The organism is Mycobacterium sp. NGS61, assembly GCF_059812325.1.
Window position 1 is genome coordinate 114871 of the sequence record NZ_JCALCL010000006.1, and the last position, 110201, is coordinate 225071.

112 protein-coding genes and 1 pseudogene (2 of these 113 only partly in view) are annotated in these 110201 nt (G+C 68.7%); 48 read left to right on the forward strand and 65 right to left on the reverse strand.

Translation table 11 applies throughout. The annotated features are described in order from the left end of the window. Positions 1–736, forward strand: the 3' portion of a protein-coding gene (gene fabH, locus AC5Y3Z_RS14735) for a beta-ketoacyl-ACP synthase III (RefSeq protein ID WP_463825688.1). The gene continues 272 nt to the left of window position 1, outside the view; the window shows 736 of its 1008 coding nt (coding positions 273–1008); the start codon falls outside the window, past its left edge; the stop codon is at positions 734–736. Positions 737–746: 10 nt separating this feature from the next. Here fabH and AC5Y3Z_RS14740 read toward each other — a convergent pair whose 3' ends face one another. Further along, positions 747–1121, reverse strand: coding sequence for a DUF4229 domain-containing protein (locus AC5Y3Z_RS14740; protein WP_473139396.1), 375 nt, complete (start codon positions 1119–1121; stop codon positions 747–749). A gap of 57 nt (positions 1122–1178) precedes the next feature. Here AC5Y3Z_RS14740 and AC5Y3Z_RS14745 point away from each other — a divergent pair, with 57 nt between their 5' ends. Continuing rightward, positions 1179–1334: a hypothetical protein gene (locus tag AC5Y3Z_RS14745; RefSeq protein ID WP_463825686.1), complete on the forward strand. Its 156-nt coding sequence runs from the start codon at positions 1179–1181 to the stop codon at positions 1332–1334. Positions 1335–1339: 5 nt separating this feature from the next. Here AC5Y3Z_RS14745 and AC5Y3Z_RS14750 read toward each other — a convergent pair whose 3' ends face one another. The 7 genes from AC5Y3Z_RS14750 to hemL all read right to left on the reverse strand — a co-directional run bounded on the left by AC5Y3Z_RS14750 (position 1340) and on the right by hemL (position 8623). After that, positions 1340–2659 carry a MinD/ParA family ATP-binding protein gene (locus AC5Y3Z_RS14750; protein ID WP_463825976.1) on the reverse strand — a complete coding sequence of 440 codons (1320 nt, stop codon included), beginning with the start codon at positions 2657–2659 and terminating at the stop codon, positions 1340–1342. 68 nt (positions 2660–2727) lie between these two features. Beyond that, the gene (gene ccsB, locus AC5Y3Z_RS14755; protein WP_463825685.1) at positions 2728–3696 is read right to left on the reverse strand and encodes a c-type cytochrome biogenesis protein CcsB; all 969 of its coding nucleotides are present in this window, start codon (positions 3694–3696) and stop codon (positions 2728–2730) included. Then, positions 3693–5318, reverse strand: a complete 1626-nt coding sequence (gene resB / locus AC5Y3Z_RS14760; protein WP_473139397.1) for a cytochrome c biogenesis protein ResB — start codon at positions 5316–5318, stop codon at positions 3693–3695. The genes ccsB and resB overlap by 4 nt, the downstream gene beginning before the upstream one ends. Continuing rightward, entirely contained in the window at positions 5318–6094 is a 777-nt protein-coding gene (locus AC5Y3Z_RS14765; RefSeq protein ID WP_463825683.1) for a cytochrome c biogenesis CcdA family protein, read from the reverse strand. The genes resB and AC5Y3Z_RS14765 overlap by 1 nt, the downstream gene beginning before the upstream one ends. Next, positions 6091–6699, reverse strand: coding sequence for a TlpA disulfide reductase family protein (locus AC5Y3Z_RS14770; protein ID WP_473139398.1), 609 nt, complete (start codon positions 6697–6699; stop codon positions 6091–6093). Before AC5Y3Z_RS14770 ends, AC5Y3Z_RS14765 begins: the two co-directional genes overlap by 4 nt. Then, positions 6696–7304 carry a histidine phosphatase family protein gene (locus tag AC5Y3Z_RS14775; RefSeq protein WP_463825681.1) on the reverse strand — a complete coding sequence of 203 codons (609 nt, stop codon included), beginning with the start codon at positions 7302–7304 and terminating at the stop codon, positions 6696–6698. The genes AC5Y3Z_RS14770 and AC5Y3Z_RS14775 overlap by 4 nt, the downstream gene beginning before the upstream one ends. Further along, entirely contained in the window at positions 7304–8623 is a 1320-nt protein-coding gene (gene hemL / locus AC5Y3Z_RS14780) for a glutamate-1-semialdehyde 2,1-aminomutase (protein WP_473139399.1), read from the reverse strand. The genes AC5Y3Z_RS14775 and hemL overlap by 1 nt, the downstream gene beginning before the upstream one ends. 99 nt (positions 8624–8722) lie before the next feature. Here hemL and AC5Y3Z_RS14785 point away from each other — a divergent pair, with 99 nt between their 5' ends. From AC5Y3Z_RS14785 to AC5Y3Z_RS14795, 3 genes are read left to right on the forward strand one after another with little or no spacing between them, the layout of a single operon-like run. Beyond that, positions 8723–9121 carry a nitroreductase family deazaflavin-dependent oxidoreductase gene (locus AC5Y3Z_RS14785; RefSeq protein WP_463825679.1) on the forward strand — a complete coding sequence of 133 codons (399 nt, stop codon included), beginning with the start codon at positions 8723–8725 and terminating at the stop codon, positions 9119–9121. Continuing rightward, on the forward strand, positions 9121–10275 hold the full coding sequence (locus AC5Y3Z_RS14790) for an enolase C-terminal domain-like protein (RefSeq protein ID WP_473139400.1): 1155 nt from the start codon (positions 9121–9123) through the stop codon (positions 10273–10275). The genes AC5Y3Z_RS14785 and AC5Y3Z_RS14790 overlap by 1 nt, the downstream gene beginning before the upstream one ends. Beyond that, positions 10272–11189: a ketopantoate reductase family protein gene (locus AC5Y3Z_RS14795; protein ID WP_473139401.1), complete on the forward strand. Its 918-nt coding sequence runs from the start codon at positions 10272–10274 to the stop codon at positions 11187–11189. The genes AC5Y3Z_RS14790 and AC5Y3Z_RS14795 overlap by 4 nt, the downstream gene beginning before the upstream one ends. Here AC5Y3Z_RS14795 and AC5Y3Z_RS14800 read toward each other — a convergent pair. After that, positions 11186–12532 carry an amino acid permease gene (locus AC5Y3Z_RS14800; protein WP_473139402.1) on the reverse strand — a complete coding sequence of 449 codons (1347 nt, stop codon included), beginning with the start codon at positions 12530–12532 and terminating at the stop codon, positions 11186–11188. The two genes, AC5Y3Z_RS14795 and AC5Y3Z_RS14800, sit on opposite strands and share 4 nt — an antisense overlap. A gap of 167 nt (positions 12533–12699) precedes the next feature. On the opposite strand from AC5Y3Z_RS14800, the gene AC5Y3Z_RS14805 reads away from it, so the two are divergent. Together AC5Y3Z_RS14805 and AC5Y3Z_RS14810 are read left to right on the forward strand one after the other, a co-directional pair. Next, positions 12700–13527, forward strand: coding sequence for an alpha/beta hydrolase (locus AC5Y3Z_RS14805; protein ID WP_499917932.1), 828 nt, complete (start codon positions 12700–12702; stop codon positions 13525–13527). Between the two features lie 3 nt (positions 13528–13530). Then, entirely contained in the window at positions 13531–15657 is a 2127-nt protein-coding gene (locus AC5Y3Z_RS14810; RefSeq protein ID WP_473139403.1) for an acyltransferase family protein, read from the forward strand. Between the two features lie 231 nt (positions 15658–15888). On the opposite strand, the gene AC5Y3Z_RS14815 is transcribed toward AC5Y3Z_RS14810, so the two are convergent. Next, positions 15889–16929, reverse strand: a complete 1041-nt coding sequence (locus AC5Y3Z_RS14815; RefSeq protein WP_473139404.1) for a linear amide C-N hydrolase — start codon at positions 16927–16929, stop codon at positions 15889–15891. A 301-nt stretch (positions 16930–17230) separates the two neighbouring features. Between AC5Y3Z_RS14815 and AC5Y3Z_RS14820 the strand changes: the two genes are divergently transcribed. Next, positions 17231–19756, forward strand: a complete 2526-nt coding sequence (locus tag AC5Y3Z_RS14820; protein ID WP_473139405.1) for a PE family protein — start codon at positions 17231–17233, stop codon at positions 19754–19756. Positions 19757–19827: 71 nt separating this feature from the next. Here AC5Y3Z_RS14820 and AC5Y3Z_RS14825 read toward each other — a convergent pair whose 3' ends face one another. Together AC5Y3Z_RS14825 and AC5Y3Z_RS14830 are read right to left on the reverse strand one after the other, a co-directional pair. Then, entirely contained in the window at positions 19828–20508 is a 681-nt protein-coding gene (locus AC5Y3Z_RS14825) for an Rv0518 family GDSL lipase (protein WP_473139505.1), read from the reverse strand. A 116-nt stretch (positions 20509–20624) separates the two neighbouring features. Continuing rightward, positions 20625–21881 (reverse strand): acyltransferase family protein, encoded by a 1257-nt coding sequence (locus AC5Y3Z_RS14830; RefSeq protein ID WP_473139406.1) that lies wholly within the window; start codon positions 21879–21881, stop codon positions 20625–20627. A gap of 187 nt (positions 21882–22068) precedes the next feature. On the opposite strand from AC5Y3Z_RS14830, the gene AC5Y3Z_RS14835 reads away from it, so the two are divergent. Next, positions 22069–22482 carry an STAS domain-containing protein gene (locus tag AC5Y3Z_RS14835; RefSeq protein ID WP_473139506.1) on the forward strand — a complete coding sequence of 138 codons (414 nt, stop codon included), beginning with the start codon at positions 22069–22071 and terminating at the stop codon, positions 22480–22482. Here the strand turns inward: AC5Y3Z_RS14835 and AC5Y3Z_RS14840 are convergent. The 7 genes from AC5Y3Z_RS14840 to AC5Y3Z_RS14870 all read right to left on the reverse strand — a co-directional run bounded on the left by AC5Y3Z_RS14840 (position 22433) and on the right by AC5Y3Z_RS14870 (position 28795). Further along, positions 22433–22717, reverse strand: a complete 285-nt coding sequence (locus tag AC5Y3Z_RS14840) for a hypothetical protein (protein WP_463825670.1) — start codon at positions 22715–22717, stop codon at positions 22433–22435. The genes AC5Y3Z_RS14835 and AC5Y3Z_RS14840 overlap by 50 nt on opposite strands. Then, on the reverse strand, positions 22714–23265 hold the full coding sequence (gene mce1N, locus AC5Y3Z_RS14845; RefSeq protein ID WP_473139407.1) for a transport-regulating membrane protein Mce1N: 552 nt from the start codon (positions 23263–23265) through the stop codon (positions 22714–22716). The genes AC5Y3Z_RS14840 and mce1N overlap by 4 nt, the downstream gene beginning before the upstream one ends. A gap of 11 nt (positions 23266–23276) precedes the next feature. Then, positions 23277–24266 (reverse strand): porphobilinogen synthase, encoded by a 990-nt coding sequence (hemB, locus tag AC5Y3Z_RS14850; RefSeq protein ID WP_473139408.1) that lies wholly within the window; start codon positions 24264–24266, stop codon positions 23277–23279. Between the two features lie 22 nt (positions 24267–24288). Further along, complete coding sequence (locus AC5Y3Z_RS14855; RefSeq protein ID WP_473139409.1) at positions 24289–25959, reverse strand: bifunctional uroporphyrinogen-III C-methyltransferase/uroporphyrinogen-III synthase; 1671 nt, start codon at positions 25957–25959, stop codon at positions 24289–24291. 32 nt (positions 25960–25991) lie between these two features. Continuing rightward, on the reverse strand, positions 25992–26939 hold the full coding sequence (gene hemC / locus AC5Y3Z_RS14860) for a hydroxymethylbilane synthase (protein ID WP_463825665.1): 948 nt from the start codon (positions 26937–26939) through the stop codon (positions 25992–25994). Between the two features lie 10 nt (positions 26940–26949). Further along, a complete protein-coding gene (locus tag AC5Y3Z_RS14865; RefSeq protein WP_473139410.1) occupies positions 26950–28314 on the reverse strand; it encodes a glutamyl-tRNA reductase in 1365 nt (454 codons plus the stop codon). Positions 28315–28522: 208 nt separating this feature from the next. After that, on the reverse strand, positions 28523–28795 hold the full coding sequence (locus tag AC5Y3Z_RS14870) for a glutaredoxin family protein (protein ID WP_463825972.1): 273 nt from the start codon (positions 28793–28795) through the stop codon (positions 28523–28525). Between the two features lie 108 nt (positions 28796–28903). Between AC5Y3Z_RS14870 and AC5Y3Z_RS14875 the strand changes: the two genes are divergently transcribed. The 3 genes from AC5Y3Z_RS14875 to AC5Y3Z_RS14885 are packed head-to-tail and all read left to right on the forward strand — an operon-like array spanning position 28904 to position 31305. Then, positions 28904–29812: an HAD family hydrolase gene (locus AC5Y3Z_RS14875; protein ID WP_463825663.1), complete on the forward strand. Its 909-nt coding sequence runs from the start codon at positions 28904–28906 to the stop codon at positions 29810–29812. Positions 29813–29854: 42 nt separating this feature from the next. Next, positions 29855–30355, forward strand: coding sequence for an FAS1-like dehydratase domain-containing protein (locus AC5Y3Z_RS14880; protein ID WP_463825661.1), 501 nt, complete (start codon positions 29855–29857; stop codon positions 30353–30355). 23 nt (positions 30356–30378) lie between these two features. Next, a complete protein-coding gene (locus AC5Y3Z_RS14885; protein ID WP_463825660.1) occupies positions 30379–31305 on the forward strand; it encodes a cyclopropane mycolic acid synthase family methyltransferase in 927 nt (308 codons plus the stop codon). Positions 31306–31368: 63 nt separating this feature from the next. On the opposite strand, the gene AC5Y3Z_RS14890 is transcribed toward AC5Y3Z_RS14885, so the two are convergent. From AC5Y3Z_RS14890 to AC5Y3Z_RS14930, 9 genes are all read right to left on the reverse strand, one after another. Beyond that, positions 31369–32439, reverse strand: coding sequence for a lysophospholipid acyltransferase family protein (locus AC5Y3Z_RS14890; RefSeq protein ID WP_463825659.1), 1071 nt, complete (start codon positions 32437–32439; stop codon positions 31369–31371). 15 nt (positions 32440–32454) lie between these two features. Continuing rightward, positions 32455–33588, reverse strand: coding sequence for an SDR family oxidoreductase (locus tag AC5Y3Z_RS14895; protein WP_463825658.1), 1134 nt, complete (start codon positions 33586–33588; stop codon positions 32455–32457). Between the two features lie 67 nt (positions 33589–33655). Continuing rightward, entirely contained in the window at positions 33656–33757 is a 102-nt protein-coding gene (locus AC5Y3Z_RS14900; RefSeq protein ID WP_003402602.1) for a 30S ribosomal protein bS22, read from the reverse strand. 141 nt (positions 33758–33898) lie between these two features. Continuing rightward, a complete protein-coding gene (locus AC5Y3Z_RS14905; protein ID WP_463825657.1) occupies positions 33899–34159 on the reverse strand; it encodes a helix-turn-helix domain-containing protein in 261 nt (86 codons plus the stop codon). 140 nt (positions 34160–34299) lie between these two features. Further along, positions 34300–35178 carry a pyrroline-5-carboxylate reductase gene (gene proC, locus AC5Y3Z_RS14910; RefSeq protein ID WP_463825656.1) on the reverse strand — a complete coding sequence of 293 codons (879 nt, stop codon included), beginning with the start codon at positions 35176–35178 and terminating at the stop codon, positions 34300–34302. Positions 35179–35209: 31 nt separating this feature from the next. Continuing rightward, positions 35210–36028, reverse strand: coding sequence for a thioesterase family protein (locus AC5Y3Z_RS14915; RefSeq protein WP_473139411.1), 819 nt, complete (start codon positions 36026–36028; stop codon positions 35210–35212). A 1-nt stretch (position 36029) separates the two neighbouring features. After that, on the reverse strand, positions 36030–36872 hold the full coding sequence (locus AC5Y3Z_RS14920; protein ID WP_463825654.1) for a sugar phosphate isomerase/epimerase family protein: 843 nt from the start codon (positions 36870–36872) through the stop codon (positions 36030–36032). A gap of 18 nt (positions 36873–36890) precedes the next feature. Beyond that, on the reverse strand, positions 36891–37850 hold the full coding sequence (locus AC5Y3Z_RS14925; RefSeq protein ID WP_473139412.1) for an Rv0497 family membrane protein: 960 nt from the start codon (positions 37848–37850) through the stop codon (positions 36891–36893). After that, on the reverse strand, positions 37847–38878 hold the full coding sequence (locus AC5Y3Z_RS14930; protein ID WP_473139413.1) for a Ppx/GppA family phosphatase: 1032 nt from the start codon (positions 38876–38878) through the stop codon (positions 37847–37849). The genes AC5Y3Z_RS14925 and AC5Y3Z_RS14930 overlap by 4 nt, the downstream gene beginning before the upstream one ends. A 106-nt stretch (positions 38879–38984) precedes the next feature. Between AC5Y3Z_RS14930 and AC5Y3Z_RS14935 the strand changes: the two genes are divergently transcribed. Then, positions 38985–39764 carry a DUF3109 family protein gene (locus tag AC5Y3Z_RS14935; protein WP_463825651.1) on the forward strand — a complete coding sequence of 260 codons (780 nt, stop codon included), beginning with the start codon at positions 38985–38987 and terminating at the stop codon, positions 39762–39764. A gap of 17 nt (positions 39765–39781) precedes the next feature. Here AC5Y3Z_RS14935 and AC5Y3Z_RS14940 read toward each other — a convergent pair whose 3' ends face one another. Next, positions 39782–40504, reverse strand: a complete 723-nt coding sequence (locus AC5Y3Z_RS14940; RefSeq protein ID WP_463825650.1) for a FadR/GntR family transcriptional regulator — start codon at positions 40502–40504, stop codon at positions 39782–39784. 79 nt (positions 40505–40583) lie between these two features. On the opposite strand from AC5Y3Z_RS14940, the gene AC5Y3Z_RS14945 reads away from it, so the two are divergent. The 4 genes from AC5Y3Z_RS14945 to mtnA are packed head-to-tail and all read left to right on the forward strand — an operon-like array spanning position 40584 to position 44741. Continuing rightward, positions 40584–41531 (forward strand): tocopherol cyclase family protein, encoded by a 948-nt coding sequence (locus AC5Y3Z_RS14945; protein ID WP_473139414.1) that lies wholly within the window; start codon positions 40584–40586, stop codon positions 41529–41531. Further along, positions 41531–41872: a hypothetical protein gene (locus AC5Y3Z_RS14950; protein WP_473139415.1), complete on the forward strand. Its 342-nt coding sequence runs from the start codon at positions 41531–41533 to the stop codon at positions 41870–41872. The genes AC5Y3Z_RS14945 and AC5Y3Z_RS14950 overlap by 1 nt, the downstream gene beginning before the upstream one ends. Then, the gene (locus tag AC5Y3Z_RS14955; protein WP_473139416.1) at positions 41869–43734 is read left to right on the forward strand and encodes a GMC family oxidoreductase; all 1866 of its coding nucleotides are present in this window, start codon (positions 41869–41871) and stop codon (positions 43732–43734) included. Before AC5Y3Z_RS14950 ends, AC5Y3Z_RS14955 begins: the two co-directional genes overlap by 4 nt. 20 nt (positions 43735–43754) lie before the next feature. Then, complete coding sequence (gene mtnA, locus AC5Y3Z_RS14960; RefSeq protein ID WP_473139417.1) at positions 43755–44741, forward strand: S-methyl-5-thioribose-1-phosphate isomerase; 987 nt, start codon at positions 43755–43757, stop codon at positions 44739–44741. Here the strand turns inward: mtnA and regX are convergent. The 6 genes from regX to AC5Y3Z_RS14990 all read right to left on the reverse strand — a co-directional run bounded on the left by regX (position 44723) and on the right by AC5Y3Z_RS14990 (position 50794). After that, positions 44723–45406, reverse strand: coding sequence for a two-component sensory transduction protein RegX (gene regX, locus AC5Y3Z_RS14965; protein ID WP_463825645.1), 684 nt, complete (start codon positions 45404–45406; stop codon positions 44723–44725). The genes mtnA and regX overlap by 19 nt on opposite strands. A gap of 49 nt (positions 45407–45455) precedes the next feature. After that, positions 45456–46682, reverse strand: a complete 1227-nt coding sequence (locus AC5Y3Z_RS14970) for a sensor histidine kinase (RefSeq protein WP_463825644.1) — start codon at positions 46680–46682, stop codon at positions 45456–45458. Positions 46683–46816: 134 nt separating this feature from the next. Further along, complete coding sequence (locus AC5Y3Z_RS14975; RefSeq protein ID WP_473139418.1) at positions 46817–47572, reverse strand: phosphoglyceromutase; 756 nt, start codon at positions 47570–47572, stop codon at positions 46817–46819. 13 nt (positions 47573–47585) lie between these two features. Next, entirely contained in the window at positions 47586–48092 is a 507-nt protein-coding gene (locus AC5Y3Z_RS14980) for a type III secretion system chaperone family protein (RefSeq protein WP_463825642.1), read from the reverse strand. Then, a complete protein-coding gene (gene mshA, locus AC5Y3Z_RS14985; RefSeq protein ID WP_463825641.1) occupies positions 48089–49426 on the reverse strand; it encodes a D-inositol-3-phosphate glycosyltransferase in 1338 nt (445 codons plus the stop codon). Before mshA ends, AC5Y3Z_RS14980 begins: the two co-directional genes overlap by 4 nt. 42 nt (positions 49427–49468) lie before the next feature. Beyond that, the gene (locus AC5Y3Z_RS14990) at positions 49469–50794 is read right to left on the reverse strand and encodes an ROK family protein (RefSeq protein ID WP_463825640.1); all 1326 of its coding nucleotides are present in this window, start codon (positions 50792–50794) and stop codon (positions 49469–49471) included. A 182-nt stretch (positions 50795–50976) separates the two neighbouring features. Here AC5Y3Z_RS14990 and AC5Y3Z_RS14995 point away from each other — a divergent pair, with 182 nt between their 5' ends. Continuing rightward, positions 50977–51735: an SDR family NAD(P)-dependent oxidoreductase gene (locus AC5Y3Z_RS14995; RefSeq protein WP_473139419.1), complete on the forward strand. Its 759-nt coding sequence runs from the start codon at positions 50977–50979 to the stop codon at positions 51733–51735. On the opposite strand, the gene AC5Y3Z_RS15000 is transcribed toward AC5Y3Z_RS14995, so the two are convergent. Next, complete coding sequence (locus AC5Y3Z_RS15000) at positions 51713–53059, reverse strand: L,D-transpeptidase (protein ID WP_473139507.1); 1347 nt, start codon at positions 53057–53059, stop codon at positions 51713–51715. The two genes, AC5Y3Z_RS14995 and AC5Y3Z_RS15000, sit on opposite strands and share 23 nt — an antisense overlap. Before the next feature lie 72 nt (positions 53060–53131). After that, positions 53132–54217: a UDP-N-acetylmuramate dehydrogenase gene (locus AC5Y3Z_RS15005; RefSeq protein ID WP_473139420.1), complete on the reverse strand. Its 1086-nt coding sequence runs from the start codon at positions 54215–54217 to the stop codon at positions 53132–53134. Positions 54218–54243: 26 nt separating this feature from the next. Between AC5Y3Z_RS15005 and AC5Y3Z_RS15010 the strand changes: the two genes are divergently transcribed. From AC5Y3Z_RS15010 to AC5Y3Z_RS15020, 3 genes are read left to right on the forward strand one after another with little or no spacing between them, the layout of a single operon-like run. Beyond that, a complete protein-coding gene (locus tag AC5Y3Z_RS15010; protein ID WP_463825636.1) occupies positions 54244–54768 on the forward strand; it encodes a DUF2505 domain-containing protein in 525 nt (174 codons plus the stop codon). A 35-nt stretch (positions 54769–54803) separates the two neighbouring features. Next, complete coding sequence (locus AC5Y3Z_RS15015; protein ID WP_463825635.1) at positions 54804–55622, forward strand: carbon-nitrogen hydrolase family protein; 819 nt, start codon at positions 54804–54806, stop codon at positions 55620–55622. Then, complete coding sequence (locus tag AC5Y3Z_RS15020; RefSeq protein WP_473139421.1) at positions 55619–56653, forward strand: LmeA family phospholipid-binding protein; 1035 nt, start codon at positions 55619–55621, stop codon at positions 56651–56653. Before AC5Y3Z_RS15015 ends, AC5Y3Z_RS15020 begins: the two co-directional genes overlap by 4 nt. Before the next feature lies 1 nt (position 56654). Here the strand turns inward: AC5Y3Z_RS15020 and deoC are convergent, their stop codons facing one another. From deoC to AC5Y3Z_RS15050, 6 genes are all read right to left on the reverse strand, one after another. Continuing rightward, a complete protein-coding gene (deoC, locus tag AC5Y3Z_RS15025) occupies positions 56655–57329 on the reverse strand; it encodes a deoxyribose-phosphate aldolase (RefSeq protein ID WP_463825633.1) in 675 nt (224 codons plus the stop codon). After that, the gene (locus AC5Y3Z_RS15030) at positions 57329–57730 is read right to left on the reverse strand and encodes a DUF2599 domain-containing protein (RefSeq protein WP_463825632.1); all 402 of its coding nucleotides are present in this window, start codon (positions 57728–57730) and stop codon (positions 57329–57331) included. Before AC5Y3Z_RS15030 ends, deoC begins: the two co-directional genes overlap by 1 nt. A gap of 3 nt (positions 57731–57733) precedes the next feature. Then, a complete protein-coding gene (locus AC5Y3Z_RS15035; RefSeq protein WP_463825971.1) occupies positions 57734–58000 on the reverse strand; it encodes a DUF2516 family protein in 267 nt (88 codons plus the stop codon). A gap of 105 nt (positions 58001–58105) precedes the next feature. Further along, positions 58106–58786 (reverse strand): heparin-binding hemagglutinin, encoded by a 681-nt coding sequence (locus AC5Y3Z_RS15040; RefSeq protein ID WP_463825631.1) that lies wholly within the window; start codon positions 58784–58786, stop codon positions 58106–58108. A 195-nt stretch (positions 58787–58981) separates the two neighbouring features. Further along, the gene (locus AC5Y3Z_RS15045) at positions 58982–59371 is read right to left on the reverse strand and encodes a helix-turn-helix domain-containing protein (RefSeq protein ID WP_463825630.1); all 390 of its coding nucleotides are present in this window, start codon (positions 59369–59371) and stop codon (positions 58982–58984) included. 82 nt (positions 59372–59453) lie between these two features. Next, entirely contained in the window at positions 59454–60821 is a 1368-nt protein-coding gene (locus AC5Y3Z_RS15050; protein ID WP_463825970.1) for a DUF445 domain-containing protein, read from the reverse strand. Positions 60822–60960: 139 nt separating this feature from the next. Between AC5Y3Z_RS15050 and AC5Y3Z_RS15055 the strand changes: the two genes are divergently transcribed. Then, the gene (locus AC5Y3Z_RS15055) at positions 60961–61662 is read left to right on the forward strand and encodes a TetR/AcrR family transcriptional regulator (protein ID WP_463825629.1); all 702 of its coding nucleotides are present in this window, start codon (positions 60961–60963) and stop codon (positions 61660–61662) included. Between the two features lie 139 nt (positions 61663–61801). Further along, the gene (pcaA, locus tag AC5Y3Z_RS15060) at positions 61802–62665 is read left to right on the forward strand and encodes a cyclopropane mycolic acid synthase PcaA (RefSeq protein WP_463825628.1); all 864 of its coding nucleotides are present in this window, start codon (positions 61802–61804) and stop codon (positions 62663–62665) included. A gap of 1 nt (position 62666) precedes the next feature. On the opposite strand, the gene AC5Y3Z_RS15065 is transcribed toward pcaA, so the two are convergent. From AC5Y3Z_RS15065 to AC5Y3Z_RS15075, 3 genes are all read right to left on the reverse strand, one after another. Beyond that, a complete protein-coding gene (locus AC5Y3Z_RS15065) occupies positions 62667–63530 on the reverse strand; it encodes a 3-hydroxybutyryl-CoA dehydrogenase (protein WP_463825627.1) in 864 nt (287 codons plus the stop codon). A 124-nt stretch (positions 63531–63654) separates the two neighbouring features. Continuing rightward, positions 63655–64941 carry an isocitrate lyase gene (aceA, locus tag AC5Y3Z_RS15070; RefSeq protein ID WP_463825626.1) on the reverse strand — a complete coding sequence of 429 codons (1287 nt, stop codon included), beginning with the start codon at positions 64939–64941 and terminating at the stop codon, positions 63655–63657. A 280-nt stretch (positions 64942–65221) separates the two neighbouring features. After that, positions 65222–66016, reverse strand: a complete 795-nt coding sequence (locus AC5Y3Z_RS15075) for an acyl-ACP thioesterase domain-containing protein (RefSeq protein ID WP_463825625.1) — start codon at positions 66014–66016, stop codon at positions 65222–65224. Between the two features lie 143 nt (positions 66017–66159). Between AC5Y3Z_RS15075 and ramB the strand changes: the two genes are divergently transcribed. Together ramB and AC5Y3Z_RS15085 are read left to right on the forward strand one after the other, a co-directional pair. Continuing rightward, positions 66160–67578, forward strand: a complete 1419-nt coding sequence (gene ramB, locus AC5Y3Z_RS15080; RefSeq protein ID WP_473139422.1) for an acetate metabolism transcriptional regulator RamB — start codon at positions 66160–66162, stop codon at positions 67576–67578. Next, complete coding sequence (locus AC5Y3Z_RS15085) at positions 67575–68141, forward strand: carboxymuconolactone decarboxylase family protein (RefSeq protein WP_463825623.1); 567 nt, start codon at positions 67575–67577, stop codon at positions 68139–68141. The genes ramB and AC5Y3Z_RS15085 overlap by 4 nt, the downstream gene beginning before the upstream one ends. Positions 68142–68236: 95 nt before the next feature. Here AC5Y3Z_RS15085 and AC5Y3Z_RS15090 read toward each other — a convergent pair whose 3' ends face one another. From AC5Y3Z_RS15090 to exaC, 5 genes are all read right to left on the reverse strand, one after another. Beyond that, positions 68237–68518: a hypothetical protein gene (locus AC5Y3Z_RS15090; RefSeq protein WP_463825622.1), complete on the reverse strand. Its 282-nt coding sequence runs from the start codon at positions 68516–68518 to the stop codon at positions 68237–68239. 5 nt (positions 68519–68523) lie between these two features. Beyond that, on the reverse strand, positions 68524–69921 hold the full coding sequence (gene lpdA / locus AC5Y3Z_RS15095; RefSeq protein ID WP_473139423.1) for a dihydrolipoyl dehydrogenase: 1398 nt from the start codon (positions 69919–69921) through the stop codon (positions 68524–68526). A 9-nt stretch (positions 69922–69930) separates the two neighbouring features. Beyond that, on the reverse strand, positions 69931–70557 hold the full coding sequence (locus AC5Y3Z_RS15100) for a hypothetical protein (RefSeq protein ID WP_463825620.1): 627 nt from the start codon (positions 70555–70557) through the stop codon (positions 69931–69933). After that, positions 70550–70828, reverse strand: a complete 279-nt coding sequence (locus AC5Y3Z_RS15105; RefSeq protein WP_473139424.1) for a putative holin — start codon at positions 70826–70828, stop codon at positions 70550–70552. Before AC5Y3Z_RS15105 ends, AC5Y3Z_RS15100 begins: the two co-directional genes overlap by 8 nt. Before the next feature lie 133 nt (positions 70829–70961). Further along, a complete protein-coding gene (gene exaC / locus AC5Y3Z_RS15110) occupies positions 70962–72485 on the reverse strand; it encodes an acetaldehyde dehydrogenase ExaC (RefSeq protein WP_500001810.1) in 1524 nt (507 codons plus the stop codon). A gap of 63 nt (positions 72486–72548) precedes the next feature. On the opposite strand from exaC, the gene AC5Y3Z_RS15115 reads away from it, so the two are divergent. Next, entirely contained in the window at positions 72549–74615 is a 2067-nt protein-coding gene (locus AC5Y3Z_RS15115) for a prolyl oligopeptidase family serine peptidase (RefSeq protein ID WP_473139425.1), read from the forward strand. Here the strand turns inward: AC5Y3Z_RS15115 and AC5Y3Z_RS15120 are convergent, their stop codons facing one another. Then, positions 74616–75974: a DUF2254 family protein gene (locus AC5Y3Z_RS15120; protein ID WP_473139426.1), complete on the reverse strand. Its 1359-nt coding sequence runs from the start codon at positions 75972–75974 to the stop codon at positions 74616–74618. It lies immediately after the preceding gene. A gap of 141 nt (positions 75975–76115) precedes the next feature. Here AC5Y3Z_RS15120 and AC5Y3Z_RS15125 point away from each other — a divergent pair, with 141 nt between their 5' ends. The 5 genes from AC5Y3Z_RS15125 to AC5Y3Z_RS15145 all read left to right on the forward strand — a co-directional run bounded on the left by AC5Y3Z_RS15125 (position 76116) and on the right by AC5Y3Z_RS15145 (position 79069). Beyond that, positions 76116–76748: a DedA family protein gene (locus tag AC5Y3Z_RS15125; RefSeq protein ID WP_473139427.1), complete on the forward strand. Its 633-nt coding sequence runs from the start codon at positions 76116–76118 to the stop codon at positions 76746–76748. A 42-nt stretch (positions 76749–76790) separates the two neighbouring features. After that, on the forward strand, positions 76791–77702 hold the full coding sequence (locus AC5Y3Z_RS15130; protein ID WP_463825613.1) for a crotonase/enoyl-CoA hydratase family protein: 912 nt from the start codon (positions 76791–76793) through the stop codon (positions 77700–77702). A 65-nt stretch (positions 77703–77767) separates the two neighbouring features. Continuing rightward, on the forward strand, positions 77768–78217 hold the full coding sequence (locus AC5Y3Z_RS15135; RefSeq protein WP_473139428.1) for a DUF5078 domain-containing protein: 450 nt from the start codon (positions 77768–77770) through the stop codon (positions 78215–78217). A 2-nt stretch (positions 78218–78219) separates the two neighbouring features. Beyond that, on the forward strand, positions 78220–78468 hold the full coding sequence (locus AC5Y3Z_RS15140) for a hypothetical protein (protein WP_473139429.1): 249 nt from the start codon (positions 78220–78222) through the stop codon (positions 78466–78468). Positions 78469–78745: 277 nt separating this feature from the next. Beyond that, a complete protein-coding gene (locus AC5Y3Z_RS15145; RefSeq protein WP_473139430.1) occupies positions 78746–79069 on the forward strand; it encodes a hypothetical protein in 324 nt (107 codons plus the stop codon). A 21-nt stretch (positions 79070–79090) separates the two neighbouring features. On the opposite strand, the gene AC5Y3Z_RS15150 is transcribed toward AC5Y3Z_RS15145, so the two are convergent. The 3 genes from AC5Y3Z_RS15150 to AC5Y3Z_RS15160 form a co-directional block, all read right to left on the reverse strand. Then, entirely contained in the window at positions 79091–82021 is a 2931-nt protein-coding gene (locus AC5Y3Z_RS15150) for an MMPL/RND family transporter (protein WP_463825609.1), read from the reverse strand. Beyond that, on the reverse strand, positions 82018–82542 hold the full coding sequence (locus tag AC5Y3Z_RS15155; RefSeq protein ID WP_463825608.1) for an MmpS family transport accessory protein: 525 nt from the start codon (positions 82540–82542) through the stop codon (positions 82018–82020). The genes AC5Y3Z_RS15150 and AC5Y3Z_RS15155 overlap by 4 nt, the downstream gene beginning before the upstream one ends. 138 nt (positions 82543–82680) lie before the next feature. Beyond that, positions 82681–83367, reverse strand: a complete 687-nt coding sequence (locus tag AC5Y3Z_RS15160; protein ID WP_463825607.1) for a TetR/AcrR family transcriptional regulator — start codon at positions 83365–83367, stop codon at positions 82681–82683. A 263-nt stretch (positions 83368–83630) separates the two neighbouring features. Here AC5Y3Z_RS15160 and AC5Y3Z_RS15165 point away from each other — a divergent pair, with 263 nt between their 5' ends. From AC5Y3Z_RS15165 to AC5Y3Z_RS15180, 4 genes are all read left to right on the forward strand, one after another. Further along, a complete protein-coding gene (locus AC5Y3Z_RS15165; RefSeq protein WP_463825605.1) occupies positions 83631–84062 on the forward strand; it encodes an MmpS family transport accessory protein in 432 nt (143 codons plus the stop codon). 71 nt (positions 84063–84133) lie between these two features. Next, a complete protein-coding gene (locus AC5Y3Z_RS15170; protein WP_463825969.1) occupies positions 84134–86965 on the forward strand; it encodes an MMPL/RND family transporter in 2832 nt (943 codons plus the stop codon). A gap of 79 nt (positions 86966–87044) precedes the next feature. Further along, the gene (locus tag AC5Y3Z_RS15175) at positions 87045–87608 is read left to right on the forward strand and encodes a sigma-70 family RNA polymerase sigma factor (protein ID WP_463825604.1); all 564 of its coding nucleotides are present in this window, start codon (positions 87045–87047) and stop codon (positions 87606–87608) included. Further along, positions 87605–88303 carry an anti-sigma factor gene (locus tag AC5Y3Z_RS15180; protein WP_463825603.1) on the forward strand — a complete coding sequence of 233 codons (699 nt, stop codon included), beginning with the start codon at positions 87605–87607 and terminating at the stop codon, positions 88301–88303. The genes AC5Y3Z_RS15175 and AC5Y3Z_RS15180 overlap by 4 nt, the downstream gene beginning before the upstream one ends. Before the next feature lie 10 nt (positions 88304–88313). Here the strand turns inward: AC5Y3Z_RS15180 and AC5Y3Z_RS15185 are convergent, their stop codons facing one another. Together AC5Y3Z_RS15185 and AC5Y3Z_RS15190 are read right to left on the reverse strand one after the other, a co-directional pair. Next, positions 88314–88829 carry a mycothiol transferase gene (locus AC5Y3Z_RS15185; RefSeq protein WP_463825602.1) on the reverse strand — a complete coding sequence of 172 codons (516 nt, stop codon included), beginning with the start codon at positions 88827–88829 and terminating at the stop codon, positions 88314–88316. Positions 88830–88839: 10 nt separating this feature from the next. Then, complete coding sequence (locus tag AC5Y3Z_RS15190) at positions 88840–89223, reverse strand: VOC family protein (RefSeq protein WP_463825601.1); 384 nt, start codon at positions 89221–89223, stop codon at positions 88840–88842. A 45-nt stretch (positions 89224–89268) separates the two neighbouring features. On the opposite strand from AC5Y3Z_RS15190, the gene AC5Y3Z_RS15195 reads away from it, so the two are divergent. From AC5Y3Z_RS15195 to AC5Y3Z_RS15205, 3 genes are read left to right on the forward strand one after another with little or no spacing between them, the layout of a single operon-like run. Further along, positions 89269–90993 carry an N-acyl-D-amino-acid deacylase family protein gene (locus tag AC5Y3Z_RS15195; RefSeq protein WP_473139431.1) on the forward strand — a complete coding sequence of 575 codons (1725 nt, stop codon included), beginning with the start codon at positions 89269–89271 and terminating at the stop codon, positions 90991–90993. A 54-nt stretch (positions 90994–91047) separates the two neighbouring features. Then, positions 91048–92514, forward strand: a complete 1467-nt coding sequence (locus AC5Y3Z_RS15200) for a PPE family protein (RefSeq protein WP_473139432.1) — start codon at positions 91048–91050, stop codon at positions 92512–92514. 18 nt (positions 92515–92532) lie between these two features. After that, positions 92533–92931 (forward strand): pyridoxamine 5'-phosphate oxidase family protein, encoded by a 399-nt coding sequence (locus AC5Y3Z_RS15205; RefSeq protein ID WP_473139433.1) that lies wholly within the window; start codon positions 92533–92535, stop codon positions 92929–92931. A 152-nt stretch (positions 92932–93083) separates the two neighbouring features. Here the strand turns inward: AC5Y3Z_RS15205 and AC5Y3Z_RS15210 are convergent. Continuing rightward, positions 93084–93273 (reverse strand): annotated as a pseudogene (locus tag AC5Y3Z_RS15210) (SDR family NAD(P)-dependent oxidoreductase); the annotation flags it as partial. A gap of 61 nt (positions 93274–93334) precedes the next feature. Here AC5Y3Z_RS15210 and AC5Y3Z_RS15215 point away from each other — a divergent pair. The 3 genes from AC5Y3Z_RS15215 to AC5Y3Z_RS15225 all read left to right on the forward strand — a co-directional run bounded on the left by AC5Y3Z_RS15215 (position 93335) and on the right by AC5Y3Z_RS15225 (position 96088). After that, positions 93335–94849: a PucR family transcriptional regulator gene (locus AC5Y3Z_RS15215; protein WP_463825597.1), complete on the forward strand. Its 1515-nt coding sequence runs from the start codon at positions 93335–93337 to the stop codon at positions 94847–94849. 133 nt (positions 94850–94982) lie between these two features. Then, positions 94983–95594 (forward strand): Rv1733c family protein, encoded by a 612-nt coding sequence (locus tag AC5Y3Z_RS15220; RefSeq protein WP_473139434.1) that lies wholly within the window; start codon positions 94983–94985, stop codon positions 95592–95594. 20 nt (positions 95595–95614) lie between these two features. Continuing rightward, entirely contained in the window at positions 95615–96088 is a 474-nt protein-coding gene (locus AC5Y3Z_RS15225) for a GreA/GreB family elongation factor (protein WP_473139435.1), read from the forward strand. 56 nt (positions 96089–96144) lie between these two features. Here the strand turns inward: AC5Y3Z_RS15225 and groL are convergent, their stop codons facing one another. Beyond that, a complete protein-coding gene (groL, locus tag AC5Y3Z_RS15230; RefSeq protein ID WP_463825593.1) occupies positions 96145–97770 on the reverse strand; it encodes a chaperonin GroEL in 1626 nt (541 codons plus the stop codon). A gap of 216 nt (positions 97771–97986) precedes the next feature. Between groL and AC5Y3Z_RS15235 the strand changes: the two genes are divergently transcribed. Together AC5Y3Z_RS15235 and moeA are read left to right on the forward strand one after the other, a co-directional pair. After that, positions 97987–98931, forward strand: a complete 945-nt coding sequence (locus tag AC5Y3Z_RS15235) for an SDR family NAD(P)-dependent oxidoreductase (RefSeq protein WP_463825592.1) — start codon at positions 97987–97989, stop codon at positions 98929–98931. 1 nt (position 98932) lies between these two features. After that, positions 98933–100132, forward strand: a complete 1200-nt coding sequence (moeA, locus tag AC5Y3Z_RS15240; protein ID WP_463825591.1) for a molybdopterin molybdotransferase MoeA — start codon at positions 98933–98935, stop codon at positions 100130–100132. Here moeA and AC5Y3Z_RS15245 read toward each other — a convergent pair. Beyond that, on the reverse strand, positions 100129–101301 hold the full coding sequence (locus tag AC5Y3Z_RS15245) for an MFS transporter (protein WP_473139508.1): 1173 nt from the start codon (positions 101299–101301) through the stop codon (positions 100129–100131). The two genes, moeA and AC5Y3Z_RS15245, sit on opposite strands and share 4 nt — an antisense overlap. A 140-nt stretch (positions 101302–101441) precedes the next feature. Here AC5Y3Z_RS15245 and AC5Y3Z_RS15250 point away from each other — a divergent pair, with 140 nt between their 5' ends. From AC5Y3Z_RS15250 to AC5Y3Z_RS15265, 4 genes are all read left to right on the forward strand, one after another. Continuing rightward, entirely contained in the window at positions 101442–102140 is a 699-nt protein-coding gene (locus tag AC5Y3Z_RS15250; protein WP_473139436.1) for a phosphatidylserine decarboxylase, read from the forward strand. Next, positions 102137–102994 (forward strand): CDP-diacylglycerol--serine O-phosphatidyltransferase, encoded by an 858-nt coding sequence (gene pssA, locus AC5Y3Z_RS15255; protein WP_463825589.1) that lies wholly within the window; start codon positions 102137–102139, stop codon positions 102992–102994. The genes AC5Y3Z_RS15250 and pssA overlap by 4 nt, the downstream gene beginning before the upstream one ends. Before the next feature lies 1 nt (position 102995). After that, positions 102996–105155: an AAA family ATPase gene (locus AC5Y3Z_RS15260; RefSeq protein ID WP_473139437.1), complete on the forward strand. Its 2160-nt coding sequence runs from the start codon at positions 102996–102998 to the stop codon at positions 105153–105155. A gap of 104 nt (positions 105156–105259) precedes the next feature. After that, positions 105260–106417: an MFS transporter gene (locus tag AC5Y3Z_RS15265; protein WP_473139509.1), complete on the forward strand. Its 1158-nt coding sequence runs from the start codon at positions 105260–105262 to the stop codon at positions 106415–106417. Here AC5Y3Z_RS15265 and AC5Y3Z_RS15270 read toward each other — a convergent pair. Both AC5Y3Z_RS15270 and AC5Y3Z_RS15275 read right to left on the reverse strand, forming a co-directional pair. Then, the gene (locus tag AC5Y3Z_RS15270) at positions 106402–107052 is read right to left on the reverse strand and encodes an LON peptidase substrate-binding domain-containing protein (RefSeq protein ID WP_463825586.1); all 651 of its coding nucleotides are present in this window, start codon (positions 107050–107052) and stop codon (positions 106402–106404) included. The two genes, AC5Y3Z_RS15265 and AC5Y3Z_RS15270, sit on opposite strands and share 16 nt — an antisense overlap. Beyond that, the gene (locus AC5Y3Z_RS15275) at positions 107042–107656 is read right to left on the reverse strand and encodes a TetR/AcrR family transcriptional regulator (protein ID WP_473139438.1); all 615 of its coding nucleotides are present in this window, start codon (positions 107654–107656) and stop codon (positions 107042–107044) included. The genes AC5Y3Z_RS15270 and AC5Y3Z_RS15275 overlap by 11 nt, the downstream gene beginning before the upstream one ends. Before the next feature lie 21 nt (positions 107657–107677). Here AC5Y3Z_RS15275 and AC5Y3Z_RS15280 point away from each other — a divergent pair, with 21 nt between their 5' ends. Then, a complete protein-coding gene (locus AC5Y3Z_RS15280; RefSeq protein WP_473139439.1) occupies positions 107678–108064 on the forward strand; it encodes a hypothetical protein in 387 nt (128 codons plus the stop codon). Here the strand turns inward: AC5Y3Z_RS15280 and AC5Y3Z_RS15285 are convergent. The 3 genes in view from AC5Y3Z_RS15285 to AC5Y3Z_RS15295 are tightly spaced (at most 38 nt apart) and all read right to left on the reverse strand, a layout consistent with a single transcriptional unit that may run on beyond the window. Then, a complete protein-coding gene (locus AC5Y3Z_RS15285) occupies positions 108061–109206 on the reverse strand; it encodes a glutamate--cysteine ligase (protein WP_473139440.1) in 1146 nt (381 codons plus the stop codon). The two genes, AC5Y3Z_RS15280 and AC5Y3Z_RS15285, sit on opposite strands and share 4 nt — an antisense overlap. Next, positions 109187–109894: a superoxide dismutase[Cu-Zn] gene (gene sodC, locus AC5Y3Z_RS15290; RefSeq protein ID WP_473139441.1), complete on the reverse strand. Its 708-nt coding sequence runs from the start codon at positions 109892–109894 to the stop codon at positions 109187–109189. The genes AC5Y3Z_RS15285 and sodC overlap by 20 nt, the downstream gene beginning before the upstream one ends. A gap of 38 nt (positions 109895–109932) precedes the next feature. Then, positions 109933–110201, reverse strand: partial view of a LytR C-terminal domain-containing protein gene (locus AC5Y3Z_RS15295; RefSeq protein ID WP_473139442.1) — the 3' portion only. Its footprint extends 202 nt past the window's final position; only the last 269 of its 471 coding nucleotides appear in the window; its start codon lies off the right edge, out of view; its stop codon occupies positions 109933–109935.

Genomic DNA, 110201 nt, shown 5'->3' on the forward strand with positions numbered 1-110201 from the left:
CACCCACTTCCTGCAGACGCCGGCCGCCGCACCCGCGGTCGCCACGGCGCTGGGCGCCAAGGGTGTGCCCGGATTCGACCTGTCGGTGGGATGTGCGGGTTTCGGTTACGCGCTCGGCGTCGCCGCGGACATGATCCGCGGCGGCAGCGCCCGCAAGATGCTGGTGGTGGGCACCGAGAAACTGTCCCCGACGGTCGACATGCTCGATCGCAGCAACTGTTTCATCTTCGCCGACGGCGCCGCGTCGGTGGTGGTGGGTGAGACGCCCGAGCAGGGCATCGGGCCGGCCGTCTGGGGCAGTGACGGGGAACAGGCCAACGCCATCCGTCAGGACATCGACTGGATCACCTACACGGAGAACCCGACCGGACCCCGCCCGTTTCTGCGGATGGAGGGCACCGCCGTGTTCCGGTGGGCCGCGTTCGAGATGGGCAAGGTCGGCCGGCAGGCGATGGACGCCGCAGGAGTGCGGTCCGATGAGATCGACGTCTTCATCCCGCACCAAGCCAACAGCAGGATCAACGAGCTGCTGGCCAAGAACATGCAGCTGCGCCCGGACGCCGTCGTCGCCAACGACATCGAGCACACCGGCAACACCTCGGCGGCCTCGATTCCGCTGGCGATGCACGAGCTGTTGGCGACCGGCGCGGCCAAGGGTGGTGACCTGGCCCTGCTGATCGGCTACGGCGCCGGTCTGAGCTATGCCGCGCAGGTGGTGCGGATGCCGACGGGCTGAAGCCCGGCGCTCATGTCCCGCCGCCGGCCTGCCGTTCAGGCTCCGGATCGGGGTCCCGGCCCGCGGGCGCCTCGCCGCGCAGCCGGGCCTGCAACTGCGCGCGTTCGGTGCGCCGCCGCTCGCCTGTGACCTCGAGGACCCCGGCGGCGCGCCGGCGCAGCGGGCTGAACAGCCACATGCCCAGCGGCATCGCGACGACCAGCCCGAACAGGCCGGCGACGGCGAGCGGGAAGTCGTTCACACCGAGCAGCCGCGCAACCGCGTAGATCGCTGCGCTGACCACCACCGCCAGCAGCAGCCTCGCCGCCGCATAGAGGAGGACGTCGACGACGCCGCGTTGATTCTCCGGACCCTGAACCGTCTTGTCACTGGGCGCTTCTGACACATCTTGAGCCTAGCCACCGGCCGGTCGCGGGTATATTCGCTCTACAGGAGGTGTCGAGTGCTTTACCTGCTCGTCGTCCTGATTCTCGGGACGTTGATCTATCTGGGGTTGCGTGCGGCGAAGTCGCAGACGAGCCGGCCGAAGAGCCGGGTCATCGGGCCCGACGACGATCCCGAATTCCTGCGCCGACTGGGCGAGAACAAGCCTCGCTGAGCGGGTCAGACGAAGTTCGGGTTCGCCCGCCGCTGATCACCCGGAAATCCATCGGCGACGGCCGCCGCGAGCTCGGCCAGCGCCTCGCGGGTCTCCCGCTTCAACCGATCCAGGTTGATCTCGGCGCCCTCCTCGAGGTGCGGGTCGAACGGCACCACCCGCACCGCCCGGCAGCGCCGCGCGAAGTGGTCGACCACCTTCTGCATATCGACCTTGCCCGACCGCGACCGCACCGCGTTGATGACCGCGATCGAGTTGCGCACCAGGTCTTCGTGGCCGTGCGCCTCCAGCCAGTCCAGCGTCGCCGAGGCACTGCGGGCGCCGTCGATGGAACCCGAAGCGACCACGATCAGCACGTCGGCCTTGGCCAGGATCGCCGACATCGTGGAGTGCAGCAACCCGGTCCCGCAGTCGGTGAGCACCAGGCCGTAGAAGCGGTCCAAGATGTCCAGGGTTCGGGTGTAGTCGTCGCCGCTGAATGCCTCCGAAACGGTCGGATCGCTGTCGGAGGCAAGCACTTCCAGCCCGCTCTCGTTCTGCGAGGTGTAGCCGCGGACGTCGCTGTAGCGCTCGATGCTCTCCGCGTCGCGCAGCAGATGCCGCACCGTGGCCGGGGTGTCCAGCGGGAGCTTCTGGCTCAACGTGCCGCGGTCGGGGTTGGCGTCCACCGCGACCACCCGGTCACCGCGGATCGACGCGAACGTGGAGCCCAGGGTCGCGGTGATCGTGGTCTTGCCGACCCCGCCTTTCAGCGACAGCACCGCGATGCGGTAGCTGCCCCGCAGTGGCCGGTTGATCTGGGCCACCAGGTTGTGGTGCCGCATCGCTCGGGGACTCTCCCCGAGGTTGATCAGCTGACCGGACATGACGTACAGCGCTCGGCGCCAGCCCTCCGAAGGTGGCGGCTTGACCGGTCGCAGCAGCACGGTGGTGGACAGCTCCGGATACGGCGTCTGGGGCAGCGGCTCCGGGCGGAACTGCGGCCGTTCCCGTGTGCCGGCGTCGTCGGGCGGGCCGGGGTAGTAGGCGCCGTAGGCCGTCGGGTCCACCCGGGTGATGCCGGTGACCGGGCCCGTCGTCGGCCCGGCTTCCCACTGCGGACGGCCGTGGGGCAGTTCGACCGGTTGGGGCGGCGGCGTCATGCTGGCCGAACCGACGGTGCTGTCGCTGGCCGCCGATCCCCGCCGCTCGGTGCGGAAACCGGCGAAGGCCCGCGTCGGTGCACCGTGTTCGGCGGGCGGCACGGCAGGCAACTGCGTCGTCGGCTGATCTGAACCGGCATTCTGGCCTGCGCCGTCCGCCGAATAGACCTGCGGCGCCCCCACGGCCGGTGTTGGATGTTCTGACACTGCACTCCCCCTCTTGCCCGCTTGCTCGGGTCGGTAGCCGTCGGTCAGCCGACACCCGCGTACGAGTGCAGGCCGACGGTCACCAGGTTAACGAAGAACAGATTGAAGACCATCGCGACGAACCCCGCGACGTTGACCCACGCCGCCTTACGGTCCCGCCAACCCGCCGTTGACCTGGCATGTAGGTAGGCCGCGTAGATCACCCATGCGATGAACGACACTGTTTCCTTGGGGTCCCAGCCCCAGTACCGGCCCCAGGCCTCTTCCGCCCAGATCGCGCCGAAGATGACCCCGAACCCGAACACCGGGAAGGCGAAGATCGTGGTCCGGTAGGCGATGCGGTCCAGGGTCTGGGCGTCGGGGAAGCGCTGCGTCAGCTGCGCCAGCCGGCCCTCGGTCTCGGGGTCCCCGAAGCGCGAGGTCCGCAGCAGGAACAGGATGCTGCAGATGCCGGCGACCAGGAATACCCCGGAGCCCAGGCTGACCACCGAGACGTGAATGGGCAGCCAGTAGGACTGCAACGCCGGCATGACCGGTGCGGCGTTGGTGTAGAGCCAGCGCCCGGACACCGTGAGCAGGATCAGGATCGGCAGCAGCAGGAAGACCCACAGCGGACGGTACTGCGGGCGGCGCAGCACCACCGCGCCGGCGACCAGACCGCACATGCAGGTGAGGTTGATGAATTCGTACATGTTGCCCCAGGGCACCCGCATGGTGGCCAGTCCCCGCAGCACGATGCAGGCGAGCAGCAGTCCGCAACCGAGGTACAGCACGGACAACCCGGCGCGACCCACGCGTTCGTCGAACGGGCGTTGCGGGGCATCCGCGACGACGCCGGGCGTCGCGCTGTCGGTGCTGACGCCGCCGGCGGCGACCGGCTCAAGTTTGCGGGCCCGGACGTAGGCGAGCTCGTAGGCCAGCAACAGCAGCGCCACGACCAGTGCGACCACCGCCGAGGTGAACGCCCAGTCGGAATAGCGGGCCAGGCCGAGGTCGATGTGCTGGGTGTTCATGTGAGGTTCCTTCCGGCCTTACTGGGAATGCCGGCCGGCACACCGGATCCGCCCAAACCGGCCAATAATCGCTCGGTGAGGCGCTCGAACTCGTCGCCCCAGCCGGAGTTGTCGGTCCGTGCCAGACCGCCCAGTTCGACGTTCACGGTACTGGGCCGGTCGCTGTCCGGCGTGAGTCGAACCCACACCCGGCGCCGGCGCACCAGCAGCGATACCAACAGTCCGGCCATCATGCTGATCGCGAACACCAGCACCCAGGCCTGTCCGGGGTCGTGCGACACCTGCAGGTTGACGAACGGTACCGCGCCGTCGAAACGCACGACGGTGCCCGCGGCCGGGCCCTGATCGATGCGGACCTGATCCCCGGCGCGCAGATTGACCCGCTTCTCCCTGGTCAACCTGCCCTGTTCGATCAGCCGGGGGTCCAGGGTGAACAACGACTGCGGCCGCCCGGTGTCCAGCCCGGTGTCGCCGCGGTAGATGTCGATGGCCACCGCCGGGTCGTTGAGCGCCGGGAAGCGCGACGACAGCAGGGCGCCGTCGAGCTGTTCGGTGGGCGCCAGCAGGCCCTGGATCGCGATCTGGTGTTGGCGCCGCTCCTGGGCGGTGGGGTAGCTGCCGGCCGGCGGGTCGACGCGGGCCACGCCCGACGAGAGCAGCGTCTGCGGGTTGTCAGGTCGCCATTGCACGGTGGAGGTGCGGGTCTGACCGTCGGGGAAGGTGACGGTGAAGGTCGGCGCGTAACCGTGGCCCTGCAGGTAGACCCGGTCCCCGCCGACGCGCAGCGGGTGGTTGACCTCCAGCCGGTAGGGCCGCCAGGTGTTGGCGTCGAGGTCGGCCCCGGCTTGGTAGGCGATGTCCGCGGCGAACGAGGTGGCCTGCCCCGACGGCAGATAGTGCGCCTGAAAGTTGTTGACCCGCAGGCAGATCGGATTCAGCGAGGTGCCGTCGACGGTGTTGCCGGCACGGAACGAATCGAACGCGGCCGGCGACGCCGAGCAGAACCCCGGACCACCGTCGGCGATGACGATCACGTTGCCCTCGTAACCGAACAGCTTGCCGACGGCGACCGCCACCAGCAGGCCCAGCAGCGAGAAGTGGAACACCAGGTTGCCGAATTCGCGCAGGTACCCCTTTTCGGCGGCGATCTCGACGGTGTCAGCGCGGTGCCTGACCGCTGTGCGCCAGCCCCGCAGCCGGGCCTCGATGGCGGTGGCCAGCGCGTCGACCTCCGCCGGTCCGGTGGTCAGCTCCTGCTCAGCGTGCTTGGGCAGCCGGGCGAGGTTGCGCGGCGCGGCCACCGGTTCGGCGCGCAGGCTGCGGGCGTGCTCGAAGATTCGCGGGGTGAGGCAGCCGACCAGCGAGATGAACAGCAACACGTAGATGGCGGTGAACCAGAAACTGGAGAACACGTCGAAGGCCTGCAGCTCGTTGAGCCACGGCCCGATCATCGGGTGGGTGTGCAGATACTCCTCGACCTTGCCGGCGTTGAGGCTGCGCTGCGGTAGCAGCGCCCCGGGTATCGCGGCCAGCGCGAGCAGGAAGAGCAGCACCAGCGCGGTGCCCATCGATGTCAGGGAGCGCCAGGTGTTGCGCGCCCTCGCCGCAAGTCCCGTGAGCATCAGATCGGCAACCTCACGTCGGACACAAAAGCGTCGCGCAGCCAGGACACGAAGTCGTTCCACACCCCGGTGACCAGCGCGAAGCCCACCGAGATCAGCAGCACGCCACCGAATATCTGGATCGCCCGGCTGTGCCGGCGCAGCCAGCCCAGCGCGGTCACCGCTTTGGCCGACCCCACTGCCAGCAGCACGAACGGCACGCCCAGCCCCAGGCAGTAAGCGATCACCAGCGCGACACCGCGCGCCACGTTCGCGCCGTCGGTGGCGGAGGCCACGGTGATCACCCCGGTCAGCGTCGGCCCCAGGCAGGGCGTCCAGCCCAGTGCGAACACCGCGCCGAGCAGCGGCGCACCGGCCACCGTCGTCCACTGTCCGGGGCTGAACCTGGCCTGTTGCTGCAGCGCCGGGATGAGCCCGACGAAGACGAGTCCCATCACGATGGTGAGCACGCCGCCGACGCGCTGCAGCACCAGCTGGTTGTCGATCAACGCGGTGGTCATGCCCAGGACCGCGACGGTGCCCAGCACGAAGATCGTGGTGAACCCGGCGACGAAGAGCAGGGCGGACCCGGCGACCCGCCAGCGCGCCGCCGGCGGGGCCTTGAGGGTGCCGGGTTGCTCGTCGGAGACCCCGACCACCGCCGCCAGATACGACAGGTAGCCCGGTACCAGCGGCACCACGCACGGCGACGCGAACGACACCAGCCCGGCCAGCATGCAGACCCCGAGGGCCACCACCAGGGGCCCGGCGGCAGCGAGGTGGGCGAAGCCGGTCACTGCGGTCCCGACGTCCCGGGTGGCGTCTCGGCGGCGATCCGCTGCACCACCGGTTGCAGGTCCTCGGCCAGCAGTTCGCGCAGGAACACCGCGGCGACCCGGTGCCGGCGGTCCAGCACCAGGGTGGACGGGATGACCGTGGTCGGGTACTTGCCGCCGAACGCGATCAGGGTGCGCATCGGCGGGTCGTAGATCGACGGGAACGTCACATGCCGGTCGCTGACGAAGTCCTGGGCCGCCTGGCGGCTGTTGTCACGCACGTCGATGCCCAGGAAGGACACCCCGGCTGCGCGGGTGGCGTCGTAGACCCGCTGCAGTTGGGTGATCTCGGCCCGGCACGGCCCGCACCACTGGCCCCACACGTTGACGACGACGACGTTGCCGGGAAAGTCGTCCAGTGACACGGTGCGTGCCGGGTCGGTGAGGCTGGGCCCGGACAGCGGGCCCGGCCGGCCGCGGGTGTCCGGCGGGTCGTAGAAGATGTCTGTCTTGCCGCCCGGGGACACGAACTCGAATGTGCCGCCCTGGGCAACCGCGTCCTTCCCGGCCGAACAACCCGTGAGAAACCCGGTCAGCAGTGTTACGGCGACAAGCCACCGGGTCATCCGGCTGCCGGCTCCGAGTACTCCACGTCGACCAGCCGATCGCCGTCGTAGACCAGTGTCGTCACCGACGCCAGCCCGCATTCCCGACGCCGCGGGTCGTGCCAGAGCCGCTGGCCGGTCACGTGCAGGCGCAGCGTCCACACCGGCAGCTGGTGGCTCACGCACACCACCTCGTGCCCGGCGCCCCGCACCCGCGCCTTGTCGGCCGCACTGGACATCCGGCTGGCGACCTCGACGTACGGCTCGCCCCACGACGGTCGGAGCGGGTTGCGGAGTTGCCACCAGTACCGCGGGTTACGCCAGGCACCGTCGCCGGGTCCCATCGGCTTGCCCTCGAAGAAGTTCTCCGACTCGATCAGGTCGGGGTCGGTGTCCACCGGCAGGTTGTGCCGCGCGGCGATGGGCGCGGCGGTCTCCTGTGCCCGCTGCAGCGGCGAGGCGATCACGGCGACGACGTCGCGGTCGGCCAGGAAATCCGCCACCGCCGCTGCCTGCGCGACCCCGTTGTCCGACAGCCGGAAACCGGGCAGCCGGCCGTAGAGGATGCCGGTCGGATTGTGCACCTCACCGTGACGCACCACGTGCACGCGGGTTTCCTCGGCCATCAGGGCTGGTCCTCCTGTGCGGCCGCGGCGGCCGCTGCGGGTAGGGCTGCGGCGATCCGGTCGAAAGCGTCGTCATCGAGCGCCGCCGATACGAACCACGCCTCGAATGCGCTGCACGGCGGGTAGACCCCGGCGTCGAGCAGGGCATGGAAGAACGCCGGATAGCGCCACGTCTGGCTAGCGCGCGCGGACGCGAAATCCGTCACCGGCGCGTCGGAGAAGAACACACTCAACATGTTGCCGGCACGCGGAATGCGATGTGGCACACCAGCATTGGTCAGTGATTCGGTCAACAGCGCGGCCAGGCGGTCGGCGTTCGCGTCCAGGGCGGCGTACACCGCGTCATCGGCCGCCCGCAACGTCGCCAGCCCGGCGGCCATCGCCACCGGGTTACCCGACAGCGTGCCGGCCTGGTACACCGGGCCCAGCGGGGCGAGTCGCTCCATCACCTCGACCCGGCCCCCGAACGCGGCGGCGGGCAGCCCGCCGCTCATCACCTTGCCGAACGTGAACAGGTCGGCATCGACGGGATCGATTCCGTACCAACCACTTCGGCTGACCCGGAACCCCGTCATCACCTCGTCCACGATCAGCAGCGCACCGTGCGCTGCGGTGATTCGTCGCAGGGCGGCGTTGTAGCCGGGTGCGGGTGGGACGACGCCCATGTTGCCGGGGCTGGCTTCGGTGATCACCGCGGCGATCTGCTCGCCGGCCTGCGCGAAGACCTGCTCGACAGCGTCGATATCGTTGTAGGGCAACACAATTGTGTCGGCCGCGGCCGCGCCGGTGACCCCCGGCGAGGACGGCAGGCCCAGGGTGGCCACGCCCGAACCCGCGTCGGCCAGCAACGCGTCGGCGTGCCCGTGGTAACAGCCGGAGAACTTCACGATCTTGGGCCGACCCGTGAAGCCGCGCGCCAACCGGATCGCGCTCATGGTGGCCTCGGTACCGGAGTTCACCAACCGGAGGCGCTGCACCGGGGCGACCCGCCCGATGATCTCGGCGGCCAGTTCAGTCTCGGCCGGGGTCGGCGCCCCGAACGACAGGCCGTCGGCGGCGGCCTTGACCACCGCGTCGACGACCGCGGGGTGTGCATGCCCGAGGATCATCGGCCCCCACGAGCAGACCAGGTCGATGTAGGTGTTGGCGTCGGCGTCGGTGAGCCGGCAGCCGTGCGCCTGGGTGATGAACCGGGGGGTGCCGCCCACCGCGGTGAACGCCCGCACCGGGGAGTTCACTCCGCCGGGGATCACCGCGCAGGCGTCGGAGAACAGCTGTGCGGACGCGCGCGTGCGCGCCGTTGCCTGGTCAGTCCCCATGCTGACTAGTGTCCCAGCCGCCGCCCCCCGATCAACTACAGGGTGTAGAAGATCACGGCGGGTTGATGTGCGCCGGGCTCGGCGAGTTGGATGGCGATCATGCGATTCCCTCAACGCCTGGCCCGGATCAACCGGTACGTCACCAACCCCGTACAGCGTCTGTGGGCAGGCTGGCTGCCCCCGTTCGCCATCATCGAACACGTCGGACGGCGCTCCGGAAAGCCCTACCGCACCCCGGTCAACGCGTTTTACACCAACGTCGACGGCCGGCCCGGCCTGGCCGTTCCGCTGGCATACGGACCCGACCGGGACTGGCTGAAGAACATCAAGGCCGCCGGCGGTGCGCAGGTGCGCCGCAACGCCAAGACCTTCCGGGTGAGCGAACCGCGGGTGGTCGGCAAGGACGAGGCGGCCCGGCACGTGAACGGGGTCTGGCGCTCGGTTTTCCCCGCACTGCCGTTCGAGGAAGTGTTGCTGCTCGACCGCACCGGGTCTTGATGCGCATTGTCTCGATCCTCGAACGGCCGGTAGCCCTGCAGGGTGCGCCGGCCAACGCGGTGGTCAACTTCGCCGGCCACACCGTGTCGCTGGTGGCGCTAATTGCCGAGCGGGACGGCAGGCGCACCGTCGGGGTGGCCTTCAACTCGATCGGGCGGTTCGCGCAGGGCGGGATCCTGCGGGACCGGCTGATCCCGCGAGTGCTGGCCGCGCCGTCGGAGACGCTGCTGGACGGCGCGGGCCTGCTCGACCCGGCCGCGGTGCTGGCGTGCGCGCTGCGCGACGAGAAGCCGGGTGGCCATGGGGACCGGGCGACCGCAGCCGCCGCGCTGGAACTGGCGTGCTGGGACCTCACCGCCAAGCTGAACGACGAGCCTGCCTACGCGACCATCGCACGTCATGTCGGTCGGGAACCGGTCCGCTCGGTCGCGGTGTATGCCGCCGGCGGGTACTACCACCCGGACGCCGGCCTGGACGGACTGCGGGCGGAGGTGGGTTCGTATCTGGACCTCGGGTACGACGCGGTGAAGATGAAGATCGGCGGGGCGGACGTGCCGGGCGACCTGGCGCGCATCGAAGCCGTCATCGACGCGGTCGGCCGGGGCGACCGGGTCGCGGTGGACGCCAACGGCCGTTTCGACCGGGCCGCGGCGACCCGGTGGGCCACCGCGTTGGCGTCCTACGGGCTGCGCTGGTTCGAGGAGCCCGGCGATCCGCTGGATTTCGAGCTCAACCATGCGGTGACCGATTGTTACGACGGCGCGGTGGCCACCGGGGAGAACCTGTTCTCGGTGCCCGATGTGGTCAACCTGGTCCGCTACGGCGGCATGCGGGCGGGACGGGACATCTTCCAGATGGATGCCGGCCTGAGCTACGGGTTGGGTGAATACACCCGCATGCTCGCGGTTCTCGAGACGCACGGGTTCGACCGCAGGTTCGCCTATCCACACGGCGGGCACCTGATCAACCTGCACATCGCGGCCGGGCTCGGTCTGGGCGGGTGTGAGGCCTACCCCGGGGTGTTCCAGCCGTTCGGCGGCTACTCGCCGGGTTGTGCGTTGGCAGACGGCCGGATCTCACCCACCGACGCACCGGGCTTCGGGCTGGAGGAAAAACCCGGCCTGTCCGGACTGATCGAGGAGCTGGTCGGATGAAGGTCGCGGTAATCGGTTGCGGTGCAATGGGTTCGATCTACGCGACCAGATTGGCCGCGGCGGGTAACGACGTCACGGTGATCGACAGCTACCAACCCGGCATCGACGTCATCGCCCGGCACGGACTGCGGGTCACCGGTCCCGGTTACGACCGGACTGTGCAGCTGCGGGCCGCCACCGTCGCACCGGACGAGCCCATGGACCTGATCGTGCTGGCCGTCAAGGCCGCGGACGTGACAACGGGTGCGCGACAAGCACTTTCGATGCTCGACGGCGCCACCCCGGTGCTGACCATCCAGAACGGCCTGGGTTCGGCCGACACGGTGGCGGACATCGTCGGCGAGCAACGGGTCGCGGTCGGGATCGCCAGCGGGTTCGGAGCGGCCCGGGTCGCACCCGGACACGTCCACCACAATGCCATGCGCGCCATGCGTTTCGGCGCGTACTCGTCACTGCCCCATCAAACGGTCGCGGCCGTCGCGCAGGTGTGGAGCGACGCCGGCTTCGACGCGGCCGCGGTCACCGACATCGCCGCGATGCAGTGGGAGAAGCTGATCTGCAACGTCGCCTACAGTGCGCCGTGTGCGTTGACCGGCATGACCGTCGGGCAGGTGATGGACGACGCCGAGATGGGACCAGTCAGCCGGGCCGCGGCCATCGAAGCGTGGGCGGTGGCCCGAGCCTCCGGCATCGCGATCGACGTCGAGGATCCCGTCGCGCACATCCGCGACTTCGGCGCGGGCATGCCTGATGCGAAACCGTCTGCGTTGCTGGACCATGAGGCCCGTCGGGTCTCCGAGATCGACGTCATCAACGGGGCGGTGCCGCGCCACGGCGCGCGGGTCGGCGTCGAGGCACCGGTCAACGCCACGCTGACCGCCGTGGTCAAGGCGGTCGAAAAGCGTTGGGGCTAAGCCCTGCGACGGCCCGACCGCTGCACCGCGCAGTACAACCCGAGCACCACCATCCACGACAACAGGCTCAGCCACAGTTGGGTACGGGCCTCGTGATCGAACGCCATCTGCACCAGCACCGCCACGATCCCGGCCAGGGTGAGCACCGACAGCACTGGGAAGAACCACATCCTGACCCGCAACTGCTCGTCCGGCGTACGACGCCGAAGCACGATCTGCGACAACGCAATCAGCAGGTAGACGAATAAGATGATGGCGCCCGAGGAGTTGAGCAGGAACAGGAACACGGTGTCGGGCGCCAGCCAGGCCATCAGCACACACAGAAAGCCCACCACTGAGGACCCGATGATCGCGATGTGCGGCACGCCGCGCCGGCTGATCCTGACCAGCTGGGCCGGCGCCTCGTTGCGGTCGGCCAGCACGAACAGCATGCGCGACGCGGTATACAGGCCCGAGTTCAGGCAGGACAGCACCGCGGTGAGCACCACGGCGTTCATGATCTGGTCCGCGCCGGGAATGCCGATGTGCTTCAGCGCCGCCACATAGGGTGATGCACCCAATTCCACTGAGTTCCACGGCATTACCACGACGAGCAGGAAAACCGAACCGACGAAGAAGAACGCGATGCGCAGCACCACCGAATTCGTCGCCCGGGCCACAGCGCGCTCGGGTTCCCGGCTTTCGGCCGCGGCGATGGTGACGACCTCGGCGCCCACCATGGAAAAGATCACCACCACGATGGCCGCGAAGACGGCCCCGACACCGTGCGGAAAGAAACCGCCGTGCGCGGTCAGGTTGGCAAAGCCGGTGTGCCGACCCGGCAGCCAGCCGAACGCGAACGCCGTCCCCAGACCCAGGAAGATCACGATGGTCGCGACTTTGATTCCGGCGAACCAGAATTCGAACTCGCCGAACGACGACACCGAGAACAGGTTGGTCGCGGTCATCAACAGCATCAGGCCCAGCGACGACAACCACAGCGGTAGCGAGAACCAGTAGTTGAGCACCTTGCCGCCGGCGACCGCCTCGAAGCCCACCACGATCACCCAGAAATACCAATACAGCCAGCCCACCGAAAACCCGGCCCAACCCCCGAGTGCCGTTGTCGCATAGTCGGCGAACGAGCCGGTCGACGGGTTCGCGGTGGCCATCTCACCCAGCATCCGCATCACCAGGATGATCAGCAGACCGCAGATCGCGTAGGTCAGGAACGCAGCCGGTCCGGTCTTGTGGATCACCACACCGGAACCGACGAACAGCCCCGCCCCGATCACCCCGCCGATGGCAATCATGTTCAGCTGGCGTTGCGACAACCCTTGGCGCAGCTGCGTGGTGCCGCTCATGGCGTCTAACGACAGCACATCCCGCTGTGAATCGCGAGCCCGGACGGCGGTGGATCAAGGCAGTGTCACGAGTGTCTTCCAATACGGCGTGGCACGGGCGTCAAACTCCGGTTGTCCCGGCATCATTGACGATCGTGGCCGACCTGACCCGCCGTACGGTGCTGCGCATGGGCGCCGGCGCCAGCCTCGGAGCGGCCGGTGCGTGGGCGCTCGGCGCCCTGGCCGACCCGGCCAGCACCGTGGCCGCACCGGCCGCGCCCGCTCCGTTCGATCCCCCGACGGCGGGCAAGACCCTGCCGACCAAACTGACCGGTTCGTTCGTGTCGGCGGCGCGCGGCGGCATCAAGACCAACTGGGTCATCGCCATGCCGCCGGGGCAGACCAAGATGCTGCGGCCGGTGATCGCGTTGCACGGCAAGGACAGCGACGCGAACATGATGCTGGACTGCGGTGTCGAGGACGCGCTGGCCCAGCTGGTCGCCGACGGCAAACCGCCGTTCGCGGTGGTGGGCGTCGACGGGGGCCCCAGCAGTTACTGGCATCGGCGCTCCAACGGCGAGGACGCCGGCACCATGGTGCTCGAGGAGCTGCTGCCGATGCTGACCTCGATGGGCATGGACACCTCGCGGGTCGGATTCCTGGGCTGGTCGATGGGCGGGTACGGCGCGCTGCTGCTGGGCGCCCGGCTGGGTCCGGCCCGCACCGCCGGGATCTGCGCGATCAGCCCGGCGCTGTACCTGTCCTACCTCGGCGCCGCACCCGGCGCGTTCGACAGCATCGACGACTGGAACCGCAACACCGTGTTCGGCTTGCCGGTGCTGAACTCGATTCCCATTCGGGTCGACTGCGGGATCGGCGACCGGTTCTTCTTCTCCAGCAGCCAATTCGTCAGCCAGCTCAAGAAGAAGCCGGCGGGCAGCTTCTCCCCCGGCGGTCACGACGTCGACTACTGGCGCGCGCAGTTGCCGGCCGAGCTGGCCTGGATGGCGACCTGACGTATGGCAGTCACCGCGGAGCAGCGCATCCCCCGGGCTGCGTTCCGTCCGGACATCGAAGGCCTGCGCGCCATCGCGGTCGTCGCCGTGGTCCTCTATCACGCCGGCGTGCCGGGCATCGGCGGCGGCTACATCGGTGTCGACGTCTTCTTCGTCATCTCCGGCTTCCTGATCACCGGGCTGTTGTGGCGTGAGGTCGCGACCACGAAAACCGTTGCACTCGGCGGCTTTTACGCTGCCCGGGCGCGTCGGCTGCTGCCGGCCGCGGCGACGGTAGGGGTGGTCACCGCGGTGGTGGCCGCCATCGTGCTGCCGCCGCTGCAGGCCCGACGGGTGTTCGTCGACGGCATCGCCAGCATGCTGTACGTCGGCAACTACCGATTCGCCGCGCAAGGCACCGACTACATGGGCGCCGACCTGCCGTCGCCGTTCCAGCACTACTGGTCGTTGGGCGTGGAGGAGCAGTTCTATCTGGTGTGGCCGGCGCTCATCATCGGCACGGCGTGGCTGGTCGGCCGGTTGCGCCGGGACACCTCGAGCGCGGCACCGTATGCGGTGCTGCTGGGCGTGGTCGGCGCGGCGTCGTTGACGGCCGCGGTGATCTGGACGCACAGCTCGCCGCCGTGGGCGTTCTTCTCGCTGCCCACCCGCGCCTGGGAACTGGCCGCCGGCGGGCTGGTCGCACTCACCATCGACCAGTGGCGGCGGCTGCCGTTGGTGCCGGCGACGGTCGCCGGGTGGGGCGGGCTGGCGCTGATCCTGCTGACCTGCACCCAGTTGGGTCCGCACACCCCCTACCCCGGCACCTCGGCGCTGTTGCCGGTGCTGGGCACCGCGCTGGTGATCGGAAGCGGTTCGGTCACCGGCGGCATGGGGGTGGGACGGGTGCTGTGCCCGCCGGTGATGCGGGCGATCGGGCGGGTGTCGTACTCGTGGTACCTCTGGCACTGGCCGGTGTTGCTGCTGCTGCCGGCGCTGCTCGGCGATCCCGGCGGGCTGCCCGGCCGGTTGGCGGCGACGACGGTGTCCGCGGGCCTGGCGGTGATCACCATGCATGCGGTGGAAAACCCCGGTCGCTTCGCCGCGGCGCTGCGGCGCTCTGCACGGGTCAGCCTGGCCGTGGCCGGTGCCGCCAGCGCGGTAGCGGCGTGCGCGTGCGCGGTGTTGCTGACGGCGGTGCCGGCGCCGGTGGGTCACGGGACCGCGGCGCCGCAGGCGAAAATCGAGGCGCTGCCGCCGGCGCCTGACCCGCAGCTCAGTCCGCAGGAGGCGGCGGTGCGCCAAGCGTTCGCCCAGGCCCGCGCGGCACTCGCCGCCTCGGCGGGTCTGCGGGCGGTGCCGTCGAACTTGGACCCGACGTTGGCGGCGGCGCCGGGCGATAAGGCGCCGGTGTTCGTCAACGGGTGCATGCGGTCCTGGCGCGAGGTGGGTCAGAGCGAGTGCGCCTCGGCGGACACCGCGTCGCCGACCACGGTGGCGCTGATTGGTGACTCGCACGCGGCGATGTGGAATCCGGCGTGGGAGCAGGTGGCCGGACAACGGCACTGGCGGCTGGAAACGCTGACCAAGGTCACCTGCCCGTTTCTGGACCTGCCGATCGTCAGCCCCTACCTGGGCCGCAAGTACACCGAGTGCGAGCAGTGGCGCGCGCAGATCGTGGACCGATTGCGGGCCAAGCCACCGAAGCTGGTGGTGCTGAGCATGAGTCGGCGCTACCACGGCGACTTCAGCTTCGCCTCGTACGACCCGGCGTGGATCGACAAGTTGGGGGCCATCGTCGCCTACCTGCGCGGCATGGGTTCCACGGTGCTGGTGCTGGGGCCGGTCGCCGATCCGCAATCGTCGGCTCCGACCTGCCTGTCGGCCCACCTCGACGACGCCGGCGCCTGCGCACCGATGCGCTCGGTGGCGGTCGACGGCGACGGTATTGCCGCCGAGCAACGGGTGACCACCGCGGCGGGCGGCTCTTACGCCGACCTGACCGACCTGTTCTGCACGCCGGAACGCTGCCCGATGATCGTCGGCAACACCCTGGTGTTCCGGGACGACAATCACGTCACCACCGAGTACGCCCAGCTGTTGTCACCCGTCATCGGCGCCTTGGCCGACCACGCGTTGCCCGGTGCCTGAATCGCGTCGATTTCGTAGCGACACCGTTGCCGAATGAACCACGATGCGCCGACGAACGTGGTACGAATATAAGGGTTTTGGAGGTTTGAGATGAGTCCGATGTTGATGGTGCTGGTTACGGCAGCTGCGCCAGTCGCCGGGCTCGGTGTCTGGCAATTACAGACTCGCCTCGAACGTTGGGATTACGAGCGGCACGCAGAGGATTAGAGCCGCAACGGTTTTGGGTCAGCGTTAGGGGCTCGGTCGGCGCCCCGTGCCTTCCGGGCCCCGGAGCATCTCGAGGGACAGAAATGTCATCGGGCCCTTGTCTTCGAACTTGTCCGCAACCTTGCCGGAGATGCCGCCCTCGACCGCGAGTTCGCTGATCAGATCCAGCTTGAGTTGGGCAGTGCCCTCGGTGAAGTCGAGGTCGGCCAGGTCGACCCACACGATGTTGGGGCGGGTGGTGGATTCGTAGATGTAGCGCTTAGTGGTCAGATCGAGCACGACCTGCCAGATGGTCTGCGAGGCATCCGGTTTGCCCGGATCCGGGATGCGGAAAGGTTGCGCTGCATTGCGGATAACCGAGAACATGGCCGCGACGGCATCGACCTGGCTGTCCGGGGCGGGCAACCGCTCGAGGTAGTAGCTCGCGCGCGCGAACCGGTCACGGGCGTCGGTACTGCCGGGCAGTGGGAGGTCACCGCCCAGACCCGTGAACGATTTCACCAGCTCGAGTTGCTGATCGAAGGTCGGTGAATTGGTCATCACCCGGTAGTCCTTCGAGTGGTACACCTGCGCGTGGCCGTCGATGTATTCGATGATCGCCGAGTCGCCGGCGGCGTCGTCGAGGGCCAGATGCAAGCCGGGGCGTTTGCCGCCGGTGGGGTCGTCCATCTGCACCACTTGTACGTCGGTCTCGGTGATCCACGCGGTGGCCTCTGCGACGGTAGCGAAGTTGTCCAGGAAGTACTGCAGCCAAATTGCCTGCCCGAGCTGCGTGCGCGAATCGTCCGGCTCCCCATAGCTGGATTCGGCGAGCCACAGAATGTGTCCCGCCAGACCCGCTTCGTTCATACCGTCCACGGAGGTGATGTCGTAGGCGGTGGCTACGACACTGCCGTACTTCGATGTCCAGGTGAGTTTCCCGGCCACTGTGTCGTCACGTCGTACGCCGCGCGGTTGCTTCCACAGGTTGGTCATCAGGTCTGTGTGAAAGTCCATGTTCCGGCCTACCAAAACCAAGTGGCCGGTCTTGTCGCCGGTGTCCGGCCAGAGGACTCGTGTGCACACGTGACGCCGCCTTCTTCGATTCGTTGTTGTATCGACTACGTTTCTGAAACCTTGCCGCCGAACTCATCCCACACCAGGCGATAGATCGTATTTACCAGCTGTGCCTTCCGGACGGCCGGGCCCACACCGGTGACCTAGTCGCTGCGATCTCGGGGCGACACCTGAACCCGTTACGGATAGAAACGACGGGACGACGAGCGGCACTCGGAGGACTAGTGCGTCGTTGAGGACTGCGGTCAGCCTCCCCCGGAAGTCCAAAAGGCCCAACTCGCCGGGCGAGCTGAACGTACGGTTGACAACGATGTCGTACCTGCTGGTCGCCCCCGACGCTCTAGCGGGTGCCGTGGGGAATCTGGCGGAGATCCAGTCCGCCCTGCATGGCGCACATTCCAGCGCCTCGCTTCGAATTCTCAGTGTCACCGCCGCCGCCCAGGACGAAGTATCGGCGGCCGTCGCCGAACTGTTCAGCTCCTTCGGCCAGACTTATCAACAGGCGAACACGCAGGTCGCGCGGTTTCATCAGCACATCGCTGACGCGTTCGCGGCCAGTGGCGTCACGTACGCCGGCGCCGAGGCCGCCAACGTTGATGTGTTGGGGACGTTGAATTCACAGGCTGAGGCGTTGTTTGGCCGTGCGTTGATCGGCGACGGGGCCGACGGCACGGCGGCTAGTCCGAATGGACAGGCCGGGGGTCTGCTGTACGGCAACGGCGGTGCCGGATACAGCCCCACCGGCGGCGCAGTGAGCCAAGCCGGCGGCGCCGGGGGTTCCGCCGGGTTGATCGGTACCGGTGGCGCCGGCGGCCGGGGCTGGCTGGGCGGCGCCGGTGGGAGCGGCGGCCACGGCGGTTACCTGTTCGGCCACGGCGGAGCCGGCGGCGCCGGTGGCGACGCCGCACCGGGCAGCCCCGGCTTCAACGGCGCCAACGGTGCCACGGGCGGGGCCGGCGGCCGGCCGGGACTGTTCGGGGACGGCGGGACCGGTGGTCACGGTGGCCGGGGCGGTGCCGCCGGCGGCTCGGACAACATGTCCCGCGTCGGCGTTGCCGGCGGCAGCGGTGGCGTCGGTGGAGCCGGCGGGGCGGGTGGATTCCTCTACGGCACAAGCGGCGCCGGTGGCACCGGTGGGACCGGCGGCGATGGCAACGCCACTGCCGGAGGTCTGCACGGCGGGCTGGGCGGGGCAGGTGGCGTCGGCGGCGTGGCAGGAATGTTCGGGGCGGGTGGAATCGGCGGGACCGGCGGGACTGGTGGGACCTCCGGTCTGTCCAGCGCAGGTGCCGGTGGCACCGGCGGCGCCGGAGGCACCGCAGCGTTCCTCGTCGGAACCGGCGGGCAGGGCGGGGCCGGCGGCGCCGGTGCGAGCGCCAACCTGTATGGCGGCTACGGCGACGGCGGGGCTGGCGGAGGCGGTGGCAACGGCGGCGCTGGGAGCTGGGTGTACGGCACTGGTGGCGCTGGCGGAGCCGGCGGCGTAGGCGGTGACACCTACCAGGCCGGCCATTCCGGCGGCAACGGCGGCAACGCCGGAAACGGCGGAGCGGCCCGGCTTTTCGGCGACGGCGGGATCGCCGGGCAGGGTGGCACCGGGGGGCGTGGCACGCCCGCCGACACCGCCCTCGGGCCGGGCACCGCCGGGCTGGGCGGACTCGACGGTCTCGCCGGAGCCGGCGGCCTGATCTACGGCACCTCCGGCGCCCAAGCCGGTTCCTGGATCGCCCAGCACGACGTGTTGGGGACGTTGAACACTCGGGCGCAGGAGCTGTTCGGGCGTGGGCTGATCGGGGACGGCGCCGACGGGACGGCGGCCAGTCCGAATGGTCAGGCCGGGGGTCTGCTGTACGGCAACGGCGGTGCCGGATACAGCCCCACGGGCGGCGCAGTGAGCCAAGCCGGCGGCGCCGGGGGTTCCGCCGGCCTGATCGGTACCGGTGGCGCCGGCGGCCGGGGCTGGCTGGGCGGCGCCGGTGGGAGCGGCGGCCACGGCGGTTACCTGTTCGGCCACGGCGGAGCCGGCGGCGCCGGTGGCGACGCCGCACCGGGCAGCCCCGGCTTCAACGGCGCCAACGGTGGCACGGGCGGGGCCGGCGGCCGGCCGGGACTGTTCGGGGACGGCGGGACCGGTGGTCACGGTGGCCGGGGCGGTGCCGCCGGCGGCTCGGACAACATGTCCCGCGTCGGCGTTGCCGGCGGCAGCGGCGGTACGGGCGGGGCCGGCGGCGGTGGCGGATTCCTCTACGGCAACGGCGGGACCGGCGGGGCGGGCGGGACCGGCGGGGACGGCAACGCCACTGCCGGAGGTCTGCACGGCGGGCTGGGCGGGGCAGGTGGTGTCGGCGGCGTCGCCTCGTTGTTCGGCGCCGGCGGGGGCGGTGGGACCGGCGGAAGCGGCGGCGGCTCCGGCCTGTCCAGTGCAGGTGCCGGTGGCACCGGTGGCACCGGTGGCACCGGCGCACTGCTGTTCGGGACCGGTGGACTGGGCGGGTCCGGCGGCGCCGGCGGCAGCGGAAACCCGCACGGCGGCTACGGCGACGGTGGTGCCGGCGGGGCCGGCGGGTACGGAGGCGATGGCGGCAGCCCCAACAGCGGCGGGGCCGGCGGAGTCGGCGGGACGGGCGGCAACACCTACCGGGCCGGTCATTCCGGCGGTAACGGCGGCAACGGCGGGAACGCCGGAAACGCGGGTTTGATCGGCAGCGGCGGACCCCCTGGCCGCGCCGGGTCCGGTGGGCCGGGCGGGCCGGGGGACGCCAACCATGATCCAGGCACTGCCGGACTCAGCGGACTCGACGGCCTGGCCGGCGGCGGCGGCCTGATCTACGGCTGACCCGCCCCGAGCCGGCCGCTTGGCTGCGCGGCGTCCCACGCGTCACTGCGCAATGGTCCGCCGATCCGCGTTCACCTGGCCAACTGATCCCGCACCAGCGGCGCGATCTTGCGCGCCATATACGCATGTCCCGTGTCGTTCGGGTGCACACCGTCGGTGCCGATCAGGTCCGGTCGATCCACGAACCAGCGGCGCTCGATCGGGTCGACGAACGCCGCCCCCGCGTCGCGTGCCGCCGCGTGCATGATGTCGCGGATCTGCAACACCGCACCGGGCACGTCGGCGGTCGGCCAGGGCGGGCCGATCACCAAAAACCGTGCCGCAGGCGCCAATCGGCGCGCGATGTCGAAGGTGACGCGGACCCGGTCGGCCAGCAGCCGTGGCTCCACACCCTGGTCGTTGCGGGAGCCGAAGAACGTCACCAGCACGTCGTCCGGCTTGACCGCCCGGGCCGTCAGGTCCGCGAAGACGCTGCCGCGGTTGCCGACCGTGCCGTAACCGGCGCGACCTTCGGCCGCCACGTCGGCGTCGATGCGCAGCCCGCGCTGGGCGAGCAGCTGCCAGGCGCGGCACGTCCACGATGTGGCGCCCAGGCCGCCCTCGTCGGTGCCAGTCGTGTACGAATCGCCGATCACCGCAATGCGGCTCGGGCGGAAATCGAAGCTCGTCAGACGCACCGGCTGCGCCGGACTGTGAACCGTCGCAGCGGCCAACAACGAGAGACCAATGATCCACGTGGCCAGCCGACCCACCACGACACGCCTCCAGGAAAACCGGCCACCTTCACGGGGCATCAGACTCCCCCGAGTTTAGGTCGCTCTGGATCCGAACCCGCGTCGAACGCGCGGTGTTTCCGGTCTCAATTGAGTCAGCGCACGGCGGCGCGCGCCGAAATGCTTTCCGGGGCAACGCTGATGGGATCGAGATTGGTACCGGGCGAATCGTCGGGTTCGTGCCCCGCCGGCGTGGGCCGCGCGTCGACCATCCGGCGCATCCAGCGGCGGGCCGGCTCTTCGACGAAGTGGTACAGCAGGATCGACAGTCCCACCGCGACGGCCAGCAGGCCGAAGATGTTCCAGCGCCATGGGCTGTCCGGCAGCCACGGGTGCAACCCGAAATTCACCACCGCCCACGTCCACGGGGTGTGCACCAATTCGTGCACCATGTACAGGCAGAACGAGATCTCGCCGCCGTACACCATCACCCGCGTCGACAGCAGCCACGGCAAGCTGCCGATGCCGACGGCCAGGGTGATCACCAGCGGAACGAACAACAGGTCGACCACCCCGCTACTGTCGTACACCCCGGTGATCGGGAACGCATCGAGCAGGTACAGGATCCCGACGATGGCCACCACGAGCAGCAGGGATAAGTACCCGGCGATGCGTCGCCCCCGCTCGGTCAGCCGCAGCCTGCGCACCGCGGCACAGGCGATCGCTCCGGCGGCGAACTGCGTGACGATCCGGGGCAGCCAACTCCAGGGGGTGTAGAACACGCCACTGGCCAACAACAACACCACCGGCGGCAGCGACGCCGCGACAGCCATCAGCATCAGGCCCCGCGCCCGCGTCGCGTGCTGGATGCGGAAGATCACCAGCACCAGGCCACCGAACAGCAGATACGCCAGCCATTCCGCGCTGATCGACCAGGCCGGCCCGTCCCAGCTGGATAGGTCGAAATACGGCTGAAACCAGAGCTGGACCAGCAGGACCTGCCGTACATAGCTGATCGCGGTGAGCCGGCCCACGTCGGGCATCGGCGTATGTCCGATGTGCAAGGTGAGAATGAACCACGCGGCGGCCAGGTGCAGGGTGACCAGATACACCGGCCACACCCGGGCCAGCCGCAGCCACAGGAAGTGCACCGTGGCGCGCAGCGAGAACGAGTGACCCATCCGGTCCAGGTAGTTCCAGGTCAACACGAATCCGCTCAGGATGAAGAACAGGTCCACACCCTGCGCGCCGCAATTGAGCACCGGGGCCAGATTTTCCCGCAGATCGGGCGACGCGTCGGCCACCATGGGCCGGAAGTGGAAGAGCACCACCCATAGGGAGGCGACGATGCGGAGTCCGGTCAGGGCCTTGATCTCGCCTTTGATCTGGCTCCTGAGTTCACCGCTTTGCACGAGGTTCTTTCCGCCTGGACTCCGCTGCCGGCCGGCAACCGGCCGCTGAGGCAGCCTAACAGCGGCGTCGGTGGGCCGGGCGTCGCGCCACTTCTTAGCAAAGAATTAGTCGTAACTAGCGGTGCCATTAAGTTTTGCGGGCACTTTAAAGGCAGGTTTGGTGGGCAACAGGGAAATGGGGCTGTTCATGACGATCGCGATGCCGGTTTCGAGCACGATCGACTGCGGGGGCGCCCAGATCCGCGCGCACTGTCGTCATCTGGCGACGGTGGTGACCATCCGCGGCGAAATCGACGCCGTCAATGTGGAACAGGTCGGCGACCACGTTCGCCGCTTCGTGCAGGCCGACAACCCGGTGGTGCTGGACCTGAGCGGCGTCAGCCACTTCTCCTCAGCCGGTATCGCATTGCTGTGCGCCATGGACGAAGAGTGCCGCGCCGCCGACGTCGAGTGGATGCTCGTCGCGAACCAGACCGTCGCCACGCTGCTCGACGATTCGTTCCCGGTTGCCAACTCGGTGCACCAGGCCCTGCGCGGCCTGGCCGACGCCATCACCTGGCGGCGTCAAATGGTTCTGCCGCTGCTGAAGAAGTCGGCCTGAGCGTTCTGTCCCGTCGCCACCTGGCCACCGCGATCACCACCAGGATCCCGGCGACCGTCACCAACGACAGCGTCAGCACCAACAGCTGCGGGTCGTAGACGACCGATGAGGTGGCCGGTTGCCCCTCGATGATCGGCGCAACGGCGATCGTGGAACGGGTATGACCCCAGCTGACGGCGGCAGCCACCAGCGCCAGACCGGCCAGCACCAACTCGGCGAATGTCCGCCCGGTCACAGCGACGACTCGTCGTCGGAGACATCCAGCTCGTCGGCGATGTCCGGCACGTAAGGACCCATCCGTTTCTCCACCAGCGCGGTCAGCGCGTCCCGGAAATGCCGGTGCCGACGCGCCCAGGCCTGCGCAGTGCGATCACCGGTGAGCTTCAGGCCGATCCCGTACCGGCCGCGCGGCACCCCGACGAGTTCGCCGAGCGCCCGCGCCGACTGCCACCTGGCCAGCGGTTTGCCGGATGCCACCGAATTCTCGGCTTCGGGGAAGACCTTGACGATCTCGGAGACCAGGATGGTCTCGGTGCCCTGGCGCAACGCGTCCTCGGTCAGCTCGACGGAGGTGTGCACCCGCGCCGCATGCACCTGCAGCGCCACGAACGCCGTCACCAGCACCAGGAAGATGAACGGGACCAGCAGCGAGATCGGCACGTGGTTGGCCCACTGGATATAGATCAACGACGCCGCCGACAGGGGACCGGCCAGCACCCAGTACCAGCTGGCACCGGACTCGTAGAACAGCCGCGTCTCGTCGGGTTCCCCCGCAGATGTCATGTGCGCCTCCGTCACGCCAGCCAACCCGCCACGTCGGCCGCCCAATAGGTCAGCACGATATCGGCCCCCGCCCGCCGGATCCCGGTCAACGACTCCAGCGCTGCGGCGCGTTCGTCGATCCACCCGTTGGCCGCCGCCGCACAGATCATCGCGTACTCCCCCGACACCTGGTACGCAGCCACCGGGACAGCTGACACGCTGGCCGCTGCCGCCACCACGTCCAGATAGCTCATCGCGGGCTTGACCATGACGATGTCGGCGCCTTCGGCGAGGTCGAGCTCGATCTCGCGCAATGCCTCGCGGGCGTTGCCGGGCTCCTGCTGATAGGTGCGGCGGTCCCCGGACAGGCTGGAAGCCACCGCCTCGCGGAACGGGCCGTAGAACGCCGAGGCGAACTTTGCCGCATACGCCAGGATCACCACGTCGGTGTGGCCGGCTGCGTCCAGCCCGTCCCGGATGGCGGCCACCTGTCCGTCCATCATGCCGCTGGGACCGACCACCTGTGCACCCGAATCTGCTTGTGCCACAGCAAGTTTCACGTACCGATCCAGGGTCTTGTCGTTGTCGACCCGGCCCCGCGCGTCCAGGACGCCGCAGTGCCCATGGTCGGTGAACTCGTCCAGGCAGGTATCGGCCATCAGCACGGTCGCATCGCCGAGATCCTTGGCCAGGTCGCGCAGGGCGACGTTGAGAACGCCGTCGGGGTCGGTCCCGGCCGAGCCCTGCGCGTCCTTGTCGTCCTCGTCGGGCACCCCGAACAGCATCAACCCGCCCACCCCGGCCGCCACCGCGGCTGCGGCGGCGCTGCGCAGCGAGTCGCGGGTGTGTTGCAGCACGCCCGGCATCGACGAGATGGGGCGTGGCTCGCCTTTCGCGTCGGCCTCAGCGCTGATGAACATCGGCAGCACCAAATGCCGTGGCTCCACCGAGGTTTCGGCCACCAGACGGCGCAGGGCCGGGGTAGAGCGCAGCCGGCGCGGACGCTGCCGTGGGTAGACCATCAGCGCTGCCCCTAGCCGCCAGTCATCGCCGGCGGCTCTTCTTCCGCGGCGGCGGCAACGCACCCTCAGCGCGCAACCGGGCGGCGTGTTCGGCCAGCGCATCGACCAGCGGACCCACCGCAGCGGTCTCCGGCTGCACATCCACCCGCAACCCGAATTCGGCTGCGGTCTCGGCGGTCTTGGGGCCGATGCAGGCGATGATGGTGCGCGCATGCGGCTTGCCGGCGATGCCGACCAAGTTGCGCACGGTCGAGCTGGAGGTGAAGCACACCGCGTCGAAACCACCGGTCTTGATCATTTCGCGGGTGGACGCCGGCGGCGGTGCGGCGCGCACCGTCCGGTAGGCGGTGACGTCCTCGATCTCCCAGCCCCGCTCCCGCAGACCTTCGGCCAGCGTCTCGGTGGCGATGTCGGCACGCGGCAGCAGCACGCGGTTCACCGGGTCGAAAATGCTGTCGTAGGGCGGGAATTCGTCCAGCAGCCCCATCGATGACTGCTCGCCGGACGGCACCAGCTCGGGGCTGATCCCGAACGCGCGGACCCGGTCCGCCGTCGACTCGCCGACGCAGGCGATCTTCACCCCGGAGAACGCCCGCGCGTCCAGGCCGAACTCACCGAACTTCTCCCACACCGCGCGCACGGCGTTGGTGGAGGTGAACACCACCCACTGGAAGCGGCCGTCGACCAGTCCCTTCACCGCCCGCTCCATCTGCGCGGGGCTGCGCGGCGGCTCGACGGCAATGGTGGGCACCTCGATGGGCAGGGCACCGTAGGAGGTCAGCCGCTCGCTCATCTCGCCGGCCTGGTCCTTGGTGCGGGGCACCAGCACGGTCCAGCCGTACAGGGCGCGGCTCTCCCACCAGTTCAGCTTGGCCCGGCTGGTCACCGTCTTGCCGATGGTGACCACCAGCGGTCCGGTCAGCGGGCCGGCCGGGTCGCTGCCGCCGCCGAGCACCGCCGGGTCGGTCAGACCAAGCAGCGTGGATTCGACGGACCGCTGCTGGCAGGTGGTGCCCTGCGCGGTCACCACGCACGGGGTGGTGTCGGCCAGCTCGTGGTCGATCAGGGTGCGTGCGGCCTCGGCCAGGTGCGACGCGGTCGCCTGCAGGATCAGCGGTCCGGGTGCGGCGGCCAGCGCCTCCCAGTCCACGTCCCCGCGCACGTCGGCGACGGTGTGCGCAGAACCCAGGGGCAGGCCGGCATAGGTCGGCACGGCGCTGCTGGGCGCCAGGCCCGGCACGATCTCGACGTGCAGGTGGGTGCGCGCGACCGCGTTCACCTCGGTGATCACCGCGTCCACCGCAAGCGGGTCGCCGGCCACCAGCCGCACCACATCGACGCCCAGGCGGGCCTCGTGCGCCAGAGTCTTGGCGACCTCGGCCGGGTCGCCGAGCGCCGGGCGGACGTCGGGCTCACCCGACACCACCGCAGGCGCGGCGTGGCTGTCCGGCGGGCTGTCCGAAGACGACCCGTCCGCGCTGCCCGGCGCAGGTGCGGCGGGCACCGGCCCGGACACCGGCGGCAGATCCCTCCCGATCAACGCCAGCACCGGCTCCGGCACATCGGGGTCGGTGAGAACCAGGGTGGCATTCGCCAGCACCGTGGCGGCTCGGGTGGTCAGTAGACCGGGGTCGCCAGGACCGGAACCCACAAAAGTAATGCGGCCCGGCCTCGGCTTACGCCCTCGCGTCATCGTTGTCGCTCCCACGTGTTATCGAATCCCACTCAATTTCCTTGCACGGGGTCTTCCCGCGCTCCCCTCATCAGCTCTCGTGCGCCCAGCTCGAACAATTCCGCGGCAACTGAGAGCCCCAGTTCGCGGGCCCGGTCGACCGTGCCGATCCCGGACGCGCGGATCACGTCGGATCCGTCCAGCGCCGCCACGCAGCCGCGCAGCGACACCTCCTCGAAGATGCGCCCCTCCTCATCGATGGACTCGACCACCTCAGCGATCGCGCCCACCGGTGCGGAGCAGCCCGCCTCCAGTTCGGCGAGCAGAGTTCGCTCCGCGGTGACCGCTACCCGCGTGTCGGCATCGTCCAACTCCGCCAACACGGCGACCAACCGGCTGTCGCCGGCCCGGCATTCGACTGCGAGGGCGCCCTGAGCAGGCGCTGGCAACATTTGCACGGGCTCCAACGTCTCGGTGACGTCATTGAGACGACCCAGTCGGGCCAGACCGGCCCGGGCCACCACGACGGCGTCAAGATCACCACTGCTTACCCTGTTCAACCTGGTATCTAGGTTGCCTCTTAGGGGGCGGATTTCCAAACCGAGACCCAGTGCTCTAAGCTGTGCGGCCCGTCGCGGCGAGGACGTCCCCACCAGCGAACCGGCCGGCAATTCGCCCAGCACCAGCCCGTCGCGTGCCACCAGCGCGTCGCGGGGATCGTTACGCGGCGGTATCGCCGCGATGGTGAAGCGCGGGTCGTCGGCGGTGGGCAGATCTTTGTGCGAATGCACGGCCGCGTCGACCCGGCCGTCCTGCATGGCCTCGCGCAGCGCGGTGGTGAACACGCCGACGCCGAGTGTTTCGATCGGCGCCGACGACCGGTCACCCACCGTGCTGATCGTCACCAACTCCGCGGGGTGACCGTTGGCGATCAACGCGTCCCTGATCGTCGCAGCCTGGGTGGTGGCCAGCAGACTGCCCCGAGTGCCTATCCGGATCACGTGCGCCAAACTACTCGGCGGACTGCTTTGAGCTATCGAAACCGCTTGGTAGAACTGGCAATTCGCCTGCGGCGACCGCATCCACCGCAGTCTGGTCGAGTTCGAAGAGCTCCCGCAGGGCCTCGGCGTAACTGTCGCCCCCCGGGGCGCTGGCGAGTTGCTTGATGCGCACCGTGGGCGCGTGCAGCAACTTGTCGACCACCCGTCGTACCGTACGGGCCACCTCTTCGCGCTGAGCGCTCGCCAAGTCGGGCAGCCGGTTGTCCAGGCGCAGCAATTCCGCCTCGACCACGTCAGCCGCCCGCTGGCGCAACGCGGTGACAGTGGGGGTGACCTCGGCCATCCGCTGCCCCGCCAGGTAGGCGGCGACCTCGGCGGCGACGATGAGGCGGGCGGCGTCGACGTCGGCGGCCGCGGCGTGCGCCGACGGCTCATGTTGCACCCGGTCCACGTCGACGACCAGGACACCGGGCAGGCCGGCCACCGCCGGGTCGACGTCGCGGGGCATCCCCAGATCGCAGATGACCAGCGGCTTTGCTGTTTCGTCGCGGCGCACCCCGGCCAGCGCGTGGTGCACGTCGGCCAGCGACACCACCGGGCTCACCGCCCCGGTGCAGCTGACCACCACGTCGGCCGCGGCCATCGCGTCGGGCAACTGCTCCAGGGCCATCGCTTCGGCCGGCACGCCGGATTCGCTGAGCCGGGCCGCCAGCCGCCGCGCCCGGTCCACCGACCGGTTCAACACGAACACCCGGCCGATCCCGGCGCGGGTCAGGTGGGCGGCCGCCAGCCCACCCATGGCCCCGGCACCGACCACCGCGGCGGTCTTGCCGGCCAGGGTGCCCAGCTTGCGTTCGGCGATACCCAGCGCCACCGAGACCACCGAGGCACCGGCGGCGTCGATGGCGGTTTCGCTGTGCACCCGCTTGCCCACCGACAGGGCCCGCTGCGCCAGTTCGTGCAGCACCCGGCCGACCGTGCTGTGGGTCTCCGCGGCGGCGTAGGCGCGCCGGACCTGGCCGAGCACCTGCTGTTCGCCCACCACCGCCGAATCCAGGCCGCTGGCCACCGCAAACAGGTGCTCGACGGCGGCCTCGCTGTACCGGACGTAGGCGTGCTTGGTCAGATCGCCCATCGACATCCCGGAGAACTCGGCCAGCGCCTGCCCGATCACCGACAGCCCGCCGTGAAACGCTTCCACCACCGCGTACACCTCGACGCGGTTGCACGTCGAGAGCACCATGGCCTCGGTCACCAGCGGCGATTGCAGCACCTGGTCGACGATCTTGAGCTGATCGGACTCGTCGATGCTGAGTTGTTCCAGGACGGAGACCGGCGCACTGCGGTGCGAAACCCCGAAGAGCAGGATGCTCACGGCAGCATCACCTGGCCCGCTCCCTTGCCTCTGTGAAAGTGAACTCCTACCCAAGGTAGTCGGTTCTGCGGCGGGCTACCAAATGAGCGACCGAGGTCACCGGGCGGCGTCGAGACTGTACTGAGGGCACCGACGCTGCGCTCAGGCCGTAACTTCCGGCTCAGACACGGCCTGGTTACCGGCTCGGCTCACAGCACCGCCCAGCGCGTCAGCGGGCGGCGAGATCGGCCCGCAGCCGCGGCTCGTCGACCTCCCAGTAGCTGTGCTCGCGGCCGTCGAGCAGTACCACCGGCAACCGGTCCCCGAATTCGGCTCGCAACTCGGCGTTCCCGGCCAGTGCCGCGGCGTCGACGTCGACGCTGGCCAGGTCGAAATTCAGCTCGCCGGCCAGTTCGGTCAACCGGGCCTGCACGCGCAGGCAGATCGCGCACCCGGCGCGGGTCAGCAACTGCACCTGAGGCCGGCTCGTCGTCATGGCCATCAGTGTGGCATCTCCGCCGCCGGTGGCAGGCGGCGTCACAGTCCGGCCGGATAGGGTTGGCGGGCAGGGACCGGCAACCGGGCCAGACAGTGACATGGGAGGTTTGTGATGGCTTCCTCCGACCCCGGCGAGGACATCGTCTACACCGGCAACCCGGACCTGGAGGCGCTGGCCGCCAATGCCAGCGCCGAACGCGCCCTCGAAGACCTGCACGCCGCCCCGACGGGCGAGCGTCCGCCGCCGCCCGTCGATCTGACCGCCGCCGCGTTCTTCGACGTGGACAACACGCTGGTGCAGGGCTCCTCGGCCGTGCACTTCGGCCGCGGACTGGCCGCACGCGACTATTTCAGCTATCGGGATGTGCTCGGATTCGTCTACGCGCAGGCCAAGTTCCAGATTCTCGGCAAAGAGAACGCCGAGGATGTCGCGGCCGGCCGCCGCAAAGCGCTGGCCTTCATCGAAGGCCGGTCCGTCGACGAACTGGTGCGCCTGGGCGAGGAGATCTACGACGAGATCATCGCGGACAAGATCTGGTCGGGAACCCGGGAGCTGACCCAGATGCACCTGGACGCCGGCCAACAGGTGTGGCTGATCACCGCCACGCCCTATGAGCTCGCGGCCACCATCGCCCGCCGGCTGGGCCTGACCGGCGCGCTGGGATCGGTGGCCGAATCGGTCGACGGCGTGTTCACCGGCCGGCTGGTGGGCGACATCCTGCACGGGGTCGGCAAAGCGCACGCGGTGCGGTCGCTGGCCATCCGGGAGGGACTGAACCTCCGACGCTGCACCGCCTACTCCGACAGTTACAACGACGTCCCGATGCTGTCGCTGGTAGGCACCGCGGTCGCGATCAATCCCGACGCCCGGTTGCGCAGCCTGGCCCGCGAGCGCGGGTGGGAGATTCGCGACTTCCGCACCGCCCGCAAGGCCGCCCGCATCGGCGTTCCGTCCGCCCTGGCGCTGGGGGCGGCCGGTGGCGCGCTGGCCGCGCTGGCCTCCCGCCGGCAATCACGCTGATAAGCTGCGCCGCTGAGCATCGTTTGAGCGGAGAGCGGCAGCATGACACTTCCCGAGGGCGCCGAAGGAATCATCGGTAAGCACTACCGGCAGCTGGACTATTTCGAGGTCGGACGCGAGAAGGTCCGCGAATTCGCGGCCTCGGTGCAGGACGACAATCCGCTGCACTACGACGAGGCGGCGGCGGCCGAAGCCGGCTACTCGTCCCTGCCTGCCCCGCTGACCTTCCTGGCCATCGCCGGGCGCCGCGTTCAGCTGGAGATCTTCACCAAGTTCAGCATCCCGATCAACATTGCCCGGGTGATGCACCGCGACCAGAAATTCTTCTTCCACCGCCCGATCATGGTCGGCGACAAGCTGCACTTCGACACCTACCTGGACTCGGTGATCCAGTCCCACGGCACGGTGCTGGCCGAAATCCGAAGCGAAGTCACCGACGCCGAAGGCAAGCCGGTGGTGACCAGCGTGGTCACCATGCTGGGCGAGGCGGCGAACCATGACGCCGACGCCGAGGCGACCGTCGCCGCAATTGCATCCATCTGATCGAAGCAGGTAGCGTCTTTTTAATGACATCACAAGGCAATACGGGCAGCACCCAGCTGAAGCCGCCCGTCGAGGCAGTGCAGTCGCACTATGACCGGTCCAACGAATTCTTCAAGCTGTGGCTCGACCCATCGATGACCTACAGCTGCGCGTACTTCGATGAGAACCCGGACATCGATGCGCCGCAGACCAAGACGCTGGAAGAGGCGCAGTTCGCCAAGCGCAAGCTGGCGCTGGACAAGCTCAACCTCGAGCCCGGGATGACGCTGCTCGACATCGGCTCCGGCTGGGGTTCGACCATGCGGCACGCGGTCGAGCACTACGACGTCAACGTCATCGGCCTGACGCTGAGCGAGAACCAGCTCGCCCACTGTGAGCAGAAGTTCGCCGAGATGGACAGCCCCCGCCGCAAGGAGGTTCGCCTGCAGGGCTGGGAGTTGTTCGACGAGCCGGTGGACCGGATCGTCTCGCTGGGCGCCTTCGAGCACTTCGCCGACGGCGCGGGCGACGCCGGCTACGAGCGCTACGCCGCCTTCTTCAAGAAGTACTACAGCCTGCTGCCCGACGACGGCCGCTTCCTGCTGCACTCGATCGTGGTGCCCACGGCCGAAGAGGGCAAGGCGATGGGCCTGAAGACCACGATGAGCCTGCTGCGCTTCATCAGCTTCATCCTCAAGGAGATCTACCCCGGCGGTAAGTTGCCGCAGGTCGAGCAGGTGGACCGGTATTCGACCGAGGCCGGTTTCAAGATCGAACGCCACCACTACATCGGCAAGAACTATGTCCCGACCCTGAACACCTGGGCCGATGCGCTGGAGGCGCAGAAGGACAAGGCCATCGAGCTCAAGGGCGAGCAGGAGTACGAGACGTTCATGAAGTACCTGCGCGGCTGCTCGGACCTGTTCCGCGACGGCTACACCAACGTCTGCCAGTTCACGCTGGTCAAGTAACAACGACGGTCCAACGACAGACCCCCGGCGGCTGTGCCTCCGGGGGTTTTTCGTGCGCTGCTGTCAGCCGAAGAAAACGTTGCGGCGGCCGGCCAGCAACCGGTACAGCGTCTGCTGGATGGTCTCGCGAACCTGATCGGTCAACTCGAAGGTCACCATCGGATCGTCGGCGTCGCTCGGCGCGTAGTCGGCGGTCTGGATCGGCTCACCGAACGCGATCCGCCACTTCGACGGCAGCGGCACCAGCCCGGCGGGCCCGGCCAGCGGGAACAGCGGCGTCACCGGGAAGTACGGCAGACCGAACAGCCGCGCCAGCAACTTCACGTCGGTCAGCATCGGGTAGATCTCTTCGGAACCGATGATCGAGCACGGCACGATCGGCGCTTTCGTGCGTAGCGCCGCCGACACGAACCCGCCGCGCCCGAACCGCTGCAGCCGGTACCGGTCTTCGAAGCGCTTGCCCAGCCCCTTGTATCCCTCCGGGAAGACCGCGGTGAGCTCGCCAGAGGCCAGCAACCGGTGCGCATCGGCCGTGCAGGCCATGGTGTGGCCCGCCTTGCGGGCCGTCGAGCCCACCACCGGCAGGTCGAACACCATGTCGGCGGCCAGCAGCCGCAGGTCCCGCTCGGCGGGGTGCTCGTCGTGCACCGCCACCGACAGCATCAACCCGTCGAACGGCAGCACCCCGGCGTGGTTGGCGACCACCAGCGCGGCGCCCTCGGTGGGGATGTTCTCGATGCCACTGACCTCGACCCGGAACCACGACTTGAAGAAGAACCTCAGCAGCGGCCGCACGATCGCGTCGTTGAAGTGCGGATCGAAGCCGAATTCGTCGACGCTGTAATCACCGGTGAGTCGTTGCCGGAGGAAGCCGGCCACCGCGGCGACGCGCTGGGCGAGGTCGTTGAGCGGTGGCTCGCCACCGCTCAAACCACCCGCGGCGCGCCGGTGCTGATCGATCTCGCGGACGACTGCGGCGATCTCGTCGGCTGAGGCGCGACCACTTGGATCCGAGAGCAACGAGGGGTGCTGATGCGAAGCGTCCGCACGCTGACTGGCAGCGCGGCGGCGCGCCGCTACCCGCCCCCGATTGCTGTGCAGTGGAATAACATTCGCTCTGGTTTCGCCCGCCACGTTAAATGCCCAAACCTATCTGACCCCGATGCGCGGAATTGAATTTCGGCTACCCCAGCGCTGCGCTACCGCTATAGCACGACCCTCCAAGGAGCGTACCCGATGCGGGTCGATTATGGGAGTCAGGCTACGGCCGCGAACGTAGTCGTCGAAGGCTTCCGCGGTCGTCCATTTCGGCTGATAGCCGAGCTCGGAACGCATGCGGGTGGTGTCCATCACCCGGCCGTAACTCAGGTAGGCGAACTGGTCGCGACTGATCTCGTTGTACCGGTTGGCGCGCCGCAGCGAGTCGAGTGCCCATACGCCAAAACCGGGCACTGGCAACGGAATTCGTCCCGTACGACGGATCGCCTGGGACAACATCATGATGCCGTCGGCGCCGATGTTGAACGTTCCGGCCTTGCCCACCATCGCCGCGCGTTCCAGCGCGCCCAGCGCATCCTGCTCGTGCAGCAGTTGCAGTCGGGCGTCGCGGCCGAACATCGTCGGCACCAAAGGCCCTGCGAGATAACGCGACAGCGTGGTGTCCATCGCCGGGCCGATCATGTTGGCCAGCCGCAGGATGGTCACGGCGATGTCGGGCCGGCGCCGGCCCAGTCCCCGCACGTAGCCCTCGATGTCGAGGCTGTCCTTGGCGAATCCCTCGCGGAATGGCCGGCGGCTGCTGCTGTCCTCGGTGAACATCACCGGATCGCGCGGACTCGACCCGTAGATCTCGGATGTGGACTTCAGCACCACCCGGCGCACCGACGGCGCCTTCTGGCAGGCGGCGAACAGCTGCATCGCCCCCATCACATTGAGCTCTTTGAGTGCCGCGCTGCCGCCGGAGCGCGGCGCGTAGGACGCCGCCGCGGCGTGCACCACGGTGTCGACGTCGCCGTTCCGAATCACCTTGGCAATGAACGGGTTCCGGATGTCGGCGCGCACGAATTCGGCGCGGCCCATCCGGCGCAGCATGTCCTTGCTGGGCGCGATCGCATCGACCGCGATGACCTGATTGATCAGCGGGTTCTGCGCGAGCCGCGCGGTCAGGTAGCCGCCCAGGAACCGGCAGGCACCCGTGACGAGCACCACCTTGGGGTAGTGCACGGTGTCGGCATCGGTAGGCCGGCCGCCGGTCCCCCCGCCATCCGGACTGGACGAATCCACCTCGACAGCCTATCGACGAGGCGAAACGGGAGTGTTACGGACCGGTGACGGTACGCGCGGCCAGGACTTACTTGCCAAGTTTTCTGCGCTGCACTCGAGTGCGACGTAGCAGCTTGCGGTGCTTCTTCTTCGACATACGCTTGCGCCGCTTCTTGATTACTGAACCCATGAACTCCGCTATCTGACCTGTACCGGCTCTAACTGAATGACCGGGACACTTTACCCAACCGTACGCACGCAACGCCAAACCGGCTTCCGACGGCCTGCGGGCGTAGAGCGGACGGCTGTGGTGGGACGTGCAGCGCGCGGATCAGCCCGCGTCGAAATATGACGTCTCCAACATGTCGTGTACGGCTTTGGCGTGCACCCGGAAGGAGCGCCCGACGCGAACGGCGGGCAGCTCGCCGTTGTGCACCAACCGGTAGACCGTCATCTTGGACACCCGCATCAGCGTCGCGACCTCGGCGACGGTGAGAAACTGCGTCCGGGATCCGGCGGCGTCGGCCGAACCACCGTCCCGTGCCGCTTTACCTGCTGAATTCCCTGCCGACGGCCCGTTCGTAGACGTCATCGCAACCCAATCGTGTCAGGCACGCGCAATGCCAGCGGCTTCCCCTCCGCTGGCACTAACACGTGCGTACAAAGAGGAGAATAGCGGGACTAGTGGGGTTACTGGTACTGGTGAGAGACAATCAGTCCAAAATTGGTGAATTATTCTGATGTAATTCTCAGCTGCTCAGAGCGGGTTTTGGCGGCCTGAACGGCGGCGTCGACCGCCACCCGGAATCCGCCCCGCTCCAGCGCCCGCAGCGCCGCGGCGGTGGTCCCCCCGGGTGAGGTCACCGACGCGCGCAACTGCGCAGCCGAGGCGTCCACCTTCAGTCCCATCGGCTCGCCGTCGACCGGGCGCCGCTCGGAGTCCATCCGCTCCAACAGCATCGCCGCCGAACCGGCCATGGTCTGAGCGGCCAGGTCGGTGGCCACCTGGCGGCTCAGCCCCACCGCGACACCCGCGTCCACCAGTGCCTCGACCAACAGCAAGAAGTAGGCCGGGCCGGAACCCGACACCGCGGTCACCGCATCCAGCTGCTGTTCGGGCACGGTGAGCACCCCGCCGACCGCGTCGAACACCGCAGAGACCTCGTCGAGCTGCTGCGCGGTGACGAACCGGCCCTTGGCCAGCGCGGTGACGCCGGCCCCCACCAGTGCCGCCGCGTTGGGCATGGCCCGGACCACCGGGGTACCGGCCGGCAGCTTGGACTCGAAGAAGGTGAGGGTGACACCAGCGGCCACGGTGACGAAAACCTGCTCGACGCTGTCGTTGTCGGCCGCCCCGGTCGCCTCGGCCAGCTCGTCGACCACCGCTTCGACGTCGGCGGGTTTGACCGCAACCACCACGAACGAGGCGTTTTCCACCGCCTCGCTGATCGAGGTCTGCACCAGCACGCCATAGGTGCTGGACAGGTACTTGGCCCGATCCGGCATCCGTTCGGCCACCACCAGGTCCTTGACCTGCCGGCCGGCCCGCAGCAGACCCGACAACAGGGCTTCGCCGATGCTGCCGCCGCCGATGATCGCGATTCTTGCCATGCCGCAAAGCATCGCAGACCCGGCGACCGGGTCACCCGGGAGGTGTGAGTGCCAATTGGCGGGATTGCACCACGATGCGCCCGGCGGAGTCGACCACGGTGTGGTCCTCGTCGAACCAGTCCTGCCCGATTTCGACGCAGGTGCTGATGACCCGCAGCCAGCCGTCGACGGGCAGGGCCCGCAGGTAGGCGGTGAACTGCACCGTGGGCGCCCAACCGGTGCGGTCCACCGCGAACGTCACCGGGGCCGACAGGTCGCCGCAGAACAGGGCGAACAGCGGGTCCGGCGACACCCTTCGCGGCCGCGCCCACATCTGGAACACCGGCGGCCCGCCGTCGGCGCCGCGCCCCTGAGTCGACAGCAGCGGCCGGATATCGCAACCCGCACCCAGATGCACCAGACCGGCCGAGGGGTGGCCGGGCCCGATCGGCGCGACATCAGCGGGCGGCTCCGGGACCATCAGCTCGATCACCGGATTGACCGACAACAACGGCGCCGCCTCGTGTCCCGGTTCGCCCAGGGTGACCACCGCGTGCACGGCGGTGCGCTCGCCCTGGACCAGCTCGACGTCGGCCACGGTGATCCGGCGGCCCCGCTTGCGCAGCGTGGTCTCCAGGCGCATCGGTCCCGGATCGGGCGCGGACAGGAAGTTCACCGAGACCGCGACCGGTTGCTGGCGGGGGCCGGCGAACGCGGTCCGCGCGGCGTTGGCGCACAGCGCCACCATGGCGCCGCCGTGCACCTTGGGACCGATGGTCCAATGCTGGTCCAGCGCGCCTTCGAAGACCGGCCCGCCTGGTCCGGATCCGATTTCGCGCAGCGCCATCGCGGCGGTGAACAACGCGTCCATGTCAGCGCAGCAGGTTGGTGCGGGCGAATTGGAGCGACTCGACGAGCATCGCTTCGCGCTCGGCGGCCGATCGGGCACTCGAGGTCGACACTTCCAGCACCACGTGGCCGGTGAAATCGCCGGCGGCGAGCATCTGGCACACCTCGACGGTGGGCTGGGTGCCGCGGCCGGGCACCAGGTGCTCGTCGGCGGGCAATCCACTGCCGTCACACAGATGCAGGTGCACCAATCCCGAACCCATCTGTCGCGCCATCTCCAACGAGTCGGTGCCGGCGGTCGCGGTGTGCGAGAGGTCCAGCGTGTAGTGCGCGTGGTTGCCGTCCAGCGGGTTGTACGACGGCGCGAACGCCGAAACGCCGGGGCCCGGCCCGCCGCCACGCCTGCGCATCCGTTCCCGGGTCTGGTCGAGTCCGAAGAACCGGTCGGTGCGAAACGGGAACATGTTCTCGACCGCCACCAGCACATTGCTGGTTTCTTCCAGGGCCTTGACCTGGTCGCTGAAGCCCTCGGCGTACCGCCGTTGCCACCGGAACGGCGGGTGCACCACCACCGTCTGGGCGCCCAACTGCTCGGCGGCCCGCACGCTGCGGTCCAGCTTGAGGATCGGGTTGGCCCCCCACACCCGCTGCGAGATCAGCAGGCAGGGCGCGTGCACGGACAGCACCGGCACGCGATATCGCTGCGACAGCTTGGCGACGGCGTCGATGTCCTGGCTCACAGACTCGCTCCAGACCATCAGTTCGACGCCGTCGTAACCGAGCCTGGCCGCATACTCGAACGCGGCCTCGGCCCGCAACGGGTACACCGAGGCCGTCGACAGGCCGACTTTGATCGCTGGGCGCACAGTCTCCTCTGGGGGCGCCTAGCTCGTCTGCAACAGGGCCATCGGTCCCAGGGTGATCAACGCACCCACGGCGACCGCGATCAACGTGCTGGCAATGTCCTCGGTCTTGCGTACCACCCGGACACCCACCACCAGCCCGAGGATGACCAGCACCGAGAGCACCAGCGCCACGATGGGGTTCCACCGCCACAGCTGGTCGAAAGCGATGAACAAGCCGCCACCGAACGCGACCGCCAGGATCGACTGCAGCACGGTCAGCAGGGCGCGGCCCAGCGCCGCCATCCTGCCGTGCGAACGCCGGGCACTGCCCTGGTCGGCTTCGGGTGCGTCGTCGGCTGCGGCCGGCAGGGGGTCGCTGCGCCGGCGGGCGACCTCGTCGGCGAGGGACTGACCGCCGAACAATGTGTCGTCCGGGGTCTCGTCCGCGTCGGCGCCGTGCAGGTAGGAGCGCACATACGCGGAGTCTTCGACCACCGATTCCGCGTCGCGCACCTCGCTGTCCATCACGTCGACCGACGCGTCGGTGTAGTGACCCACCGGATCCGGACTCATGTGCTCGGCACCCGACTGCTGCTCGGCGTCGGTGGCGCCGGATTGGCGTAGCGGCCGCGGGTACTGGCTGCGCTCCGGACCGGGTTTGCGCGGCGCGAGCGGTTCCGATCTGGGCCAGCGCGGCTCGGGCTCGGCCCAGTAGGCCGCCGGAACCTCCGGTTCGGGATCGACGGCGGGGGTCTCGCGGACCTCGGGTTCGGCGGCGGGCGCGGCCGCCGGTCGCGGTTCAGGTGACACCTTCTCGCGAGGCTCGTCACGGATGACCGGTATCTCACCGGTCAGCTCGGCGACGCTGATCGAGTCGTCGCCCCGACGACGACGGCGCCGGCGGGTGGCCGTGGGCGTACCGCCGGTTCCGTTCCTGGCCAGCAGCTCGGCCACCGAGATCTGCTTGGTGTCTTCGGCGTCGGGGTGTGGTCCAGTCATGATTTGCCTCTCGACCGGTTTGACGCTACCCGATCAGCTACCTGACCTGCGGAATCACGCGCCGACGTCTGCACGGTCGACGTCTCCATGAAGGCGGTTCCGTCCGCTTCGCTGTCGAGTTTGCGCAAGATCAGACCCTCCCGTAGCGCCCACGGGCAGATGTCCACCGTTTCTATCGACAGCGCTCGCATACTCGCCTCCGCCACCAGAGCACCCGCCACGATCTGCGGCGCACGCTCGGCGCTGACTCCTTCCAGTTCTGCCCGGTCAGCGGTCGTCATCCTAGAGATGAAAGATATGAGTTGTCTGAGGCCATTCGCGGTGAGGGTCCGCCGCACGTTGGGGCCGGCGGCCGAGGGGGCGGCGCCGGTGAGGCGCGCCAGCGACCGGAAGGTCTTGGAGGTGGCGACCGCGAGGTCGGGCTCACCGGCGTCGAGCAGGGTCGCGCTGGCATCGGCCAGCTCGGCATCCAGCCAGTCGCGCAGCATTGCGATCCGGCGTCGCCCGGGCGGGTCGTCGGGCAGCCATTCGCGGGTCAGCCGTCCGGCGCCCAGCGGTAGCGACAACGCCACCTCGGGTTCCTCGTCGACGCCGCTGGACACTTCCAGCGAGCCGCCGCCGATATCGAGGTTGATGATGCGTCCCGCGCTCCAGCCGAACCAGCGCCGCACCGCCAGGAAGGTCAACCGGGACTCGTCGACCCCGCGCAGCACCTGCAGCTCGACCCCGGCTTCCTTGCGTACCCGGGCCAGCACGTCGTCGGAATTCTCGGCGTCGCGGACCGCGGAGGTGGCGAAGGCCATCAACTCGGCACAACCGGAGCTGACCGCGATCTTGGCGAACTCCTCGACCGTGGCGATCAGCTTGTCGGCGCCGCGCTTGGTGATCTTGCCCGAACTGTCGGTCGCCTCGGCCAGCCGCAGCGTGGCCTTGGTCGAACTCATCGGGGCCGGACACCCGCCCCGATGCGCATCGACCACCAGTAGATGGACCGTGTTGCTACCCACGTCCAGCACGCCCAATCGCACGGAATCAAAACTAGCGGGGCTGACCAGGCACTCGCCTGTCGACCCGTGCTATCGCGCTGCGCGCGGGAGCCGGTCGCCGGCCGGCCGGAGGACTAATGTTGCACCCGTGGCTAACTCGCGACCGGGACAGGAGGTCGAACTGGACTTCGCCCGGGAGTGGGTGGAGTTCTACGACCCCGACGATCCCGAGCACCTGATCGCGGCCGACTTCACCTGGCTGCTGTCGCGCTGGACGTGCGTGTTCGGCACGCCGGCCTGCCACGGCACCGTTGCCGGCCGCCCGGACGACGGGTGTTGCTCGCACGGGGCGTTCCTGTCCGACGACGACGACCGCGCCCGGTTGGACGACGCGGTACGCAAGCTGACCAAGGACGACTGGCAGTTCCGCGACAAGGGCCTGGGCCGCAAGGGTTACCTGGAGCTCGACGAGCACGAGGGCGAGCCGCAGTACCGCACCCGCAAGCACAAGGACGCGTGCGTGTTCCTGAACCGGCCCGGCTTCGCCGGTGGTGTCGGCTGCGCGCTACACAGCAAAGCCCTCAAGCTGGGGGTCCCACCGTTGACGATGAAACCCGACGTGTGCTGGCAGCTGCCGATCCGGCGCAGCCAGGAGTGGGTGACCCGGCCGGACGGCACCGAGATCCTGAAGACCTTCATCACCGAGTACGACCGGCGCGGCTGGGGCTCCGGTGGCGCCGATCTGCACTGGTACTGCACCGGCGATCCGGGCGCCCATGTCGGGGCCAAGCAGGTGTGGCAGAGCCTGGCCGACGAACTCACCGAGCTGCTGGGCGAGAAGGCGTACGCCGAGTTGGCCGCAATGTGCAAGCGCCGCAGCCAATTAGGGCTCGTTGCGGTGCACCCGGCGACGCGGGCCGCCGAGTAGGCGACAGCGTCGGCGAGTCAGACGCTGTTCCTTCTGGTGTAGACCAGGACCATGCGCAGCGCACTGGCATTCAGGTAGGCCGCCACGCTCGCCGCGGCGGCATCCGCGTCGTGCGCCAGCACTGCGCCGGTGATCGCCTGCAGATCGGCGACCACCGGCTCGGCATCGTCGTAGGCCTCGGTGAGTTCGTGTTCGCGACCGCCGAACGCCTGTTCCACCCAGCGATACAGCAAACCCAGCGCGCGGTTGCGGGTGCTGTGGATCAACACCTGGAAGTAGGCCAGGTCGGCCGCCTGCCGGGCGGCGGCCGTATCCGCCCCGCGTAACCGGTCCAGCGCGGCGGTGAGTTCCTCGGCATCCGCGGTGGTGCTGCGCTGCGCCGCCAGCCGGCCGATCAGCGGGCCCAGGGCGCCGCGGATCTCCAGCAACTCGACCAGGAACTCCGGCCCGAGCTTGCGCACCAGCGCCTCGACCACCGCCGGATGGGTCAGGCCCTCGGGATCACGAACCACGCTGCCGCTGCCGTGCCGGACCTCGATCAGTCCCATTTGCTGCAGCCGGGCCAGACCCTGCCGCAGGGATGTCCGGTTGACCCCGAGTTGATCAGCCAGTTCGCGCTCCGGCGGCAGGGTCGAGCCGGGCGGGAAAACGCCGTCCAGGATCGCGTCGGCCATCGACGCGGCGATCTGCTCATCGACTCGCTGTCGATCCGGCGGGGGTATCGGACTTGACTGGTTCATTGGCTCAACCAATTATAGAAGGCGACCGGACCGCGCCGGCGTATTTGACCGCCGCGTGTTCCCGACCGGAAGGCACGTGATGGATGACGCGATGCGCTCGGCCGTGGCCCCGCGCTGGCGGGGCGACCCGGGGCGACTGGAGGTGTGGTACGCCACCCTCTCCGATCCGGACACCCGCGCCGGACTGTGGGTGCACTGTGAGACCGTCGCACCGACGCACGGGAGTCCGTACGCCCACGGCTGGGTGACCTGGTTCGCGCCCGAAGGCCCACCGCGCACCGAGCGGTTCGGTCCCGCACCCGTCGAACCCACCGGCGGCACCGCGTGGTTCGCGGCAGCCGGCGCTCTGGTGGCGCCGGAAACGCTTGCCGGCCAAGCGGGTTCGATCGGTTGGCAGCTCGCCTGGACGGACACCGCGGCGCCGCTGTGGACGTTTCCGCGCCTGCTGTGGGAACGCGAACTGCTACCCGGCGCCCAGGTGGTGGCAGCGCCCACCGCGGACTTCACCGGTTGCCTGACCATCGACGGCACCACGTCGCGAGTGGACCGCTGGCGCGGCAACGTCGCGCACATCTACGGGCACGGCAACGCCAAGCGGTGGGGCTGGCTCCACGCCGACCTCGGTGGCGGCGATGTCGTGGAAGTCGTCACCGCACAGTCGCACAAGCCGGGACTCAACCGTCTGCCGCCGATGGCTTTCGTGCGCTTCCGTATCGACGGAAAAGACTGGCCGGCAGTGCTTTCGCCCTCGCTGCGGCTGCGCACCACGCTGGGCCTGTGGCATTGGCAGCTGGAGGGGCGGATCGGCGGCCGCGCGCTGTTGATCCGGGTCGACCAGCCGCCGCAGCGCTGCGTGAGCCTGGAGTACACCGATCCCGACGGTGGCCGATGCGTATGCACCAACACCGAGCAGGCCGACATCCACATCGAACTCGGCGAACGGCAGTGGTCGGTGCTGGGCACCGGCCATGCCGAGGTCGGGTTGCGCGGCGACCAGGCACCACCGGTCAATGAGAGGACACCCTGATGAGTTTCGCCTTGGACCCACCGCTGCTGTTCGCCTCCGGCGTGCTGATCGAACGCCGCTTTCCCGCGCATCGCCGCGACCTCGTGGAGGCCGCGGTGCTCGGCGTATTCTTCGCCGGGTCATTCGGCCTGTACCACAACGTGCCCGGACTGGGCTTCCTGTGGCGTCCGTTCCGCGCCCGCAACGGACGCGACTTCATGTGGAACAGCGGCTTTTTCGACGTTGCCACCGACGAGCTGAACTGGCCCGCGCACGCCACTGCCGGCGGCATCTTCGCGACGTATCCGTTCTTCCTCAAGCTGGGCCGCGCCCTCGGGCGGCAGGTCGCTGCGCGCTCGTGAGCCCCCGGTTGGCGGCACGGGCGACGGCATCCTTCGGCACTGCGCTGCTGCCCGAGGAGCACGGCGGCCCTGCGCCGGCGCAGTTCGCCGAACGCGTCGACCGCTACCTGGCGCAGCTTCCCGGCCCCTCGCGGCTGGCGGTACGGGCCGGGCTGCTGTCGCTGGCGGCGGCGAGCTACCTGACCACCGGCCGGTCCCTGGCGCGCCTGCGGCCGCCCGAGCGGGAACGGGTGCTGCACCGCGTCGCCGCGCTGGGCGCCGACGTCCGGGCGGCGGTCGAGGGCATGAAGGTGGTCGGCCTGTTGGCCAACGGTGCCGACAGCTACGCGGCCGAACTGCTGTCCCGCGCCCAGCACGAAGGCGCGGTGCGCCCGGATGCGCCGCTGGCTGTCACCCCGGCCACCGAGAGCGCCTCCGTTGTCACCGCCGACGTGGTGATCGTCGGCTCCGGCGCCGGTGGCGCGATGACGGCCCGCACGCTGGCCCGTGCCGGCCTCGAGGTGGTGGTGCTCGAGGAGGGACGCCGCTGGACGGTGGAGGAATTCCGCACCACCCACCCGATCGACCGCTACGCCGGCCTGTACCGCGGCGCCGGGGCCACCATCGCGCTGGGTCGCCCCTCGGTGGTGCTGCCGATGGGCCGCGCGGTAGGCGGTACCACCGTGGTCAATTCCGGCACCTGCTTTCGCCCACCGGTCGCGGTGCAGCGGCGCTGGTGCGACGAATTCGGTCTCGGCCTGGCCGACCCCGACCGGTTGGCCGGCTACCTCGACGAGGTGGAGCGCACCCTGCAGGTGGCTCCGTCACCACGAAATATGTTGGGCCGCAACGGCGATCTTCTGCTGGACGCCGCCGACACGCTGGGTTGGCGGGCGGCACCGATCCCCCGCAACGCGCCGGGTTGCGGGGGCTGCTGCCAGTGCGCGATCGGCTGCCCGCACAACGCGAAGTTCGGCGTCCACCTCAACGCCCTGCCGCAGGCGTGTGCAGCCGGGGCACGGATCGTCTCCCACGCGCGCGCCGAACGGGTGCTGCACCGGAACGGACGGGCCCGGGGCGTCCGTGCACGTCGTCCCGATGGCACCGCGATCGACGTCCTCGCCGCCACCGTCGTGATCGCCGCCGGCGCGACCGAGACACCAATGTTGTTGCAGCGCAGTGGGATCGGCGGACATCCGCGACTGGGCCGCAACCTCGCACTGCATCCCGCGACGTTGCTCGCCGGCCGCTTCGAGGACGACGTCTACGCCTGGCGCGGTGTGCTGCAGAGCGCGGCCGTGCATGAATTCCACGAGTCCGACGGCGTGCTGATCGAGGCGACGTCCACGCCGCCGGGAATGGGGTCGATCGTCTTCCCCGGCTTCGGCGCCCAGTTGCTGCACTGGCTGGACCGGGCACCGCAGATCGCCACCTTCGGTGCGCTGGTGGCCGACCGGGGCGTCGGCTCGGTGCACTCGGTGCGCGGCCAGACGCTGGTGCGCTACGACATCGCGCCGGCCGATGTCGCCAAGTTGCGGGTGGCGCTGACCGCGATCGGTCGCCTGCTGTTCGCTGCCGGCGCCGTCGAAGTGCTCACCGGCCTGCCCGGCGCCATGACGGTGTCCTCGGCAGCCGAGCTGCAGCAGGTGCTGGCCGGGGCCGATCCCGGCAGTCTGCACCTGTCCGCGTTTCACCCGACCGGGACCGCGGCCGCCGGCGCCGACGATCAGCTCTGCCCGGTCGATCCCGCCGGCCGACTACGCGGCGTGCACGGCGTGTGGGTGGCCGACGCCTCGATCCTGCCCAGCTGCCCTGAGGTCAACCCGCAGGTGTCGATCATGGCGCTCGCGCTGGCGGTGGCCGATCAGATCGTTGGACGTTGACCGGACGCTAGGGTCGGCTGATGCGCAGGACCATCGACTGGGACGGCGATGCCGTCACGATCATCGACCAGACCGCCCTGCCGACCGACTACCGGGTGTTGCGGCTGACCAGTGTCGACGAGCTGATCGACGCGATCCGCCGGCTGGCGGTGCGGGGAGCGCCGGCACTCGGCGCGGCGGGGGCCCTCGGCGTTGTGCTCGCTGCCCGCGAAGGGGGTGACGTTCCGGTCGCGGCCCGACGGGTCGCCACGGCCCGGCCGACCGCCGTCAACCTCAGCTGGGGTGTCGCCCGGGCCCTCGCCAAACTCGACCAGGGCGGCGCGGCCGTGCTGGCCGAAGCGCTGGAGATCCTCGACGAGGACGAACGTCTCAACCGCGCCGCATCGGCCCACGCCGCGCAGATCCTGCTCGAGGTATGCCCGCGGCGGCCGTTGCGGCTACTCAGCCACTGCAATGCCGGCCATCTCGCGACCGTGGCCTGGGGCAGCGCGCTGGGCGTCGTCTGGCACCTGCACGAACGGGGCCTGGTCGAGTCGGTGCTGGTCGACGAGACACGCCCGCTGCTGCAGGGCGGCCGCCTCACCGCCTGGGAGCTGGCCCAGGCCGGCGTGCCCTACCGGGTGCAACCCGACGGCGCCGCGGCCGCGGCGATGGCACGGGGCCTGGTGGACTGTGTGCTCGTCGGCGCCGATCGGATCGCGGCCAACGGCGACGTCGCCAACAAAATCGGCACCTACGGCTTAGCCGTCGTGGCGCACCATCATCGGGTGCCGCTGATCGTGGTCGCCCCCTCGTCCACCGTCGACACCGCGCTGGCCAGCGGGGCCGAGATCGCCATCGAGGAACGCGCGCCCGAAGAACTGCGCATGTTCGGCGGCGCCGCCATCACCCCGCCGGACGCCGACGTTTTCAATCCGGCTTTCGACGTGACCCCGGCCGAGCTGATCTCCGCCGTCGTCACCGAACACGGCCGATACCGGCCGCCGGATCACCCCTCGAGCTTGTAGCCCAGCCCCCGCACCGTCACCAGATGCACCGGGTTGGCCGGATCGGACTCGATCTTGGACCGCAACCGCTTGACGTGCACGTCGAGAGTCTTGGTGTCGCCAACGTAATCCGCGCCCCAGACCCGGTCGATCAGCTGGCCGCGGGTCAGCACCCGCCCGCTGTTGCGCATCAGGTACTCCAGCAGGTCGAACTCCTTGAGCGGCAACGTGATCGTGTCCCCGTTGACCGACACGACGTGCCGTTCGACGTCCATCCGGACCGGGCCGGACTCCAGCACCCCGTCGCTGATCTCGGAGTCGTCGTCGCCACCCCGGCGCAGCACCGCCCGGATCCGGGCGATCAGCTCGCGCGCCGAGTAGGGCTTGGTCACGTAGTCGTCGGCGCCGAGCTCCAGACCGACCACCTTGTCGATCTCACTGTCGCGCGCGGTCACCATGATCACCGGCACCCCGGAGCGGGCCCGCAGCTGCTTGCAGACGTCGGTCCCGGACATGCCCGGCAGCATCAGGTCCAGTAGCACGATGTCGGCACCGGTCCGGTCGAACTCGGCCAGCGCCGAGGGTCCGTCGGTCACCACGGTGGCCTCGAAACCCTCTTTGCGCAGCAGGAAGGCCAGCGGATCGGCCAGCGATTCCTCGTCTTCCACGATCAGCACGCTCGTCATTTGCGCCACTCTCCTTCATCGCTTCCCACTGCATGGTCGTAACCGCGGGTCATCGACTCAGCTCTTCCTCTCGTTGTGCTCTGCCCGGCCTCAGGTCCCGGCCCAGCGGCTTCACCTTGTCCTGGGTGTTCACCGCAGCGGATTCGGACGCCGGGATCGACAGCGTGAATGTCGATCCGGTCCCCGGCTTGCTCCAGACGCCGATGCTGCCGCCGTGGTTGGCTGCGACGTGCTTGACAATGGCAAGTCCCAGCCCGCTCCCCCCGGTGGCGCGCGACCGCGCTTTGTCGCCACGGAAGAACCGCTCGAAAACCCGCTCCTGATCCTCCAGCGCGATCCCGATGCCCCGGTCGGTGACCGCGATCTCGACGTTGTCACCGCGCCGGCGGCGACTGATCGAGACCAGCGACCCCCGCGGCGAATAGGCGATCGCATTGGACACCAGATTGGCCAGCGCGGTCACCAGCAGCGTCTGGTCCCCCACCACCTGCAGCCCACTGGCCGCGTCGGTGCGAACTTCGATGTCGGCGTTGTCGGCGGCCACCTTGTGGCGTGAGATCGCCTCGGAGACAACGGCATCGATGTCGACGTCGGTCTCGTTCGTCAGTCGCTCGGCACCCTGCAGCCGGGACAGCTCGATCAGTTCGGCGACCATGTCACCCAGCCGGTTGGCCTCGATGAGCACCTTTTCGGCAAACCGTCGGACCGTCTCGGTGTCGTCCGCGGACGCCAGCAGCGCCTCGGCGAGCAGGGTCATGGCTCCGACCGGCGTCTTGAGTTCGTGGCTGACGTTGGCGACGAAGTCCCGCCGGGTGGCCTCCATCCGGGCGTAGTCGGACTGGTCCAGCACGAAGACCACCGCGAAGCGGCGGTCCTGCTCGCTGAGCAACCGGGCGTGGCCGTGCACGCACAGTCCGGACTTGGCACCTGCGCGCTTGTCGGTGGCCAAGTCGAATTCGACGTCATCGCCACCCAGGGCCTGCTTGGCGGCCTTCCAGGCGTCGTCGTCGAGCTGGCGGTCGCGGACCAGACCGAGCTCGCGGGCCCGGTCGTTCAGATAGACGACGTCGCGGTGGGTATCCACCACCGCAGCACCCATCGGCATCAGTGCCACGATTCGCTGCAGCATCTGCGCGACGGTGATACCCGTCCACTCGGCGGGCTGCTGGCTGGGCTGCCGCACCCGCCGCGCCAGCCGGAAGCCGACCGCGACACCGACGGCCAGGGCCAGCGCGGACAAGACCCCGGCCAGCAACAGTGCCGAGAACACAGTCACAGCCCAAATCCTACAAATCAGGTGAACGGCGCCCTAGCGGAGCGCGGCTAAAACCAGACAAGTCACATGCTTCGGCGCAGGTGTTCCGCTCGCGTTTACGCGATGTTCAGCAAGCTGTTCTTTACCGGCCGGATTCAGCCCTTCGACGCACCCTGACCGGCCACCGCGGCGGCACCGGCCTCGGCCGCTTCGGGATCCAGGTAGGTGCCGCCGGCAACCGTCGGCCGCAGGTCGGCGTCCAGGTCGTAACGCAACGGAACGCCGGTCGGGATGTTCAATCCGACCACGTCCTCGTCGGACATCTGATCCAGGTACTTGACCAGGGCCCGCAGCGAGTTGCCGTGCGCGGCGATCAGCACCGTCTTGCCGGTCCGCAGGTCCGGGACGATCACGTCGGTGAAGTACGGCAGAAACCGGTCGACGACGTCGGCCAGGCACTCGGTCAGCGGCCCGCCACCGATGTTGGCGTAGCGCGGGTCGGCGTCCTGGCTGAACTCGCTGCCCCTCTCGATCTCCGGCGGCGGGGTGTCGTAGCTGCGCCGCCACGCCATGAACTGCTCCTCGCCGTACTTCTCTTTCGTCTTGGCCTTGTCCAGCCCCTGCAGCGCCCCGTAATGGCGTTCGTTGAGCCGCCAGCTGCGATGCACCGGGATCCACAGCCGGTCGGCCGCGTCCAGGGCCAGGTGCGCGGTGCTGATCGCGCGGCGCAACAACGAGGTGTAGAGCACGTCGGGCAGCAGGTCCTGTTCGGCCAGCAGCTCGCCGCCGCGGACCGCCTCGGCCCGGCCCTTCTCGGTCAGCCCGACGTCAACCCAGCCGGTGAACAGGTTGCGGGCATTCCATTCGCTCTCGCCGTGCCGCAGCAGCACCAGAGTGGCAGTGTCTCCCATGCCGCAAAGTCTCTCACGCGTCGTCGTCGATCAGGTGCGCGAACGCCTTAAGGTTCTTCAGCGACTCCCCGCGCGAGACCCGCCACTCCCATTCTTTCTGGATCGACGTGCGAAAACCCAACTCCAGCAACGTGTTGAAGTCCGAATCCACCGCCTCCAGCACCTGTCCGAGCACCCGGTCGATCTCGTCGGCGTCGACCGACGCCAGCGACATCCGACCGACCAGGTAGATGTCGCCGACATTGTCGATCGTGTAGGCGACGCCGTAGAGCCGACGGTTGCGCTTGAGCAGGAACCGGTAGACACCCTCGTGGTTTTCGTCGGGCTTGCGGCACACGAAGGCCTCGACCCGCACCGAATGCTCGCCGATGCTCAGGATGGTGTTGGTCTTGAGCCTGCGCTCGCCGGGGAGTTCCACGATGAGCCCGGGCAGCCCGCCGTGCGCGCCGGCGTGCGCCGAGTACGTCAGATCGCTGGCCTGCAACGCATCCTCGATCAGCCGCTGCACCTGCGCGGTCATGCGCCCACCCCGCGGCGGGCCGTCCAGCGCCGCGGCCTGCGCTTGGCAACCAGATCGCGGCGCCGACGCTGACGCTCGGCGGTGAAGCCGCCGATCGCACGCCGGTAGCTCCGCAGCAACGCGTCGGTGGTGTGCTCCCAGGAGAACGTGCCCGCGTGCTGGACCGCGGCCCGGCTCATCGCCCACCCCTGCGGGCCGGCACCGATCCGCAGCAGGTGATCGATGGCATCAGCCCACTGCCCGACGTCGTGGCCGGACACCAGGGTGCCGGTGATGCCGTCGCGCACCGCGACCGGCAGTCCGCCGACCGCGGCCGCCACCACCGGCGTGCCGCAGGCCTGGGCCTCGATCGCGACCAACCCGAAGGATTCCGAATAACTGGGTATCGCAACGAGATCCGCGGCGTGGAACAACCGGGCCAGATCCGTGCGGGACTGCGGCGGCAGGAACGTCACCCGCTGGGCGATACCCAGTTCGCCGGCCAGTCGCGCCAAACCGTCCGGTGACGCCAGGCCGCTGCCCGACGGTCCACCGGCGACCACGATGCGCACCCCCGGCAGCCGCGCCGCCGCCCGCAACACGATGTCGGGGGCCTTCAACGGCTGGATACGCCCGACGAAGGCCACCACCGGCTCGTGCGGCGCGAGCCCGAGGGCGCTGCGGGCCGCCGCCCGGTCACCCGGCCGGAACACCTCCAGATCGACCCCGGGGTGCACCACGTCGATGCGTGCCGGATCGGCATGGTGCAGTGAAATCAGTTGGCGCGCTTCATCATCGGTATTCACGATGAGCCGGTCCGCCTCGTCCACGACCTGCTGCTCACCCACCGTCCGCAACGGCGGCTCGGCCGCGTCGCCGTCGGCCAGCGCGGCGTTCTTGACCGCGGCCAGGGTGTGCGCGGTGTGCACCAGCGGAACGGCCCAGCGGTCGCGCGCCAGCCAACCGACCTGACCGGACAGCCAGTAGTGCGAATGCACCAGGTCGTAGTAACCCGGTTCGTGGGCAGCCTCGGCGCGCAACACCCCGGCGGCGAATGCACACAGCTGGGTCGGCAGGTCGTACTTGTCCAGCCCTTCGAACGGCCCGGCCACCACGTTGCGCACCAGCACCCCCGGTTCCACCCGCACGATCGGCGGGTCCGCGGACGCGGTGGCCCTGGTGAAGATCTCCACCTCGACGCCGCGGCGGGCCAGGTGCAACGCGGTCTGCAGTACGTAGACGTTCATCCCACCGGCGTCGCCGGTGCCCGGCTGGGCCAGCGGCGAGGTGTGCACCGCCAGCAGGGCGACGCGGGTCAGCGCGCTCTCGTCGTCGCGAACAACTGGGTACCGCACCCCTTCATCTTTACAGGACGCGATCGCCCGGACCCGGTGGCGCTACTTGGCGATCGCCTCGGGCTCGGCGTCCGGCAACTGGGTGGTCAAGGCCCCCGACCTGCGCATCGCGCCCAGCGGGTCGGCGTAGAGCCCGTCCAGCGACACGATTCCCGCCCCCGCTTCCTGCACCCGGTTGCCGAACGCGGTGACGCGGATGTCGCGCGGGGCGAGCACCGACCGGGCCGCGAACGCTTCCTCCACCTGCGCCATGCCCTCGGGGTACTCGGTGAAAGCCTGGCCGCCGACCACCACCTCGTCGGGATTGAGCAGGTCGCGCAGCAGGGCGACGGCCTCGCCGAGCACCTTGGCCCGCTCCCCCAGCAGCTCGCGGGCCTGCTGGTTGCCGTTGCGCGCTACCCGCAACAGGTCCGCCATCGCGGCGCTGGAGGCGCCGGTGCGGTTCGCCGGGGCTACGCCGGGCAGGATTCGCAGCGTGCGGGCAGCGGCCAGCACCGCCTCGTCACTGACCGTGGACTCCAATTGTCCCGAACCGCCCAGCAACTCCGATTGCACCGGCAACGGCGCGATGGTGCCCGGGCCGCTGGTGGGGCAGTGCACCCGCCCGTCGATGACCAGCGCGTACCCGACCGTCTCCCGGGCGTAGACGTACAGGCTGGTCGAGGAGTTGGCCGCAAACCGCCGCATGCCCAGCAGCAGCTCGGCGCCGGCCATGGCGTCGACGTGCGAGGCCACCGACACCGGCAGTCCCAGCGCGTCAGCCAGCACCGGCCCGACCGGGGCCTGACGCCAGCCCAGCCGGTGGTGGTCCACCAGACCGCTGGCGTTGTCGACGGTCCCGCCGATCGCCACACCGACCCACAGGGCCCGACGACGGTGCCAACGCTGCAGATAGCGGCGGGCGCTGTGCGCCAGCGTGGTGAGAGCGGGGCCGGCGGCGCTGAGCGGGGTGGGGGTCTCGACGGTGTCCAGGGTGCGGCCGAACAGATCGGTGGCCACGATGCTGGTGGTCCGGGCACCGATGTGGATGCCCAACGTCACGAACGGCTCGTGGTTGACCTCCACCGGCACCCGCGGACGTCCGATCGCCCCGGACACGGCCAGGTCGGCGCGTTCCCGTAGCAGCCCGGCGTCCAGCAGCGCGATCACCTGGCGGTTCACCGTGGCGATGCTCAGCGAGGTGACGTTGGCGATGACGTCGCGGCCGACCGGTCCGCGCAGTCGCACCGCCCGGAACACCGACGCCGCCGCGGAGTCGGACAGGTGCAGCGCTGGGGGCACCACCTGACGATACGAGCGCAGCGGTCCGGCCGGGCCGGCGATACGCCCGCGGCGATGGGATTGGTGGGTGAAAGTAGTCGAGTGCACTGGCAGTCCTTGTCCGAGTTGCGATGGCCGGGTCCCTGGCCACACCCGTGACTTGCGTCAGTTCAGGCGCGGCGAGCTGCGCGACAACAACACGCGCCCGCGTAGAAACACGCGGCCGCGGTGCGGAACAAGACGCTTTGGTGCACACCGAAAACTTAGCACCGTTTATTAGAGTTGTCTCGATGACTGTCCCCGACCCAGGCCAGCGCGTCGCGGTGATCACCGGAGCCAGCTCCGGAATCGGCGAGGCCACCACCAGAACCCTTGCCGCACAAGGCTTTCACGTAGTGCCGGTGGCACGCCGGGCAGATCGCGTGCATGCCCTGGCCGCCGAACTCGGCGGCACCGCCGTGGTGGCGGACGTCACACGCGACGCCGACGTCGCGGCGCTGGCCCGGGGCCTGGACCGAGTGGACGTGCTGGTCAACAATGCCGGCGGCGCCAAGGGGCTGGCGCCGGTGGCCGAGGCCGACCTGGAGCACTGGCGCTGGATGTGGGAGACCAACGTGCTGGGCACGTTACGGTTGATCCGCGCTCTGTTACCCAAACTCATCGAGTCCGGCGACGGCCTGATCGTCACCGTGACTTCGATTGCCGCACTTGAGATTTACGACGGCGGCGCCGGTTACACCGCCGCCAAACACGCCCAAGGGGCGCTGCACCGCACGCTGCGCGGCGAACTGCTGGGCAAACCGGTGCGACTGACCGAGATCGCCCCCGGTGCGGTGGAAACCGAGTTTTCGCTGGTCCGGTTCGACGGGGATCAGGACCGCGCCGACGCCGTCTACGCCGGCATGACCCCGCTGGTGGCCGCCGACGTCGCCGAGGTCATCGGGTTCGTCGCGTCGCGACCCGCACACGTCAACCTGGATCAGATCATTATCCGGCCGCGCGACCAGGCCAGTGCCACCCGGAGGTTCAACCACCAGGCCCAGAGCTAGGCGATGTCGTCGTAGTCGTCGTCGTCGGCGTGCCCGACAGGCTGGGCGCGGTGGACGGCGTGGCGGGTGCGGTGACCGGGATCTGGGAGCCCGGCGGACGCGCTGCCGGCGGCGGCAGCGCCGACATGCCCACCCAGGTGTCCCAGTCCACAGCCCAGTCCCAGATGTCGCCGTCGGCGTAGGAAAGCTGGATCGAGCTGCCGGTGACCTCGACCGGGTCGCCGTACATCGCCGTCGGGAAATACTCGGCGGCGTCCGACGTCGACAGGTTGATGCAGCCGTTGGTGACGTTGCTGTTGCCCTGCGCGCCGGCGCTGGACGGGTTGGCGTGGATGAACTCGCCGTTGTTGGAGATCCGCACCGCCCACCGCTCGTGCACGTTGCTGTAGCCGGCGGCCGGGTTGGACATATAGAAGTCGGCGTACTTCTCGGTCACGACGTGGATGCCGTTGCGGGTGACGTTGCGGGCCTTGTCCGCCTCGCCGTAGCTGCACGGGAAATCCATGATGACGCCGGCGTCGGTGACCACCTGGATACGGTGCGAGGACACCTCGGCCTTGACCACCTGGCGGCGTCCGATCTGGATGTTCAACGAGAAGTCCTGGGCGCCGTACGCGCCGTCGCCGAACGGCAGGCCGTAGAGCTTTGCCTCGACGTTGACCGTGGTGCCCGCCGGGTAGTACTCACGCGGCCGGTAGTGCACGCGAGCGCCCTTGGCCTCGTCGGGCAGCCATGCCCAGCTGCCTTCGACCGGCGGATTGGTGGTCACCTTCAGGGCGCGCTCGACGGTGGCCTTGTCGCTGATGGGCGCGTCGAACTGGATGATCACCGGCGCCGCGATGCCGACGGTCTGCCCGTCGGCGAGCTGGAATCCGCCGTCGATCTTCTTCTTCGGCGACACGGTGGTGAACTTGCCCGACACCGGGACCGCCTTGCCGTCGTGGCCGACCGCCGAGCCGGTCCAGGAGTAGGAGGAGTCGTAACCCAGCGGCTCGGTGGTCATGAAGACGGTGCGGTCCTGGTTGAAGGTGCCGGCGACCGGCTTACCGGCCGAGTTCGTCAGCGCCACCCGCTGAAACCAACCGTCACTGACCTGCACGCTGATCGGTGCGACCGGCACCACGTCCTGCGCGGCATCAGCGGGCTGGAAGTTCAGCCGCGCCGACGGCGGCGCCTTGCGCTCGGCCTGAGGATTGGTGACCTTGCCCCCGCAGGCTGCCAGCGCGCTGGGCGCCAGCACGCCGAGCCCGAGGGCCGCCAACGCCATGCGGCGATTGATCGGCCCCGGCTTGGCGGGGTTGCTGGACGACGTCACGAGATCCAAAGATACCGGGCGAAACACCGGTGGCCCCACCGCAACAACGCGCGGCGGGGGAACTGTGCACGAAAGTAGCAGTTACAAAACGCAACCGACCAGGACAGGTTCGGGTTTCAGTGTGATACCAAACACATCACGCACCCCGTCCCGAACGGCGCGGGCCACTACCATCACGTCTTCCGCGGTGGCGCCGCCCCGGTTGGTCAACGCCAACGCATGCTTGGTGGAGAGCCGGCACGGCGCTTCGGCCCCCGGATAGCCTTTGCTGAATCCGGCCTGCTCAACCAGCCAACCCGCGGCCAGCTTCACGCCGTCCGGCGCCGGATAGTGCGGCACCGGGGTGTCGCTCGCAGCGGCCAGCCGTGCGTAGTCCCGCGGCTCGACCACCGGATTGGTGAAGAACGACCCCACGCTCCAGGTGTCGTGATCGGCCGCGTCGAGCACCATGCCTTTGCGGGCGCGCAGCGCCAGCACCGCGGCACGGACCGCCGGCGGATCGCCGCGTTCGCCGGGCTGGGTGCGCAGGGCCGCAATCAGCTCCCCGTACCGCAACGGCGCGCTGCGTCCCGCGGGATCGAGCGCGAACTCCACCTCCAGGACCACCGCCGGCACGTCGAGGCCGTCGGCGCGCTTGAGCACGCTGCTGCGGTAGCCGAATCCGAGTTCATCGGCAGGTACCCAGCGGGCCTCGCCGCTGCCGCGATCCAGCAGCCGGACCCGGGTGATCGTGTCGGACACCTCCACCCCGTACGCGCCGACGTTCTGTACCGGGGTGGCCCCCGCCGAGCCCGGGATGCCCGACAGGCATTCCAACCCCCCCAGACCTGCCTTGATGGATCGCCGCACCACGTCATCCCACACCGCGCCGGCCTGCGCGCGAACCAGGTGCCCGTCGACGACAACGCCGTCGTTGGCCAGCCGCACCACGGTCAGGTCGGCGACCGCGTCGCCGATCACCACATTGGAACCGCCGGCAAGCACCAGCACCGGACCGCCGCCCGACGTGTCGAGCCGGTGCAGTACCGCGATGACCTGATCGCTGCTGACGCAGGTGATGACGCGCCGCGCCACCGGCCCCACCCGCAAGGTGGTCAGCGGCGCCAGCGGGACCGATTCGGCGACGCGCGCACCGGCGAACAGCGCACCGGAATCGGCCGAATTCATCGCTGGTAACGGTAGCCTGGGCAGCTATGCCGCGTTCATTCGACATGTCGGCCGACTACGAGGGCAGCGTCGAAGAAGTTCACCGGGCCTTCTACCAGGAGGCCTACTGGCTGGGCCGGCTGGCTGAAACGCCGGTCGACATCGCCACCCTGGAATCCCTGCGGATCGGCGGGGAGTCCGGCGACACCGGCACCATCGAGGTGGTCACGGTGCAGACGGTGCTGAACGAGAACCTGCCCGCCCTGATCACACAGCTGCTTCGGGGCGATCTGTCGGTGCGGCGCGAGGAGACGTGGACTCCGATCAACAACCGGGTCGCCACCGCGTCGATCGCGGCCCTGGTGGTCGGCGCCCCGGTGAACGTGTGGGGCACGGCGGTCCTGGCGCCCGCCCCCGACACCCGCGGCTCCCGCATGTCCGTGCAGTTGTCCATGCAGGTGCGGGTGCCGTTGATCGGCGGCAAGCTGGAGCGGCTGATCGGCACCCAGTTGGCGGAGCTGATCAATATCGAGCAGCGCTACACCACGGATTGGATCGCGAAAAGCGCGTAGTCGCCCGCCGGGCGCCCGGAACTAAACTCGCGGCCATGCGCATCGCACTGGCCCAAATTCTCAGCGGCACCGACCCGACGGAGAATCTGCAGCTGGTGCGCGAGTACACCGAGCGGGCCGCCGAGGCGGGCGCGGCGCTGGTGGTGTTCCCCGAGGCGACCATGTGCCGGTTCGGGGTGTCACTGAAACCGGTCGCCGAGCCGCTGGACGGCCCCTGGGCCGACGGGGTCCGCCAGATCGCGGCGAGCGCCGGCATCACCGTGGTCGCCGGGATGTTCGCCCCGTCCGGCGACGGCAGGGTGACGAACACACTGATCGCGGCCGGGCCGGGCACCGACGCCCGCTACGACAAAATCCACCTTTACGACGCGTTCGGCTTCACCGAATCACGCACCGTCGCGCCCGGCCAGCAACCGGTGGTGATCACCGTCGACGGCGTCGGCGTGGGTTTGACGACGTGCTACGACGTCCGGTTTCCGGCGCTCTACACCGACCTTGCCGACCGCGGCGCCCAGCTGATCGTGGTGTGCGCGTCCTGGGGATCGGGCCCGGGCAAACTCGAGCAGTGGACGCTGCTGACGCGGGCCCGCGCGGTGGATTCGACCTGTTATATCGCCGCCGCCGGCCAGGCCGACCCGGGTGACGGCGCCGGCGGTTCGGGCGCCCCGACCGGCGTCGGCGGCAGCCTGGTGGCCTCTCCGTTCGGCGCGGTGGTGGCCTCGGCGGGCGCCGAACCGGAACTGCTGGTCGCCGACCTCGATCTCGACACGGTGGCCACGGCCCGGGAGAAGATCGCTGTCCTGCACAACCGGGCAGACTTTGCGGCCCTCGATAGGGCAGAATCTCGGGAGTGACGACTCCGCAGGGACCACGCAACGACGGCCCGTCGGGTTGGGCGCGTCCGGGCGACCAGGGACCGCTCGGCCGACCCCCGGCACCGGGCAGCCCCTACGGCGGGAGGCCGCAGTCCGGCGATCCTCGCGGCGGACCGCAGAATCCCCCACCGTCGTCGCAGCCGACCGAGAACTTCGCGCTGGGCAACGCCAGTACGCGCCGGCTCAACCGGCCGCAGCCGCCCGGTCCGACGGCCGGCCAGGCGACCCCGACCGCCACCCCGACGGACGGGCCGGCCGAGGTCAAAAAGAAGAAGCGGTCGTTGCGCGACCCGCTGTCGATCGTGCTGGTGCTGATCATCGTGCTGGCGCTGGTGGTGGCCGGCGGCATCCTCGTCGAACTGATTGTGCGTAACAAAGCGAACAACAAGATCGCCGCGGCGACGGCCTGCAAGGTCCAGGACCAGGCCACCGCGTCGTTCGGAGTGACCCCGCTGGTCACCTGGCAGGTGCTCACCGACCACTACACCAACATCTCGATCGAGACGGCCGGCAACCAGATCAAAGATGCCAAGGGCATGAAGCTGCAGATCGACATCAGAGACGTCAAGCTCGACAGCACGCCCGATTCCAAGGGCACCATCGGCGCGATCGACGCCACCGTCACCTGGACCTCCGAGGGCATCAAGGAAACGGTGCAGAACGCGATCCCGGCGGTGGGCGAGTTCGTCACCCGCAGCGTGACCACTCATCCCAACGACAAAACGGTCGAATTGAAGGGCACCCTCAACGACATCGTCGCCAAGCCGACGGTGTCCAACGGCGGGTTGAAACTGGACATCGTAAGTTTCAATGCGCTGGGCTTCAAGCTGCCCAAAGAGTCGGTGCAATCATCGCTCGACGAATACACGTCCGACTTCACCACGAAACTTCCGCTGGGAATCAAGGCCGACAGTGTGGACGTCACCGACAGCGGCGTGATCGTCCACTTTTCGTCGCGCAACGCCACCATTCCCGCCGGCGAGACCGATCCCTGCTTCGCCGACCTGTGAGTTAATCCAGCCCGTCGAGCACCGCCCGGGTGCCGGACAGCCCGAGGCGGGTGGCGCCGGCGTCGAGCAGCGCAATCGCGTCGGCGGCGGTGCGGATGCCGCCGCTGGCCTTGACTCCGAGGCGCCCGCCGACCGCGGCGCTCATCACCTCGACGGCACGCACCGTCGCCCCGCCGGCCGGATGGAACCCGGTCGACGTTTTGACGAAGTCGGCGCCGGCATCTTCGGCCGCCCGGCAGACGGCCGTCAACGCGCCCTCGTCCGCGCTGCCCAGCAGCACGGCCGATTCCACGATCACCTTCAGCACGGCGTCGACGGCGGCCGCCCGCACGGTCGCGATATCGGCACGCACCGCATCGAAGTCGCCGGTCAGGGCCGCACCGACGTCGATGACCATGTCGATCTCGGTGGCGCCGGCGTCCAGGGCTGCGACCGCCTCCTGCGCCTTGACTGCGCCCAGATGCTTGCCCGACGGGAAGCCGGCCACCGCGGCGACTCGCACGCCGCCGGCGCGCACCGCAGCCGGCACCAACGTCGGGGAGACGCACACGGCGTAGACGCCCAGCTCGGCGCCTTCTGCGACGAGCGCGGCGACGTCGGCGGGGGTCGCCTCGGGTTTGAGCAGGGTGTGGTCCACCAGTGCAGCGAGCTGGCTGCGGGTCGGCGGGCTGGGCATCAGAACGGTTCCTCCTGTCCGCCGGGATTGCACGCCGCCGCGACCATGGCCGCGTCGTCGACCACCGGTCGCCACGGCTCCAGATTCCAGCTGGTCTTGCCGGGCCGGGCGAGTTCGGCGAACTGCCAGTGGCAGTCGAACTGGGCGCGCATCCCGGGGGTGTCGGCCTGCGGCGAGCGCGCCAGCACCTCTGCCCAGGCCTGACCGGCGGCTGGCAGATCCGAGGCGCGGGCCGCGGCACGACCCGACGGCGTCGGATAGACGCGCAGGCTGGCAGGTCCCCAGGACACCCATTCGGTGTGGTCGATGTAGGGCGGCGGATTCACCGGTGCGGCGCCCGCGGGACCCGCGCCGGTCAGCGACAGCAGCGCCGCCGCCGGCGCGACGATCAGGATTTTCATCCGCTAGTGCGACTTGCCCTGCACTTCGAGCAGCTTGGGCCGCACGTCGGCCAGGTAGACGCCGGTGGCGACCGCGGCCAGCACCGTCCCCATGATGCCCAGGAAATAGCTGAGCAGCGCACTGAGGCCAAGGATCACCAACCACACCGGCTTGGTCAGCTTCTCGGCGGCGATATAAGCGTCCGACCTCTGCAAAGCCGCGTGCACAAAGGCATAAACCGCGGTCAGGGCGACAGCGATACTCAGAACGATCAGGATGAGGTTCACCATGTGCACGTCCACCAGCCTATGCGGGGTGCCTGGAAAACGTCGACTCCGAGTCACCCCAGGCGAGGGCGACTCGGAGTCGAGTTGTTCGTGCGGTTCCCGGACGGACTACTTCTGGGTGACCTTCTTGGCCGGGGCCTTCTTGGCGGGAGCCTTCTTGGCCGGAACGGCCTTCTTGGCGGGAGCCTTCTTGGCCGGCGCGGCCTTCTTCACCGGGGCGGCAGCCTCTTCGGCCTTCTTGGGCAGCTCGATGCCGACCAGCTTGGCGGCCCGCTCGCCGACCGCGCGGGTCTGGGTCGCCACGGTGCCCAGCGCCTCCTGGGTCAGCTCGACCGCCTGGTCCACGTAACCCTCGGCCCGCGCGGAGGCGTCCTCGAAGGCGGACTGGCTGCGCAGCCGGCCCAGCGCTGCCTCGCCACGCTCGACCAGCTCGTTGTAGCGGGTCGTGGCGGCTTCCAGGTAGCCCTCGGCTGCCTTACGCAGCTCTTCGGCGGTGAAGCGGTCACGCAGCTCGGTCAGCTGCTCGGGCAGGTCCTCCTGCAGCTTGGACAGGCGGGCGCGGCTCTCCTCGACCCGGCTGCGGGTGTCGGTCCGGGTCTCCTCGGCGCGCTCGCGCAGGTTGCTGCGGGTTTCCTCGGCACGGTCCCGCAAGTTGGTGCGGGTCTCCTCGGCACGGTCCCGGAGGTTGGCGATCAGGTCGTTCACGGTGGCCAACGCCAGGTCGGCCGCACCGAGCGCGGCGAGCAGCGGGGCGCGGAGGTCTTCGATGTTGTTGGTGTTCTCAGCCATTGCTAATTCCTTTCACTGTTGCGATATCAGAGCATTGAGTTTTGATTTGGAAGTTGGCGCAAGCGGCGGCTCCTGCTGGGGAGGTGGTCAAGACCCGCGGATTGACGTCGGTCACGCGGCTTGCTGGAACCTCCTGGTTGGTCGGGTCGGCGGGAAGTTGTGAGTGGTTCGTCGCGGCCCACCGATCTCGGTTGGCTAGGCCAGGTCGGCTTCGTTCTGCTGAACGAACGAGGCGTATGCATCCAGCAAAGCCTGCTTCTGCGACTCGGTGATGGCCGCGTCGGTGACGATCGCGTCCCGCACCTGGCTGGCGTCGCGGGGCTCGAGAATCCCGGCCTGCACATAGAGAACCTCAGCGGAAACCCGCAGCGCTTTGGCGATCTGGCGCAGTACGTCGGCGGACGGCTTTCGCAATCCGCGCTCCACCTGGCTCAGGTAGGGATTGCTGACACCGGACCGCTCGGCGAGCTGCCGCATCGACACCTGTGCCGTCTCGCGCTGCGACCGGATGAAGCTGCCGATGTCGGAGGCCACGTCGGAAGCCTTGGTGGACACTTTGGTGCCCAGCTTCTCCTCCGCCGGCATGGTTGCTCCTTGATCGGGGTGGTCACGTACACCATCCAGATTACGAAGGAGTGCTTGCAATTGCAAGCGGTCGGCCGTCCGCTCAGAACAACAGCTGCGCGACGGCGTAGATCACCAACCCGGCCAGCGCACCGACGACCGTCCCATTGATCCGGATAAACTGCAGGTCACGGCCCACATGAAGCTCGATGCGCCGGCTGGCCTCCTCGGCGTCCCAGCGCTCGATCGTCTCGGTAATGATCGCTGTGATCTCTACCCCATATTGCGAAACCAGGTGCTGCGCGGCCCGCACCATCCAACCCTCGACCTTGTCGCGCAGGTCGGCGTCGTCCCGCAACGACTCCCCGATCCGGATCACCGTGTCGGCGATCCGGGTGCGCAGCGTGCTCGACGGGTCGTCGACACCCTCGAGCACCAGCCGCTTGAGCGTGGCCCACGCCGTCGCGGCAGCGTTCGCCACCTCCTCCCGCGCCATCAACTGCTCCTTGACGGCGTCGGCACGCGCGATGGTGTCGGGATCGTTCTGCAGGTCGTCGGCGAACTCGAACAGGAAACGGGTGGCTGAGCGGCGCAACTCGTGATCAGGGTTGCGGCGCACCTTGTCGGTGAAGTCCATCAACTCCCGGTGAATGCGGTCGCCGACCAGATGGTCGACGAAGCGCGGCGACCAGGTCGGGGAATCCCGCTCGACTACCCGCTGGATGACCACGCCGGCATTCAGCGACCACTGAAAAGCCCGGTCGGCCAGCAACTGGATCAGCGCCTCCTGCCGATTCTCGGCCAACAGCGTCTGCAACACCCGGCCCACCGGCGGACCCCACTGCGGCTCGGCGATGCGGCGCACGATCATCCGGTCGATCACCTGCTGGACGTCGTCGTCGCGCAGCAACTCCACTCCCACGCGCAGCACCGTCGACGCTTCGGCGGCCACCCGCTGCGCATGCGCGGGCTCGGCCAGCCACTTGCCCAGCCGGCTCGGCACCTGGGCGTCGCGCAGCTTGTTCTCGACGACCTCGGCCGACAGGAAGTTCTCCCGCACGAAGGTGCCCAGACCCTCGCCGAGCTGGTCTTTCTTGCGCTTGATGATCGCGGTGTGCGGGATCGGAATGCCCAGTGGGTGTTTGAACAGGGCCGTCACCGCAAACCAGTCCGCCAGGGCGCCCACCATGCCCGCCTCGGCGGCGGCGCCGACATAGCCGACCCACGCGGGGGCGTCACCGTGCACGTTCGCCCACCGGCACAGCAGGAACACCACTGTGGCGCCGAGCAGAAAGCCCAGCGCGACCGCCTTCATCCGGCGCAGGGCGGTGCGCCGTTCGGCATCGGCCTGCTGATCGGCGCCGGCGAAGGATTCCGCCAGCGAGGTGCGCGACGGCCGCGGCTCGGGCGGCCGCGCGCTCAACCCGGTCCCCACTGTTGCGCCCGAACCATCAGCCCTGTGCGTCATCACAACCATCATGCGCCATCTCGACCACCGGTTAGTGTTACCCACACTGGTGGGAGCCCTCACGCAGGTGCGGGCATGTCCGCCGAACGCGCCACCCGAAGCCGTAGTATCGATGCGACTAAACGATTGGGAATCGGCGAAAGTGGCACAGCAAATTCCGGCTCGCAGCGCGAAGACCGATGGTCGCAAGCGGCGCTGGCACCAACACAAAGTGGACCGCCGCAACGAGCTGGTCGACGGAACCATCGAGGCGATTCGCCGGCAGAGCCGGTTCCTGAGCATGGACGAGATCGCCGCCGAGATCGGGGTGTCCAAAACCGTCCTGTACCGCTACTTCGTCGACAAGAACGATCTGACGACCGCGGTGATGATGCGCTTCGCGCAGACCACCCTGATCCCCAACATGGCCGCGGCACTGTCCTCCAATCTGGACGGCTACGAGCTGACCCGCGAGGTGATCCGGGTGTACGTGGAGACCATGGCCGCCGAACCCGAACCGTACGGGTTCGTGATGGCGAACAGCTCGGGCAGTAAGAGCAAGGTGATCGCCGATTCCGAGCGGATCATCGCCCGGATGATCGCGGTGATGTTGCGCCGCCGGATGCGCGAGGTCGGCATGGATGTCGGCGGCGTGGAGCCGTGGGCCTACCTGATCGTCGGCGGCGTGCAACTGGCCACCCACTCGTGGATGTCGGACCCGCGGATGAGCAGCGACGAGTTGATCGACTACCTCACCATGCTGAGCTGGAGCGCGCTGTGCGGGATCGTCGAGGCCGGCGGGTCACTGGAGAAGTTCCGCGGTCAACCGCACCCATCCCCCATCGTGCCGCCCCGGGACCAGTGAGTTAGGGCACGTAAAGCCCCCTTCACCTGCGGCTTTACCTTCAGTGGGCTATCGGGGTGCTGGACAGCGGCTAGCATGCAGGGAATGCATCGGGGCGGGGTGCAGGCTTTCGCTCCGATAAAAGAAAGGCAGACATCGTATGGCCGTGCAGCTCACGCCGCATTTCGGCAACGTGCAAGCGCACTACGACCTCTCCGATGATTTCTTCCGGCTCTTCCTCGACCCCACGAAGACCTACAGTTGCGCTTACTTCGAGCGCGACGACATGACGCTGGAAGAGGCCCAGCTCGCCAAGATCGACCTGGCCTTGGGCAAGCTGAACCTCGAGCCGGGAATGACGTTGCTGGACATCGGCTGCGGCTGGGGCGCCACGATGCGACGCGCCATCGAAAAATACGACGTCAACGTCGTGGGCTTGACGTTGTCCGAGAACCAGGCCGCCCACGTCCAGCAGAAGTTCGACGAGCTGGACACGTCCCGGTCCCGGCGGGTGTTGCTGGAGGGCTGGGAGAAGTTCCACGAACCCGTCGACCGCATCGTTTCGATCGGCGCGTTCGAGCACTTCGGCCGCCACCGCTACAAGCGGTTCTTCAAGATGGCGCACGAGGTGCTGCCCAGCGACGGCAGCATGTTGCTGCACACGATCGTGCGCCCGACGATGCGCGAGGCCCGGGCCAAGGGCCTGCCGCTGACCCGCGAGATCGTGCACTTCAGCCAGTTCATCCTGGCCGAGATCTTCCCGGGCGGCGACCTGCCCACGGTTCCGGTGGTCGAGGAGCAGGCGGCGGCCGCGGGCTTCACGATGAAGCGCATTCAGTCGCTGCAACTGCACTACGCCAGGACGCTGGAGATCTGGGCGACCGCGCTCGAGGCCCAGCGCGAGCGGGCCATCGCGATCCAGTCGGAGAAGGTCTACAACCGCTACATGAAGTACCTGACCGGCTGCGCGAAGCTGTTCCGCCAGGGCTACACCGACGTCGACCAGTTCACCCTGCAGAAGTAGCTCAGTAGGTGTAGAAGCCCTTGCCGGATTTCTTGCCCAGCAGGCCGGCTTCCACCATCCGCAGCAGCAGCGGCGGCGGTCCGTAGTGCGGCTCTTTGAACTCCTCGTACAGCTTGTCCGCGATCAGCTTGAGGGTGTCCAGGCCGACCAGGTCGGAGAGCCGCAGCGGCCCCATCGGATGGGACAATCCCGCGACGACGGCCTTGTCGACGTCCTCGACGGTGGCGAAGCCCGCCTCCACCATCCGGATCGCCGACAACAGGTAGGGCACCAGCAGGGCGTTCACCACGAAGCCGGAGCGGTCCGAGCAGCGCACCACCTGCTTGCCCAGCACGGCGCCGGCGAACTCCTCGGTGCGGGCGGCGGCGGCCTCGTCGGTCACCAGGGTGCTCACCAGCTCCACCAGCGGCAGCACCGGGACCGGGTTGAAGAAGTGCAGGCCCAGCACCCGCTGCGGGTTCTGCGTGGCCGCGGCGATCTTCATGATCGGGATGCTGGAGGTGTTGGACGCCAGCACCGCCTCGGGGTCGGTGATCACGCGGTCCAGCTCGGCGAAGATCTTGGCCTTCACCGTCTCGTCCTCGATGACGGCCTCGATGACCAGCTGCCGGTCGGCCAGGTCGCCCAGGTCGGTGGTGAACGTCAACAGCCCCAGTGCGCGGTCGCGCTCGCGTTCGGTGACCTTGCCGGCGCTCACACCCCGTTCCAGCGACTTGGTGATGCGGTTACGGCCCGCGGTGATCAGCGCCTCGGTGGTCTCGAACACGGTGACGGCGACACCCGCACGAACCGACACCTCGGCGATACCGGCGCCCATCTGCCCGGCCCCGACCACACCTACCCGCTGGATTGCTGCATCGCTCACTGTCTTCTCCACTGATCGCCCGAATTGTCCTGCACCGCAATAGGCCCCGCCCAGGGTTGCCGGGCGGGGCCTATGCTACTTCAGCGCGAACCGGGGGTCGCCCGGCTCCGCACTGGCCTCATCCTCAGTGAAACTGGCCCTCTTCGGTCGAGCCGGCCAGCGCCGTCGTCGACGAAGTGGGGTCCACCGTGGTGGCGATCCGGTCGAAGTAGCCGGCACCGACCTCGCGCTGGTGCTTGGTGGCGGTGTACCCACGCTCCTCGGCGGCGAACTCGCGCTCCTGCAGCTCGACGTACGCGGTCATCTGGTTGCGGGCGTAGCCGTGGGCCAGATCGAACATCGAGTAGTTCAGCGCGTGGAATCCGGCCAGCGTGATGAACTGGAACTTGAAGCCCATCGCACCGAGTTCCTTCTGGAACTTCGCGATCGTCGCGTCGTCGAGGTGCTTGCGCCAGTTGAACGACGGCGAGCAGTTGTAGGCCAGCATCTGGTCGGGGAACTCGGCCTTGACGCCCTCGGCGAACCGCTTGGCCAGCGCCAGGTCCGGAGTACCGGTCTCCATCCAGATCAGGTCGGCGTACGGCGCGTAGGCCTTGGCCCGGGCGATGCACGGCTCGAGACCGTTCTTGACCCGGTAGAAGCCCTCGTTGGTGCGCTCACCGGTGATGAAGGGGCGGTCCCGCTCGTCGACGTCGGAGGTGATCAGGGTGGCGGCCTCGGCGTCGGTACGGGCGATGACGACCGTCGGGACACCGGCGACGTCCGCGGCCAGGCGGGCGGAGGTCAGGGTGCGGATGTGCTGCTGAGTCGGGATCAGCACCTTGCCACCGAGGTGGCCGCACTTCTTCTCCGAGGCCAGCTGGTCTTCCCAGTGCGACCCGGCGACACCGGCGGCGATCATGGCCTTCTGCAGCTCGTAGACGTTGAGCGCACCACCGAAGCCGGCCTCGCCGTCGGCGACGATCGGGGCCAGCCAGTTGTCCACCGAGCGGTCGTTCTCGACCTTGGCGATCTCGTCGGCGCGCAGCAGCGCGTTGTTGATGCGACGCACCACCTGCGGCACCGAGTTGGCCGGGTAGAGGCTCTGGTCGGGGTAGGTGTGCCCGGAGAGGTTGGCGTCACCGGCGACCTGCCAGCCGGACAGGTAGATCGCCTTGAGGCCGGCGCGCACCTGCTGAACGGCCATGTTTCCGGTCAGCGCGCCCAGCGCGTTGACGAAGTCCATCTCGTGCAGCTGCTCCCAGAGCACCTCGGCGCCGCGGCGGGCCAGGGTGTGCTCCTCGACGACGTGGCCCTGCAGCGCGACGACGTCCTGCGGCGTGTAGGTGCGGTTGACGCCCTTCCAGCGGGGGTTGTGGTCCCAGTCGTGCTGGATCTGCTCAGCGCTCTTGGGGGTTCCAACGACAGACATTGGACAGCTCCTTAACGGTTCACTCACTACTGAATTGCTGGTGGCTGCTTGCCACCCAGCCGGAAGCTTCGGGTTCGACTTCCATCTTCACTGCTGTGCTAACACGACCTTGGCACAGGGCATTCCTGCTGGTCTACCCATTTCACTTGCCAATTTCGGCTATGACCTGCGGTCATTTTGCAAATCTTGCGAAGCCGCAAATTTTCTGAACCGGTTCAGAAGCTACCGCCCGGTAACAAGAACCGCAGGTCAACACTAATTTAACAGAACGCTTGTCCTGTTAGAGAGCGAACAGCGCCGCGACGGCCTTCGTCTCGTCGCCGACCGCATATGTGAGCGTTGTAACAGCCCGGTCGACCAGGTCCGGCCCGAACTTGTCGGTCGATCCGGCCGGGTGGACGTGCGAAATGATCTCCAGCTTGTCGCCCAGCGCGACCGGCGCCTCGTGTTCGATGGTGACCCGCAGCGGGCCGTCCAGCAGGTCGGTGTGGGAGGCCAGGTAATCCTCGACCACGCTCCAGTACACGGAGTTGTTCATGTGGTCGAACAAGTCGATGTCGGTCACCCGCACCGGAAACTCATGGATTTCCGCCGCGTCGTCTCGGCCGCCGGGCTTCAGGTAGCCCTTCCACCGCAGCCGATCCACCGACGTGGTTTTGTGCAGTCCGGCCAGGAAGTCGTCGGCGATCCGCGCCGGCATCTCGGTTTCCTTATTGACGTGGATCCAGAACGCCTCCGACTCGATCAGCCCGCCCTTGCGGCCGTCGATGCGCACCCGCATCTCGCACCAGCGGTTGGATGTTCCCGAGCACCAGCGCCGACACCGCAGCATGTCGCCGAACTCGATGGGCCGGATCAGGTCGACCATGGTGCGCCGCACGATCCACAGCGGGTGCGTCTCCTCGAAACCCATCTCGCGCAGCTGGTCCTGGCCGATGTCCTGAATATGCCGACAGGCCGCGTCCAGCCGCAGCCGGCCGGTCCGGTCGATGTCGCCGACCCGCAACGGCCACTCGCGGTCGAAGACGTCAGGGTGCCCGTCCGGAACCGGCATTAACTTCTTGTCAAGGCTCACGGTGCTGCTCCCCGTCCCCATTTTCACTCGGTGCCCCCGGGTTTACCCAGGAAGGCCGATGCGAATCATGCCAATGGCCGGCCCGAAACACCAACCTGCCAACTCTGCTAACTGAGTCTTAGCAACAAGCGTAGGCTCCTGGAGTGTCCAAGACGTTCGTCGGCGCCCGGGTCCGCCAGCTCCGCAACGAGCGCGGATTCAGCCAGGCCGCACTGGCCCAGATGCTGGACATCTCGCCCAGCTACCTCAACCAGATCGAGCATGACGTGCGCCCGCTGACGGTGGCCGTGCTGCTGCGGATCACCGAGTTGTTCGGGGTGGACGCCACCTTCTTCGCCTCCCAGGACGCCACCCGGTTGGTCGCCGAGCTGCGCGAAGTCACCCTGGACCGCGATCTGGACATCGACGTCGACCCCACCGAGATCGCCGAGATGGTGAACGCGCACCCGAGCCTGGCCCGCGCAGTGGTCAATCTGCACCGTCGCTACCGGCTCACCACCGCGCAACTGGCCGCCGCCACCGAGGACCGCTACTTCGACGGCAGCAGCGGCAGCGGGTCGATCACCATGCCGCACGAAGAGGTGCGCGACTACTTCTACCAACGCCAGAACTACCTGCACGCGCTGGACACCGCCGCCGAAGACCTGACCGTCCAGATGCGGATGCACCACGGCGATCTGGCCCGCGAACTGACCCGCCGGCTCACCGAGGTGCACGGGGTGCGCATCACCCGGCGCATCGACCTCGGCGAGAACGTGCTGCACCGCTACGACCCCGCGGCCAAGACGCTGGAGATCAGCAACCACCTGGCCGCCGGCCAGCAGGTGTTCAAGATGGCCGCCGAGCTGGCCTACCTCGAGTTCGGCGACCTGATCGACGGCCTGGTCGAAGAGGGCAAGTTCACCAGCGCCGAGTCGCACACGCTGGCCCGGCTCGGACTGGCCAACTACTTCGCCGCCGCCACGGTGCTGCCCTACCGCCAGTTCCACGATGTCGCCGAGAATTTCCGCTACGACGTCGAACGGCTGTCGGCCTTCTACCTGGTCAGCTACGAAACCATCGCGCACCGGCTCTCCACGCTGCAACGGCCGTCGATGCGCGGCGTACCACTGTCCTTCGTCCGGGTCGACCGCGCCGGCAATATGTCGAAACGCCAGTCCGCCACGGGTTTTCACTTTTCCTCCAGCGGCGGGACGTGCCCGCTGTGGAACGTCTACGAAACGTTCGCGAACCCCGGCAAGATCCTGGTGCAGGTCGCCCAGATGCCCGACGGCCGCAACTACATGTGGGTGGCCCGCACCGTCGAGCGGCGCGCGGCCCGATATGGTCAGCCCGGTAAGACCTTTGCGATCGGGCTGGGTTGCGAGCTCCGCCACGCGCACCGGCTCGTCTATTCGGAAGGACTCGATTTGTCCGGGGACGTCTCCACTCCGATCGGCGCGGGCTGCCGGGTCTGCGAACGCGACAACTGTCCCCAGCGGGCGTTCCCCGCGCTCGGCCGCGCACTCGACATCGACGAGCACCGCAGCACCGTGTCGCCGTACCTGGTGCAGCAGGCATGACCGGCGACCAGGTGGTGCGCATCCCGCCCGGCCGGTTGCGCCAACTGGGTCCGATCAACTGGGTGATCGCCAAGCTGGCTGCGCGCAAGGTGCGCGCGCCCGAGATGCACCTGTTCACCACCCTGGGTTCCCGGCAAACGCTGTTCTGGCTGTGGGCGATCTATTCCGGACGTCTGATGCGCGGCCGACTCCCGGCGATCGACTCCGAACTGGTCATCTTGCGGGTCGCGCACCTGCGGTCCTGCGAGTACGAGCTGCAGCACCATCGTGGGATGGCCCGCACGGCGGGGCTGGACGCCCTGGCGCAGGCCGCGATCTTCGCCTGGCCGGAGTCCCCGGACGGCGACGGGCCCCGCGCGGTGCTCAGCACGCGGCAGCAGGCGTTGCTGCGCGCCACCGACGAGCTGATCAAGGACCGCACCATCAGCACCGAGACCTGGCAGCAGCTGGCGTCCCACCTGAACCGGGCCCGGTTGATCGAATTCTGCCTGCTGGCAACGCAATACGACGGATTGGCGGCCACGATCACCGCGCTGGGGATCCCGCTGGACAACCCGCGCTGACATTGGCCGCGCGCTCGCCCCGGGGCGTCACTCTGGCGTGACGCTCGGCGCCGACAGCCACTCTGGCGTGACGCTCGGCGGCGCCGGTGCGGGAGCTACAGGTACAGGTTGGCCAGCACGGCCAGGCTCAGCACCACCGGCAGCACCGGCACCGCGAACGCGAACGCCGACCAGCCGGGTCTGCGGCGCCAGCGCATCAGCAGGCCGCCCAGCGCCGCGCCGACCGCCAGGGCGACCGCGCCCAACAGCACCAACTGACTCCAGTTGCGCACCGTGGTGACGTCGTCACCGACGGTGATGGCGGCCAGCCACAGGACGTAGCCGACGACCAGCCCGCCGATCGTTCCGACTACCGTCTCGGCGGTCGTGGTTCGCATGCTGCTCAGAAGTTGATCATGTGACCGATGAGCCCGTGGAAGCATTCCTGCAGGGCCTCGGACATGGTCGGGTGGGTGTGCACGTTGCGGGCCAGCTCGGTCGCGGTCAGGTCCCACTTCTGCGCCAGCGTCAGCTCGGGCAGCAGCTCGGACACGTCGTGACCGACCAGGTGGCCGCCGATCAGCTCGCCGTACTTGCCGTCGGCGATGAGTTTGACGAAGCCGCTCGGGTCGCCCACGCCGTGCGCCTTGGCGTTGGCGGTGAACGGGAACTTGGCCACCACCACGTCGTAGCCTTCGTCGCGGGCCTGCTCTTCGGTGAGGCCGAAGCTGGCGACGTTGGGCTGACAGAACGTGGCGCGCGGCATCATCCGGTAGTCGCCGAGGGCCAGCGTCTCCGCGCCGCCGATGGTCTCGGCCGCCACCACGCCCTGCGCCTCGGCGACGTGGGCCAACTGCAGCTTGCCGGTGACGTCGCCGATGGCATAGATGTGCGACGTGGAGGTCTGCATGTAGTCGGTGATGCCGATCGCCTTGCGGTCGGTCAGTTCCACGCCGGCCTTGTCCAGCCCGTAGCCCTCGACGTTGGGGGCGAACCCGATGGCCTGCAACACCTTTTCGGCCTTCAGTTCGTCGGACTTGCCGTCCTTGCTGATACTGACCGTGACCTCGTCGCCGTCGTCGGTGATGGACTCGACCTTGGTGCCGGTGAGGATCTTGACGCCGAGCTTCTTGAACTGTTTCTCGATCTCCTTGGAGCAGTCGGCGTCCTCATTGGGCAGCGCGCGGGGCAGGAACTCCACGATGGTGACGTCCACGCCGTAGTTCTTCAGCACGTATCCGAATTCCATGCCGATGGCGCCGGCGCCGGCGATCACGATCGACGCGGGCAGCTCGCGGGTCAGGATGAGCTTCTCGTAGGTCACCACGTTCTCCGACAGCGAGGTGCCGGGCACCAGGCGGGTGCTGGCGCCGGTGGCGATGATGGCGTTGTCGAAGGTGACGTCTTCGGTGCCGCCGTCGTTGAGGTCCACCGAGATGGTGTTGGCGTCAGTGAACTTGCCGTAGCCGTGGATCTCGGTGATCTTGTTCTTCTTCATCAGGAAGTGCACACCGGCCACCCGGCCCTCGGCCACCTTGCGGCTGCGGTCATAGGCCACCCCGAAGTCGAAGGTCGCCTCGCCGCTGATGCCGAACACCTTGGCCTCTTTGGTGAAGATGTGGGCGAGTTCGGCGTTGCGCAGCAGCGCTTTGGACGGGATACATCCGACGTTCAGACACACCCCGCCCCAGTATTTCGGTTCCACGATCGCGGTTTTCAGCCCGAGCTGTGCTGCGCGAATGGCCGCTACGTATCCACCGGGGCCGGCTCCAAGGACGACGACGTCATAGTGAGAAGTCACGAGCCCACCCTAGTAGGGCACGACGTTCATCAGGCAGGGCGTGGCGACACGTTCGCAGTAGAAGTAGCCGTAGAGCGGCGCCGCGGCGGCGACCGAGGCGAACGGCGCCGACATCACCGCGATCGCCAGCGCCGCGATCAGTGGCCTGGCTTCCACCATCGCCAGAATCAGCCCCGCCACGGTGCAGGTGGCGACGTACCCGAACACCACGAAGACCGACGGCGTCTTGTCCAGGTCGTGGTACCACCAGTAGTACAGGCTGAGCCCGAACACCGCGGCGACGAACCACACGCCGAACAGCACCAGCGCGAACTTCCACCACTTCAGGTACAGATACCGGCCCGGGACGGTCACCGGTCCGGGCGGCTCGGCCGAGGTGTCCGGTTCCGCGCTGTCCGGTGCGGAATCGTCCGGTTCCGGGACGTCCGCCGCGGGCTGCACGGACTTCTTCTCCAGCTGCTGCAACCCGGCCAGGGGCAGGAACGGCTGGGAGTCGGTGTCGAAGTCCGGCACGAACGGCACCGACGGCTCGCCGGCATCGTATTCGGGCACCGGGGGCTGCGCACCGGTGTCGAAATCCGGCACGAACGGTTCGGTGCCCGGGCTCGACTCCTCGTCGACCTTCTTGTCAGGCACCCGACACCACCTGCAGGGCGACCAGCATCCCGAACCAGCCGGGGGCCAGCGCGAGGATCGCGGCACCGAGCATGGTCACCCAGCGCCGCCCGGAGACCAGGATCAACGACAGGCCGAGCACGCTGGGCACCCCCACCACCAGCGCGATCACCACATCGGGACGCATCCGGGTGTCCACCAGCAGACGCGCTGCCACCGCGAGCAGTTGCCCGGCCACGCACCCGACGAGCATGGCGCTGGCCAGCAGCCACGCACGCGGAAGGGGAATCACGCTGTACGACCTTACTGAGTCAGCGCTGCCGGGCCGGGCACGTTCGCGGCGCGTTGCCGGTCACAACATGACCACGAATCGACCGCCGGTCACGTTGCCGCAGTGCGGTTTCCGCGCCCCGGCGGGGCCGCGATCAGAAGAAGCCGAGCGCCTTGTCGGAGTAGGAGACCAGCATGTTCTTGGTCTGCTGGTAGTGCTCGAGCGCCATCTTGTGGCCTTCGCGGCCGAACCCGGACTGCTTGTAGCCGCCGAAAGCCGAGTGCGGTGGATACACGTGATAGCAGTTCACCCACACTCGTCCGGCCTTGATCTCGCGCCCGGCCCGGTAGGCGGTGTTGCCGTCGCGGCTCCACACCCCCGCGCCCAGGCCGTACAGGGTGTCGTTGGCGATGTCCATCGCCTCCTGGTAGCTGTCGAACGGGGTCACCGCGACCACCGGGCCGAAGATCTCCTCCTGGAACACCCGCATCTTGTTGTTGCCGGTGACGATGGTCGGCTGCACGTAGAAGCCGCCGGCCAGGTCACCGCCCAACTCGGCGCGCTCCCCGCCGGTGATGACTTTCGCGCCTTCGCCCTTGCCGATCTCGATGTAGGACAGGATTTTTTCGAGCTGGTCGTTGGAGGCCTGGGATCCGATCATGGTCTCGGAGTCCAGCGGGTCACCCTGCCGGACGGCCTTGGTGCGGATCGCCGCGAGTTCGAGGAACTCGTCGTGGATCGCGGACTGGATCAGACTGCGCGACGGGCAGGTGCACACCTCGCCCTGGTTGAGAGCGAACATGGTGAAGCCTTCCAGCGCCTTGTCCTGGAAGTCGTCGTTGGCGGCCATCACGTCGTTGAAGAAGATGTTGGGACTCTTGCCGCCGAGTTCCAGGGTGACCGGGATCAGGTTCTGGCTGGCGTACTGCATGATCAGTCGCCCGGTGCTGGTCTCGCCGGTGAATGCGACCTTGGCGATCCGGTTGCTGGAGGCCAGCGGCTTACCGGCTTCGGCGCCGAAGCCGTTGACGACGTTGACCACGCCGGGTGGCAGCAGGTCGCCGATCAGCGACATCAGGTACACGATCGAGGCCGGGGTCTGCTCGGCGGGCTTGAGCACGATCGCGTTGCCGGCGGCCAGCGCGGGCGCCAACTTCCAGGCGCCCATCAGGATCGGGAAGTTCCACGGGATGATCTGCCCGACCACCCCGAGCGGCTCGTGGAAGTGGTAGGCGACGGTGTCCTCGTCGATCTGGGACAGCGCGCCTTCCTGGGCACGGATGGCTGCCGCGAAGTAGCGGAAGTGGTCGGCGGCCAGCGGGATGTCGGCGGCCAGTGTCTCCCGGACCGGTTTGCCGTTGTCCCATACCTCGGCCACCGCCAGCGCCTGGGTGTTCGCGTCGATGCGGTCGGCGATCTTGTTCAGGATCGCGGCCCGCTCGGCGGGCGCGGTCTTGCCCCAGCCCGGCGCCGCGGCATGCGCGGCGTCCAGTGCCTTCTCGATGTCGGCCTCGTCGGAGCGGGGGATCTCGCAGAACGACTGGCCGGTCACCGGCGTCGGGTTCTCGAAATAACGGCCGGACGCGGGCGCGACCCACTCGCCGCCGATGAAGTTTCCGTACCGGGACTCGAAGGTCATCACCGCATCTGCGGAACCCGGGCGTGCGAAGACAGGCATTTCTCGGCTCCTCGTCAGTTCGTGTAATACAGCTCACAGTACCGCCGGGACCACAATGGGTTCATGTCAGCTGAAGCTCCCGACGACCCCTACCTGTGGCTGGAAGACGTCACCGGCGAGGAGGCGCTGGACTGGGTACGCGCGCGCAACGAGCCCACCACGGCCGAATACTGCACCGGCGACTTCGAGACGATGCGCGCCGAGGCGCTGGAGGTGCTCGACACCGACGCGCGCATCCCCTATGTGCGCCGGCGCGGCGAATACCTCTACGACTTCTGGCGCGATGCCGCCAATCCCCGGGGGCTGTGGCGGCGCACCACGCTGGACAGCTACCGCACCGACGCACCCGACTGGGACGTGCTTATCGACGTCGACGAACTGGGCCGCGCGGACGGTCGGAACTGGGTGTGGGCCGGGGCCAACGTGATCGAGCCCGAACTCACCCGCGCGCTGGTCAGCCTGTCCCCGGGCGGTTCGGACGCGGTGATCGTGCGCGAATTCGACATGCTGACCCGCGAATTCGTCACCGGCGGGTTCGAGCTGCCCGAAGCCAAGTCGCAGATCGACTGGGCAGATCCGGACACCGTCCTGGTGGGCACCGACTTCGGTCCGGACTCGATGACCGAATCCGGCTACCCGCGCATCGTCAAGCGGTGGCGGCGCGGTACCCCGTTGACGGAGGCGGAGACCCTGTTCGAGGGCGAACGCACCGATGTCAGCGTCGGCGGATCCACCGACCGCACCCCCGGCTTCGTGCGTACCATCGTCGGTCGCTCCCTGGACTTCTGGAACCGGCAGCGATACGAGCTGCGCGGCGCCGAGCTGCTGCCCATCGAGGTGCCCAGCGACGCCAGCAGCATGTCGGTGCACCGCGAATGGCTGCTGATCGACCTGCGCAGTGACTGGACGGTCGGCGACACCACCTACCGGGCCGGGTCGCTGCTGGCCGCCAGGTACGACGAGTTCCTCGCCGGTACCAGGGATCTGAGTGTGGTGTTCGAGCCCGACGAGCACACCTGCCTGTACCACTACGCATGGACCAGGGACCGGCTGCTGATCGTCACGCTGGCCGACGTCGCCAGCCGCGTCGAGATGGTGACACCACCCTCGCGTGACGACCCGCCGCGCCCGGCGTCGCCGCCCTTGCGATCGTCACCGGGCAGCTGGCAGCGCGAACCGATCACGGGCATCCCCGACTCGGCCAATACCGTGGTCGTGGCGGCCGACGACACCGGCGCCGAATTCTTCCTGGATTCCAGCGGGTTCACCGCACCATCGCGGCTGTTGCGCGGCACCGGCCCCGCCGAACTCGAACCGATCAAATCCGCGCCGGCCTTCTTCGACGCGGAAAACCTCACGGTGACACAGCATTTCGCGACCTCGGCGGACGGGACGGCCATCCCCTACTTCCTGGTGCGACCCGCCGGGATCGACGGCCCCGGCCCGACGCTGCTGTACGGCTACGGCGGTTTCGAGACGGCCAACACGCCGGGCTACAGCGGCGTACTGGGCCGGTTGTGGTTGGCCCGCGGCGGAACCTACGTGCTGGCGAACATCCGCGGCGGCGGCGAGTACGGCCCCGGCTGGCACACCCAGGCGATGCGCGAGGGGCGACACAAAGTGGCCGAGGATTTCGCGGCGGTCGCCGACGATCTGGTGCGCCGTGACATCACCACCGTCGGCCAGCTCGGCGCCCAGGGCGGCAGCAACGGCGGGTTGCTAATGGGGATCATGTTGACCAAGTACCCGGAGAAGTTCGGTGCGCTGGTCTGCAACGTGCCGTTGCTGGACATGAAGCGCTATCACCTGCTGCTGGCCGGCGCCTCGTGGGTGGCCGAATACGGGGACCCGGACAACCCGGACGACTGGGCGTTCATCTCCGAGTATTCGCCGTACCAGAACATTTCGGCCGACCGGAGCTATCCGCCGATCCTGTTGACGACCTCGACCCGCGACGACCGGGTGCACCCCGGACACGCCCGCAAGATGACCGCCGCCCTACAGGCCGCCGGTCACCGGGTCTGGTACTACGAGAACATCGAGGGCGGGCACGGCGGGGCGGCCGACAACGAGCAACTCGCGTTCAAGTCGGCGCTGACCTACTCGTTCCTGTGGCGGATGCTGGGTTGATCAGCGGTGCTCGGGCACCCGGTTGTCCAGGTCCGCCTCGATGCGCTTCAGTTCTGCCGCGACCTCGCCGTGCCCGTTGTCGCCGAGCGCCCGGCCCAGTTCGCTCAGGGCATGCTCGAGTTCCGCGGTGCGCGGGTGCTGCGCGACGGTCGTCAGCGTGTTGCGCACATGCTGGGCCGCGGTGCGCTGGTGCTCGGCGGACAGCGTAGGTAGCGCCTTGGCGTAGACGTTGAGCACCTGGGCGCACGTCTGATGCTGACCGCCCACGATGGCGGCGGCCGCGACGCTCGACAACGCCTTCAACACCTCGCAGATCGTGTCGTACCGGTACACCACCGCCAGGTCGTCGCCCTTCGGGCCGGGGGTTTCCTCCTGCGCCCAGTGGGCCAGCAGCGCATGCAGCCCGTCCACCGTCACCAGGGCCGCCTCGGAGTCCCGCTGGGTGGCCGCGCCCCATCCCATGCTGGACAGCTGGTGCACCCCGTAGGAGGGCTCCCGGGTGAGCTGGCGCTCCCGGCCGCAGCACAGGGCGTCCAGGACGACATCGGCCAGCCGCTCGCGCTCGTCGTCCCGCGCGGCACGCACCGTCGCCAGGTCGGTCCCGGTGACCATGTGCGATCCCAGCTTGGCGTTGAACTCGATCTCGGCCGGTCCCTGGGCGGACTGCAGGGCGCGGTCGAGCAGGTCCAGGTCGATGTCGACCAGGTATCCGGTGCAGCCGGAGCGGACGGTGCGGCCGGGCAGGTGCGCGAGCAGCGGTTGCGACCGCACCCGGCGCAGCCAGTACAGCTGGTGGGCGCGGGTGGCGATGGTGACCTGCACGATGCGCTCCACCACCGACGGCGGCCGCAGTTGGTCGAGCACCAGGTAGCCGAACACCACCAGCCCCATCAGGGCCAGCACGCTGAGTATCAGCGCCGCGACGGTGCTGAACACGGCCTGTTGCGGATCCACCAGCGTCAGCACCACGACGTAGTACGCCGACAGGCCGGCGAAGTAGCCGAAGAAGGTCTGATTCACCCGACGGCTGAGAAACTGTTCCACCACCACCCAGGTGAAGACGTCGGACATCCGCTGCACCAGGGTGAGCAACAGGACGAACGTGATCGTCATCAAGGTGAGCATCCCGGGCGCCACCGTGCGCAGCATCGACTGGTTCTCCTGCGGCGGTGCCACTTTGGCCAGCAGGTGTTTTGCCGGTTGCAGCCAGCTCACCTCGTTACCGTCCAGGACGCTGTTGAGGATCGCCAGCACGATGAAGCCGGCGATGATGGCCAGCGGCACGCCGAGGAATTCATGCAGCGCCCGGCGCACCCCGCTCTCCCGCCGGGGCCGGGCGTTGTTCGAATTACGGCGCATAAGTCCTAGTCACCCCTGTCCGAGCGCGGACATCCTGCTTGTGGCTGGTACCCGGTCGACGGCCCGGTGAACCAGGCATCGTGAGGTTCGCCTCTACCGCCACACGTCTAACACCGCGGCTCTTTGGGCACCCTGGAAGTCATGTCATCGCAGCTGCCGGGTGTCTTCGAGTCGCTCGGCCCCACGTTGGACAAGTTCGGGTACGCGGCGGTGATCGTGCTGGTCGGGCTGGAGGGCGTGGGCATCCCCCTGCCCGGTCAGATCATCCTGATCACGGCCGGCATGTACGCCGGTGCCGGCCACCTGCACGTGGCCCTGGTCATGGTCGCGGGATTCCTGGCCGCCGTCGTCGGCGACAATGCCGGATACGCCATCGGGCGGTTCGGGGGACGTGAGCTGGTGCTGCGGTTCGGGCGCTATGTGTTCCTGACCGACGAGCGGCTGGCCAAGACCGAGCGCTTCTTCGAAAAGCGCGGCCCCATTGTGGTGCCGCTCGGCCGGTTCGTCGACGGGCTGCGCCAGGCCAGTGGCATCGTCGCGGGGCTGGCCCGCATGCCGTGGCGGCGCTATCTGGGCTATAACGCGATCGGCTCTGCGGTGTGGGTGGCGATCTGGGTGCTGGCCGGATACCTGGCCGGCAACCACATCGCAGCGCTCTACGAGTACTTCCAGCCGTACGAGAAATACCTGCTGGTGGCGGCCGCGGTGCTGTGCATCGCGGCGGTGATCGGGTGGGCGCTGCGGCGCCGGGCCCGCGCCGCTGCCGAATGCTGAGGTTCTTGACATCGGCGTCCGGCACCGGCTTCGCTTCGCGCTATGACACCCGAGTTCCAGACGCTGCTGTACTCCACCGCCGGTCCGGTGGCCACGATCACACTGAACCGTCCGGAGCAGCTCAACACCATCGTCCCGCCCATGCCGGACGAGATCGAGACCGCAATCGGCCTGGCCGAACGCGACCAGGACGTCAAGGTCATCGTGCTGCGCGGTGCCGGCCGCGCGTTCTCCGGCGGCTACGACTTCGGCGGCGGTTTTCAGCATTGGGGCGAGGCGATGATGACCGATGGCCAGTGGGACCCGGGCAAGGATTTCGCGATGGTCAGCGCCCGCGAGACCGGCCCCACGCAGAAATTCATGGCGATCTGGCGCGCCTCGAAACCGGTGATCGCGCAGGTGCACGGCTGGTGTGTCGGTGGTGCCAGCGATTACGCGTTGTGCGCTGACCTGGTCATCGCCAGCGAGGACGCGGTGATCGGCACCCCGTACAGCCGGATGTGGGGCGCCTACCTGACCGGCATGTGGCTGTACCGGCTGAGCCTGGCGAAAGTGAAGTGGCATTCGTTGACGGGCCGGCCGCTGACGGGTGTCCAAGCCGCCGAGGTGGAGCTGATCAACGAGGCGGTGCCGTTCGAGCGACTGGAGGCGCGGGTCGCCGAGATCGCCGCGGAACTGGCGCAGATCCCGCTCTCGCAGCTGCGGGCGCAGAAGCTGATCGTCAACCAGGCTTACGAGAACATGGGCCTGGCGTCCACTCAGTTGCTGGGCGGCATTCTCGACGGACTGATGCGGAACACCCCGGATGCACTGGACTTCATCCGGACGGCACAAGCGCAGGGGGTGCGCAGCGCCGTCGAGCGCAGAGACGGCCCGTTCGGCGACTACAGCCAGGCGCCGCCCGAGCTGCGGCCCGATCCCTCACACGTGATAATTCCTGATCGCAGTGGGTAGTGAGATGAGCTACAGATTCTCTCCCGGCATCCCGTCGGCCTCCTGGAAGTGCTACGGTAATCAATATGTCTCGGCTCAGTAACAGCCTCCGCACCGGCGCCTTGGCGCTATTTCTCGGCGTGGCCGCCGCGGTGTCCCCTGCGACCGCGTCCGCCGACTCCACCGAAGACTTCCCGATCCCGCGCAGGCAGATCGCGACCACCTGTGACGCCGAGCAGTACCTGGCGGCGGTCCGCGACACCAGCCCGGTGTACTACCAGCGGTACATGATCGACTTCAACAACCATGCGAACCTCCAGGAAGCGACGATCAACAAGGCGCACTGGTTCTACTCGCTGTCGCCGGCGGAGCGCCGCGACTACTCGGAGAACTTCTACAACGGCGACCCGCTGACCTTCGCCTGGGTCAATCACATGAAGATCTTCTTCAACAACAAGGGTGTCGTCGCCAAGGGCACTGAAATCTGCAACCAGTACCCGCGTGGCGACATGTCCGTCTGGAACTGGGCCGGATAGCGGTGCGCAAACTCGTCGCGCTCGCGGTATCGGCGGCGGCCGTTCCGGTCGCCCTCCTCATCGGGAGTGCCCCGGCGCACGCCGACAGCGATCTGGGCAAAGCGTGCTCGCCGGAGGGCGCCAAAGTGTGGGGAAAACCCGGTCCCATCTACTGCCAGCGGCAGGCAGACGGACAACTGCAGTGGGTGTCCATTCCCGCGTCGGCGATGTGTGTGGCGTTCTGCGTGATCGACCCGACAACCGGACCCTAGCTTCACGGCATTGTCCCCCGATCGGGGGACCCGGAATTCATCCTGTCGGTGACCGTTTGGCGGATGTTTCGAACCTCTGACCAGCGGGAAGAATCGTAGTGGTCAGAAAAGTACGGTTTTCTTAGGGTGCCATAACTAAGGGAACGCGGATAATCACATGCGGCCGACCCTTGCCCGGACGGGTTGAAGGTACCCATAATGGACACTCCGGCCCAGCCAATTTCCGCAATACGTGCAAACGACGGATGCAACTGTGGTACGGGAGCTGGAGGTCATCATGAGCCAAACGACTGGCAACGGGATCCCTGGCACGCTCGCGGCCCTGGACTGGCAAACGATCACCTGTCAGTCCGACTCCGGGTGCACCAACCGGGCCAGCTACGTTGTGCACCGGCACGCGGTGGACGAATGCAACCATCCGCAGGTCGACCCGTTCGGCAATATCGTCGAAATCCTGTGCATCGCCTGCCTATGGCACGCTGAGGCCGAGGTGCTGGTCCAGGTCGGCCAGCTCGCGCGCACGTCCGGCACCTACTGCCTGACCTGCGGCGCCCCGGTGTCCGAGTTGCGCGACATCATGCGCGACGTCGCCGCCCTGTAGGCGCGGCGGCGCCCGGCGTATTCAGCGCTTCTTGACCAGCCCGCCCGGCGGGTGTTCGTCGACGTCGTTGAGGATCAGCTGGCGCACCGCGCGACGCGGTCCGTACGGGCGCAGCATGGTGCTGGCCGGGCGGGGGCGCACATGTTGCGGCCACCAGAACCAGCGCCCGAGCAGGGTGGCCACGGACGGCGTCATGAACGACCGCACGATCAACGTGTCGAACAACAGACCGAGCGCGATCGTCGTACCCACCTGCGCCATGACTTTCAACGGGCTGAAGGCAAACGTCGCCATCGTCGCGGCGAAGACCAGACCCGCCGAGGTCACGACGGAGCCCGAACCGGCCATCGCGCGGATCGTCCCTGTCTTGAGCCCGGCATGGATCTCTTCCTTCAACCGCGATATCAGCAACAGGTTGTAGTCCGAGCCGACCGCCAGCAGCAGGATCACCGCCATCGCCAGCACCATCCAGTGCAACTTGACGCCGAGGATGTACTGCCACAAAAGGACCGAGAGTCCGAACGAGGCGCCCAGCGACAGCAACACCGTGCCGACGATCACAATGGCCGCCACGACGCTTCGGGTGATCACCAGCATGATGATGAAGATCAGGGTGGCCGCGGCGATTGCCGCGATCAGCAGATCGATGTTGGACCCGTCGTGCATATCCTTGAACGTCGCGGCGGTACCGCCGAGGTAAACCTTGGCGCCCTCCCAGGGCGTGCCCTTGATCGCCTCGTGCACGGCCTGCTTGATCGGCTCGATGTGGCGGATGCCTTCCGGGGTCGCCGGGTCGCCCTCGTGGGAGATGATCAACCGGACCGCATGCCCGTCCGGCGAGATGAACTGTTTGAGTCCCCGCGCGAAGTCGGGGCTCTGGAACGCCTCCGGCGGCAGATAGAACGTGTCGTCGTTCTTGGCCCGGTCGAACGCATCGCCCTGGGCGGTGGCGTTGTCGGCCTGCGCCCTCGCCTGCTGATTGAGACCCATGGTGGTCGCGTAGTTCGACATGATGGTGTCGAGATTGCGTTGCTGGCTCTCGATCTGCGGCGGGATCAGCTCCACCAGCTTGGGCTGGATCGCATCCAGCCGGTCCAGGTTGGCGCTGAGGCTCAGGATGTTCTGCGCCACCTGGTCGATCCCGTCCAGCGCATTGAAGATGGACCGTAGCGCCCAGCAGATCGGAATGTCGTAGCAGTGCTTCTCCCAGTAGAAGTAGCTGCGGATCGGCCGGAAGAAATCGTCGAAAGTGGCGATGTCGTCGCGCAACGCTTCGGTGATCTTCACGGTTTCTTTGGTGAGCTTGGTGGTCTCGTGCGTGGTGTTGCTGAGGTCCTGGGTGACCTGCATCTGCTCGTGCAGGGTCGCCATCGTCTTGCGCAGCTCGTCGGCCTGGTTCAGCAGGTTTTTCGCCTGCTCGTCCTGATAGTGCTGGGTCTGCAGGCGGCTGGCGGCTTGCGCACCCATCTGGAATCCGAGGGTGCTGTGGTCCAGCGGCGTGCCCAGCGGCCGGGTGATGGTCTGCACCCGGCCGATGCCGGGAATGTGGAAGACGGCCTTGGCGACTTTGTCCAGGACCAGGAAATCGGCCGAATTACGCAGGTCGTGGTCGGTCTCGATCATCAATAGCTCAGGATTGAGCCGGGCCTGGTCGAAGTGCCGGTCGGCGGCCGCGTACCCGACGTTGGCCGGCGTGTCCGCCGGCAGGTAGTGCCGGTTGTCGTAGTCCGTCTGGTAGCCGGGCAGCGCGAGCAGACCGACCAGCGCGACCGCGATGGTCACCGCGAAAACCGGTGCGGGCCAACGGACGACGGCGGTGCCGATGCGACGCCAGCCCCGGGTCTGCAGCGTCCGCTTCGGATCCATCAGCTTGAAGAACGACGCGACGGTCAGCAGTGCCGGGCCCAGCGTCAACGCCGCCAACACCGCGACCAGCATGCCGACCGCGCACGGCACGCCCAGCGACTGGAAATAGGGCAATCGGCAGAAGCTGAGGCAGTACATGGCGCCGGCGATGGTCAGTCCTGACCCCAGCACGACGTGCGCGGTGCTGTGGAACATGGTGTAGAACGCGTCTTCGCGGCTCTCGCCCAGCCCGCGGGCCTCCTGATAGCGGCCCACCACGAAGATCGCGTAGTCCGTACCGGCGGCGATGGCCATCAACACCAGCATGTTGTTGGCGAAGGTCGACAGCCCCATGATCCCGTAGTTGCCCAGCGTCGCGACGACACCGCGGGCCGCGGCCAACTCGATGAAGACCATGGCCAGCATGATCAGGACGGTGGCTATCGATCGGTAGACCCACAGCAGCATCACGATGATCACCACGAAGGTGATGAGCGTGACGACCATGACGCCCTTTTCCCCGGCGTGGGACTGGTCGGCGAACAGCGGGCCCGCGCCGGTGACGTAGGCCTTGATCCCCGGCGGCGCGGGCACCGAGTCCACCATCTTGCGCAGGGCTTCGGCCGACTCGTTCGCCAGGCCGCCGCCCATGTTGCCGGCGAGGTACACCTGGACGTACGCGGCCTTCTGGTCGTGGCTCTGGGAGCCTGCCGCCGTCAGCGGATCGCTCCAGAAATCCTGGACGTGCTGAACGTGTTTCTTGTCCTGCTCGATGCGCCGGATGATGTCGTCGTAGTAGCGGTGCGCCTCGGCCCCGAGTGGCTTGTCGCCCTCCAGCAGGATCATGGCCGAGTTGTCGGAGTCGAACTCTTTGAACTTCGATCCGACCTTCATCATCGATTGGAAGGACGCTGCGTCCGTCGGACTCATCGACACCGAGTGGGTCTTGGCGACCACCTCCAGCTGCGGGGCCACGGTGTTGGTCACGAACACGATGCCCAACCAGATCAGCACGATCGGCAACGCCAGCCGGTGGATCATCCGCGGCAGGAACGGCGGGATCAGCGGCTGTTCGACCCGCGGCGGCGCTTCGGTGGTCTCGCTCATGCGGACTTGTCCAGGCAGTAGACGAACGCATTCACCGTCTGCTCGGGAGGCGAGTGGTTCGGCGCCTTGATGACGTCACCGCGGCCGTCGTTGTTGTTCACCAGGAAGCGGCAGGCGATCCAGCTGCCGGTCCCCTGCGCTATCAAGTTGGCCGGGATCCCGGGCTTGGTCGACTTCAATACCGTATTCCAAGGTAGGGGCACGTTGAGCGCCTGCTGGGGGTGGGAGTTCTCGTCGAGATAGTTGATGGTCGCGGTGCTGCCCGGTGCACCCCAGACCTCGAGGGTGATCGTCTTGGGGTTGAACTGGTCGATGACGTCACCGGAGGAGCCGCCGCCGAACGAACCCTTGTGGACGCCGAAGATGCCGTGCAACCGGTGCACGACGAAGCCCGATAGGGCGACGACGGCCAGCACGGTGAGGACGAGCCAGAACCGGGTGATGAGGCGGGCCAGACGTCGGCGCTTGGGCGGCCGCTGAGTCGCCGTCTTCTCGTTGCGAACGGAGTCCGGGGTCGTCATCTGGTCAGTCCTTGGCTCGGTCGTCGTCATGGGCGCTGTCCTAACCGATACGAGAACCGCCAACTGATTAGCCTGAGAGTCAACTTAGGTACCCTAACCTAATGGAGGCCGTGGCCTTCGCCAATACGAGCGACGACGTCATCGGGACCCCGTGAGGGTGCCGATGCAGGTCGCGGTGAGAACCCGGGTGAGCGCCGAGGCGAAGTCGATGTTCCATTCGGGCGGCAACACCTCGGGCTCCTCTGCGTAGACGTCGGAGATCTTCGCCGGCGGGTTGGCGATCTGCCAGAACGCCGCGGCCAACGAGTAGGCGGCGATCAGGATGTCGAAAGCTCCCGGACGCCCGAGCGCCGGCAGTGCCTGTTCGATCGCGTCGGCCAGGGCGATCGCGGCGGCCGAAATGGTCCGCCGGATCTCGATGACCCGTTCGATCTCGACCTCGTGCTCGAGATGCAGGTGCAGATTGGCCAGCAGGTCGCAGAACAGCGGGTCGGCGGCCAGTCCGTTGGCCAGCGTCTCGGCCACCCGGTCCGGCGTCATTGCCCCGGGCTGGGCCAGGTTCTCGCACACCGTGCCCGACCACCGCACCCATCCCTCCGCAGCCAGGTGCAGCAATACCTCTTTGTGTGAGGTGAAATAGCGGCGCACGGCGGAGTAGTGGATGCCGGCCCGGCTGGCCACGGCGGTCAATGTCACCGATGCGACACCGGTTTCCAGGGCCAGCGACCGCGCGGCCTCTACCAGCGCCGCCGCCCGTTGACGCTTGTTTTCCTCGGTGCGGGCGCGCCGAAATGCGAGTTGCGCCACCGGCAGAGGATAACGCACGACATGTGATTTGCATAACGCACGTAGTGTGATTTGTGCAGGTGGCAGGCATCGGACCCGCCTTGTTACGCACGTGATATGCGTTACAATCCAGTGCGCGAGAGGAAGGAGTGGACAGTGCCGTCCGTCGCCGTGATTTACTTAGGCAAGGCTTAGTAGTTCCGCTCGACAGGGCCGCCCCGGGACATGCGGCGTCGAGGCGGTGGGCCGCCGCCGGTCGCGGTCGCCGAAATTCACATACCAACGGGTGAAGGGGATCTGCGATGTTCAGGCTGCTGTCGCGCGCGTGGATTCCACTGGTCGTGCTGGTGGTGGTGGCGGTGGGGGCCTTCGTGGTCTACCGGGTACACGGTTACTTCGGCTCGGAGAAGCGCGAAACCTACGCCGACAGCAACCTCAAGAACCCCGAGCCGTTCAACCCCAAGCGCATCGTTTACGAGGTGTTCGGTCCGCCGGGTACCGTCGCGGACATCAGTTACTTCGACGTCAACAGCGATCCGCAACGGGTCGAGAATGCCCGGCTGCCCTGGTCGCTGCACATCAGCACCACCAAGGCGGCCATGGTGGGCAACCTTGCGGCACAAGGCGATAGCGACAGCATCGGCTGCCGCATCCTGATCGACGACGAGGTCAAGGCCGAGCGGGTCAGCAACAGCGTCAACGCGTTCACCTTCTGTCTGGTCAAGTCCGCGTGACCACCACCTACGCCCCCGGCGCGCCGGCGCCGGGGCCCGCCACCGACACCCATCGGCCGTTCATCCCGCGGATGATCCATGCCCTCGCGGTGCCGATCATCCTGTTCTGGCTGGTGGTCGTGGTGCTGCTCAGCGTCTTCCTGCCGTCGCTGGAAGTCGTCGGGCAGGAACGGTCGGTGTCGTTGAGCCCCGGTGACGCGCCGTCCTTCGTGGCGCTCAAGCACATCGGCAACGCCTTCAAGGAGGGCGACACCGACAGCTTCGGGATGATCGTCCTGGAAAGCGACAAACCGCTGGGCGCCGAGGCGCACAAGTACTACGACGAGATGGTCCGCAAGCTACGCGAGGACAAGAAACACGTCCTGAGCATCCAGGACTTCTGGGGTGACCCACTGACCGCCGCGGGCGCGCAGAGCAACGACGCCAAAGCCGTCACCGTCCAGCTCACCCTGGCCGGCAACCAGGGCGAACCCCTGGCCAACGAGTCGGTCCTGGCCGTGCGCAAGATCGTGGACGGCATCAAGGCCCCGCCCGGTCTCAAGGCCTACGTCACCGGCGCGTCGGCGCTGGCCGCCGACCTGCATGACAGTGGCGACAAGTCCATGGCCAAGATCACCATCACCACGGTCCTGGTGATCACGCTGATGCTGATGTTCATCTACCGCTCGTTTCTCACCGTCTTCCTGCTGTTGATCTCGGTCGGTATCGAACTGAGCGCGGCACGCGGCGCGGTGGCACTGCTCGGACACAACGGGTTGATCGGGCTGTCCACGTTCTCGGTCAGCCTGCTCACGTCACTGGCGATCGCGGCCGGCACCGACTACGGCATCTTCATCATCGGCCGCTACCAGGAGGCGCGTCAGGCCGGCGAGGATCGGGAGTCGGCGTTCTACACCATGTATCACGGCACCGCGCACGTGATCCTGGGCTCCGGGCTGACCATCGCCGGCGCCCTGTTCTGTCTGCACTTCGCCCGGATGCCCTACTTCCAGACGCTGGGCATCCCGTGCGCGGTCGGCATGCTGGTGGCGGTCCTGGTCGCGCTGACGCTGGGCCCGGCCATCCTGGTGGTGGGCGGCAAGTTCGGGGTGTTCGATCCCAAGCGGGTGCTGTCGGTGCGGGGCTGGCGCCGCATCGGCACGGCCGTGGTGCGCTGGCCGCTGCCCATCCTGGCGGTCACCCTGGCGATCGCGATCATCGGCCTGCTGACGCTGCCGGGCTACAAACCCAGCTACGACGACCGCGCCTACCTGCCCCCGTCCATCCCGGCCAACCAGGGCTTCACCGTCGCCGACCGGCACTTCTCCCAGGCCCGCATGAAGCCGGAGATCCTGATGATCGAATCGGATCACGACCTGCGCAACCCGGCCGACTTCCTGGTGCTCGACAAGCTGGCCAAAGGCATTTTCCGGGTGCCCGGCATCTCCCGCGTCCAGGCCATCACCCGGCCCGACGGCACCACCATGGACCACACGTCGATCCCGTTCCAGATGAGCATGCAGAACGCCGGTCAGGTGCAGACCATGAAATTCCAGCGCGACCGCATGGACGACATGCTCAAGCAGGCCGACGAGATGACCAAGACGATCGCGCTGATGCAGAACATGTACGCGCTGATGACGAAGCTGGTCGGCCTCACGCACAAGATGGTCGGCGACACCGAGGCGATGCAGCAGATCACCAACGACCTGCGCGACAAGATCGCCAACTTCGACGACTTCTTCCGGCCCATCCGCTCGTACTTCTATTGGGAGAAGCACTGTTTCGACATCCCGGTGTGTTGGACGCTGCGGTCGATCTTCGACGCGTTCGACGGGATCGATCAGCTCACCGAGCAACTGAACGTCCTGGTCGGCGACATCAAACAGCTGGACACACTGATGCCGCAGATGATCGCCACCTTCCCGCCGATGATCGACACCATGGTGAGCATGCGGACCATGATGCTGACGATGCACAGCACCATGTCGGGGATCTTCAGCCAGATGGACGAGATGAGCGAGAACGCGACGGCGATGGGCCACGCATTCGACGCCGCCAAGAACGACGACTCGTTCTACCTGCCGCCCGAGGTGTTCAAGAACGAAGACTTCAAGCGCGCCATGAAGAACTTCCTGACCCCCGACGGGCACGCGGCGCGGTTCATCATCCTGCACCGGGGTGATCCCGCGTCGCCCGAAGGCATCGCCAGCATCGACCAGATACGCACCGCGGCCGAGGAATCCCTGAAGGGGACGCCCCTGGAAGACGCCAAGATCTACCTGGCCGGCACCGGGGCGGTGTTCAAGGACATCTCCGACGGCGCCAAATGGGATCTGCTGATCGCCGGCATCTCCTCGTTGTGCCTGATCTTCATCATCATGCTGATCATCACCCGCGCCTTCGTGGCCGCCGCGGTGATCGTCGGGACGGTGGCGTTGTCGCTGGGCGCCTCCTTCGGCCTGGCCGTGCTGGTCTGGCAGCACATCTTCGGCATCCCGCTGCACTGGCTGGTGCTGGCGATGTCGGTCATCGTGCTGCTGGCCGTGGGATCGGACTACAACCTGCTGCTGGTCTCCCGGTTCAAACAGGAGATCCACGCCGGTCTGAACACCGGAATCATCCGGTCGATGGGCGGCACCGGCAAGGTGGTGACCAACGCGGGTCTGGTGTTCGCGTTCACCATGGCCTCGATGATCATCGGCGATGCCCGCATGATCGGCCAGGTGGGCACCACCATCGGGCTGGGTCTGCTGTTCGACACGCTGATCGTGCGCGCCTTCATGACGCCGTCGATTGCCGCGCTGCTGGGCCGCTGGTTCTGGTGGCCGATCCGGGTGCGGACGCGCCCGGCCCGCAGCCCCGCCCTGGCGCGCATCGAGCGGCCGACCGAGCGGATACCGGCGCTCAGCGGCGACCGTTAGTCCCGTCGGTCCGGCCATCCGGGCAGCCCCGGGCTCCGAATAGCAGGTGTGCAACCAAGGGGCGTTAGGCTACCGATCGATGACCGGCCCGCCCCCCTCCAGCAACGACCTGGACGCCTTGCTGCGCCGGGTGGCCGCAGGCGACGACGCCGCGTTCGCGGCGTTCTACGACCAGACGAAAACCCGGGTGTACGGGCTGGTGACCAGGGTGCTGCGTGACTCCGGCTACAGCGAAGAGACCACTCAGGAGATCTACCTCGAGGTGTGGCGCACGGCGTCGGACTTCGACACCGCCAAGGGCTCGGCGCTGGCCTGGTTGATGACCATGACGCACCGGCGCGCGGTGGATCGGGTGCGCAGCGAACAGGCCGGGACTGAACGCGAATCACGCTACGGCACAGCGAATTTCGAGTCGGCAACCGACGTCGTCGCCGATTCGGCGATAGCCGGCGACGAACGCCGCCGGGTGGTCGGGTGTCTGGAGGGGTTGACCGAAGCGCAACGACAGTGCATCGAGCTGGCCTACTACGGCGGACTGACCTACGCCGAGGTGTCGCAGCGGTTGGCGGCGAACCTGTCCACGATCAAGTCACGCATGCGCGACGCGCTGCGCGGGTTGCGCAACTGTCTGGACGTGTCATGACCGCCCCCCACGGCTTCGACCTGCTGGAGCTGGCGGCCCCCTATGCCCTGCACGCGTTGTCCGACGCCGAGCGGGTCGAGGTCGACGCCCGGGTCGACGCCGCGCCGGCGCCGGTCGCCGCGGCCTTCGCCGACGAGGTCCGCGCCATCCGCGAGACCATGGCGGTGCTGTCGTCGGCCAGTGCGGCCGAACCGCCCGATCAGTTGCGCGCCGCCGTGCTGGCCCGGGCCACCCCCGCTGCGACACCGCTGCGCCGGATGCCGCAGCGGCGCACCGCCCTCATCGCGGCGGCGGCGACCATCGCGATCGGCCTGGGGGCGTTCGGCCTCGGTGTACTGATGCGGCCGTCGCCGACGATGGCCGAGCAGGTTCTGGCCGCACCCGACGTGCGGACCGTGTCCCGGCCGCTGGGGCCGGGAACGGCGACGGTGATGTTCTCCCGCGACCGCAACGCGGGCGTGTTGGTGATGAACAACGTGCCGCCGCCGCCACCGGGCAGCGTGTATCAGATGTGGCTGATCGGCACGAGCGGCCCGACGTCGGCGGGCACCATGGGCGTTGCGGCGGTGGCGCCGTCCACGAAGGCGACGCTGGACAATCTGGGCGGCTCGACCGTGCTGGCGTTCACCGTCGAACCCGGCACCGGGTCGCTGCAGCCCACCAGCCCGGTGCTCGCCGAATTGCCGCTGGGCTGACGCGCCGGCCCTACTTCACGATGCCCCGCAGGTAGGCGGCCTGGCCCAGGTGTTGCGCGCAATCGTCGATGATGCTGACCAGCCGCCCGCTCGCGGTGACCGGCGGATCCCAGTTGGTGTCCACCACGCGGGCCAGCTCGGCGGCCGTCACCGTCGCGACGTACTCCAGGGTGAATTCGTGCACCGCCCGGTAGTAGCCGGCCAACAGGTCGGCGGGCGCGTGCACCTTGGCGACGTCGTCGGGACCGTGCCCGTACCCGATGTCGCGCCGCGGTAGGTCCAGCCCGAACCGGTCCACCCAACCGTCGCGGGTCCACACCTCCTCGACCCCCGCGATGTCGGCGAGCTGCAGATCCTGCACGCGGGCGCTGTGCCAGACCAGCCAGGCGATGCTGTTGGCTTCGGGAGTCGGCCGGTAGTCGGCGACCTCAGCGGTGAGCCCGTCGGTGATTTCGTCGGTGTGCTCGATCAATCGGGTGAATGCATCGCGCAGCAGTTCCTGCACGGCGGCGTCGGGATTTGTCACCAGGCCGACCCTACGGGCCGCCGTGCCAGACCGCCTCCACGTTGTTGCCGTCCGGATCGCGCACGAAGGCACCGTAGTAACCGGCGTGATACTCCGGCCACCGCCGCGGGGCGTGCAACGGCTCCGCACCCAGGCTCACCGCAGTCTCGTAGAAGGCGCGCACCGCAGCCTCGTCCTGCGCCTGGAACGCAATGTGGACCTCGCGATTCGGGCCCGAACCGGCGCCGTTGCCGACGCCGTCGGCGATCCAGAAGTCCGGCTTACCGTTGCGGCCGTACCCGATGGCCACACCGAAATCCAGCTGCCGGGAGTAACCCAGCACACCGAGCACGGTGTCGTAGAAGTTCTTCGAATCGGCATAGTTGGCACAGTTGATGCCCAGGTGATCGATCACGATGCGATCCTGGCACGACCCTGCGCCCGGTCGTAGATTATTCAGATGACCTACGACCTGCTGATCCGCAACGGCACCATCGTGGACGGACTCGGAGGTGAGCCGTACGTCGGTGATGTCGCGGTGCGGGACGGTGTGATCGCCGCGGTCGGGTCGGTGACCGGGGGAGCCGAGCGGGAGATCGACGCGACCGGACTGCTCGTCACGCCGGGCTTCGTCGACCTGCACACCCATTACGACGGACAGGCCATCTGGTCGGACCGGCTGACGCCGTCCTCGGCGCACGGGGTGACCACCGTCGTGGTCGGTAACTGCGGAGTCGGCTTCGCGCCGTGCCGACAAGAGGACCACGAGGTGCTCGTCGACGTGATGGCCGGCGTGGAGGACATCCCCGGTGTCGTGATGACCGACGGTCTGCCGTGGACCTGGGAATCCTTCCCGGAATATCTGGACGAACTGGACGCCCGCCGCCGTGATATCGACGTCGCCGCATACCTGCCGCACTCCCCGCTGCGGGTCTTCGTGATGGGCCGACGCGGCGCCGACCGCGAGCCCGCCACCGCCGACGACCTGGCCAAGATGCGGGCGCTGGCCAAGGAGGCCACCGAAGCCGGGGCGCTGGGCTTCGCCTCCTCGCGGCTGATGATCCACAAAACCGAGAGCGGCGCTCCGATCCCCAGCTACGACGCCGCCCGGGAGGAGATCGAGCAGATCGCCCGGGGCGTGGTCGACGGCGGCGGCGGCCTGCTGCAGTTCGTGCCCGACGTGCCGGCCGGCGGCTACCAACAGGTGTTGCAGACGGTGTTCGACGTCGCCGAGGACGTGGGATTGCCGCTCACCTTCACCCTGATCGTCGGCAACTCCGGGGACCCCACCTGGCCGGAGGCCATCACCATGATCGATAAGGCCAACGCGGCCGGTGGTGACGTCAGCGCGCAGCTACTGCCCCGTCCGATCGGGCTGATCATCGGGCTGCAGCTGAGCGCCAACCCGTTCGTGCTCTACCCCAGCTACCGCGAGATCGCCGACCTGCCGCTGGCCGAACGCGTCGCCGAGATGCGCAAGCCGGAGGTACGCGCCCGCATCCTGGCCGACAAGCCCGGCACCGGGCACCCGATCCTCTACGTCGCCCAGCTGTGGGACTGGATCTTCCCGCTCGACGACAACCCCGACTACGAGCCGGACCCGTCGACCAGCATCGGCGCGCGCGCCCGGGCCCGCGGGGTGGACCCGATGGCGGAAGCCTACGACCGGCTGCTCGACGACGACGGCCGGGCGATGCTGCTGGTCGCCACCAGCAACCTGGAGAACAACTCGCTGGACACCGTGGGCGAACTGCTGCACCGCGACGACGTGATACTCGGACTCGGCGACGGCGGCGCGCACTACGGCATGATCTGCGACGCCAGCTACTCGACGTACTTCCTCACGCACTGGGCCCGGGACCGGGCGACCGGTCGCTTCACCGTCGCCGAAGCGGTCCGCGAACTCACCTCGGTGCCGGCGCGGATCGCCGGACTGGCCGACCGCGGCCGCATCGCCGTCGGCTTCAAGGCCGACCTCAACGTCATCGACCACGCGGGGCTGCGGCTGCACAAACCCGTCATCGCCTACGACCTGCCGGCCGGTGGGCGTCGGCTGGACCAGACCGCCGACGGCTACGTCGCGACGGTGGTATCCGGCCAGGTGATCGCCGAGCACGGTCAGCCCACCGCGGCCCGGCCGGGGCGGTTGGTGCGCGGCCGGCAGGCCGCACCCGCGGCGGTCTGAGCGGGTTACCCGATAAGCCCACGGTGGCCAGTCCCAGCCGGGTAGGTTTGGGTGGTGACAAGCCCGCATTTCGCGTGGTTGCCGCCTGAGATCAATTCGGCACTAATGTTCGCCGGTCCCGGCGCGGGACCGTTACTTGCTGCTGCCGCAGCATGGGGCGGATTGGCCGAGGAGCTGGCGTCGTCGGTGGCGTCGTTCACCGCTGTCACCCAAGAATTGACCACCTCGTCCTGGCTGGGACCGTCCGCCGCGGCGATGATGGAGGTCGCCACCCAGTACATGGCCTGGCTGAGCGCGGCGGCGGTGCAGGCCGACCTGGCCGCGGCGCAGGCCGCGGCGACCGCGGCGGCGTTCGAGGCCGCGGTGGCCGCCACCGTGCAGCCGGCCGTGGTGGCCGCCAACCGCGGCCTGGTGCAGATGCTGGCGTCCACGAACTTCTTCGGGATGAACTGGCCCGCCATCATGGACACCGAATCCGCCTACGAAGCGATGTGGGCCGCGGACGTGGCTGCGATGGTGAACTACCACTTCGACGCATCGAAGGCAGCCGCCCAACTGGCCCCCTGGCAGCAGGTGCTGCGGAACCTGGGCATCGACGTCGGCAACAACGGCATCAACTTCGGCTTCCGCAACACCGGCAGCGGCAACATCGGCAACAACAACGTCGGCAACTACAACCTGGGCAGCGGTAACAGCGGCATCGGCAACGTCGGCGCCGGCAACACCGGCAGCTACAACCTGGGCTTCGGCAACACCGGCACCAGCAACATGGGCATCGCCAACTTTGGCAGTGGCAACCTCGGCTTCGCCAACACCGGCAGCGACTCCTTCGGTTTCGGACTGACCGGCGACCACCAGTTCGGCTTCGGCGGGCTCAACTCCGGCAGCGGCAACACCGGCTTCGGCAACTCCGGCAGCGGCAACAGCGGCTTCTTCAATTCCGGTACCGACAACATGGGCTTCGGCAACTCGGGTTCCCTCAACGCCGGGATCGGCAACTCCGGCGACGCCGGACTCGGCGGCCCGCTGAGCCACTGGAACTCGGGCATGTACAGCAGCGCGGCCGGCCTGGACTCCGCGGTGGCCGGCAATGCGCACTACGCGACGGGCGGTCTGGGAACCGCGGCGCTCGGTTCGGGCCTGCTCGGCTCGGCGTTGGCCACCACCGGGGGGCTGCACCCCGGTCTGGCCGGCGCGCTGAACTCCGGCATCAGCGGACCCGTCGTCGCGTCGGCGCCCGCGCCGGCCGCCGCCGGCGAACCGGGCGGCCCCAGTCCCGTCTCGGCCAACCCCACCAGCAGCCCCGCCGCCAACTCAGGCCTGCGCACCAGCGGCGGCAGCCCGACCGGCTTCTACCCGTCCGGCGATCCCGGCGCGCGCCCCACGCTGGCACGCGAGTCGGTGCTGAGCAGCCTGAGCCTGCCCAGCGACCCGATCCCCAAGTCCGGGTTCCATCCGCCGTCTGAGCGCGACACCGCGGATCAGAGCCGGGTGATCAAGTTCCCGGTGCGGTCGCAGTAGCGCGCCTATCCTCGGTGCATGGCTGCAAAGACCGCGAAAAAGGTTGACTTCCAGCGGCTGGCCGCCGCCCTGCCGGACTTCCCGTTCGCCTATCTGATCACCGTCGACGACAACTATCGGGTGCACACCGTGACGATCGAGCCGGTGCTGCGCGATCAGACCGTCGAGGTGGGCCTGATCGGCGGCGGCACCCGGGCCAACCTGGCCCGCCGCGTCGAGGTCACCCTGCTCTGGCCGCCGCCGGTACCGGGCGGCTACTCGCTGATCGTCGACGGGCGCGCCGAGATCGCCGACGCCGGCACCGACGCCGCGCGCTGCACGGTGGTGCCCACCCGCGCCCTGCTGCACCGCAATGCCGAGTCCGCGACCGCGGGCTGTCTGCACGACTGCGTCGTGTTCAGCGTGCCGGACGCATGAGCCGCATCGAACCTCTCGCACCGCCGTGGAGCGACGCCGGCGCCGCCGATATCACCAGCTGGGGCCACCCGACCGCACCCTGATCGAGGCCGTCGACGAACTGGAACGCACCGGATCGTGGTCGGCGCAGACATGGGCGGCACTGGGCATGGAACAGGCTCACCTCCACCCGGACCCGTCGGAGAGTTCGTCCGCCAGCTCGCGCAACCGGTCTTCGCGGCGAACGACCAGCGTGACGCCGTGACCGCGGCCGGCCAGTTCGCGCGCGATGTCGGCGCCGATGCCCGACGAGGCCCCGGTCACGACGGCGGTGCTGGCGGGGGATGGAGTCGGGAGAGCCACGCCACCGAGACTACCGTCACCGCACCCTGAATTACGCTGTGGGCAACTGGAGGAGCGGCGCGTGATCACGCTGGATCGCCTGGTCAACGTACTGGGTAGTTACGGGGTGCGACTGCGGTGGTCGTCGATTCCGCGATCGACCGAGCTGCGCAACGTCGTGATGCACGAGACCACGCCGCGCGGCCCGGTGACGGGCGACGTGCTGCTCGCCATCGGTGCCACCTCGCTCGAGGAGGCGATGCGGTGGGCCGACGCGGCGCATGCGGTCGTGACGTTGCTGCGCGCCGAGGTCGAGCCGTCCTTCGACGGTGAACCCGGCGCGGTGCTGCTGGTCGACGAGGCGCTGTCGTGGAGCGAGCTGGCCGCGGTGGTCTACGGGCTGGTGTTGGAGGGCCGCGAGACCGAATCCGGGCGAGGACCGACCGATTTGTTCGCCCTCACCGACAGTCTGGCCGACGCGATCGGTGGCGGCGTCGTCATCCACGACCGGTTGATGCAGGTGCTGGCATATTCCCGACAGCAGCAGCACGCGGATTCCGCACGGGTGCAGACCATCCTGGCCCGCCAGACACCGGAGCGGTTGCGGGCGTTCTTCGACGAAGACGGCGTGTTCACGCATCTGGCGGCTTCCGATGAACCGCTGTTCATTCCCGAGGACGCCGAGCACGGCGTGACGGGACGGACGGTGGTCGCCGTGCGCTCCGGGCGCGAACTGATGGGATCGGTCTGGGTGGCGTGTGCCCGCCCGCTGGACGGTGCGGCCCGCGTCGCGCTGGTCGACAGCGCCCACACGGTGGCCGTCCACCTGTTGCGGTCACGCGCAAGTGCCGACCTCGAGCGCCAGGTGGAATCCGAGCTGGTGATCCGGTTGCTGGAAAGCACAGCCGACGCCGCGACGGTGCTCAGCAGACTGGGACTACCGCGCACTCCCCTGCGGGTGATCGCGTTGCAACCGTCCGTCGCTGCCGATCGGGACGCGGTACTGCTGCTGGCGTTCGAGCGTGCCACCGCCGGGTTCGGTTGGTCCCGGCCGGGCCGCAGCGCCCTGGTCGGCAGCACCGTCTACACCCTGCTACCCGGCGAGGCAGCGGAAACGGCCCGGCAATGGGTTGCCGGGCTGAGGGCTGCACTGCCCGAGGGGGTCACCGTGGTGGCCGGCATCAGCGGCGCAACCGAGCCGACCGACCTGGCCGGCGCCCGGCAGGAGGCCGACGAGTGCCTGGCGTTACACGAGGCGTCGCCGTCGGCCGCCGTCCCGGTGTACGACGAATGCTGGGACGAGATTCTGCTGCAGCGGTTGCGCACGGCGTCGCGGTCCGGCCGGCTGCCGGACCGGGGTCCCGTCGCCGATCTGCGTCGCCACGACGACGCGCACGGCACCACGTACGTGGCGACGCTGCGGGCATGGCTCGCGGCCCAGGGGGACCCGGCCGCCGCCGGTGCGCGGTTGGGAGTGCATGAGAACACCGTGCGAAACCGGATGCGCAAGATGGTCGAGGTCACCGACCTCGCCCTGGACGACGCCGAGAAGCGGCTCGCGATGATGATTCAGCTGGCGGCCACCGATTTCGACTGAGCCGCTGTGCGGTGTCGAGACGCTACAACGTGAGTCGGCGCGATTGTGCGGCTGGGCCAACAGGTGCCGGGGCCGTCCGGGTCATCCTGGAATTGCCGCCGAAGTTTGGCGGCCCATCGATAGGAGACCGCCGATGACCCGCCGGCACGCCGATCCGCAGCAGCGGTCGGGCGACGGCGCCGCCTTCACCGTGCGCGCGCCGCTCTGGTTGCGGGTGCTGTTCAGCCGCAACCCGCTGATCCGCGTCAGCGATCGACTCGAAGCGTTCGCTCTCGTGTTGACCTTCGCGGTGTCGCTGCTGGCAGCTCCCGCCGCCGGCGCCATCGGTACCGCGGTCTACGGCTCCCGCACCCAGTTCCATGCCGCGCAGGCGCAGGGTCGAACCGAGGTCACCGCGACCGTGCTCGATGCGCCCGCCCGCAGCGATCTCACCCAGGTGCACGCTAGGTGGTTCGCCGCCGGGGTGGAACACACCGGCAAGGTCCACGCGCGCACGGCACCGAAACCGGGCGAGACCGTCGAGATCTCGGTGAATCGGGACGGCTCCTACGCCGGCGCACCGCAGATGTCCGCCGCGCGCGAAGCGGTGTTCGCGGCGCTGGCGGTCTGGCTGAACGTGACGGTTGCGGCCGGACTGATCTTCATCGGAGTCCGCAAGCTGCTGCGCCGGTCCCGCTACGACAGCTGGCGACCGGAGCTGGCCGATGTGACCGGCGAGGGCCGCGGCCACATCAGTCGACCCTGACAACACCGAAAGGACACCGAATGACTCTTGCCGATGCTCAACGCGTATGGATCTCCAAGCGCGGCTATGACCGGTTACAGCGGGAACTCGCCGCGCTTCGCGAGTCAGGTCGCGCCGCAGCTCGCGACGGCGACGCCGAGGCGCAGGCCGACGAACTGCAACGGCAGCTGCGCATCCAGCAGATCCACGATCTGCTGACCGACGTCACGGTGGGGCAGGATCCCCCGGACGACGGGATCGCCGAACCCGGCATGGTGCTGACCGTCCGCTTCGACGACACCGGTGCGGTCGAGACGTTCCTGCTGGGCGTGCGCAGTGCCGAACACGGTGACATCGAGGTCTACTCCAACCAGGCCCCGTTGGGCGCCGCGCTGGAAGGCGCGCGACCTGGTGAGCGCCGGGCGTATCGCCTGCCCAACGGCGCCGCGGTGACGGTCACGCTGCTCAACGCGGTGCCCTACGGCATCCACACCGCCGGCACCGCGTCCCGCTGAGACCAAAAAAGGCCCGGTCCCTGTTGCCAGGGACCGGGCTCTTTTCGTACCCGGACTTAGAAGTCCATACCGCCCATGCCGCCGGTCGGGTCGCCCGCCGGAGCGGCCGCCTTCTCCGGCTTGTCGGCGACGACCGCCTCGGTGGTCAGGAACAGGCCCGCGATGGACGCCGCGTTCTGCAGCGCCGAACGGGTCACCTTGACCGGGTCGGCAACGCCGGCCTTGAGCAGGTCCTCGTACTCACCGGTGGCGGCGTTCAGGCCGGTCCCGGCGGGCGAGTTGCGCACCTTCTCGGCCACCACGCCGGGCTCCAGCCCGGAGTTGAAGGCGATCTGCTTGAGCGGCGCCTCGAGCGCGACGCGCACGATGTTGGCACCGGTCGCCTCGTCACCCTTGAGGTCCAGCTCGGCCAGCGCGGGCGCCGACTGCAGCAGGGCCACGCCACCACCGGCGACAATGCCCTCCTCGACGGCCGCCTTGGCGTTGCGGACGGCGTCCTCGATGCGGTGCTTGCGCTCCTTGAGCTCCACCTCGGTGGCAGCCCCGGCCTTGATCACCGCAACACCGCCGGCCAGCTTGGCCAGGCGCTCCTGCAGCTTCTCGCGGTCGTAGTCGGAGTCGCTGTTCTCGATCTCGGCGCGGATCTGGGCCACCCGGCCGGCGATGGCGTCGGAGTCACCGGCGCCCTCGACGATGGTGGTCTCGTCCTTGGTGATGACGACCTTGCGGGCCTTGCCGAGCAGCGCGATGTCGGCGTTCTCCAACGAGAGCCCGACCTCTTCGCTGATGACCTGACCACCGGTGAGGATGGCCATGTCCTGCAGCATCGCCTTGCGGCGGTCACCGAAGCCCGGAGCCTTGACGGCGACGGACTTGAAGGTGCCGCGGATCTTGTTGACGACCAGGGTGCTCAGCGCCTCGCCCTCGACGTCCTCGGCGATGATCAGCAGCGGCTTGCCACCCTGAATGACCTTCTCCAGCAGGGGCAGCAGGTCCTTGACGGTCGAGACCTTGGAGCTGACCAGCAGGATGTAGGGGTCCTCCAGGACGGCTTCCTGACGCTCGGCGTCGGTGACGAAGTAGCCCGAGATGTAACCCTTGTCGAACCGCATGCCCTCGGTGAGCTCGAGCTGCAGGCCGAAGGTGTTGGACTCCTCGACGGTGATGACGCCCTCGTTGCCGACCTTGTCCATCGCCTCGGCGATCAGGTCGCCGATCGACTGGTCACCGGCGGAGATGCCAGCGGTGGCCGCGATCTGCTCCTTGGTCTCGACGTCCTTGGCCGAGTCGAGCAGGGTCTGGGTCACCTTCTCCACAGCCTTTTCGATGCCGCGCTTGAGACCCAGCGGGTTGGCGCCGGCGGCCACGTTGCGCAGGCCCTCCTTGACCAGGGCCTGGGCCAGCACGGTGGCTGTGGTGGTGCCGTCACCGGCGACATCGTCGGTCTTCTTGGCGACTTCCTTGACCAGCTCGGCGCCGATCTTCTCGTACGGGTCCTCCAGCTCGATCTCCTTGGCGATGGAAACCCCATCGTTGGTGATCGTGGGAGCGCCCCACTTCTTCTCCAGGACGACGTTGCGACCCTTGGGGCCCAACGTCACCTTTACCGCGTCGGCGAGGCTGTTCAGGCCCCGCTCGAGGCCGCGACGGGCCTCTTCGTCGTACGCAATTGTCTTGGCCATTGCGAAGTTATTCCTCCGGATTGGGGATGAAACGGGCGCTATCGGGTGACGGCAGTCCCGTTACTTACGCTGGCCGGGCGCAGTGCCCGCGACGGACGACCGAATGGCCTCACCGTCCCGACCTAGCACTCGCCGGTCGCGAGTGCCAACGTCATTTTTAGCACTCGCCTATGCCGAGTGCAAGAAGGCCCCGGCCCAGTTGGGTATGTTCGGGCCATGGCCTCCAACGGCGACGGTGACCGCACCTGGGCAGCCGGCGACATCCCGGATCAGAGCGGGCGCACCATCGTCATCACCGGCGCCAATACCGGGCTGGGCTACCACACCGCCGAAGCTCTGGCCTTCCGCGGCGCGCACGTGGTGCTGGCGGTGCGCAACCTGGCGAAGGGCAACGCGGCACTGGCCCGCATCGCCGCCGCGGCGGGCCGCGAAGACCGCCCGGCCGACGTCACGCTGACCGAGCTGGACCTCAGTTCGCTGGATTCAGTCCGCCGCTGTGCGGACCGGCTGCGCGACAGCTACCCCCGCATCGACCTGCTGATCAACAACGCCGGGGTGATGTGGACGCCCAGGCAACTCACCGCGGACGGCTTCGAGCTGCAGTTCGGCACCAACCATCTGGGGCATTTCGCATTCACCGGCCTGCTGCTGGAGCACCTGCTGCCGGTGCGAGGTTCCCGGGTGGTGACCGTCAGCAGCCTCGGTCACCGGCTGCGCGCAGCCATCCACTTCGACGATCTGCAGTGGGAACGCGGCTACAGCCGCGTCGGCGCCTACGGACAGTCCAAGCTGGCCAACCTGTTGTTCACCTACGCATTGCAGCGCCGGCTGGCAGCGGCGGCCGCACCCACCATCGCCGTCGCCGCGCACCCGGGTGGCTCCAGCACCGAGCTGGCCCGCAACGTGCCGTGGTACCTGCAGCCACTGCTGGTGCTCGGACCGGTGTTGTTCCAGAGCGCCGAGGCCGGGGCCCTGCCGACGCTGCGCGCGGCGACCGACCCCGCGGTGCAGGGCGGCCAGTACTACGGGCCGGACGGCTTCGCCGAGCAGCGCGGCAATCCCACCGTGGTCCAGTCCAGCGCCCAGTCGCACGACGTCGAGCTGCAGCGCCGGCTCTGGGACATCTCCGAACAGCTCACCGGGGTTCGGTTCCCCGTCTGACATGCGCTCGGTCACCGAACATCAGCGGATCGTCGCGGACCTGATCCGGCCGCGCCCGGCGGTCGCAGTGTCGCTGCGCGACGCCCTGGGCCTGACGCTGGCCGAGGACGTGGTTGCGCCGCTGTCACTGCCGGTGTTCGACAACTCCGCGATGGACGGCTACGCGGTGTGGGCGCAGGACACCGTGGCCGCCACCCCCGACCATCCGGTGCAGTTGCCCGTCGCCGAGGACATTCCGGCCGGGCGCACCGACCCGCTCGAACTGCGACCGGGCACCGCCCACCGGATCATGACCGGCGCGCCGCTGCCGGCGGGTGCGACGGGCATCGTGCCGGTGGAAGACACCGACGGCGGCGTCGAGACGGTGCGGATCCGCCGGCCCGCCGGCCCCGGCCGCCACATCCGCCGCGCCGGCGAGGACGTCGCCGCCGGTACCACCGTGTTGTCCGCCGGCCGAGTGGTGACCCCGGCCGCGCTGGGCCTGGTGGCGGCGTTGGGACTGGCCGAGTTGGCGGTGCTACCGCGACAGCGGGTGCTGGTGATCTCCACCGGCTCGGAGTTGGCGCCGCCGGGCGCTGCGCTGCTGCCCGGGCAGATCTACGAGTCCAACGCGGTCATGCTGGCCGCCGCCGTCCGGGAGGCGGGCGCCGAGGTGGTGGCCACCGCGACCGCCGGCGACGACGTCGCCCAGTTCAACGCGGTGCTGGACAGTCACGCCGCCGCCGCCGACCTGATCGTCACCAGCGGCGGGGTCAGTGCCGGCGCCTATGAGGTGGTCAAGGACGCCTTCGGTGGCGATCGAGGCGTGCAGTTCGTCAAGGTCGCGATGCAGCCGGGCATGCCGCAGGGCGTCGGACGGGTGGGCGGCACCCCGATCGTCACCTTGCCCGGCAACCCGGTCAGTGCGCTGGTGTCCTTCGAGGTGTTCATCCGGCCGGCGCTGCGCACCGCCATGGGGCTACCGGATCCGCGCCGCCCACTGCGCGCGGCGGTGCTGACCGAGACGGTGTCCTCACCGCGGGGCAAACGCCAGTTCCGCCGGGCGGTGCTGGACGCTGAGACCGGGCAGGTCACCAGTTACGGCCCGCCGGCTTCGCACCACCTGCGCTGGCTGGCCACCGCGAACGGGCTGCTCGACATCCCCGAAGATGTTGTGGAGGTGCCGGCCGGCACCCGGCTGCAGGTGTGGGATCTGCGCTAGGCGGTCGAACCGGCCGGATCCCGGTGAAATTCGTCGGCGACCTTGAACGCGGTGGTGCCGCCGATGGCCACCGCGGCCACCGCGAGCACCACCGGGATGGTGAGCAGCGCCGCGGACAGCCCGAACCACTCGGCGAGGTGGCCGATCAGCGGCGGACCGAGCAGGTTGCCCAGCCAGCCGGTCGCGGCCACCAGGGCGATCGCCGAGCCGCCCTGGCCGGCGGAGTAGGCGGCGCTCAACGCCGTCGGCACCAACAGCGCCACCCCGGCGCCCACACAGGCGAAGCCGATGACGCTGACCGCGACACTGGCGGACGCGAGCGTCACGCACATGGCGACCGCGGCGAACAGGGCCAGCGCCGGCAGCAGCCGACGTGCCGGCAATCGCGCGTGCAACCGCATCGCGCCGAGCCGCATCGCCACCATCGCCGACGTGTAGGCGGCGTAGCTCAGCGCCGCCACACCGGGACCGGCGCCGACCACGTCGTGCAGATAGTTGGCTGACCAGTCGGTGGCGGCGCCCTCGCACAGGAACGACGCAAAGGCCACCGCAGCCAGCAGCGCCACCGTCCGGGTCAGCCGAGCCCGACCCGGCTGCTTGCCGTCCTCGCAGGCGACCACGGCCTCGTCCGGGAACAGGCGGCGGGTGAACGGGCCCACGGCGACCAGCACCACCGCCCCGAGCACCGTCAGCTGCAGGCCCAGGCCGACCCCGATGCTGACGCAGCCGGCGCCGGTCAGCGCGCCCAGCAGGGCGCCGACACTCCACATGCCGTGGAAGCGGGCCATGATCGGCGCGCGGGCCAGCCGCTCCACCGTGCCGGCCTGGGTGTTCATCGCGACGTCCAGGCCACCCTGGAACATCCCCCACAGCGCGAGTGTGCCGAACAGCCACAGCCCGGAGGTGGCCAGCCCGACCGTCATTCCGGCCAGCGCGTAGCCCACCACCATGACCGGCACCAGCCGGTGACTGCCCCAGCGCGGCAACGCCCAATGGCTGAACACCGTCGCCGCGACCGACCCCAGCGGCGCACCGAACAGCGCGGTGCCCAACGCGGCGTCAGACAGCCCCAGGTCCGCCTTGACCTGCGGGATGTGCGCCGCCCACGACGAAAACACCACAGCGTGCAAGATGAACACTGCGGTGACACTCAGCTTCGCGCGGCGCAGGCGGGCCGCGCGCGCGTCATCGGTGGAAATCAGAGTGGGCCCTCAGGGACGGGTGCGAATTCCAAACGTTCTCCTGCCCGTTCCCCTTCCGGGCCGGAACGAACCACGACGGCCGGTCCCGCTTACGTAAGATGACCCGCGTGGCAAAACGCCCTGGCTCCGCCGACGGTCCTGCACACCTGCTCGAATTGGTGCGCTCCACCATTCCCCCGATACACCCGGCCGGCCTGCCGTTCGTCGCGACCGGCCTCGCCGTGGCGGCCGGCGGTTACCGTTACCGCTGGCTGCGCCGGACCGGCCTGCTCGCGGCCGGCGCCTGCGCGGGATTCTTCCGCCACCCCGCCCGGGTACCTCCCGGCCGGGACGGCGTCGTGGTCGCGCCGGCCGACGGCACGGTCGCCCTGGTCGATTCCGCCGCCCCGCCCGCCGAGCTCAGCCTGGGCGACACCCCGCGGCCACGCGTCAGCATCTTCCTGTCGATTCTGGATGTGCACGTGCAACGGGCGCCGGTGAGCGGGAAGGTGATCGCGGTGCAGCACCGCCCCGGGCAGTTCCTGTCCGCCGATCTGCCCGAGGCCAGCGCCGCCAACGAACGCACCAGCGTGCTGCTCCACACCGCAGCGGACGCCGAAGTGGTGGTCGTGCAGATCGCCGGGCTGGTCGCCCGTCGCATCGTGTGCAACGCCCACGTCGGCGACCACCTGACGATCGGCGAGACCTACGGTCTGATCCGGTTCGGCTCGCGGCTGGACACCTACCTGCCGCCAGGCGTCGAACCACTGGTCAAGGTCGGCCAGCGGGCCGTGGGCGGCGAGACCGTGCTGGCTGAGCTGTCATGATCGACAAGCCTCGCATCCGGCGAACGGTGGATCTGCACCTGCTGCCCAGCGCCATGACCGTGCTGTCCATCTGCGCCGGCCTGACCTCCATCAAGTTCGCGCTCGACGACAAGCCGATACCGGCGATGGCGCTGATCGCCGTCGCCGCCATCCTCGACGCCCTGGACGGCCGGGTGGCGCGCATCCTCAACGCCCAGTCGCGGATGGGCGCCGAGATCGATTCGCTGGCCGACGCGGTCAACTTCGGGGTGGCACCGGCGCTGGTGGTTTACGTGACGCTGCTGGAGAAGTCGCCGATCGGCTGGATGGTGGTGCTGCTGTACGCGGTGTGCGTGGTCTTGCGGTTGGCCCGGTACAACGCGCAGGCCGACGACGGCAGCCTGCCGCCGTACGCGAAGGAGTTCTTCGTCGGCATGCCCGCGCCGGCCGGTGCAGTGTCCATGATCGGCACCATCGGCCTCAAACTGCAGTTCGGGCACGACGGCTGGTGGTCCAACCAGTGGGTGCTGGCCGCCTGGATCACCGGGACGTCGCTGCTGATGGTCAGCGCCATCCCGATGAAGAAGGTCCACACCTTCGCGGTACCGCCGAACCTGGCGGTGCTGTTGCTGGCCGTGGTGGCGATCGTGGCGGCGGCCGCGGTGGTGGTGCCCTACATCCTGATCTGGGTGATCATCATCTCCTACGTGTGCCATATCCCGTTCGCGGTGCGCAGCAAGCGCTGGTTGGCCAAACACCCTGAGGTGTGGGACGACAAGCCCAAGCAGTGGCGGGCGGCGCAGCGCGCGACCCGTCGGGCGGCGCCGCACCGCCGCTCGATGGCACGGCTCGGGTTGCGCAAGCCGGGCCGGTAACGTGACCCGCCCCGACCAGCTCGCCCTCACCGCGCGGCTGAATACGTCCGCGGTCGACTCACGGCGCGGGGTGGTGCGACTGCATCCCAGTGCCATCGCGGCGTTGGGCATCCGGGAATGGGACGCGGTGTCGCTGACCGGCTCACGCACCACCGCGGCCGTCGTGGGCATGGCCGCCGGCGACATCCCCGTCGGCATCGCGCTGCTCGACGACGTCACGCTGTCCAACGCCGGACTGCGGGAAGGCATCGAGGTGATCCTGCGTGCGGTCACCGTCTACGGGGCCCGGACGGTCACCCTCAGCGGCTCGACGCTGGCGGCCCAATCGCTGTCGTCGGCGACGCTGCGCCAGGCGCTGCTGGGCAAGGTGATGATGGTCGGCGACGCGGTCTCGTTGCTGCCCCGCGACCTGGGCCCGGGCACCTCGACCTCGGCGGCCACCCGGGCGCTGGCCTCCTCGGTCGGGATCAGCTGGACCTCGGAGTTGTTGACCGTCACCGGTGTGGATCCGGACAGGCCGGTCAGCGTGCAACCGAACACGCTGGTCACCTGGGGAACGCTGGTCGCGCAGCGGCCGGCCGCGTCGGAGACGGCCGAGGTGGTCAGCCCGCAGATCCAGGTCGAAGAACTCAAGGGCGCGGGACCGCAGGCCGCCAAGCTGACCGAATGGCTCAAGCTCGCCCTGGACGAGCCGCACCTGCTCAAGACCCTGGGCGCCGACACCAACCTGGGTGTGCTGGTGTCCGGACCGGCCGGGGTCGGCAAGGTGACGCTGGTGCGTGCGGTGTGCGCCGGACGGCGGCTGGTGCAGGTGGACGGTCCCGAAGTCGGCGCCCTGGCCGCCGAGGACCGGCTCAAGTCGGTGACCGCGGCCGTGACCGCGGCGACGAGCAGCGGCGGGGTGCTGCTGATCACCGACGTCGACGCCCTGTTGCCGCAGACCCCCGAACCGGTGGCGTCGCTGGTACTGGCCGAGTTGCGCACCGCGGTGGCCACCGACGGCGTCGCGTTGATCGCCACCACCGCGCGGCCCGACCAGATCGACTCGCGGTTGCGGTCGCCGGAGTTGTGCGACCGCGAGCTGAGCCTGCCGCTGCCCGACGCGGCGACTCGCCGGGCACTGCTTGACGCGCTACTCAGAGAAGTCCCGGCCGGTGCTCTCGATTTGGACGAAATCGCAAGCCGGACACCGGGATTCGTGGTGGCCGACCTGGCCGCGTTGATCCGGGAAGCCGCGCTGCGGGCCGCCTCGCGGGCCAGCGCCGACGGGCGTCCGCCGCAGCTGAGCCAGGCGGACCTGCTGGGGGCGCTGACCGTGATCCGCCCGTTGTCCCGGTCGGCCGGCGAAGAGGTCAGCGTCGGGAACGTCACGCTGGCCGACGTCGGCGACATGGCCGAAGCCAAACAGGCGCTGACCGAATCGGTGCTGTGGCCGCTGCAGCACCCGGACACCTTCTCCCGGTTGGGGGTGGACCCGCCCCGCGGGGTGCTGCTCTACGGCCCGCCCGGTTGCGGCAAGACGTTCGTGGTGCGCGCGCTGGCCAGCACCGGCCAGCTCAGCGTGCACGCCGTCAAGGGCTCCGAGCTGATGGACAAGTGGGTGGGTTCGTCGGAGAAGGCGGTCCGCGAGTTGTTCCGCCGGGCCCGCGATTCCGCGCCGTCGCTGGTGTTCCTCGATGAGGTGGATGCACTGGCGCCGCGCCGCGGCCAGAGCTTCGACTCCGGCGTGACCGACCGGGTGGTGGCCGCGCTGCTGACCGAGCTGGACGGGATCGACCCGCTGCGCGACGTCGTGGTGCTGGGTGCGACCAACCGGCCCGACCTGATCGACCCGGCCCTGCTGCGGCCGGGCCGGCTGGAACGGCTGGTGTTCGTCGAGCCGCCCGACGCCGACGCCCGGCGCGAGATCCTGCGCACCGCCGGCAAGTCGATCCCGCTGAGTTCCGACGTCGACCTGGACGCGGTGGCCGCCGATTTGTCCGGGTACAGCGCCGCGGACTGCGTCGCGCTGCTGCGCGAGGCCGCGCTGGCTGCGATGCGGCGCTCCATCGACGCCGCCGACGTCACCGCCGCCGACCTGGCCACCGCCCGCGGTAAGGTGCGCCCCTCGCTGGACCCGCTACAGGTGGAGTCGCTGCGCGCCTTCGCCAAGGCGGTCTAGCCGCGTTTGCCCGACCCCGCACCGGGTATCGCTGCCCGGTGGGGCGGGGGTAATCAGCGGTGACGACGGCGATCTCGGAGGTCAGTGCGGCCAGGCGCTGGTCGATGCTGACGGTCTCCCAGCTGGCGACGCTGTCGGCCAACGTGTTCATCAACGGGGTCGCCTTTCTGATCCCCACCCTGGGCAATCGGGGCGTGAGCCTGGTGCAGGCGGCCCTGCTGGCGTCGATGCCCAGCGTCGGCATGATGTTGACCCTGATCCCGTGGGGCTACCTGCTGGACCGCGTCGGCGAGCGGATCGTGCTGTCGGCGGGCCTGGGGCTCACCGCGGCGGCCGGCTTCGCCGCGGCGTCGGTGCATTCGATGCTGCTGGTCGGCACGTTTCTGGTACTCGGCGGCATGGCCGCGGCCAGTTGCATCACGGCCAGCGGCCGGCTGGTCACCGGCTGGTTCCCCGAGCATCAGCGGGCGCTGGCCATGGGGATACGGCAGACCGCGCAACCGCTGGGAATCGCGGTGGCCGCACTGGTCATTCCCGAACTCGGTAGACGCCACATGTCGGCGGCGCTGTTGTTCCCCGCGGGTCTGTGTGCACTGGCCGCGGTGGCCAGCGCGTTGGCCGTGCGCGACCCGCCGCGCGAACACAGATCGCACGTACCGATGCGCGAGTTGGCCGACCTGTACCGGGGAACCTCGTTGTGGCGCATACACTTTGCCTCCGCGCTGTTGATGGTGCCGCAGCCGGTGGTGCTGACCTTCATGCTGGTCTGGTTTCTCCAGGAGCACCACCTGTCGATGGCGTGGGCCGGTGTGCTGGTCGGCGCTTCGCAACTGCTGGGCGCGGCGGTGCGCATCGCTGCCGGACGGTGGGCGGATGCCATCGGGTCGCGGATGCGGCCGGTCCGGTGGATCGCCGTGGTCACTGCCGCGGTGATGATGCTGCTCGCGCTGGCCGATCAGCTGAACTGGCCGGTATCGGTGGGCCTGATGGTCGTCGCGTCGGCGATCACCGGCGACAACGGTCTGCCGTTCACCAAGATCCCGGAGATAGCCGGGCCGTTCTGGAGCGGGTGGGCGTTGGGGAAGCAGAACACCTTCGAGCGGTTGGTGGTCGCCGTTGCGCCCCCGGTGTTCGCCCAGCTGATTGTGGTGGCCGGGTATCCGCTGGCCTTCGCGGTGTCGAGTGTCTTTCCGCTGGCAGCGTTGCCGCTGGTGCCGGTCACCGACCCCGCGGATTCCGACGGCGACTACTCGGAGAGCTGAAACTCGATCACCGCGGTCACCGAGTCCACCGCTTCGAGCAGGGCGGCCAGCCGGTCGGCCGCCGACGGCGCCGCGAGCACCGCATACCGATCGGCCGGACCCATCGGGACGCGAGTTGCCAAGGCGTACAACAGCTTTGCGTTGTCTCTGGGCTCTGCACCCGGATAGTCGAACAGCTCGGCGCGGTCCGGTAGCTGCACTCCCTGCACCGCGGCGATCCGCTCGAACAATGCCAGCACCCGGTCCTCGACGTCGCGGAACAGTGCCGCCGTCACCGGCGGCCCCGATTCGTCGGGCCAAATCTCTACGCGCGCACGGGGATACGGATCGTCCGGCAGCCATTCGCGCACCCGGATCCGGTCGCCGATCCGGCACCGCAACACATAACGGCCCGAGTCGGCAGCGGCGTAATCGGTGATGGTGGCCACCACCCCGATGTCGCTGCGCGCATCGCCGCCACCGACCTCGCGCCCGCGCGAAATCAGCACCACTCCGAAGCGGGGATTCTGACTGCCCATGCAGTCCTGCACCAGCGCGGTATAGCGGGGCTCGAAGATACGCAGCGGCAGGATCTCTCCGGGCAGCAGCGCCGATTCAAGCGGAAACATGGGCATTACCACCGGTTCACGATTCATCGCGCCTCACCCCCGGTTCAGCATAGCCACGCAGCAGCGACCGGGCGGCTGCCGCGACATCGGCCGCCAGCCACTCGGGCAGCGGATCGTCGTAGGCGTGGCGGCGCACCACCGCGTAGGGCAGGTCGACCACGGCGCGATTGACCGCGTCCACGGCGCGCGCCGCACCGCTCCCGTAGAGTCCGATCGCCAACTCGCGCACCCGCACGGCCAGCGGCGCGTTCATCGCGGCGAGGGTGTGCTGAAACTCCGCACCCGGCCGGCCGTCGACCAGGTCACCGGGCCGGACCGTCAGCAGCAACCGGGCGTCGTCGGGCAGGTCGCGGGCGAAGTCGATCGCAGCGGCCGCCATTGCCACGGCCGTCCCCTCCGGGGTCGGCGCCGTCGCCGCCATCGCGCGCGTCTGGAAGCGCTGCAGTGCGCGCAACCAGGCCGCGATCACCACCCCGTCGCGGTTGCCGAACCGGTGGTAGAGGGTGCCGGCCGGGGCGCCGCTGGCTTTGGCGATCGCCGCGACGCTGGCCGCCCGCGGTCCGTGCCCCAGAATCAGGGACCGTGTGGCATCGAGAATGACGTCGGTCTCATGCTTCCGTGGCGGCGCCATGATCTAGTACAGTCCTTCTATATGAAACGATTACCCTATATTGATGAGTATGGTATCCCGGTGCGGGCCTCGGCCGCTGACACCTGGTCGGCGCTGCTGCGCACCATGTGCCGCGATCCCCTCGACCCGACCACGGTTCCGGTCGGTTTCCAGTTGGACGAGGCGACGCCCCCGCAGCGGCTGGCACTCAAGGGCCGCCATCCGTTCGCCATCTATCGGCTGGTGTTCGAGCTCGATCCGGACGGAGACGCAGTCCGGTTGCGGGCACTGACGTTTGCGGAGTTTCCCGGCCTGCGCGGCAAGGTGTACCGCGCACTGGTCATCGGTTCCGGCGGCCACCGCGTCGCGGTGCGCCGGATGCTGCACCGGGTGGCCGCGGCCGTCGACCGGGATCGGGTGCGCGCCTAGATGTCCAACTCGGCCACCAGCGCGTCGACCACTGCGCGCAGGTCGCCGTCGTGCTCCTCGGCCACCCGCCGCTGTCGCTGGTAGGACGCGCCCAGGCGGGGGATGTCGGCGACGGCAGCCAACTCGTCGGCGCACCGCAACGACTTGGCGATCGGCTCCAGCCGGGTCAGCACCTCGTCGAGATCCTCGGTGACCAGCCGCTCGTTGCTGTCGGCGTCCAGGATGATCACTGCGTCGAGCCCGTAGCGGGCGGCCCGCCACTTGTTCTCCTGCACGTGCCAGGGCGGCATGGTCGGCAACGGCTCGTCGGCTTCCAGCCGGCGGTCCAGATCCACGATCAGGCAGTGCGTCAACGCCACCAGCGCACCCAACTCACGCAGGTTGGAGACACCGTCGCAGATGCGCACCTCGATGGTGCCCAGGTGCGGGGAAGGCCGGACGTCCCAACGGACCTCGTCGACGTGATCGATGATCCCGGTCTTCTTCTGGTCGTAGACGAAGCCCTCGAATTCCGACCACGCCTGAAATTGAAACGGCAGACCGGCCGTCGGCAACTGCTGGAACATCATCGAGCGATTGCTCGCATATCCGGTGTCCACGCCACCCCACCACGGCGACGACGCCGACAACGCCAGCAGGTGCGGATACTGGTTGAGCAGCGAGGAGATGATCGGCATCACCTTGTACGCCGACGAGATCCCGACGTGCACATGCACACCCCAGATCAACATCTGGCGGCCCCACCACTGGGTGCGCTTGATCAGCTCCGCGTAACGCGGTGCGTCGGTGAGCTTCTGACTGGACCACTGGGCGAACGGGTGGGTGCCGGCGCAGAACAGCTCCATGCCGCGGTCGCGGACGATGCGCCGGGCCGGGCCCAGCGTGTCGCGCAGGTCGTGCATGGCCTCGGCGGCGTTCTCGCAGATGCCGCTGACGACTTCGACGGTGTTGCGCAGCAATTCCTTGTGCACGCGCGGGTTTTCGCCGATCTCGGCGATCACCGCGGTGGCCTCGTTGCTCAGATCGCGGGTCTGCGCATCGACCAGCGCGAACTCCCATTCGACGCCGACCGTCGGACGGGGCGAACGAGCGAAATCGATGCGGTTGCGCGCCCGGCTTCCCTTACCCGGACCCGATGACACCGCACGCCACCCGCTTGCCGGCGTCACCGGTAGTCATCGTCGTCTCGTCGGGACCGGGTGCCCCGTTGACCTGGTAGCGATTCGGGATGTTCATGAAGTTGTCCGGGCCCTCGTGGATGATGATCGACGTCTTCGCACCGCCGACCAGGTCGTCCATGGTGAAGCCGTCGGTCGTGGTCACCAGCAGCGCCGCCCCGTCCTTACGCACCTGCAGCGAGGTCAGGTCTCCGCTGGAATGGCCGGTGGCGCCCGGCACCTTGAGGTGCCCACCTGCGGAGGCGAAATCGCCCTCACATTTGCCGACGCTGTGGACGTGCACGCCGTGGAATCCCGGCGCGAGCCCGCTGCTGCTGGTGGCCGTGATCGTCACGGTCGCATAGCCGTTGGCGAAATCGAACTTCGCCGTCGCGACCTCCTGGCCGGACGACCCCTTGAGCACAGTGGTGATGGTCTGCCCGGACGGCGGCGCCTCCTGGGTGCTGGGCGCGGGCTCGGCGTGGCCGGAGGTCGACGGCGCCGGGGTGCCGGTCCAGACCGTCGGCGGGGTACCGGTCGTGGTCGCCGCTTGCTGCGGCGACGAGCACGCACCTACGACCGCGACGCACGCGGCCGCGACCAGAGCGGACTTGGCGGCAGCTGCGGACGTGCGACCTGCGGGACGGACAACGGGACCGGCGGGCTTTGACATAGCCGTGAGCCTATCTTGACGACCCGTCGAACCGGGCCTCAACCCGTCACTAAAACGATGACGCCGGGGGGCTGGTCGGCGAGTGCGGCGATGCGCTTCTCCACCGGGGCGTTCAGCTTGGTCCCGACCGCTTCAGCGGTGGCCTTCTCGCTGTCTTCGCCGTAGTACACCGTGGTCGCCGTCACATCGGCGACCGCGAGGTTGGTCACCTCGGTCACCTTGAAGCCGGCCGCTTTGAGATCGTCGGCGGCAGTCTTGGCGATGCCCTCCCGCGAGGAGATGTTGTACACCCGCACCTCGGCCTGGT

What these genes read in the sequence shown, in the direction of transcription:
- ccsB (WP_463825685.1), bottom strand. Translation starts at nt 3,696, where the DNA reads ATGAACACCCAGCACATCGACCTCGGCCTGGCCCGCTATTCCGACTGG.
- resB (WP_473139397.1), bottom strand. Translation starts at nt 5,318, where the DNA reads ATGCTCACGGGACTTGCGGCGAGGGCGCGCAACACCTGGCGCTCCCTG.
- AC5Y3Z_RS14770 (WP_473139398.1), bottom strand. Translation starts at nt 6,699, where the DNA reads ATGACCCGGTGGCTTGTCGCCGTAACACTGCTGACCGGGTTTCTCACG.
- AC5Y3Z_RS14775 (WP_463825681.1), bottom strand. Translation starts at nt 7,304, where the DNA reads ATGGCCGAGGAAACCCGCGTGCACGTGGTGCGTCACGGTGAGGTGCAC.
- hemL (WP_473139399.1), bottom strand. Translation starts at nt 8,623, where the DNA reads ATGGGGACTGACCAGGCAACGGCGCGCACGCGCGCGTCCGCACAGCTG.
- AC5Y3Z_RS14785 (WP_463825679.1), top strand. Translation starts at nt 8,723, where the DNA reads ATGCGATTCCCTCAACGCCTGGCCCGGATCAACCGGTACGTCACCAAC.
- AC5Y3Z_RS14790 (WP_473139400.1), top strand. Translation starts at nt 9,121, where the DNA reads ATGCGCATTGTCTCGATCCTCGAACGGCCGGTAGCCCTGCAGGGTGCG.
- AC5Y3Z_RS14795 (WP_473139401.1), top strand. Translation starts at nt 10,272, where the DNA reads ATGAAGGTCGCGGTAATCGGTTGCGGTGCAATGGGTTCGATCTACGCG.
- AC5Y3Z_RS14800 (WP_473139402.1), bottom strand. Translation starts at nt 12,532, where the DNA reads ATGAGCGGCACCACGCAGCTGCGCCAAGGGTTGTCGCAACGCCAGCTG.
- AC5Y3Z_RS14805 (WP_499917932.1), top strand. Translation starts at nt 12,700, where the DNA reads ATGGGCGCCGGCGCCAGCCTCGGAGCGGCCGGTGCGTGGGCGCTCGGC.
- AC5Y3Z_RS14810 (WP_473139403.1), top strand. Translation starts at nt 13,531, where the DNA reads ATGGCAGTCACCGCGGAGCAGCGCATCCCCCGGGCTGCGTTCCGTCCG.
- AC5Y3Z_RS14820 (WP_473139405.1), top strand. Translation starts at nt 17,231, where the DNA reads ATGTCGTACCTGCTGGTCGCCCCCGACGCTCTAGCGGGTGCCGTGGGG.
- AC5Y3Z_RS14835 (WP_473139506.1), top strand. Translation starts at nt 22,069, where the DNA reads ATGACGATCGCGATGCCGGTTTCGAGCACGATCGACTGCGGGGGCGCC.
- mce1N (WP_473139407.1), bottom strand. Translation starts at nt 23,265, where the DNA reads ATGACATCTGCGGGGGAACCCGACGAGACGCGGCTGTTCTACGAGTCC.
- hemB (WP_473139408.1), bottom strand. Translation starts at nt 24,266, where the DNA reads ATGGTCTACCCACGGCAGCGTCCGCGCCGGCTGCGCTCTACCCCGGCC.
- AC5Y3Z_RS14855 (WP_473139409.1), bottom strand. Translation starts at nt 25,959, where the DNA reads ATGACGCGAGGGCGTAAGCCGAGGCCGGGCCGCATTACTTTTGTGGGT.
- AC5Y3Z_RS14870 (WP_463825972.1), bottom strand. Translation starts at nt 28,795, where the DNA reads ATGGCCATGACGACGAGCCGGCCTCAGGTGCAGTTGCTGACCCGCGCC.
- AC5Y3Z_RS14875 (WP_463825663.1), top strand. Translation starts at nt 28,904, where the DNA reads ATGGCTTCCTCCGACCCCGGCGAGGACATCGTCTACACCGGCAACCCG.
- AC5Y3Z_RS14880 (WP_463825661.1), top strand. Translation starts at nt 29,855, where the DNA reads ATGACACTTCCCGAGGGCGCCGAAGGAATCATCGGTAAGCACTACCGG.
- AC5Y3Z_RS14885 (WP_463825660.1), top strand. Translation starts at nt 30,379, where the DNA reads ATGACATCACAAGGCAATACGGGCAGCACCCAGCTGAAGCCGCCCGTC.
- AC5Y3Z_RS14900 (WP_003402602.1), bottom strand. Translation starts at nt 33,757, where the DNA reads ATGGGTTCAGTAATCAAGAAGCGGCGCAAGCGTATGTCGAAGAAGAAG.
- AC5Y3Z_RS14905 (WP_463825657.1), bottom strand. Translation starts at nt 34,159, where the DNA reads ATGACGTCTACGAACGGGCCGTCGGCAGGGAATTCAGCAGGTAAAGCG.
- proC (WP_463825656.1), bottom strand. Translation starts at nt 35,178, where the DNA reads ATGGCAAGAATCGCGATCATCGGCGGCGGCAGCATCGGCGAAGCCCTG.
- AC5Y3Z_RS14915 (WP_473139411.1), bottom strand. Translation starts at nt 36,028, where the DNA reads ATGGACGCGTTGTTCACCGCCGCGATGGCGCTGCGCGAAATCGGATCC.
- AC5Y3Z_RS14925 (WP_473139412.1), bottom strand. Translation starts at nt 37,850, where the DNA reads ATGACTGGACCACACCCCGACGCCGAAGACACCAAGCAGATCTCGGTG.
- AC5Y3Z_RS14940 (WP_463825650.1), bottom strand. Translation starts at nt 40,504, where the DNA reads ATGAACCAGTCAAGTCCGATACCCCCGCCGGATCGACAGCGAGTCGAT.
- AC5Y3Z_RS14945 (WP_473139414.1), top strand. Translation starts at nt 40,584, where the DNA reads ATGGATGACGCGATGCGCTCGGCCGTGGCCCCGCGCTGGCGGGGCGAC.
- AC5Y3Z_RS14950 (WP_473139415.1), top strand. Translation starts at nt 41,531, where the DNA reads ATGAGTTTCGCCTTGGACCCACCGCTGCTGTTCGCCTCCGGCGTGCTG.
- mtnA (WP_473139417.1), top strand. Translation starts at nt 43,755, where the DNA reads ATGCGCAGGACCATCGACTGGGACGGCGATGCCGTCACGATCATCGAC.
- regX (WP_463825645.1), bottom strand. Translation starts at nt 45,406, where the DNA reads ATGACGAGCGTGCTGATCGTGGAAGACGAGGAATCGCTGGCCGATCCG.
- AC5Y3Z_RS14975 (WP_473139418.1), bottom strand. Translation starts at nt 47,572, where the DNA reads ATGGGAGACACTGCCACTCTGGTGCTGCTGCGGCACGGCGAGAGCGAA.
- AC5Y3Z_RS14980 (WP_463825642.1), bottom strand. Translation starts at nt 48,092, where the DNA reads ATGACCGCGCAGGTGCAGCGGCTGATCGAGGATGCGTTGCAGGCCAGC.
- AC5Y3Z_RS14995 (WP_473139419.1), top strand. Translation starts at nt 50,977, where the DNA reads ATGACTGTCCCCGACCCAGGCCAGCGCGTCGCGGTGATCACCGGAGCC.
- AC5Y3Z_RS15005 (WP_473139420.1), bottom strand. Translation starts at nt 54,217, where the DNA reads ATGAATTCGGCCGATTCCGGTGCGCTGTTCGCCGGTGCGCGCGTCGCC.
- AC5Y3Z_RS15010 (WP_463825636.1), top strand. Translation starts at nt 54,244, where the DNA reads ATGCCGCGTTCATTCGACATGTCGGCCGACTACGAGGGCAGCGTCGAA.
- AC5Y3Z_RS15015 (WP_463825635.1), top strand. Translation starts at nt 54,804, where the DNA reads ATGCGCATCGCACTGGCCCAAATTCTCAGCGGCACCGACCCGACGGAG.
- deoC (WP_463825633.1), bottom strand. Translation starts at nt 57,329, where the DNA reads ATGCCCAGCCCGCCGACCCGCAGCCAGCTCGCTGCACTGGTGGACCAC.
- AC5Y3Z_RS15030 (WP_463825632.1), bottom strand. Translation starts at nt 57,730, where the DNA reads ATGAAAATCCTGATCGTCGCGCCGGCGGCGGCGCTGCTGTCGCTGACC.
- AC5Y3Z_RS15035 (WP_463825971.1), bottom strand. Translation starts at nt 58,000, where the DNA reads ATGGTGAACCTCATCCTGATCGTTCTGAGTATCGCTGTCGCCCTGACC.
- AC5Y3Z_RS15040 (WP_463825631.1), bottom strand. Translation starts at nt 58,786, where the DNA reads ATGGCTGAGAACACCAACAACATCGAAGACCTCCGCGCCCCGCTGCTC.
- AC5Y3Z_RS15045 (WP_463825630.1), bottom strand. Translation starts at nt 59,371, where the DNA reads ATGCCGGCGGAGGAGAAGCTGGGCACCAAAGTGTCCACCAAGGCTTCC.
- pcaA (WP_463825628.1), top strand. Translation starts at nt 61,802, where the DNA reads ATGGCCGTGCAGCTCACGCCGCATTTCGGCAACGTGCAAGCGCACTAC.
- aceA (WP_463825626.1), bottom strand. Translation starts at nt 64,941, where the DNA reads ATGTCTGTCGTTGGAACCCCCAAGAGCGCTGAGCAGATCCAGCACGAC.
- AC5Y3Z_RS15085 (WP_463825623.1), top strand. Translation starts at nt 67,575, where the DNA reads ATGACCGGCGACCAGGTGGTGCGCATCCCGCCCGGCCGGTTGCGCCAA.
- AC5Y3Z_RS15090 (WP_463825622.1), bottom strand. Translation starts at nt 68,518, where the DNA reads ATGCGAACCACGACCGCCGAGACGGTAGTCGGAACGATCGGCGGGCTG.
- exaC (WP_500001810.1), bottom strand. Translation starts at nt 72,485, where the DNA reads ATGCCTGTCTTCGCACGCCCGGGTTCCGCAGATGCGGTGATGACCTTC.
- AC5Y3Z_RS15115 (WP_473139425.1), top strand. Translation starts at nt 72,549, where the DNA reads ATGTCAGCTGAAGCTCCCGACGACCCCTACCTGTGGCTGGAAGACGTC.
- AC5Y3Z_RS15120 (WP_473139426.1), bottom strand. Translation starts at nt 75,974, where the DNA reads ATGCGCCGTAATTCGAACAACGCCCGGCCCCGGCGGGAGAGCGGGGTG.
- AC5Y3Z_RS15125 (WP_473139427.1), top strand. Translation starts at nt 76,116, where the DNA reads ATGTCATCGCAGCTGCCGGGTGTCTTCGAGTCGCTCGGCCCCACGTTG.
- AC5Y3Z_RS15130 (WP_463825613.1), top strand. Translation starts at nt 76,791, where the DNA reads ATGACACCCGAGTTCCAGACGCTGCTGTACTCCACCGCCGGTCCGGTG.
- AC5Y3Z_RS15135 (WP_473139428.1), top strand. Translation starts at nt 77,768, where the DNA reads ATGTCTCGGCTCAGTAACAGCCTCCGCACCGGCGCCTTGGCGCTATTT.
- AC5Y3Z_RS15145 (WP_473139430.1), top strand. Translation starts at nt 78,746, where the DNA reads ATGAGCCAAACGACTGGCAACGGGATCCCTGGCACGCTCGCGGCCCTG.
- AC5Y3Z_RS15150 (WP_463825609.1), bottom strand. Translation starts at nt 82,021, where the DNA reads ATGAGCGAGACCACCGAAGCGCCGCCGCGGGTCGAACAGCCGCTGATC.
- AC5Y3Z_RS15155 (WP_463825608.1), bottom strand. Translation starts at nt 82,542, where the DNA reads ATGACGACCCCGGACTCCGTTCGCAACGAGAAGACGGCGACTCAGCGG.
- AC5Y3Z_RS15165 (WP_463825605.1), top strand. Translation starts at nt 83,631, where the DNA reads ATGTTCAGGCTGCTGTCGCGCGCGTGGATTCCACTGGTCGTGCTGGTG.
- AC5Y3Z_RS15170 (WP_463825969.1), top strand. Translation starts at nt 84,134, where the DNA reads ATGATCCATGCCCTCGCGGTGCCGATCATCCTGTTCTGGCTGGTGGTC.
- AC5Y3Z_RS15175 (WP_463825604.1), top strand. Translation starts at nt 87,045, where the DNA reads ATGACCGGCCCGCCCCCCTCCAGCAACGACCTGGACGCCTTGCTGCGC.
- AC5Y3Z_RS15180 (WP_463825603.1), top strand. Translation starts at nt 87,605, where the DNA reads ATGACCGCCCCCCACGGCTTCGACCTGCTGGAGCTGGCGGCCCCCTAT.
- AC5Y3Z_RS15195 (WP_473139431.1), top strand. Translation starts at nt 89,269, where the DNA reads ATGACCTACGACCTGCTGATCCGCAACGGCACCATCGTGGACGGACTC.
- AC5Y3Z_RS15205 (WP_473139433.1), top strand. Translation starts at nt 92,533, where the DNA reads ATGGCTGCAAAGACCGCGAAAAAGGTTGACTTCCAGCGGCTGGCCGCC.
- AC5Y3Z_RS15220 (WP_473139434.1), top strand. Translation starts at nt 94,983, where the DNA reads ATGACCCGCCGGCACGCCGATCCGCAGCAGCGGTCGGGCGACGGCGCC.
- AC5Y3Z_RS15225 (WP_473139435.1), top strand. Translation starts at nt 95,615, where the DNA reads ATGACTCTTGCCGATGCTCAACGCGTATGGATCTCCAAGCGCGGCTAT.
- groL (WP_463825593.1), bottom strand. Translation starts at nt 97,770, where the DNA reads ATGGCCAAGACAATTGCGTACGACGAAGAGGCCCGTCGCGGCCTCGAG.
- AC5Y3Z_RS15235 (WP_463825592.1), top strand. Translation starts at nt 97,987, where the DNA reads ATGGCCTCCAACGGCGACGGTGACCGCACCTGGGCAGCCGGCGACATC.
- moeA (WP_463825591.1), top strand. Translation starts at nt 98,933, where the DNA reads ATGCGCTCGGTCACCGAACATCAGCGGATCGTCGCGGACCTGATCCGG.
- pssA (WP_463825589.1), top strand. Translation starts at nt 102,137, where the DNA reads ATGATCGACAAGCCTCGCATCCGGCGAACGGTGGATCTGCACCTGCTG.
- AC5Y3Z_RS15265 (WP_473139509.1), top strand. Translation starts at nt 105,260, where the DNA reads ATGCTGACGGTCTCCCAGCTGGCGACGCTGTCGGCCAACGTGTTCATC.
- AC5Y3Z_RS15270 (WP_463825586.1), bottom strand. Translation starts at nt 107,052, where the DNA reads ATGAATCGTGAACCGGTGGTAATGCCCATGTTTCCGCTTGAATCGGCG.
- AC5Y3Z_RS15275 (WP_473139438.1), bottom strand. Translation starts at nt 107,656, where the DNA reads ATGGCGCCGCCACGGAAGCATGAGACCGACGTCATTCTCGATGCCACA.
- AC5Y3Z_RS15280 (WP_473139439.1), top strand. Translation starts at nt 107,678, where the DNA reads ATGAAACGATTACCCTATATTGATGAGTATGGTATCCCGGTGCGGGCC.
- sodC (WP_473139441.1), bottom strand. Translation starts at nt 109,894, where the DNA reads ATGTCAAAGCCCGCCGGTCCCGTTGTCCGTCCCGCAGGTCGCACGTCC.